Origin of the sequence: Streptomyces sp. NPDC048566 (assembly GCF_043199735.1) — a bacterium.
Taxonomy (GTDB): Bacteria; Actinomycetota; Actinomycetes; order Streptomycetales; family Streptomycetaceae; genus Streptomyces.
In genome coordinates this window covers 1-113,059 of the sequence record NZ_JBICWL010000002.1, presented here as the reverse complement: position 1 = coordinate 113,059, position 113,059 = coordinate 1, and the positions used below count along the sequence as shown (strand labels likewise).

The following is a 113,059-nucleotide window of genomic DNA, read 5'->3' as shown; positions in this document are numbered from 1 at the left end:
ACGCCGGCCGGGTGCTGCTCGGGCAGCGTTCGGACAACGGCAGGTGGGCCCTCGTCTCCGGCATCCCCGAGCCCGGCGAACAGCCGGCCGCCTGCGCCGTGCGCGAGGTGTACGAGGAGACCGCCGTGCACGTCGAGGTCGAGCGGGTGGTCATGGTCCGGGCGGGCGAGCGGGTGACCTTCGACAACGGCGACGTGTGCCAGTTCATGGACACCACGTTCCGCTGCCGGGCCGTCGGCGGGGAGGCCCGGGTCAACGACGACGAGTCGCTCCAGGTCGGCTGGTTCGACGTGGACGCGCTGCCGGAGCTGAGCGAGCACGCCCTGTTCCGGATCAGGCAGGCCCTGCTCGACGAACCCACCTGGTTCGAGCCCCTGGCCTGATCGGGCGGAACCCCGGTCGTCCCGCCCTGGGGGAGAGCTCCACACCGGTGCGGTCCGAGCCGGGCCGGGTCAGGCCCGGCGGCGTTCCCGCTCCGGCGGGGTGATGGCGGGGCCGCGTTCGTGGCCGGCGCCGCATGCGGATCGCCCGTGCCGGACCGCCCCGCGCCGTGACAGCGCGGGAGACCGCCCGGGTCGTGTCCCGGGCAGCACCGCCGGGAGGGGCCGCTCCGGCCGGTCAGCCGTTCAGCGAGCCAAGCGCCGCGGCGACCCGCTCGGACACCTCCGGCGGAGTCGAGGCGTGCGGAGAGAACCGGAGCGAGTCGGTCCGCACCGTGGGGGTGACGCCCTCGGCGTGCAGGGCCTTCGCCACGAGCGCCGGATCGTGGCCCGGCACGGTGAACGACAGGATGCCGGCCCGGCGCGCCGGGTCGGCGGGCGACAGGACCAGGCCCCCGCAGCGTTCCACCACGTCGGTCAACTCCGTGATCCGCAGAGCGATCGCCGCCTCGATCGCCGTGACCGTGCACCGCTCGACGAGGTCCAGCGCGGCGGCGAACGCGGCGGCCGTCACCGGGCTCAGATGGGTGATCGACCACTGCCGCGCGCCCGCGGCGGGGCGGTGCTCCGTTCCGTCGAAGGCACCGGCGTCCTCGACGCCGGTCCAGCCGGTGAGGACCGGCTCCAGTGCCGCGAGGGCGCGCTCGGACAGCGTGGCGAAGCCGGTGGCCCAGCCCGCGCGCAGCCACTTCTGGCCGCCCGCCACGACGACATCGGCCGCGTCCCAGGCCATCCGCGCCGCCCCGAACGCCTGGATGGCGTCCACCACGAGCAGCCGGTCCGGTCCGATCGCCTCGCGCAGCGCCGCGAGGTCGGCCCGGAAGCCGCTCCGGAAGTCGACCGCGCTGACGGACACGGCGACGACGTCGTCGGTCAGCGCGGCACGGACCAGGTCGGGGGTGACGCCCGCACCGGGTGCGGGGTCGAGCCAGCGCGGTGTGGCCCGGCCCAGTCCGGCGCTGCGCCGCCACGGATAGTGGTTGGCGGGGAAGTCCGTGCGCGGGACGAGCACCACCCCCTCGCGGAGCCCGAGCGCCGCGTGGAACAGGCCGGTGGAGGCGTTCGGGAGGAGCACGGTGTGCCGGCCCTCGGTCCCGGCGAGCCGGGCCGCGGTGTCCCGGGCGGTCTCCTCGGCGCGCATCAGGCCGTCCACGGTGGTGTGGCCGGCGCGCGCCGACTCCTCCAGGGCGCGGGCGGTCGCGGCGACCGCGTCCCGCGACGGCGGTCCGAACCGGGCGAAGTCGAGATAGCCGGCGGGCGTGTCGAAGTGGGCTGCGTACGACGTGAGCACGTGCTCGTCCTTCCGGGGCCGCGGGGTGCCGGTGCGACGGGGGCCGCCGCGGGGTCCACGCGACCGGCGAGGCCGTCCGGCCTCCCGGTCGGTGCCCGCACGGTCCCGCCTGCCCGCACGGTACGCGTTCCGGGGTTCCGCCACCCGGCCGGGGCCGCGACCGGCCGGGTGGCGGGAGCCCCGTCACCCGTGACCGGGCGGCGCGAGGCCGGGGGCCGCGGATCGCGGGTGACGGGTGACGCGCTGTCAGGGGCTCGGCCACGGGACCGGGCCCCGTGCCGTTCCGGCGCGGTGGCCCGGGCCGTGCGCCGGGCGGGCGGGGGTCAGTGGCCGGTGTGCTCCTCGGGGCGCGCGTGGCGCGGCAGCAGGAAGGCGAGCAGGAAGGTCACGGCGAGCATGCCGTCGACGATCCAGAGCACCGTCTGCATGACGGACCCGAAACCGTTGCGGAAGGCCGAGGACGCCGTGTCCCGCAGGGCGGCGGGAATCCCGGCGGCCGCCTCGGGCGAGGTCACGGCGGCCCGGCTGTCCTTCTCCAGGAGAGCACAGGACGCGGGCGTCGCCTCCGGGTCCTTGGCCGTCGCGCGGTCCGCGGTGCAGCGGCGCAGGTCCGCCACCACGCGATCCTGGGCCGCCGGTGCCATCCGCGCCGCGGTCAGCTCGGCCCGCAGGTGGCCCGAGCGGTGGTCGACCGCGGTGGCGATCCCGCCGCCCAGCAGGCCGAAGAACACCGTGCCCAGCAGCGCCACACCGAACGCCCCGCCCAGCTGCTGCACCGCGGTCATGGTCCCCGACGCCGAACCCGTCTCGTGCTGTTCGACACTGGCGAGGACGATGTCGAAGAACGGCGCCATGAGCAGGCCCATCCCGATGCCGGTGACCAGTAGGGCGGGCAGGAGCTGCCACGGGCCGACTCCGGAGCCCGCCTGATCGAGGGTCAGCCACACGCCGAACACGCCGAGCGCCATGACCAGCGCGCCCGCCTGCAGCACGGCACGCCCGAACCGGACCAGCCCCTGGGCGATGCCGAAGCCGACGATCATGCCGCCCGACCAGGGCACCATCACCAGACCGGCCTTGAGCGGCGAGTAGCCGAGACCTATCTGCGTGTAGAGGTTGAAGACCAGCATGAAGCCCTGCATCGTCGAGAAGAAGACCAGGCCGAGGACCATGCCGCCGCTGAAGCCGCGCTTGCGGAAGAGGCTCGGGACGACCAGCGGGTCCCGCCCGGCCCTGCTGCGCCGCGACTCGTACCGTGCGAAGACGGCGAAGACGGCGAACGAGGCGGCCATCATCGCGAACGACCACACCGGCCAGTCGTACTCCCGGCCCTGCACGAGCGGGAAGATGACGAGCAGGGCGGCGGCGGAGACCAGGAGCATGCCGGGGATGTCGAGGGTCGGCCTGGTCGCGGAACGGCCCCTGGGCAGGTAGCGCACGGCGCCGAGGAGCGCGGCGGCACCGAGCGGCAGGTTGATCAGGAAGATCATGCGCCAGCCGGTGCCGAAGTAGTCGGCGTCCACCAGCCAGCCCGCCAGGATCGGCCCGCACACCGCGGACAGTCCCATGACCGGGCCGAACAGGCCGAAGGCCTTCTGGGACTCCTTCGGCGGGAACATCTCCTTGATCATGCCGAGGCCCTGGGGCAGCATCACCGCGCCGAACAGCCCCTGCACGACCCGCGCCCCGATCAGCATCTGCGGCGACGTCGACAGCGCGCAGAGGAGCGATCCGAAGGTGAACCCGGCTGCGCCGACCAGGAACATGCGGCGGCGTCCGTGGATGTCGCCGAGCCGGCCGCCGGTGACCAGGCCGACGGCCATCGCGAGGGTGTAGGCGGCGGCCAGCCACTGGAGCGTGGAGGCGCTTCCTCCCAGGTCGGCGCGCATGGAAGGACCGGCGATGTTCGTGACGACGGCGTCGAGGAGGTCCATCACCTCGGCCGCCAGGATCACGAACAGCGCGGCCCAGCGCCATCGGTAGGGAGCCGGCGGGTCGACGGACGCCGGAGCGGACGTGACATCGGTGGTGGACATCGGATCTCCAGGGGGAGGGCGCGCGGCACGGGCCGGGCGCGGCGGGACGGACCGACGCGTGGGCGCCCGGCCCCGGTGTGCGGCAGGGGAGGAGCGACCAACGCGGGAGAACACTGTTCACCTTAGCAGAACAGTGCTCTCCTGGAGAACGGCGTTCATCAAGATATAGCGCAATCGGCCGCGAGCAACAAGCTATATCGCGAATGACGGGGCGAGTTCGGTTCGGTGAACGCTGATCACCCGAGGAGAACAGCGCTCTCCCTGCGCCTAGACTGATCCGCATGACCGACGAGGCCGCCGGCACCCCCGCACCGCCCCCGCCGCCCTCCCCCTGGGAGCGCGGACGCACCGCCCGGACGCGCTCGGCCGCGCCGGCCCGCACCCCGCTGTCCCGCGAACGCGTCGTCGACGCCGCATTCACCGTGCTGGACCGGCAGGGCCTGGACGGCCTGTCGATGCGTCAGGTCGCGGCCGAACTCGGCGTCACCGTCTCCGCCCTGTACGCACACGTCGGTTCCAAGGACGAGCTGCTGGAGCTGATGTACACCCGCCTCTTCGACGACTTCGAGCCGCCCGCGGCCGACCCGGACCGCTGGCAGCAGGAGATCCGCGCGTACGCGCGGGCGGCGCGGCGGCGCCTGCTGGCGCACCGGGACATGGGCAGGATCTCCATGGCGCACGTCCCGTTCACCGCCGAACTGCTGCCGCACGTCGAGGCGTTGCTCGCCGTGTTCCGTACCGCGGGGCTGCCCGACCGCATCGCGGCGGAGGCCGGCGACCTGATCTCGACGTACATCGACGGGTTCGTCCTGGAGGAGGGAATGTGGCAGGACCGGGCCGCCGAGCGGAACGCGGGCACCGCCTCGCCGGCCCGCCCCGACTGGCGCGAGATGGCCGACGAGATGCAGAACTACTTCGCGTCCCTGCCCGCCGCCGACTTCCCCCATCTGCGGGCCCTGGCCGGCGTGATGGTGACGGACTCCTCGGACGAGCGGTTCGACATCGGCCTGGAGATCATCCTGCGCGGCCTCGCGAGCTACCTGCCGGACGAGGGCTCCTGACCGGACCGCGTGCCGGCCGGGGCCGCCGGTGCGCACGGGACGCCCGGCGGCGTCCGCCGGGGCCCGGTCAGTTGTTCCAGCTCTCGTCGTAGGGGTCGCGGGGCGCCGGCACCGGCCGGGCGGCGGCCACCCGGAGGAAGGGGATGACGCCCCCGTTCACCGGGTCCTTCGCCCGCCGGCCGCTGTAGGTCCCGGTCACCTCCAGCCAGGTGTCGGGCTGGAGCACCGGCGGTATCCGCCCGGACAGCCCGATCTTGACCGGCTGGGCGTCCGCGGCACAGCAGTTGAGCGCCATCCGCACGAGGTAGGGCGTACCGGCCCGGTCCAGGGCGACGAAGCCCGTGACCCTCACCCGTCGGTCGCCGAGCGTCCGCCCGTGTCCGTACGCCGCCCGGCCCGCGTAGTCGACCAGGCCGAGCGGGACCGGGTCGCCCGCGGGCAGCGTCCCGTAGCCGAAGGGCTCCTGGAGCGCCGTTCCCGTCCGCATCGCGCTGTACGAGCCGAGCGCCGGCGGGGCGACCAGGATGAGGGCCAGCAGCGGCAGCACCATGAGCCAGGCGACGCGCGGCTCGCGGTGCGGGTGCGCGTTCCGGCCCGGGGACGGGACGTCCGCAGCGGAGCGCCGTTCGCGCATCGCGTACCAGACCGTGGCGAGCGCCGTCGCGATCAGGGCGGCCCCGGCCGCGAGCAGCAGGGGACGCAGTCCCGCCTTGACGTAACGGAGGTACAGGTCGGTCGTGCCGGCGTGCAGGACCGCCGCGCCGAGCAGGAAGAGCACCGCCGCCTGCGCCTGCCGGTTCACAGCAGCACCGCCCCGACCAGGACCGACACGAGGATCGCGAGGATGAAGGTGGCGGGCGCGAAGCGGGTCGCGAAACCGCGCCCGAAGGTGCCGACCTGCATCGCGAACAACTTCAGGTCGATCATCGGCCCCACCACGAGGAACGCCAGTCTCGCGGTGAGGGAGAACTCGGTCAGCGAGGCCACCACGAACGCGTCGGCCTCCGAGCAGATCGACAGCAGGACGGCCAGCACCGCCAGGGCGAGGACGGACACCACGGGATTGCCGGCCGCCGCGTGCAACCAGCCCGCCGGCACCACGGACTTGAGCGTGGCGGCGGTCATCGCCCCCAGCACCAGGAATCCGCCCGCGTGCGTCACGTCGTGCCGTACCGACCCCCAGAAGGCGGCCCCCCGGCCCACCCCCTCGTGCGCGGGCCGGTCCGGCGGGCGCAGCCACGCGGCCCGGCCGAGCCGCTGCCACAGCCAGCCCATGACGCAGGCCACGAGCAGGCTCGCCACGAAGCGGGCGAGGACCATCCCGGGATCGCGGGGGAAGGCGACGGCGGTCGCCGTCAGCACGATCGGGTTGATCGCCGGCGCGGACAGCAGGAACGCGAGGGCCGCCGCCGGGGTGACACCGCGCCGCACCAGCGCGCCCGCCACCGGAACGGACGCGCACTCGCAGCCCGGCAGGACGGCTCCGGCGACCCCCGCGACCGGTACCGCGAGAGCCGGCCGCTTCGGCAGCGCGCGGGCGAAGAACGACGCCGGGACGAACACCGCGATGGCCGCCGACAGCAGCACCCCGAGGACGAGGAAGGGCAGCGCCTGGACGACCACGGCGACGAACACCGTCGTCCAGCTCTGCATGACCGGGGCGGACAGGGCCTGACGGACCGGTCCCTGCGCGGCGACGACCAGCAGCAGCACCATGGTCAGGACGAGCGGTGAACCCACCTGCCGGCCCTGCCGGGGCCGCGGCTCCTCGCCGTCGCTCTGCCGGCCCGGGGACGGGGCCGGTCGGGTCAGGGTCACGCGTGCTCCACTCCGGTCGGGAGGGGCCGGCCGCTGCTGTCGCCCCTCGACCGTGAATACGCCGGATCGGCCCCGGCGTCTCACCCCGGCTCCGTCCATGGCCCGCAACGGGAGAAGTCTTGACCCGGACGTGGGGCGCGCCGGATCCCGCGCCGATGCGCCACCGCCACGCGCGCGCCGGGTTCCGGGCGAACTCGGCGGACGCGCAAAGCCTTTACGCCGTCGCCATGTGCCGGTAACTTCCGCCCGCAAGCTCTTTCCGGAACTTTCCGGTTCTCCTTGCAAGGCACCTCCCCGCTCCCCATGCCTTGGAGACGCCTCATGAGACGCAGACACCGACTCCGTCCCCCACGGCCGGCGGTGGCGCTCGCCACGGTGGCCGGCATCCTCGCGACGGCGACCCCCGGCGCCGGCGCGGCGGCCCGCGCGGAGGCGACCGCCGCCTCGACGACCACGACCGTCTTCTTCTACACCGGGACCAAGAACTGGCCCGCCACCTATCTGCACTACGCCCCCGACGGGGGATCGTGGACGACCGTGCCCGGCACCCGGATGGAGGCGGCCTGCACGGACTGGGTGAAGAAGACCGTCGACCTCGGCTCCGCCGCCGGGCTCCAGGCCACCTTCAACGACGGAAGCGGCACCTGGGACAACAACGCTGGCCACGACTACGCCCTCGGAACGGGGAACGTGACCGTCAAGGACGGAGCGGTCGCCCACAGCGACCCCTGCGCCGGCAACGGAACGGGCGACGGCAACCGGGCGACCGTCTACTACGCGACCGCCACCTCCGGGTGGAACACCGCCAACCTGCACTACAAGCCCGCGGGCGGGTCCTGGACCGCGGTGCCCGGCGTCGGGATGGAGGCGGCCTGCGCCGGCTGGTGGAAGCGGACCGTCGACCTCGGCCCGGCCACCTCGCTCACGGCGGCGTTCAACAACGGCAACGGCGTCTGGGACAACAACAACGGCGCGGACTACACCATCGGTTCGGGCACCACGACGGTCAGGGACCGGACCGTGACCGCGGCGGCGGCCGACCCCTGCGCGGCTCAGGTCCCCGACACCCGGCCGCCCACCGCGCCGGCCGGGGTCACCGCGTCCGCGACCGGCACCGCCGCCGTGGTGAGCTGGCAGCCCGCCACCGACGACACAGCCGTGACGGCGTATCAGCTCACCCGGACCGGCGGCACCGGGGGCACCGTCGTCACCGACGTCGGCTCGACGGTGTACTCCGACACGGGGCTGGCCGAGCGGACCACCTACACCTACACGGTCAGGGCCGTGGACGCGGCCGGGAACGTCTCACCCGCGTCGGCGCCGGCGAGCGTCACGACGGGGGAGGAGGCGCCGGCGCCGGCCGCCGGGACGCCGCTGGGCACCGACCCCCGCAAGGACCCGATCTACTTCGTCCTCACCGCCCGTTTCCGCGACGGCGACCCCTCCAACGACCGCGGCGGCAGCCGGCACGTCGCGTCGGGCAACGCCGCCAACGACGACCCCATGTTCCGCGGCGACTTCAAGGGGCTGATCGACAAGCTGGACTACGTGAAGGCGCTCGGTTTCTCGGCGGTCTGGATCACCCCCGTCGTCCTCAACCGCTCGGACTACGACTACCACGGGTACCACGGCTACGACTTCTACAAGGTCGACCCACGCCTGGAGTCGGCGGGCGCCTCGTACCAGGACCTGATCAACGCGGCCCACGCCAAGGGGATGAAGATCTACCAGGACGTCGTCTACAACCACAGCTCGCGCTGGGGCGCCAGGGGCCTGTTCACCCCCACCGTCTACGGCGTGCGCGACGCCCAGTGGAGCTGGTACTACGACGAGAAGAACGCCGGATTCGCCTACGACGGCCTCACCGTCGAGCCCAAGTCGGGGAAGTCGTACTACAACGGCGACCTGTGGTCGACCGCCGAGCCGTCCGGCAACACCTGCCTGAACTGGGGCAAGCCCACCGGCGGCCGGAGCGCCGAGGGCTACACCCTGTACAACTGCCAGTGGCCGAGCCCCACGTCGGGCATGTTCCCGAAGGCGTACTACCACCAGTGCTGGATCGGCAACTGGGAGGGCGAGGACTCCCGTTCGTGCTGGCTGCACGAGGACCTCGCCGACTTCGACACCGAGAACGCCACGGTGCAGAACTACCTCGTCGGCGCCTACGACAAGTACATCGACATGGGCGTCGACGGCTTCCGCGTCGACACGGCCGTGCACGTCCCCCGCGTCACCTGGAACCGCCGCTTCCTGCCCGCCATTCACGACCGGGTCGCCCAGCGGTTCGGCGCGGACGCCGCGCGGAACTTCTTCGTCTTCGGCGAGGTCGGTGCCTTCGTGAACGACAAGTGGAACCGCGGCTCGGTCAACCACTCCGCGCAGTTCTTCACCTGGAAGGAACGCCGCGAGTACAGCGCCGACGACGAGAAGGCGGCGATCGAGGGTTACGACTACGAGGAGCAGCTCGGCACCGGGAACCAGCCCACCTCCGCCAACGCCTTCCTCGACGGGAACACCTACCACACCCCCGACCACAGCCGGTTCTCCGGCATGAACATTATCGACATGCGCATGCACATGAACTTCGGCGACGCGCAGAACGCCTACGCCAACGGCAAGGACTCCGACGACTCCGTCAACGACGCCACGTACAACGTCGTCTACGTCGACAGTCACGACTACGGCCCCAACAAGTCGAGCACCCGATACGCAGGAGGGACCGACGCCTGGGCCGAGAACATGGCGCTGATGTGGACCTTCCGCGGCATCCCCACCCTGTACTACGGATCGGAGATCGAGTTCCGCAAGGGCCGGCAGATCGACTGCGGGCCGACCTGCCCGCTCGCGGAGACCGGGCGCGCCTACTACGGGGACCATCTCGAAGGCGACGTGACCGCGTCCGGCTTCGGGACGGTCGCCTCGGCGAGCGGCGAGGTCGCGACGACGCTCGCCCAGCCGCTGGTCAAGCACCTCCAGCGGCTCAACCTGATCCGCCGGGCGATCCCGGCGCTCCAGGCGGGCCAGTACTCCACGGACGGCATCAGCGGTCCGATGGCCTTCAAGCGCCGTTACACCAGCGGAGCGACCGACAGCTTCGCCCTGGTCACGATCACCGGCGGCGCGACCTACACGGGCATCCCGAACGGCACCTACACGGACGCCGTCACCGGCGACGTCAGGACCGTCACCGGCGGCACCCTCACGGTCGCGGCCCCCGGCAAGGGAAACCTGCGGGTGTACGTCCTGAACGGCCCCGGCAGGATCGGCACGGCCGGGCCCTACCTGAAGTAGTCGGCACGGCCGCGCACCGCGGGGGGCGCGGCCGCGGACCGGACCGGCGCGGTTCCCGCCCGGGTCCCGGCTCGCCCGCGGCGGGCACCCTCCGCCGCGGGCGCCGGACGCGATGATTCCGGACGGCCGGCCGCCGACATGAATGGCGTGGTGTGCGATGGGTACGCGAGGGTCGTTGCACCCGGGAAGACCGTGACCGGAAGACCGGGACCGCCCGGGTGCCCGTCCACCGACCACGACCCAGGGATCTGCCATGGACACGCCCCAGAACAACGACCACCCCACCGCGGCCGAGGCGACGCCCGCCCAGGAGGCCCTGAACACCCTCGCCGAGAACACCCAGGACACCGCCGCGCTCGCGACGCTCGCCGGCAGCGACGTCCTGGTGCCCGTTCCGGACGACGTCACCGACGCGGACGTCGCCGACCCCACGGCCGTCGCGCTGCCGGTCCTCGACCAGCCGGGCGGCGAGCAGGTGGTTCCGGTGTTCACCTCCGAGGTGGAGATGGCCGAGCTGCTCCCCTCGGTCTCCCGCTACCGCCTCGTCCCGCTCGCCGCGCTCGCCTCCCAGTGGCCCACGGGCGACCTCGCCCTGACCATCGACGCCAGTTCGCCGCACGGGCTGACCCTCAGTTCGGAGGGCGTCCGCACGCTGCTGGCCCATCCCGGCCGCTGACGGCGCCACCCGCGACGCCCCTGCGCCGGCGCCCGGCGGGACGAGGACCGGCCTGCGGCCGGGCGTCCCCGGGCCGGCGCCGGGCGGAGGGGATCAGTCGCGCAGCATGCGGGCGAGCACGGCCCGCTGCAGCGGGAGCACCTCGGCGTGCAGGGCGCGCCCCTTGCCGGTGAGGGCGACCCACACCCCGCGGCGGTCCTCCTCGCAGACGGTGCGCTCGACCAGGCCGTCCTTCTCCAGACGGCCGATGAGCCGGGACAGCGCGCTCTGGCTCAGATGGACGCGCCCCGCGATGTTCTGCACCCGGCAGTGGTCGCCCGGCCGGGAGACGGCGCCCGAGGCGAGGACGTCCAGCACCTCGAAGTCGCTGGCGCCCAGACCGTGCGGGTGCAGCGCCCGGTCGATCTCGCACATCGTGCGGGCGTGCACCGAGAGGATGTCCCGCCACCGGTCCTCCAGCCGGGGACCGGGCGTCTGCGTTGCCATGTCCGCATCGTAACCGAGATCCGGCCATTCGATGTGTGTGCAACTAGTGGCCCGTATCCGGACCCCCGCCGAGCCGGGGCCCGGCGCGGGCCCCCGCCACCGCGGCCGTCCGGTGCCCCGGGGCCCGCGGGCCCCCTACGCCGCGCCGTCCTGGATCAGCCCGACCTGGTTGCCCTCCGCGTCCCGGACGGACGCGATCCGCCGGCCGCCGCCGACGTCCTGGACCTCCTGGAGCGTCTCCGCGCCCGCGGCGAGCAGGGCCGACAGCGTCTTCTCGATGTCGTCGACGTGCCAGTAGGGCACCGGTCCGGTCAGCCCCTTGGAGTGGCCGCTCGGGTCGAGCCCCACGTCCTGGCCGGCGTCCTTGAACCCCACGTAGTACGGCTCGTCCACATACGGCTCCACCCCGAGCAGCGCGGTGAACAGCGCCTTCGCCTTCGCGATGTCCTTGACGGGGTAGATGACGGTCTTGAGTCCGGCGGTCATGGCGTGTCCTCCGTGATGCGTGACGGCCCGGCCGGGCCGATCCTCCCGCCGCCGGCTGCCCCGGCGGCCCTCCTCACGCTAGGCGGGGGAGGCGGCCCGCGGCTTCTCGAATCCTGACCGGTACCGCCGGACGGGCCCGTCCGGCGGTACCGGCGCCGCCGGGCCGTCAGGGTCCGGCCAGCCTCGCGGAAGCCCCTGCGGGCCGCCCCGCGCTGCGGGAGAGTGACGAGGAGACCGTCACGAAGGAGGGGGAACGAGATGCTGAGGGTTCCCGGCAACGGGTACCGGCTGGACATCCTGGAGTGGCTGCGCGCGCCCGCCGAGCACTTCCCGTCCGAGGGCCGCGGCGACCTCCGCGAGGACGGCGTGAGCCCGGAGTCGCTCGCCCGGAAACTGGGCGTGAGCCGGGCCGCGGCCCGCTCCCACCTCGATCTCCTCGCACGGGTCGGCCTGCTGCGCGCCGAGAAGGTGGGGCGGCGTACCTACTACCGGCGCGACGAGTACCGCATCGCCGAGGTCGGCCACTTCTTCGAGAAGGGCTGGTAGCCGCGTGGGCCGCGCGCCGGACGCCGGGCACCCCGCCGCCCTCGTGCCCCGGCACCTCGTGCCGCTCGGCGGCCGCGGCCCCGAGGACGTGGTGGCCGACCGCCGGGGAGGCGTGCTGACCGGTCTGGAGGACGGCCGCATCCTGCGGGTGGAGCGGCCCGGCGCTGCCGGGGACCCGGGCGTGCGCGTCCTCGCCGAGACCGGGGGCAGGCCGCTGGGACTCGAACTGCTGCGGGACGAGACGCTGCTGGTGTGTGACGCGGAACGCGGACTGCTGCGTGTGGGGCTCGGCGACGGGGTGGTGCGCGTGCTCGCCGACAGCGTGGCCGGGGAGCCGCTGCGCTTCTGCAGCAACGTCGTGTCCCTGGCCGACGGCACCGTCTGCTTCACCGTGTCCAGCCGTGTCCATCCGCTCGCGCGGTGGATCGGCGACCTCGTCGAGCACTCCGGAACAGGCCGGCTGCTGTCCCTGGCGCCCGGAGCGGGGGAACCGCGGGTGCTGCTCGACGGCCTTCAGTTCGCCAACGGCCTCGCCGTCTCCGGCGACGGCACCTTCCTCGTGGTCGCCGAGACCGGCGCCCGCCGGCTCACCCGCTACTGGCTCGCCGGCCCCGGGCAGGGACGGAGCGAGACCTTCCTCGACGACCTGCCCGGCCTCCCGGACAACCTCTGGCGTGCCCCCGGCGGCCCGATCTGGGTGGCGCTCGCCGGACCGCGGACGGCCGCTCTGGACCTGCTGCACCGCCGGGGCCCGGCCGTGCGGCGCGCCGCCGCGCGGATCGCCGTGCGCGCGCCGTTCCGGCCGCCGGGCACCACCGGCGTGCTGGCCGTCGACGACGCGGGGCGCGTGCTGCACCACCTTCAGGCCCGCCGGTCCCGGTTCCGGATGGTGACCAGCGTCTGCGAGGCCGGCGGCCGGCTCGTCCTCGGCAGCATCGGCGAGCCCGGCCTCGCGGTCTGCGACCTGCCCGGCACCGCGGGCTGAACCGGGCAGGGACGGCCGGGACGGCGCACCCCGGTCGACCCGGAGGCTCGCCCCCCCGACGCCGGGGCCCGGCGGCCCGGTCCGGCCTCCGCACCGGGCGCGAGGCCCGAGAGTGACGCGGGGTGACGCGCGGTGAGGCGCCCCCCGCACCGCGGGGGGCGCGTCGCGCCGGACGCGGGGAGCGGGAGTGCGCCGCTCCGATGCGGAGCGGTAGGCTTTTCACCGGCCGCGATCTTGTGCGCGGCGCGGCGGTGGGGCCCGCCGTACCCGAACCGCGGCACACCGGCCGCCAACGGTCCCTGCTTGCGATGCCGTGCGCCCGCACCGGCCCGGCGAGTAGGAGCACTCGGAACATGACGGTCCCGCACCCCGATCGCGTCGACGACCCCGACGCCCCCGTCCGGACCCCCGCCCGCGGCGCCTCACCCTGGCGGGGCCAGGGCCCGGTCGTCGCGGTGGTCGCGCTCGGCGGCGCGGTCGGCGCCTGCGCCCGCTACGGCGCGGGGGAACTCTGGCCCACGCCCGCCGGGGGATTCCCCTGGACCACCTTCGCGGTCAACGCCGCCGGCTGTGCGGTCATCGGCGTCTTCATGGTGCTGATCACCGACGTGTGGGCCGCGCACCGGCTGGTCCGCCCCTTCTTCGGCACCGGCGTGCTCGGCGGCTTCACCACCTTCTCGACCTACGCCGTCGACGTCCGGAAACTGTTCGACACCGGGCACGCCGGCGTCGGGCTCGGCTATCTCGCCGCGACCCCGTGCGCGGCGCTCGCCGCGGTGTGGCTGGCCGTGACGGCCACCCGCCGCATCCTGGTACGGAGGCAGCGATGACAAGGCTGACAGGCAGCGCCCTGCGGGTGACGATCTTCATCGGCGAGAACGACACCTGGCACCACAAGCCGCTCTACGCCGAGATCGTGCACCGCGCGCACGCCGCCGGGCTCGCCGGCGCCAGCGTCTTCCGGGGCGTCGAGGGCTTCGGGGCGTCCTCGCTCATCCACACCTCCCGGCTGCTGTCGATGAGCGAGGACCTTCCGGTCGCCGTGATCGTCGTGGACACCGAGGAACACGTCCGGGCCTTCCTGCCGCAGCTCGACGAGCTGGTCACCGAGGGGCTCGTGATCCTCGACGACTGCGAGGTCATCCGGTACGTGGGACGGGACGGCGCACCCCCGCGGGGGCGGGCGGACGGCGCGCAGCGGGCGCCCGGCGAAGGTGAGAACTCGTTGTGAACTGGCTGCTGGTGATCGTCGGCGCCGCGGTGGGCGCACCCCTGCGGTATCTGGCCGACCGGGCGGTGCAGACGCGGCACGACACGCTGTTCCCCTGGGGCACCTTCCTGGTCAACGTCACGGGCTGCCTCCTGCTCGGGCTGCTGACCGGCGCCGCCTCGGCGGGACACGCCTCCGGGCACGTGCAGCTGCTGGTCGGCACGGGTCTGTGCGGGGCGCTGAGCACCTATTCGACGTTCTCCTACGAGACCCTGCGGCTGACCGAGACGGGGGCCGGCCTCTACGCAGCCGCCAACGTCGTCGCCAGTGTCGCGGCGGGCCTCGGCGCGGCGTTCGCCGGGGCCGCGCTCGCGCAGGCGGTGTGGACGTAGGTACCGTGCGGGGCCGTGCGTAGGCGACACTGTCTCCTGCACCGTCTACAGCACTGTCGTCCACTCCTCAGAACTGGATCCCATGAGCGCCATCAGCGTCGGTCAGGCCGTCGTCCTCGGAGTCGTCGAGGGGGTGACCGAATTCCTGCCCGTCTCCTCGACCGGCCACCTCAAGATCACCGAGGGGCTGATGGGAATCCCCGTCGACGACAACGCCGTCGTCGGATTCTCCGCGGTCATCCAGGTCGGTGCGATCGCGGCCGTGCTCGTGTACTTCTTCAAGGACATCGTGCGGATCGTCTCCGCCTGGGGCCGCGGCCTGCGCGACAAGGAGCAGCGCACCGGCCACGACTACAAGTTCGCCTGGTGGGTGATCTACGCGACCCTCCCGATCGTCGTCGTCGGCCTCGCGGCCAAACCGCTGATCGAGGGCCCGCTCGCGTCGCTGTGGGTGGTCGCGGGATCGCTGATCGCCGGAAGCGGGGTGATGTGGGCCGCGGACCAGATGGGCCGGCACAAGCGCGGCGAGGACGACACCTCGTTCAAGGACGCGATGCTGGTGGGCAGTTCCCAGATCCTCGCACTGCTCTTCCCCGGCTTCTCGCGCTCCGGCGCCACCATGTCGACGGCGCTCATCCTCGACCTCGACCGGGTCGCCGCGACCCGGCTCTCCTTCTTCCTCGGCATCCCGGCGCTCACCGGCGCCGGCCTGTACGAACTGAAGGACGCGCTCGGCACCGGGGTGGGCGCCGCACCGCTGGTCGCCGGCACCGTCGTGTCGTTCGTGGTCGCCTACGCCTCGATCGCGTGGCTCCTCAAGTTCGTGGCCAAGCACTCCTTCAACGCCTTCGTCGTCTACCGGATCGTCATCGGCGTCGCCCTCCTCGGCCTGCTCGCGACCGGGGTCCTGGACAGCTGACGGCCGCCGGACGCCCACGGGGGCGCGGGACCGCACGCCGGTGCCGCGCCCCCGCCGTGCGCCCGGCCCCGTTTGACAGGCGCCTCACCCATCCGGAGGATCGGCTGATCCGGGAGGCCCTGGCCCGCCGGTCCGCAGTCCCGTACGAACCGTTCCCGCGCCGGTACGGTCCATGACCCGGACCGGGCCGTCGGCGAGGCGACGGCCGGCGCGACGGTTCGAGGGCGTGCGGGATGCAGCGGCGCCGCCCGACGGCCCGCACCGTCCCCGCGAGGCGCCCCGACGGAGCAGGCCCGGGCCGCGACCGGGGTCCGCCGCACCGGCCCGGGACGGGTTCCGCCCCGTCCTCGCGGACGGCTTGGGCCGGTGCGCCGCCCCTCGGCGACGGCGCGGTGGCGGCCGCGTCCGTGCCGTCCGTGCCCTCGATCCGCTCGGGCCGGGGCCGGGACCTACCGGACCGGACGGGGCCCTCGTCCGGCCCCCGCCACCGCGTCCGGGGACGCGCCGCACGACCGGGAGGACCGCACAATGGTGATCATGACTGGGGAATCGCCGCGACCGTCGTCACTGACGTTCCAGCCCGTGCTGGAACGCATCGCCACCGAGGTCGCGCAGACGCCCGGGCGGGGGCGGCCCGCCGACTACATCCCGGCGCTCGCCGCCTGCGACCCGCGCCGGTTCGGCATGGCCGTCGCCGAACTCGACGGCACCGTCTACGGGGTGGGTGACTGGCGTGTGCCCTTCTCCACGCAGTCCATCACCAAGGTCTTCACCCTGGCCCTGGACCTGGCACGCGAGGGCGACGCCCTCTGGGACCATGTCGGGCGCGAACCCTCCGGCAACCCCTTCAACTCCCTGGTCCAGCTGGAGTACGAGAACGGCATCCCGCGCAACCCGTTCATCAACGCCGGGGCCCTCGTCGTCACCGACCGCCTCCAGACCCGTACCGGCGACGCCGCCGGCGCGCTGCTGGACTTCCTGCGCGCCGAGAGCGGCAACCCGGGCCTCTCCTTCGACAAGGAGATCGCCGCCTCGGAGGCCGCGAACGGCGACCGCAACGCGGCCCTCGGCCACTTCATGGCCTCGTACGGCAACATCGACAACCCCGTCCCGGTCCTGCTGGAGCAGTACTTCCAGCAGTGCTCCATCGCCGCGTCCTGCGCCGACCTCGCCCTCGCCACCGGCTTCCTCGCCCGGCACGGCATCCGCGCCGACGGCGGCCGGCTGCTGACCCAGAGCCAGGCCAAGCAGATCAACGCCATCATGCTGACCTGCGGGACGTACGACGCGGCCGGCGACTTCGCCTACCGGGTGGGGCTGCCCGGCAAGAGCGGCGTGGGCGGCGGGATCATCGCGGTCGTACCGGGCCGCTGCACGCTGTGCGTCTGGAGTCCCGGCCTCGACGAACGCGGCAACTCGGTCGCGGGCGTGGCCGCCCTGGACCGCTTCACCACCCTCACCGGCGTGTCCGTCTTCTAGGGCGACGGCTGCCGCTCCCGCCGGGGCCGCCGCTGCCGGTCCCCACGTCCCGTCCGGTCGGGCCCGTCGAGCCGTTCGCGGGCGGACGGCCGGCTGTCCCGGGAACCGCGCGCCGCGCCGCGCGCTGCTGCTGCTCGGCGGGCGTCGCCGGGCTGCCGGGGCCGCCACGGCCGTCGCCGCGGCGGCCACCGCCCTGGCGGCGTGGGCGGCGCCGGAGGCGTCACGGTTCCACTGGACCGACGCCCTGTGGGACACCGGGCGGGTCGGCAGTCCGGCCTACGTCTCCCACCAGTCCCTGCTGGGCGTGCCGGCCCGGCTCGCCGCGCCGGGGGAACCGAGCCGGGCGCTGTGGGGCACGGCCGTCCTGCTGGTCCTGTGCGTCTGGGCGCGGCGGGCCGCGCGGGCCCTGGCCGCCGGGGACCGGACGGCGGCGTTCGCCCTCAGCGGTCTGGCCGCGTGCCTGGTCAGCCCGATCACCTGGGTGCACCACCTCGTCTGGCTGCTGCCGTCCTTCGCGGTCCTGCCGCACCGGGGCAGGACCCGGGTCGCCGGGGCGCTGTACGCGGTGCTGTGCAGCAGCGTGGTCTGGCTGTGGTTCGACGGCGCCTCCGGGCCGGCCGGCTTCGTCGGCGCCAACGCCTACACGTGGATCACGCTGGGTCTCCTGGCGGGCCTGCCGGCGGGTCAGCCCCGGGGCGTGCGCCCGGCCAGGAGCCGCAGGGCCAAGGCGACGGCCGCGGCGCCGAGGACCGCCGCCGCGGCGATCCCCCACGCGCCCGGCCGGCCGGGGCCCGGCCGGGCGGGCGGCGCCGCGGCCACCGGGCGCGCGTCGGGACCGGAGGCCGGTACGGACCGGGTGTCGAGCAGCGTGCCCACGGCGTCGACGTGGCCGGCCGCGGCGAAGCCCCAGTCCAGCAGCGAGCGCGCCTCCTCGTACACGGTGAGGCCGCCGCCGTCCTGAGGGTTCATCACGGTGACCACGAGGGTGCGTCCGCCGTGCCGGGCGGCGGCGACGAGGGTGTTGCCGGCGTTCGTGGTGTAGCCGTTCTTGATGCCGATCAGTCCCGGGTACGGTGCCACCCCGTCGGCTCCGGTGAGCAGGCGGTTGGTGTTGCGGATGCCGTACGCCCGGCCGCGGCCGGGGAACATCGAGTCGACCGTGGCGCAGTAGCGCGCGAAGTCGGTGTTGTGCAGTCCGGCCCGGCCGAACACGGCCAGGTCGTACGCCGAGGACACCTGGCCCGGGGCGTCGTAGCCGTCGGGGGACACCACCCGGGTGTCGCGGGCGCCCAGGGCGCGGGCCTTGGCCTGCATCTGGGCGGTGGTGGCGGTCCAGCCGCCGTTCATCGCGGCCAGGACGTGCACGGCGTCGTTGCCGGAGTTGAGGAACACCCCGCGCCACAGGTCGGCGACGCTGTAGGTGTGCCCTTCGGCGACGCCGACGAGGCTGCTGCCCGCGCCGATGCCCTCCAGTTCCCGCTCGGTGACGGTGTGCCGGATGCCTCCGGGCAGGGTCGGCAGCACGGTGAGCGCGAACAGGGTCTTGAGCGTGCTGGCGGGCGGCAGGGGACGGTGGGCGTCGTGTGCGGCGAGCACGTCGCCGGTGCCGGCGTCGGCGACCAGCCAGGACAGCGCGGAGATGCCGGCGGGGAGGCCGGGCGCTCCGGCCCCCGGCCGCACCTGGGTTCCCCGCTGGTACAGCGACGAGGGGGAGGGGGAGACCGTGGGCCGCGGACCCGCCGGGCGCGGGCCGGTCAGCGCGGTGGCCTGGCCCGGCGCGGTGGCCAGCACGCCGGCCGCGCACAGGGCGGAGCAGCGGACGGCGACGCGGGCGACCGCCGGGTGAGCGACGGCAGTCCGGAATGAGAATCCGATGGTCATACCGCAAACGTAGGAAGAGAGGCCCGACACGCCCGGATGCCCGGGCCGCGCGACGGCTCCGAGCACCCGGATGCCGTACCCGGACGGGGTCAGGGGCGCAGGGTGGGCTGGACCCGGCGCAGGAAGGCCGCGTTGTCGGGCGTGGCGCGCAGGCGCTCCAGCAGTGTCTCCAGGGAGGTCCGGCCGTCCCGGGTCAGCAGGGCGCGGCGCAGCCCCCGTACGGTCTGCAACTCCGCGGCCGGAAGGAGGAGTTCTTCGCGACGGGTGCCGGTCGCGGCGAGGTCGACGGCGGGGAAGACCCGGCGGGAGGCCGTCAGCCGGTCCAGCCGGAGCTCCATGTTGCCGGTGCCCTTCAGCTCCTCGAAGACGAACTCGTCGGCACGGGAGCCGGTCTCGACCAGGGCCGTGGCGAGGATGGTCAGGGAGCCGCCCTCCTCGGCGAGGCGCGCGGCGCCGAACAGGCGCTTGGGGCCCTGGAGCGCGGAGGCGTCGAGACCTCCGCTGAGGGTGCGGCCGCCGGCCGCCGCCGCGTTGTTGTGCGCGCGGCACAGCCGGGTGAGGGAGTCGAGCAGGACGACGACGTCCCGGCCCTCCTCGACGAGCCGCTTGGCCCGCTCGACGACGAGGTCGGCCAGCGCGATGTGCTGACGGGGTGTCTGGTCGAAGGTGGAGGCGAAGACGTCGCCGCGGACGGAGCGGCGCATGTCCGTGACCTCCTCGGGCCGCTCGTCGAGCAGCACCACCATCAGGTGGCATTCGGGGTGGTTCCCGGCGATCGCGGCGGCGATCTGCTGGAGCAGGACCGTCTTTCCGGTCTTCGGCGGCGCGACGATCAGGCCGCGCTGGCCCTTGCCGACCGGCGCGAACAGGTCGACGACGCGTCCTGCGGTTCCACCGGCCGGGTGTTCGAGGCGCAGTCGCTCACGCGGGTGGAGCGGGGTGAGGTCGTGGAAGTGCGGGCGGTGGTGCGGTTCTTCGGGCGAGCGGCCGTTCACGCGGTGGACGCCGGTGAGGGTGCGGGGCGCGCCGCGCACGCCCTCGACCCGGTCCCCCTTGCGCAGACCGTGGCGGCGGACGAGCGCGGGGGAGACCTGGAGGTCGGAGGGGGAGGGCAGGCAGTCGGCGGACCGCAGGTGCCCCTTGCCGTCGCGGTCGATGTCGAGGATGCCGGCGGCGGTCCGGACGGGGGTCCGCTCCTGTAGGGCGGGGCGTTCGAGGGTGGTGGTCATGGGATGTCCTCTCGGGGACGGGACGCATCGGTGTGCGGAAGGAGGGGGAGTGGCCGCGAGGGGAGGGCGCGGGGCGCGCCTCGGGGCGGCGGGAGGAACACCGGGCCGGACATGACGGGAGCGCGTCGCCGGTCGTGCCGGGGAGGTGGTGCCGGAAGCCGGTCCGCCGGTCGGGATCGACCGCGCGTCGGCGGGAGAGACGAGGGAATGGGCACGGCGCCGGAGCGAAGAGGCGTCCACGTGTGCCGCCGCCACCGTACCACCGCGGCGGCGGGCCCGGCAGCGCCCCGCTCTCGGAGCCGGCGGTGCGCTGTCCACAACGCCCGCGAGCCCGGCTCTGTTCCCCGCCCGCCCCGAAGCCGCTCGCGGCCGGCGCACGCGCGGGCGCGCCGATGCGCCTCCCGGGGCGTCCGGGCGTCGCCCGGAACCCGCCCGGGGCCGTGCCGGCGGGGCCCCGGGCGGGTTCCGCTTCGCGGTCCGTTCGGACGGCCGGTGACGGCGGCACGCTCCGCGCCTGCGGTGTCGGCCGGGCCCCGGCGGATCCAGTGCGCTGACCGGAAAGGTTCGCCGGGCGGCTCGCGGCGTCCGGTGCGGTGCATCGCACGGCGGAGCGTCTCCCGCGTACGGGATGTACTCGGGTTGTGCGACAACGCGGCGAGGTGCCGTGCCGGGCGTCGCGAGCCGGTGAACCTCTCCGGTCAGCGCACTAGGCTGGGCCCGACGGCCTTCCCGCGGCCCGCCGTACCCTGCCCCGCTCCGATCATCCGAGGTGAGGACATGACCACGATCGCCGTCGTCGGAGCCGGCCCCGGTCTGGGCGCCGCCGTCGCCCGGAGGTTCGGCCGCGAGGGCTTCACGGTCGCGCTCGTCTCGCGCAGCCGTGAACGGCTGGACGCGCTGACCGCGGAACTCGCCGAGACGGGCGTCGAGGCCCGCGGCTTCGCGGCCGACGTGCGCGACCCGACGGCACTCGCCGCGGCCCTCGACGCCGTGCCCGACGTCCTCGGACCCGTCGAGGTGCTCCAGTACAGCCCCCTTCCCCACCCGGACTTCATGCGGCCGGTCCTGGAGACCCGGCCCGAGGACCTCGTCGGGCCCGTCGAGTTCTCCCTGTACGGGGCGGTCGCCGCCGTGCGGCAGGTGCTTCCCCGGATGCGCGCCCTCGGCCGGGGCACCATCCTGCTCGTCAACGGCGGCAGCGCCGCGGTCCCGCACGCCGAGCGGGCGGGCACGTCCATCGCGTTCGCCGCCGAGAGCGCCTACGGCCATCTGCTGCACGACACCCTGGCACCGGAGGGCATCCACGTCGGACAGCTGATCGTTCCCGGCGCGATCAGCGCCGGACACCCCCGCAAGGATCCGGTCGTGCTGGCGGAGACGCTCTGGGGCATGCACCGGGAACGCCACGGCTTCCGGCACTTCGCCGACGACCTGGACAGCTGACCGTCACGCCGGACCCCCTCGCCCGGGACCGGGGCGGGCGGCCGAAAGGCCCGCCCGGGGGCTGCGCGCACCGCTCCGAGGGGCCACAATCGATCGTCGCACCGCGCCGACGGTGCCGTGCGACGCCCAACTCGGCCCCGCAGCAAGGAGATCCCGGTGGACAGCCCGCCCCGCACGCCGTACCGCCCGGACCCCGCCGGCGGATGCCCGCACGACCACAACGCGCGGCTGCTCGCGCGCGGTTCCGTCACCGAGGTGCTGCTGCCCGGGGAGGTGGAGGGCGCGGCGGTCCTCGGGCACGAGGCGCTGCGCGAGTTCCTCGCCCACCCGGACGTCGCCAAGGGCGCCGAGCACTTCACGGCGCTGCGCGAGGGCCGTGTCGCCGCCGGCTGGCCCCTGCTGACCTTCGCCACCGTGCCGGGCATGACGACGGCGGACGGCGACGACCACCGGCGGCTCAGGTCGCTGGTCGGCAAGGCCTTCACCGCTCGGCGGGTGGAGCGACTTCGCCCGTGGATCGTGCAGTTGACGGACCGCCTGCTCGGCGACCTGGAGGCGGCGGCGCGGGACGGCGGGGGAGTGGCGGACCTGCGGCGGCACTTCGCGCTGCCCCTGCCGATGGGCGTCATCGGCGAACTCCTCGGCGTCGACCCGGAGTACCGCGACCGGCTGCACCATCTCTCGAACCAGGTCGTCGCCACCGACATCGGCCCCGAGCAGGTCGTCGCCGCGAACCGCGAACTGCTCGCCGTGCTCACCGAGGTGGCGGCGGCGCGTGCCGAGACCCCCGGCGACGACCTCACCAGCGCCCTCATCGCCGCCCGGGACGAGGACGGAGACCGGCTCGGCGAGCAGGAACTCGTCGGGACCCTGATCCTCATGATCATCGCCGGGCACGAGACGACCCTGAACCTGATCACGAACGCCGTACGGGCCTTGTGCGGGCACCGCGAACAGCTGACGGCCGTGCTGCGGGGCGAAGCGGACTGGTCCGACGTCGTCGAGGAGACCCTGCGCTGGGACGCGCCGGTGAGCTACTTCCCCTTCCGCTACCCGGTACGCGACCTCACGCTCGACGGGACCGTCATCCCCCGCGGCACCCCCGTGCTCGCGGGCTACTCGGCCGCCGGCCGCGACCCGGCCGCGCACGGCCCGGACGCCGACCGCTTCGACATCACCCGCGTCCGCCGGCCCGGTGCCGCACGCCACCTCTCCCTCGGACACGGCGCCCACTACTGCCTCGGCGCCCCGCTCGCCCGGATGGAGGCCACGATCGCCCTGGAGCGCCTCTTCACGCGCTTCCCCCACCTCGATCTCGCCGTACCGGAGGCGGACCTGTCCCGGCACGCCAGCTTCGTGGGGAACAGCGTCCGGGCCCTGCCGGTGCGGCCCGGCGCCGCCCGCCCCTGACCCCGGTTCCCCGCGCCGGTGACCGCCGCGGGCAGCCGACCGCGGGCGGGAGGAAAAAGAGGCGCGCCCTGTGTCGATTCGCCGCCGCCCCGTACGTCGGTGGGATGAAGGAAGCACCTGAGCACCGGGAGGAACCATGAAGTACATGCTGCTCGTCTGCGGCGGCGGGGACGACACCGCGGCCCCCGCACAGCCGGAGCCCGTCGAACCCTGGGTCGAGGACCTGAGCGCGCGGCGCGAGGTGCGGCTGCACGGCCACCGGCTCCGTCCGCCCGCCGACGCGGTGACGGTGCGCGTGCGCGGCGGCGAGGTGCTCCGCACCGACGGCCCGTTCGCCGAGACCAAGGAGTACATCGCCGGGTTCGACGTGCTGGAATGCGCGACCCTGGAGGAGGCGGTCGAGGCCGCGGCACGGCACCCGGTCGCGTCCTTCGGCGCCATGGAGATCCGCGCGTTCTGGGACGAGACGGACGCCGAGACCGAGATCCGCCGCCTGGACGCCGAACTCACCGAGGCCGCCCGCGAGCGCGACGTCGAACGCGCGATGGCCTGCTACGCCCACGACGCGCAGGTCTTCCCCGCCGCGAGCGGGCAGGAGACGAGCGGGATCGACGCCCTGCGCAAGGCAGGGGAACGGGCCCTCGCCACGATCGCCGGACCCGTCGAGCGCGAGGTGTCCGACTTCCGCCTCCGCGTCGACGAGAGCATCGCCTTCAGCCACGCCCTGGTCCGCACGCGCGCCGCACGCACCGACGGCGGCACACTGGACACCACGGCACGCGTCACCACCGGATACCGGGAGGCGGGCGACCGCTGGCAGATCGTCCACCAGCACAGCTCGGTCCCCGCGGGCGCCGGTGACGACGGAAGCTGGGAGGTCCGCTCATGAGGTACGCCCTTTTCATCTGCACCCCCGTCGACGGCGAGGAACTCGCCCCCGAGGAGATCGCCGCCGATCCCCGCTTCGCCTCCTACATCGACGAGGTCCGCACGCGCGGCATCGTCAAGGGCGGAGCCCGGCTGCGGCCGGCGTCCGACGCCACCACCGTCCGCGTGCACGGCGACGACGTCCTGCTCAGCGACGGCCCGTTCGTCGAGTCCAAGGAGTACGTCGCGGGCATCGACATCATCGAGGTGGCCGACCTCGACGAGGCCGTCTCGCTGGCCTCCCGGCACCCGGCGGCGCTCGCCGGCGGATCGGTGGAGGTGCGGCCGGTCTGGGAGTGAACGCGGACGTCGAGGAGGCGGTCGCGACCGCCTTCCACGAGGAATGGGGCCAGGTCGTCGCCACCCTCATCCGGGTGACCGGCGACTGGGACCTCGCCGAGGAGTGCGCGCAGGACGCCTTCGCCCAGGCCCTGGACCGGTGGCGGCGCGACGGAGTCCCGCGCCGCCCCGGCGCCTGGCTCACCACGACCGCGCGCAACCGCGCCCTGGACGTGCTGCGCCGCGAGGCGGTCGGCGCGCGGAAACTGCGGGAGGCGGCCGTGCTGACACGGGACGACGATCCCAGCGGGCCCGACCCGGATGACGCGAGCGGCGTGGCGGACGACCGGCTGCGGCTGATCTTCACCTGCTGCCACCCCGCGCTGGCCATCGAGGCCAGGGTGGCGCTCACCCTGCGCACCCTGGCGGGGCTGACCACACCCGAGATCGCGCGGGCCTTCGTCGTCCCCGAGGCGACCATGGCCCAGCGTCTGGTCCGCGCCAAACGCAAGATCCGCAACGCGGGCATCCCGTACCGGGTGCCTCCCGCGCACCTGCTGCCCGAGCGCACCACCGGCGTCCTCGGCGTGCTCTACCTGCTGTTCAACGAGGGCTACGCCGCCACCGCGGGGGCCGGCCTGGTACGCGCCGGCCTGTGCGCCGAGGCGATCCGGCTGGCCCGCGTCCTGGCCCGCCTGATGCCCGACGAACCCGAAGTGCTCGGCCTGCTCGCCCTGTTGCTGCTGCACGACGCCCGGCGCGGCACACGCGTGGACGCGGCAGGCGACCTCGTCACGCTGGAGGAGCAGGACCGCACGGCCTGGGACCGGCCGGCGATCGACGAGGGAGCCGCCCTGCTGGAGGCCGCCCTGCGCCGGAGGCGGCCCGGCCCCTACCAGATCCAGGCCGCGATCGCCGCGTGCCACACCACGGCGCCGACCGCCGCCGACACCGACTGGGCCGACATCGCCGCCCTGTACGGAGAGCTGCGGCACTTCGTGCCCTCCGGCGTGGTCCGGCTGAACCGGGCGGTCGCGATCGGCCTGTCCCAGGGCGTCGACGCGGGGCTCGCCCTGGTCGCGGAACTGGAGGAGGAGGGCGAACTGGCGGGCTACCACCTGCTGCCCGCCACCCGGGCGGACCTGCTGCGCCGGGACGGCCGCACCCGGGAGGCCGCCCTCGCCTACGAGCGGGCGCTGGGCCTGGTGGAGAACGCGGCCGAGCGCCGCTTCCTCGAACGACGCCTCGCGGAGTGCCGGACGGTGTGACGGCCGTCCTCGGGGCCGGCGGACGGGCGCGCCGCTCCGCCGGTGCCACGCGTGTTCCCGGCACACCGCCCGCGCCGTGTCCGCCGGCCCTAAGCTCGGAGAGATGTTCTCCCCGCAAGGCCCGAGCCTCCGCGAACTGGCCGTGCAGGCCCTGTCGTCGGTCGAGCACGGCTACGACCTCCTGGCCCCCACGTTCGACCACACGCCCTTCCGGACCCCGGACGCGATCCTCGACGCCGTCGGGCGCGCCCTCGGACCGCTCGGGCCCTTCGCCGACGGGCTCGACCTGTGCTGCGGCACGGGCGCCGGCATCGAGGTACTGAGGGAGCTGTGCCGCGGGAGCGTGACCGGCGTCGACATCAGTGCGGGCATGCTCGCGGTCGGACGGAGGCGGCTCGCCGGCGCGGCCCCGGCGCCCGCCCCGGGCGGCGAGGTTCCGGCCGTGTCCTGGGTGCGCGGCGACGCCCGCGCCCTGCCCTTCGGCCCGGCGTTCGACCTGGTCGTCAGCTTCGGCGCGTTCGGGCACTTCCTTCCGCACGAGCTTCCCGGCCTGTTCGCCGGGGTCCACTCCGTGCTGCGCCCCGGCGGACGCTTCGCGTTCCCGATCGCCGCGCCGCCGGGCCCCCGGTCGCCCTGGTACTGGGGGCTGCTCGGGTTCGACGCGGTGATGCGGGTGCGCAACGCCGTCCTGCGCCCGACGTTCGTCATGTACTACCGGCGGTTCCGGCTGGCCGACGTGCGGCGGGAGCTGGCCGGGGCCGGGTTCCGTGTGGAGCTGTACGCGCTGCCCGAGTTCGGCCGCCGCGCGGACGGCGGCCCACGGGTCCGGATGGTCGTGGCCACCCGGCCGGGCGCGCCCGCGGGGACGTCCGCCGGACCGGCGTGACCCGCCCGGCGCCCGCGCCGATCGGCGCACCCTCCCCGGGCGGCGCCGGGGCCTGTCCCGTCCCCGGGGCCGTGCCCCGCAGGACCTCGCACGCGCGGTGGGGACGCCGCCCCGAGCCGTTCCGGCCGCCCGGCGGCGGCGTCACCCGGCGGCGGGCAGGGTGAACTCGTAGACCAGGGCGTCCTGCGGGGCGTCCACGGTGAGTTCCGTGATCTCCAGCGGGCGGTCGTACTGGTCGTGCACGCGCCGGGTGACCCGTACGGACCGGGGGAGCCGTGTGATGGTGTCCCGGTGGTGCAGCGTCAGGCCGGCCTTGCGCATCCAGTCGTAGGCGCGGGAGAGCTGCGCCGAGGCGTGCCCGTCCGCTCGGTCGCGGTAGCGGGCGAGTTCCTCGACCTCGGTCACGGCGAAGGCGGAGAACGAGGTGACGGCCGTCCGCAGGCCGCTGCCGTCCGCCGCGGCGGACTCGTAGCGGTGCACCAGGGTGGCGCGGGCCGGGGCGAGGCCGAGGGCTTTGGCGTGCTCCGGCGGGGGCGCCTCCCAGGTCACCGTGGTTCGGCGGCGCGCGCAGGCCCGAGCCGCCTGCGCTCCCACGGGGAAGTCGAGCGAGGGCACGGGCTCGGCGGGGGAGCCGGACAGCGCGGCGTGGCTGCCGCGCCGGTCGGTGGAGACCTGTCCGCTGCGCCGCAGGAGCTGGAGTGCCTGGCGTACGGTTTCCCGGCTCACGCCGAACCGGGTGGCCAACTCGCGCTCTCCGGGCAGGCGCCGGCCGGGCGGGACGGACCCGTCGCGCAGCTCGCCGAGCAGCTGCGCGGCGATGCGGGCGTAGAGCGGTTCGTGCTCGGACGGGTGGGTGGTGCGGGCCATGTCCGCGCCTCCTGTGTGGTGACTCGACGTAGCCGTGCGGGCTCATTGCGCCACCACATCTAGCATTGGTCTAAACCACTTGGGAAGAGCGGCCGGGTACTTCGGCCGGTTTCGTTCCGCGTTCGCGGGCCGCGCGGGCCGGTCGCCGAGTCCGGCCCGCGAACGCGCCGCGTGGTGCCGTCCTCCTTGGGTCGTCTGCGATCCGGGGGCCCGGCCGGCCGGACCTGCATCCCGGTGCCGGGCCCGAACGGGGGCCGGACGACCCCGGGAGGCCGCCGGGGGCGTCGTGTCCGAAAGCCCCCGGGTCCGGTCGGCGCGAGCCGTCGGCCGCCCCGGGGCCCCGGTCCGCGCCGCCTCCGCCGCGCGCCGGCACTGCGCGCCCGCTGCCCCGCCGACCCTGCCCCGCTCGCCGCGAGGCGCGGCCGTCTGCCGCCGGGGGAGCGCCGGCCGCGCGCCGGTGGCGGGGCGCGAGCGCGTGGCGACCGGTCTCCGTCTCGCCCCGGGCCCGCCGTTCTGCCCGCCGACCGGGCCCCGCGTCGCCGTTCCGGCCGGCTGCCGCCGCGGGATCAGACGTGCTGCGGCAGCCAGGCCAGTTGGGCCGCCTGCTGGTAGGGGCCGCCGCCCTCGTGGTCGTTGAAGTCGTACACCTCGATGTGCTTGTCCGCCGCCGCCCAGGCGTTGAACGCCGCGAAGACCGTCGAAGGCGGGCAGGTCTGGTCCTCCAGGGCCACCGAGAACAGCGCCGGCGCCCGGCCGCGCGCCGCGAAGTGCACGCCGTCGAAGTACGCCAGGGTGCGCAGCACCTGCCCGGTCCGCCCCCGGTGCGTCTTCAGGTAGTTGCCGATCTCCCGGTACGGCAGGCGGTCCGTGACCACCGTCGCGCGCGGGAAGTCGCACAGGAACGGCACGTCCGGCAGGACCGCGGCGAGGTCCGGCACCAGGCCGCCCACCGCGATCGCGATGCCGCCGCCCTGGCTCCCGCCGAGCACGGCGACGCGGGCCGGGTCGACCAGCGGGTGGGTGCGGGCGGCCTGCACCGCCCGCACCGCGTCGGTGAACAGCCGGCGGTAGTAGTAGCCGGCGGGGTCCTCCACGCCCCGCGTCATGAACCCGGGGAACGCCGGCCCGCTGCCCACCGGGTCCGGGGTCCCGCCGCCGCCCCAGGCGCCGGCCTGGCCCCGGGTGTCCATCACGAAGTGCGCGCAGCCCGCCGAGGCCCACAGCAGGTGCGTGTGCGCGAGGCCCCGGCCGCCGCCGTACCCGATGAACTCGACCACCGTCGGCAGGGGCGCCGCCGCATCGGCCGGGACGGTCAGCCAGCCCTTGACCGGATGCCCGCCGAACCCGGCGAACGTGACGTCCTGCACCCGCACCGTCCTCAGGGAGGTCTCCACCGGCTCGAAGCGCGCGCCGAGTTCGTGCTCCGCGGCCTCCTGGAGCGTCCGCTCCCAGAAGGCGTCGAAGTCGTCGGGCTCCGTGGACGCGCTGCGGTAGCTGCGCAGTTCGTCGACGGGCAGGTCGAACAGGGCCATCGGGGGCCACCTTTCGGCGTACGGGGCGCGGGTGACCACACCGTACGCGCGGCTCCGGGGACCGCGTCGTCGCCGCCGGGGTGCCCGGTCCTCCCGGCCGACGGCCCGCGCGCTCAGGCGGTGCGGCGTGTCCAGCCCGGCTCGGTCAGCGCCCACTCGCGCGCCCACGCGTCGAGCCGCCGGCGCTCGGCGGACCGGCGCAGGCGCGAACACGCGATCCACACGGCGAGTGCCGCGCCGACCATGGTGGACAGGCCCACGGCCACGGCCCGCTGGCAGACGGCCGAGGCGCCCGCGGGCGCGCGGACGATCCGGTCCCGGGCATCGGTCCACACGTCGATCACCGCACCGCCGCGTGTTCCCCAGGGCACCCGCGTGAGATCGGTCCGGGGCCTGCCGTCCGACCCGGTCCAGCGCACCGGCGCGGGGACCGACCGCCGGGCACCGCCCGGCGCCGCGGGAACCGCCCGCGGGGTGTCGGCCAGCAGCACGGCGCGCACCGGGCGCAGCGCGGCGCGCTGCGCCGCCGCCTCCGCGCGGCCCACGTCGTATGTCCGCCATCCGGCCGCGACTCCCGCCAGTGGAGCACCGGCCAGCAGCAGGATGCCGGCCACCAGCACGCACCACGCGTCGACGACGTCGCAGCGCCGTCGCAGGGAATTGCGGCGCCACCGCCAGCCGAACACCCTGGTCCGCATGCCCTCTCCTCACCGCCGTGCGCCTCCGGGACACCCGGCCCGACGGACCCCGCACGGCACCGGGGCCCCGGGCCCGCCACCGGAAGCCGGTCACCTGGCCGATTCCCGCGCCGTACGGCCGATCCGCGCCTCGTGCGGCACCCGCCCCCGCCGTGCGGGCCGGCACCGGCGCCGACGACGCGCGTCCGGTCACCGTCCGTCAGGACACCGGATGCTCCTCGACTGCCCGGGCCGGCGGGCCGGTACACCCCTGCCGCAGCGGACGATCCGAGTCCGCTGCGGCTGCCGTCGTCGAACGGGCGCGGAGACGGGACGCGGCCCGGTCTCTCGGCTCACTGCACGTTGCTCGCGCGGCTCGGAGACCGCGGTGAGGGACGCGGGGTACGCGCGACGCGGACGGCGTGGTGCCTCGGCCCGCCGCTGATCGGTGCCTTGACCGATGCCGCGGCTCCGGCGGTCGCGGGAGTCCTCACCGCCTCGGTCCCGCCGGCGGTCCCGCGTCCCGCGGAGGTGGGTGAACTCGTCCGGTTGCGGGCGGACTTCATGGTGCGCGGCTCGCTCGGGCCGGCGGGCTACGTGTGGGTGGCCCGGCGGTCGCGGGGGACCGCGACGACGTGAGGTCCGTCGGCCGCGGGGATGCGGCCGGAGTGAGGTCCGGCGCGCAGGGCGAGGAAGATCGGGGCCGGTCCGCCGCGTCGGCCCCGGCGACCCGCCCCGGAATGTGGGATCACCGTGGGGGGGACGGCGTAGGCCGGCGGCGCCCGCCGCTCCCACCGGGCGGGGTGCGACCCGGACCGCCGGCGTGCGTCCGCCCCCTGTCCGCGCGGCCGGGAATACCCGCGCGTCGATCTTCCTTGCTGCTGAGGCGGGAGCCGGCACCCCCACTCACCCACGACCGGGGAGGGCGATGGCCGGCGACCCGTGACGACCACGAGGGAGAGGGAGACAGCAGATGCCCAAGGCGTACGCGGTCGCACGCCGCGGGGTCCGCTCGCGGGCGCAGGCCCCGGCGGAGCCGGATCGGCCGGGCCCGGAGACCGGCCCGGCCCGCACGCCCGGCCTCGCCCCGGCCGGCCGCGGGCGGCCCGCCGCGGGCCCCCGTCCGGCGGCGCGTCCGCGCGATGGCCGCGCCGGCTTCGCCGGGCCGCGCCGCGGAGCCCCCGTCGGCGCGGTTGCCACCGGTGCCGCCGCCGCGGCCGGGCCCGGCGCGACCACCCCGGGTGCGGGAGGCGGCGAGCGCCGGTTCCCGCGCCGCGCCCCGCTGTGCGAGGTGGCCCGGTGAGCACCCACCCCCTCGACAACCCGGCGCTCGGATCGCTCACCGGCCCGCACGCCCACTTCGCCGAGCGGCGCGGGCGCGTCCTGCGCTATCCGGTCGACGTGTCGCCGTGGCTGGCGCTCCCCGACGATCCCGGCCCCGCCGACTGGGCGGACCTCGCGGCCCTGGTCGGGCCCGGCGGAGAGGCACCGCTCGCCGGATACACGGGCGCGACGCCGGACGGCTGGGAGTTGACGTTCGCCATCGACGGCGTGCAACTCGTCGACGACGGCCTCGCCGCGGCACCGGACCCGGAGGCGGTGGAGCTGGGCCCCGCCGACGTGCCGGAGATGCTGGACCTGGTGGAACGGACCCGGCCGGGTCCCTTCCTGCCCCGCACCGTCGAACTCGGCACCTACCTCGGCATCCGCCGGGGCGGCGTGCTGGCCGCCATGGCGGGGGAGCGGTTGCACCCGCCCGGCTGGACCGAGATCAGCGCCGTCTGCACCGACCCGGACCACCGGGGCGAGGGGCTCGCCACCCGGCTGATCCTCGCCGTCGCCCACGGCGTCCGGGCCCGCGGCGAGCAGGTGTTCCTGCACACCGGCGCGGGCAACACCCACGCCATCCGCCTCTACGAGTCCCTGGGCTTCCGGCTCCGCCGCCCGACCAGGTTCCTGGGCACGCGGGTGCCGGAGCACCTGGGGGACGGAGCGCCGCTCGGTGTGGGCTGAGGCCCGCCGCCGGAGGGGGCGGCGGCCCTCGGCTCAGCGGCCGGACCGCCCGCCCGGTCCCTCCGGCCCGGCGGGGTCCGTGCCCGAGGCGTTGTAGCGCAGCAGGTACGAGGCGAAACGGGCGAGGTCCTCCTCGGGCCAGCCCGCCAACCGCTCCCGGAACGCCACCCGCCGGCTGCGGGTCACCTGCGAGAGGATCCCGGTGCCCGCGCCGGTCAGGTGCAGCACCTGGACCCGCTGGTCCTCGGGGTCGGTGCGCCGCTCGATCAGCCCGGCCCGCTCCAGGGCCGCCACCTGCCGGCTCACCGTCGACTTGTCGAGGGCGTAGTGCGCCGCCAGGTCGGTGGCGCGGCAGCCGCCGACCTCTTCCAGATGCCCGAGCAGGGTGTAGGAGACCAGGGACAGTTCGGGGTGCATGCGGCCCGCCGAGGCGCGGGCGCGGCGCGCGAACACGGTCATCTCGCGCTGGATGGTCTCGACGGCCGCCTCGGCCGCCGAACCGCCCGCCGCCGCGGTACCCGGCGTCGTGTCCCCGGCCGCCGGGCCGCCCCCGTGCCCGCCGTCCCTGTCTCCGCCTGCCGTGCCCGAGCCGCCCGTGTCGATGCCGTCGGTGCCGGTGTCGTCCGGGTCCGCGCCACCCGTACTCCTGCCGTCCGGGGCCGCCGTGCCGCGTCCCGGCGTGCCCCGCGGCTCCTCCCGCGCGGTGCGGGCGGCTGCGGCGGGCCGTGTGCCGCGGGCCGTACTCCGGGCCCCGCCGCCCGCGGCGGGCGGGGTGCCCGGCGTGAGAAGGCTCTCGCCGGGGGCTTCGGATGCCATCGCGGGACCTCCCTTCCGATCCTGGTTGTATAGTACAACCGAATGGAGAGTTGTATAAGCCAACCAAAGGAGATCGCGTGCTCGCCGGCCTGCGTTCACCGGCCCTGCGCCACGTGCTCACGCACCTGGTCACCCCGCTGCTGATGTGTCTCGGCATGGGGCTGGCCTACATGGGCGCGTTCGTCACGCCGGAGCCCCACCACCTTCCCGTCGCCGTCGTCGGCGCCGGTCCCGACACCAGGGCGTTCGCACAGACCGTCAAGGACCGGGCCGGCGACCGCCTCGACGTCCGTACCGTCGCCGACCGCGCGCAGGCGGTCCGCCTCGTCACCTCCCGCACCGTCACGGGTGCCTACGTGCCGGGCGACCGGGCGCCCGAACTGGTCGTCGCCACCGCCGCCTCCGACACCGGGGCCACCGCCGCCGAGCGCGTCTTCACCCCGATCGCCGCGCGGCAGGGCCTCCCCCTGAAGGTCACCGACGTCGCCGCGCCCGTCGAGGACGACCCCACGGGCCAGGGCCTGTTCTTCCTGCTGATCGCGCTCAGCATCGGCTCCTACGCCTCCGTCGCGGCACTCGGCGCCGCGGGCGGCGGACTGCCGCTGCGGATACGCGCCCTGCTGGCGGTCGCGGTGTCCGCCGTCGTCGGCGGCATCGGAACGGCGCTCGCCGGACCGGTCTTCCACCTGGCGCACCACGACCTCGCGGGCGTCTGGGCGCTCGGCTGGCTCTACTCCGCGGGCATCCTCTTCGTCGGCGTGGGCCTCCACACCTTCCTCAAACGGTGGACCACCCTCGCGATGATGGTGCTGTTCGTGATGCTCAACTTCACCAGCTCCGGCGGTCTGTTCCGCCCGGAGCTGCAGAACGGGTTCTTCGGCGCGCTGCACGCCTTCTGGAACGGCGCCGGCTTCGTCGAGGGCGTCCGCGGTCTCCTCTACTTCGACGGCGACGGCCTCACGCGCGCGGCGGGGACCCTCGCCGGATGGCTGCTGCTCGGCCTGGTGGCGACCGCGGTCGCCGGTGGCGTCGAGCGCTCGCGCCACCGGCGCGCGGGACGCCCCGCCGGCGCCCCCGGGCACCCGGAGAACCCGGCGCCGGACGGCGGGCCGGAGCGCTCGGAGCGAGGGGAACGGCCCCTGCCGAGCGCCGGGGACCGGGCCAGGGCGGAGTCGGAGGAGGAGGCCGAGGAGTCGGTCGGCGTGTGACCCCCGGGGTGTCGGGCGGTCCTGTAAGGTGGCCGTCCCGGCCGCCGAGCGTCGCTGCCGGAGACGTCGCCGAGGAGGTGGGACCCATTACCGCTGTGCCAGGTCGGGTGCTCTCCTCCCCGAGTGACGCGGTCGCCGCCTCCAGGTGACCGCGGGAGCGCCCTTCGGTTCGTCGAAAGGCCCTCGGCTTCATGCCTCCCCTGTCTCCTGACGGCCCCGGTGCCACGCCTGCCGCCGTCCGCGCGCCATCCGTGGTCACCGCCCTCCGCTCCGCCGGCTGCGTCTTCCCCGAGGACGAGGCGGAACTCATTCTCTCCACCGCCCGCACGCCCGACGAGGCCGCCACGATGGTGAGCCGGCGGGCAGCCGGCGTTCCCCTCGAACACGTCCTCGGCTGGGCGGAGTTCCACGGGCTGCGCGTCACCCTCGAACCCGGCGTCTTCGTGCCCCGCCGCCGCACCGAGTTCCTCGTCGACGAGGCGGTGGCGCTCGCGCCCGGCGCGTCCCTCGTGGTCGACCTGTGCTGCGGATCGGGCGCGGTCGGCGCCGCGCTGGCGGCCGCTCTCGGCGGGCCCGAACTGCACGCCTGCGACATCGATCCGGCCGCGGTGCGCTGCGCCCGCCGCAACGTCGCGCCCTTCGACGGCCGGGTCCACCAGGGCGACCTGTTCTCGGCACTGCCCGGCGTCCTGCGCGGGCGCGTCGACCTGCTCGCCGCCAACGTGCCCTACGTCCCCACCGGTGAGGTGGGGCTGCTGCCCGCGGAGGCCAGGGACCACGAGCCCCTGACGGCACTGGACGGCGGCGCGGACGGACTCGACCTCGTGCGCCGCGTCGCCGCGGAGGGGCCGCGCTGGCTGGCCCGCGGCGGCTGCCTGCTCGTGGAGACCGGCGAGCACCAGGCCGCGGCGGCCGTCGGGATCTTCACCGACGCCGGCCTGACCGCCCGGCAGGCCGTCCCCGAGGAGGGCTGGGCGCACGTCGTGGTCGGCGTGAAGCCCTGACCCCGGGCAGGGGCGGGCCGCGGACGCGCAGCGGCCCCCTCGGCCCGCCATCCGTTCCCCTGTCCCGGGCCGGGCGGGGCCCGGTCCGGGACGGTCCCGCAGCGGGCGGGCCCTTCGTCGGCACCGGTGAAGGCCCGCCCGCCTCCCGGCACCGCCCCGGGGGCGGTGCCGCCGGTCGAGACCGTCGCCCACTCCCGCCCGGTCGCCGCCGAACGCGTGACGCTCCTCATTGTGCAACTAGTTGCACAATGGCGCCCGCCTCGTCTACAACAGACGTACGACACCGCGCACGGAGGGCCCGATGAGCCGTTACCCGCACCTGCTGAAGCCGCTGGACCTGGGCTTCACCACCCTGCCCAACCGCGTGCTCATGGGCTCCATGCACGTGGGTCTGGAGGAGGCCGAGCGCGGCTTCGAGCGCATGGCGGAGTTCTACGCCGCCCGCGCGCGCGGCGGTGTCGGCCTGATCGTCACCGGGGGCATCGCCCCCAACGACGCGGGGCGCCCCTACGAGGGCGGCGCCAAGCTGACCACCGAGGCCGAGGCAGACCAGCACGCCGGCGTCACCGCCGCGGTCCACCGCGAGGGCGGCAGGATCGCGCTCCAGATCCTCCACTTCGGCCGCTACGCCTACCACCGGGACCTCGTCGCGCCGAGCCCCCTCCAGGCGCCGATCAGCCCCTTCCCGCCCCGCGAACTGACCGACGCGGAGATCGAGCGGACCATCGACGACTACGTCCGGGCCGCCCGGCTCGCCCGCCGCGCGGGATACGACGGTGTCGAGATCATGGGCTCCGAGGGCTACCTGATCAACGAGTTCATCGCCCTCCAGACCAACCGCCGCGAGGACCGCTGGGGCGGCTCGTACGAGAACCGGATCCGCTTCCCCGTCGAGATCGTCCGCCGCGTGCGCGAGGCCGTCGGCGAGGACTTCATCATCATCTACCGCCTGTCGATGCTCGACCTGGTGCCCGGCGGTTCCACGCTCGACGAGGTCGTCACGCTCGCCCGCGCCGTCGAGGCCGCCGGGGCGACGATCATCAACACCGGGGTCGGCTGGCACGAGGCCCGCATCCCCACCATCGCGACCTCGGTGCCGCGCGGCGCGTACGCCTGGGTGACCCGGAAGGTCATGGGCTCGGTCTCGATCCCGCTCGTCACCACCAACCGCATCAACACCCCCGAGATCGCGGAGCGGTTGCTCGCCGACGGGTACGCCGACATGGTGTCGCTGGCCCGGCCGATGCTCGCCGACCCCGACTTCGTCGCCAAGGCGGCGGAGGGGCGTCCCGAGGCCATCAACACCTGCATCGGCTGCAACCAGGCGTGCCTCGACCACACCTTCAGCGGCAAGATCACCTCGTGCCTGGTCAACCCGCGCGCCTGCCACGAGACCGAGCTGGTGCTCACGCCGACCCGGCGCCGCAAGCGGGTCGCCGTGGTCGGGGCCGGCCCCGCGGGGCTGGCCTGCGCCGTGAGCGCCGCCGAGCGCGGCCACGCCGTGACCCTCTTCGACGCGGCGGCCGAGATCGGCGGCCAGCTCAACGTCGCCCGCAAGGTCCCCGGCAAGCAGGAGTTCGACGAGACCATCCGCTACTTCCGCCACCAGCTCGAAGCGCACGGCGTGGAGGTCCGGTTGAACACCTCCGCGACCGCGGACGGCCTGGAGGGGTTCGAGGAGGTCGTCGTCGCCACCGGCGTCCGTCCGCGCGTCCCCGAGATCCCGGGCGTCGACCACCCGAGCGTCGTCGGCTACCTCGACGTGCTGCGCGACGGGGCTCCCGTCGGCGACCGCGTCGCCATCCTCGGTGCGGGCGGCATCGGGTTCGACGTCGCCGAGTTCCTCACCGACGGCGGCGACAAGGCGAGCGAGGACCCGGCGGTGTACTTCCGGGGCTGGGGCGTGGACATGGACTACCGGGCCGCCGGAGGTCTCACGGCACCCGAGCGGCCGGCCCCGCCGCGCACCGTCCACCTCCTGCAGCGCAAGACCGGCAAGGTCGGGGCGGGACTGGGCAAGACCACCGGATGGATCCACCGCACCGAACTGAAGCACCGGGGCGTCACCACGGTCCCGGGCGTCCGGTACGACCGCATCGACGACGCCGGGCTCCACGTCACCGTCGACGGCGTAAGCCAGGTGCTGGAGGTCGACACCATCGTGCTGTGCACCGGCCAGGAGCCGCGCCGCGACCTCTACGAGGAGCTGCGCGCCACGGGCCGCGGCGTGCACCTCATCGGCGGCGCCGACGTGGCCGCGGAGCTGGACGCGAAGCGTGCCATCCAGCAGGGCACCGAACTCGCGGCCGCCCTCTGAGGCGTCCCGCGGCCAAGGCCCGGGGGAGGGGCGGTGGGCGGCCGGACCGTACGGGCCGCGTGCCGTCCGGCCCGGCCGGCTCTCCCTAGGATGACCCCATGTCACTCCCGCACGCGATCCTCACCGCCCTGCTCGAGAAGCCCTCGTCGGGTCTCGGGCTCACCCGGCGGTTCGACAAGTCGATCGGCTACTTCTGGTCGGCGACGCATCAGCAGATCTACCGGGAGCTGGGCAAGCTGGAGGCCGAGGGCTACATCCGGGAACTGCCCGCCGAACAGCCCGCCCGCGGCCAGAAGAAGAACTACGAGGTGCTGCCCGCGGGACGTTCGGAGCTGGCCCGCTGGACCGCAGCGGCGCAGGACCCCCGGCCGCTGCGGGACACGATGCTGCTGCGGCTGCGGGCCGCCGCCGTCGTCGGCACCGAGGGGCTGGAAGCGGACCTGCGGCGCCATCTCGCGCTGCACCAGGCTCAGCTGGCCGAGTACGAGGAGATCCAGGAGCGGGACTTCCCGCCCGGCAGGGACACTCCCGAGGACCGGTTGCGCCACCTCGTGCTGCGGGCGGGGATCGACCTGGAGACCTTCTGGACCCGCTGGCTGGCCCAGGCCGCCGAGGAGGTCGGCCGGCTGGACCGGACCTGACCGGGCGGCCGCCCGGGCCCCGGGTCCGCCCGAGGCCGCTCGGGCCGCCGGCCGGCGCCGGTCCGCGGATCGCCCGCGCCGTCGGTCAGAGGCGGTGGGGCTTGGAGCGGCGGCGCAGGAACCAGACCGCCGCCACCGTTCCCGTCACGACCAGCGCCGCTCCGCCGGCGACGGTGGCGGTGCCGTAGTCCTTCACGGCCCCGCCGACGCCGCCCATGACGCCGCGTGAGGGCGAGGCCGAGGCGGTCGCCGAGATCGTGGGCGTCGACGGGGCCGAGACGATGATCGACTGGGTGCCCGCCGTGGTGCCGTCACCGCACACCACGATGACCGTGTACGTTCCGGCGCCCACGCCGGTCCAGGACGCCGACTGACTGCTGCTGGTGCCCGTGAGCGGCATCTGGCGGCCCTGGGCGAAGTTCGCCTGGCCGCTGGAGAGCAGCGAGGCGTTGCCGAAGCTGCTGCCGTTGCTCGGGCAGGCACTGGTGGTGACCGAGACCGAGGTGCCGCTGGTGCTCACCGAGATCCCGGAACCCCATGCCTGGGCCGACGGCGCGGCCAGCGTGAGCGGAAGCGCGACGACGGCGGCCGTGGTCAGGCCCGAGCGGAGAAGTGTCCGAGTGGTACGCATAGGAACTGCCCTCCAGCGGCACGGTTGGCGGTACTTCCCATGCGCCGCCGAGAATCGGAAGGCCCGTGCTGCCTCGGCACGAGCAAAGGCGCCCCGGGCCCGGCCCGCACGCGGACGGGGACCGGGCAGGTGACGGGTACGGCCGTCCGGCGGACCCGCGGCGCGTTTCCGGGCCGCCGACCGCGGGCGGGGCGCCGGCCCCGCGGCGGGGGTCACGACCCGGTCGTCACCGAACGCTCCGGGGAGAACCCTCCCCACGTTCCGTCGGGCAGCTTCGCCCGGATGCGCACCCGGTGCGTCACGCCGGGGTCCCGGCCGACGTAGAAGCTGTGGGTGGCCGTGCCGCGGGGCGGAGTGCCGCCCCAGACCAGGGAGGTGGCGGCGCGCCCGTCGAGGTCGATCCCGTACTCGGTGATCACGCCGTCCACCTTCGGCGGGACCCAGGACAGGTCGACGTAGTAGGCCCCGTCCGCCCGGTGGGTCGCGGCCCGGAAGGCGGTCGGCGCGGTGCCCCGTCCGTCGTCGGAGCCCGGGGCGGTGCTCAGACGGACGGGCTCGCCCGGCGCAGAGAGGTTGTCCGCCGCGTCGCGGGCACGCACGGTGAAGGAGTAGGCCGTGCCCGGCCGCAGGCCCGTGACCACGGTCGCCGTCTGCCCGCCGCCGACGCTGTGGATCTTGGAGGTGCCCTGGTAGACGTCGTACGACGCGACGCCGACCGCGTCCGTGGACCGGGTCCACGAGAGCTGGACGGCCCGGCTGCCGACCGCCCTGCCGTGCGGGCTGCCAGGGCGGGTGGGCGGTGTCGTGTCGGCCGCGACCGCGGCCGGTGTGGTGGCCCGCACCCGTCTGCTCGGCGGTCCCGGTGCTCCGGCGGCGCTGCGCGCCCGGACCGTGAAGACGTAGGCGGTCGACGGCGCGAGGCGGGTGACGTCCACCATGTGCTCCGTGCCGGGCACCTGCGCGACCTTGGTGGTGCCGCGGTAGACCTCGTACCCGGCCACCGGCGGATCGGCGGCGGCCAGATTCCACATGACGTGGACGCTGGTCGCGCTGCCCGCCGCCGCGGTCACGCCCTGCGGGGCGGCGGGCGGCCGTCCGCTCCGCTCCGCCGGCGAAGCGCCCAGGGCGCAGGAGGGGACGACGAGCAGGATGCCGCACACGAGCACGCGCAGGACGGTGGGGGGAACGTCTCGCACCGGGTCGCCTTCCCTCGGCGGGATTGGTCTGTACCTATAAGACACGGCCGGCGCGGCCACATCAAGAGGGCGAACGGGGTGGTGACCGCGATGCCCCGGAGGTCCGTATGCTGATCCTCCGCGCGGCGTGAACTCGCCCCGATCGCAGGGGAGTTCCCGCTCGCGGCGCGGACCGCTGTCGTCGCTGATCCCGCGCCGGCGCGTGCGGCCGAGGGGCCGGAGCCGAGGACGGCCCCGGCCCCTCGGTCGCGCGACGCCCGACCGGCGGCGGCCGCTCGCGGCCGGACCGCACCCGACGTCCGGGTGTCTCGCCTGGCCCCCCTCCGGTGGACGTGTCGTCAGGAGCCCACCACATTGGGGCAGGTGACGTCGTGTTCCCCAGGAGAGGGTCTCCCATCGTGCGCCTCCAGTCGCTGACGCTGGTCGTGGCCGCCGCCGCCCTGCTCGCCCCCGCTCCCGCGCCGCGGCCCCCGGTTCCGGTCATCGGCCACCCGGGCGGACGGGCCGCGGCGGCCGTACCGGCGGGTGCCGTGCGGGCCGCCGACCTGCTGGCGAGGGCGCGCGACTGCGCCCCCGTCTCGAAGGGGCGCTACCGCTCCGACGACGGCACGCCCGCCGGCATCCCGGTGTGCGGCACCCGCGACGCCGTCTACTGGACCGCCGACATGGACATCGACTGCGACGGCAGGCCGGGCCCGCGGTGCAACGGCCGCACCGACCCGCTGTTCTCCGACGCCACCGCCTTCGCGCAGTCCGACGGCCGAGCCCTCGGTGCCGAGACCCTTCCGTACATCGTCGTCCCGGCCCCCAGCGACGTCTGGAACCACCGGGACCACGGTGTCGGAGCCGGGTCGGTGGCCGCCGTGGTCTACCGCGACCGCGTCGCGTACGCCGTCGTCGGCGACACCGGCCCGAGCGACATCATCGGCGAGGCCTCCTACGCCACGGCCGAGGCGCTCGGCATCCGCCCCGACCCGCGCGGCGGCGGCACCCCCTCGGGGGTCACCTACATCGTCTTCCGCCACTCCCGGGTCTCACCGATCGAGGACCACGCCGCGGCCGTGGCGGCGGGGGAGCGGCTCGCCCGGAGGTTCGCCCGCGAGCGGTGACCGGTCCGCGGCGTCCCCACGGGTTCCCGAGATCCCCGCGGCGCGGCGGTCGGTGGGCCGCGGCCCACCCGACGCCCCCGGACAGGGGCGCTCCGCCGGTGTTGCACGGGGGCGGAGGCGGCCCGACGCGCACGCCCACGACAAGGTCGAACCCGCGTTCGCGCGCGCTCGCCTGTGTCGGACCTCGCTCCGCGATCCGGGCGGCCGTGCTCGGCGCGGCGCTGCACAGGACGGCCCCGCCCGACGCCCCGCGCGGCGAGGCCGGGGCGGAGGCCGCACTCGCCGGGACGACCTCCACGCGTCGGTCGGGCTCCGCGGTCGCGGCGGACGGCGCTCCTCGCGCGGCGCCGGGCCCGCCCGCTGCCGGCGCCCGCGTCCGCCGGGTCGCGGCCGGGGCGAGCGGGCCCCGCGGGCGGCCGGCGGAGGCCCGGGTGACGGCGACCGCGGTCCGCCCGCGCTCCCCGCGGGTCGGGCCCGCGCCCCTGGCGAGCCGGGCGGACGGATCGCAAGGGGTGCGGTAGGAACGCGCCCGGGCGCCCGGGCGCACGACGTCCCGGGGGCCGGCGGCACGCTGTCCGCCGGGCCGGCGCGCCCGGGCACGTTCCCGGCCGCGCCTGTCCCGCGGCGCCTCACTCCTTGCGGTAGTCGTATGCCTCGGCCGCCGCGGCCTGGACGGCGTCGAGGTCGCCGCCCGCCGAGGCGGTGACCACCGCCGCCACCGCCCCCTCGACGAACGGGGCGTCCACCAGGCGGCTGCCGTCCGGCAGTTCGTCGCCCTCGGCGATCAGCGCCTTGACCGTCAGCACGGCACTGCCGAGGTCGGTGAGCACGGCCACGCCGGCTCCGCCGTCCACGGACGCGGCCGCCGCGGCGATGAGCTCCGAACTGGTGCCCAGACCCCCGTCCGTCGTGCCTCCCGCCGCGGCGACGGGAGCGGTCGTGCCGCCTCCCGCCAGGCCCGTCGCCAGTTCGGCGACGGACGACGCGACCGCGGCGCTGTGCGAGACCAGCACGATCCCCACGAGCTTCGGGGCGTTCCCGGTGCCCTGCGTGGTGTCACTCACCGCCGGCCTCCACGAGTGCCGCGATCAGCAGCGCCGAGGACGTCGCCCCGGGGTCCTGGTGCCCGATGCTGCGCTCGCCCAGATAGCTGGCCCGGCCCTTGCGGGCCTGGAGCGGGGTCGTCGCCACCGCGCCCTCCTCCGCGGCCGTCTTCGCGGCCTCGAAGGACTCCCCGAGCGCGTCGACGGCGGGCACCAGGGCGTCGATCATCGTCTTGTCGCCGGGTGCGGCTCCGCCCAGCGCCATCACCGCGTCGACGCCCGCGCGCAGCGCGTCGGTGAGCTGCTCCCGGCCGACCACGCCCGCGTCCCCGAGGGCCTTGCCGGTCCGGCGCAGCAGGGTGCCGTACAGCGGCCCGGAGGCGCCGCCCACCGTCGAGATGAGCTGCCGTCCGGACAGCGTGAGGACGGCACCGGGCGTGTCCGGTGCCTCCTTCTCCAGGGCGGCCGTCACGGCGGTGAACCCGCGCTGGAGGTTGGTGCCGTGGTCGGCGTCGCCGATCGGCGAGTCCAGGTCGGTGAGCCGCTGTGCCTCGCGGTTCACGGACGCGGCGGTCGCCGTCATCCAACGGCGGAAGAATTCGGCGTCGAGCACGGAATCTCCTTGCGTGGTGGGAAAGATGACGCGCCGTCACCTGGTGGAACGGCCTCCTGGGGCGCCCGGCGTCCCGCTGCCCGGGTGCCCGCCCGGCGGCGGCGCGGGGAGCGGACGGCCGCCTGCCCCCGTGCCGCCGGGTTCACACACCCCACCGCAGGCCGGGTGTCCTGACCGGTGCGTCCCACAGGCGCAGCAGTTCCTCGTCCACCTGGCAGAGGGTGACCGAGGCTCCGGCCATGTCCAGCGAGGTGACGTAGTTGCCGACCAGTGTGCGGGCGACCGGTACGCCCCGCTCGGTGAGCACCCGCTGAACCTCCGCGTTGAACCCGTACAGCTCCAGCAGCGGGGTGGCGCCCATGCCGTTCACCAGCACCAGGACGGGGTTGCGCGGAGTGAGGTCCTCCAGGATCGCCTGCACCGAGAAGTCGGCGATCTCGCGCGAGGTCATCATGGCGCGCCGCTCGCGGCCGGGCTCGCCGTGGATGCCGACGCCCAGTTCGAGCTCCCCGGAGGGCAGGTCGAAGGTCGGGGTGCCCTTGGCGGGTGTGGTGCACGCGCTGAGGGCGACACCGAAACTGCGGGAGTTCTCGTTGACCTGGGTGGCCAGTGCCTGGACGCGGTCCAGGGGCGCGCCCGCCTCCGCCGCGGCGCCCGCGATCTTCTCGACGAACAGGGTCGCGCCGGTGCCCCGGCGGCCGGCCGTGTACAGGCTGTCGGTGACCGCCACGTCGTCGTTCACGAGGACCTTGGCGACCTGGATGCCCTCGTCCTCGGCCAGTTCGGCGGCCATGTCGAAGTTCAGGACGTCGCCGGTGTAGTTCTTCACGATGAACAGCACACCCGCGCCGCTGTTCACGGCGGCCGCCGCGCGCAGCATCTGGTCCGGTACCGGTGAGGTGAAGACCTCGCCGGGGCAGGCCGCGGACAGCATGCCGGGCCCCACGAACCCTCCGTGCAGCGGCTCGTGCCCGGAACCGCCGCCGGAGACCAGGCCCACCTTGCCCGCGACGGGGGCGTCCCGGCGTACGACCACGCGGTTCTCGACGTCCACCGTCAGGTCGGGGTGCGCGGCCGCCATGCCCCGCAGCGCGTCCGCCACCACCGTCTCCGCCACGTTGATGAGCATCTTCATGGGAACCTCCTGGTGAGAAGAGTCGCTGGGCTCCTTGTCCCATAATGCCCACGTTCGGGTCGGTTCCGTCGGTCGGGCGGCCCGGACGGGGCCCGCTCGCGGCGGCGGGGGCCGGAGGGAACCGGCCCGGCGGCCCGGGAGCACGCCGGCCGGGCCGGGTGTCCCGGCCCGGCCGGCGGATCGGCGCGGCGAGGAGCTCACCCTGGGAAGTATCGGCGCTCGGGCGGCGATGGTCACGGGTGCGGACGGGTTCCGCCGGGCCGGTGCGCCCCCCCGCGCGGTATCGGCGCCCGCCCCGCGCGGTCGCGTGGGCGGGCGCGGGCTTCGGGGGCGCCCCTCCCGCGTCGGTGCCGGTCCGGCCGCTTGTGCGCCGGCCGGCGGCCCGGGGCCGGGCCGGTGACCGGCGGTCCGGCCCCGGTGCCGGCGGTCAGGTCACGTCGTCGCGTTGCGCACCTGGAGGGTGCCGCGCTCGCTCTCCCGCAGCCCGCGGCCGATGATCAGCCGCTGGATCTGGTTGGTGCCCTCGAAGATCTGCATCACCTTGGCCTCGCGCATGTAGCGCTCGACCGGGAAGTCGCGGGTGTACCCGGCGCCGCCCAGCACCTGGACCGCGTCGGTGGTGACCTTCATGGCGTTGTCGGTCGCGATGAGCTTGGCGATGGAGGCCTCGGTCTGGAAGGGCAGTCCCTCGTCCTTCAGGCGCGCCGCCGCCAGCGTGGTGGCCCGGGACGCCTGCACCGCCGCGGCCATGTCGGCGAGCACGAACGCCAGGCCCTGGTGCTCGATGATGGGCCGGCCGAAGGTCTCCCGCTCCCGCGAGTAGCGCAGCGCGTGGTCCAGCGCGCCCTGCGACAGCCCGGTGGCCACGGCGGCGATGCCGAGGCGCCCGCAGTCCAGGCCCGCGAAGGCGATCCGGAGTCCTTCGCCCTCCTCGCCGAGCCGCCGGCCGACCGGGACCCGGGCGTCCTCGAAGCGCACGGTGGCGGTGGCGGAGCCGGTCAGGCCCATCTTCTGCTCCGGCGGGTCGGCCACCACGCCCGGCGTGTCGGCGGGCACGAGGAAGCAGGAGATGGCGTGCGAACCGGAGTCCGAGGTGCGCGCCATGACCGTGTAGAAGTCGGCGTGTCCGCCGTGCGTGGTCCATGCCTTCGCGCCGTTCAGGACGTAGGCGTCGCCGTCCCGGACGGCTCGGGTGCGCATCGCCGCAGGGTCGGAGCCGGCGTGTGCCTCGGACAGGCAGTAGGCGCCGAGCAGCTCGCCGCCGAGCATGTCGGGCAGCCACTCCTTCTTCTGGTCCTCGGTGCCGAAGGACGCCAGTGCGTAGCAGGACAGCGCGTGCACCGAGACGCCGACCGCGACGCTCGCCCACACGGCGGCGATCTCCTCCAGGACCTGGAGGTAGACCTCGTAGGGCTGGTCGCCGCCGCCGTGCTCCTCGGGGTAGGGCAGGCTGAGCAGCCCGGCCCGGCCGAGGGTGCGGAAGACGTCGCGGGGGAAGCGTCCCTCGGCCTCCGCCGCGGCGACGCGCGGAGCGAGCTCCTTCTCGGCCAGCTCGCGCGTCAGGGCGATCAGGTCGACGGCTTCCGGTGCGGGGAGCGTGCGGGTCGCGGGCATGGAAGTCCTCGGGGGTGCGGTGGAAAGTGATACGCCAGACGATACAAGAGTATCGTTTTTGGTACCGCGCGGCCATGGCGTGCCGATCCCGCGCGTCGTCGCGGGTCGCAGACGTCCCGGCGACAGCCGGGCGGGACGGAGGTCCGTGGACGGCGCCGGGGGCAGGCGGGCGGGAAGGACGGCGCGCGAGGGCGGCGTGAGAGTCGGCCGCCGGACGGCGGGTGCCCGGGGGCCGGGGGAGGGGCGGGCCGGAGCCCGCGGACGGGCGGCGTTCCCACCGCTCCCGGCGGGGCGCCCCGTGCGTCAGGGGGAGACGGCGTGGACGATCAGCGACGCCAGCTCGGCGTAGGCCTCCGCGTCGCTCAGCCCGGTGCGCGCGGCCACCTCTCCGCGCTGGATCTCCTGCATCGTGGCGGCGACGACCTCGCCGACGAAGGCGGCGTGCACGTCACGGAACGCGCCCGCCGCCACTCCGTCCGCGATGAGCTGCCTGATCCTCGCCGCGGCGAGCCGGGTGTTGGCCTCGTACACCTCGCGCGCCGGTTCGAAGGCGGCCATGTCGTCGAGGAACTGCCGGGACAGCGGCCGCAGCTGCTGCGCGACCGCGTTCAGGTAGACGACCACGCGCTCGGGGGGCGCGGAGGTGTCGGCGACCCGCTTCTCCACCGACTGGGCGGCCTCCCGGAAGTAGTGCTTCACCGCCTCGCGCACCAATTCCTGCTTGCTGCCTGCCAGTTGGTACAGGGTGGTCTTCGAGCAGCGCAGCCGTTCGGTCAGCTCGTCCAAGGTGAAGGCGGCGAACCCCTCCGCCACGAGCAGCGCGACGAGCCGTTCGAGCAGGTCGGTCTGGCGCGCGGTGCGGCGGGTGGACGGCATGATCTCAGCGTATCCGCTCCGTCCCGGCGGCAACCGTCGCCCCGCCTCCTCCCGCCGCACGTCGGAAGCGCCGGGCACCGGTCCGCGGCGCCGACTCGGGAACGCTGAGCACGGACCCGGGAAACCGGGTACGGGTACCTCCGGTACCGGATACGCCGCACCGGGTGCTCCGCACCCGCTCCGCGACCGCCGCGGACGTCCCCGGCCCAGGACAGGAGCCGCCCGATGACCGCCACGCACCACCTGCCCGCCGGCACGTCCGGTACGGACGCCTACGCCGTGGAGGTCACGCCCGCGTCGGCCGGCTGGGACCGGTCGGCCCTGCGGGTGCTGGAGCTGCCGTCCGGCGGCCGGCACTCCTTCCGCACCGGCGACGCCGAATGGATCGTCCTCCCGCTCGCCGGCGGCTGCGCCGTCGCCGTCGGCGACGAGACCTTCGAGCTGGCCGGGCGCCGGAGCGTCTTCACGGGGGTGAGCGACTTCGCCTACCTCCCCCGCGACGCGGCCGTCACGCTCACCTCGCCCGCCGGGGGCCGGTTCGCGCTGACCGGCGCCCGCTGCGAGCACCGGCTGCCCGCGCGGCACGTCCCGGCGTCCGCGGTGCCGGTCGAACTGCGCGGCACCGGCACGTGCTCACGGCAGGTCAACAACTTCGCCGCGGCGCACGTCTTCGACTGCGACCGGCTCATCGCCGTCGAGGTGATCACCCCGGGCGGCAACTGGTCCTCCTATCCGCCCCACAAGCACGACGAGCACCGGCCCGGCGAGGAGTCCGAGCTGGAGGAGATCTACTACTTCGAGTTCGCCGCGCACGAGGACACCCCGGGCTTCGGCTACCACCGCGTCGCGCCCTCCGGCCGCGGAACCGGGGCCGACGTCCTCGCCGAGGTCCGCGACGGAGACGTGGTCCTCGTCCCGGACGGCTGGCACGGCCCCTCGATGGCCGCACCGGGCCACACCATGTACTACCTCAACGTCATGGCGGGACCCGACCCCGAGCGCGCCTGGCTCATCCGCGACCACCCCGACCACGCGTGGATCCGGAGCACCTGGCCCGGACAGCCCGTCGACGCCCGGCTGCCCCTCTACACCGCTCCGGCGCGCCCCTGACACGCAGCCCGGGGCCGGCGGGTGCCCACCGGCGCGGCGCCCACGAGGCCCCGCGGCGACCGGTCACGGCCCGCCCCTGCGCCGGCGACCGGTCAGGTGCGCCCGGCGGCGGCTCGGCGCGACTGCACGGCCGCGTCCACGATCGGCGTGCGGACGGCGCGCGACAGGTCCAGCAGCGAGCGCTGCGCCGTGTCCAGCTCCCGCGGGCCCGACGGCGTCCCCCGCGGGGCCGCGGGCTTGACCGAGACGACGATGTCCATGTCGCCGATCCTGACGTTGACGGTCTCGTGGCGGCCCGACGGCGAGGTGGTCTCGGTGTACGCGGCCACGGCGACCATCGCGGCCATCCCGATGACCTCCGCGTCGGCCGCCGTCGAACCGGCGCTCAGGGCCTCCCGGTAGGCCTGGAGCCGGACCTGGTCGTCGAGGTGGCCCACGAGCCGCTTGAGCCCGTCCCGGATGGCCGTCTCGCGTGTGGTCAGGCGCAGGTCGACGTCCCCGACGGTCCGCCACGACAGCGGCGCCACGGCGCGCCGCTGCCCCGGGCCGGACAGCAGACGGAACAGGGGGCGAAGCCGGACGAACGCGACCAGGGCGTCGAGGCGCGGGCCGACCACGGGGAGGATGTAGCCCGCCGAGGTGAGGCACGCGCCGACCGCGATCAGGGGGGCGACGCTCGTGCTGAGGACGTCCCAGCGGTGGCCGAGCCAGTGCGCGGTCAGGGAGACGAACTTGACCGCGCTGTAGGCGCTGGTGAACAGCCAGCCCACGGCGAGCAGATGGAGGGAGAACCGGCTCCACCGTCCGACCTGCCGGGTGAAGCGCCAGCAGAGCACGGTCGTGGTGACGGCCGCGACCAGGTGCGCGGCCAGGTAGAGAACGATCATCTCGCGGGTGAAGGGGGTCGCCGCGTAGTAGGTGTCGAAGTCCTCGCGGCGTTCCACGGCGGTGTCGCCGAGGGCGAACAGCAGGCCCTGGGCGCACAGCACGACCGCGTAGCCGCAGAGCCACAGGCGGGAGGTGCGCCGGGCCCGCCCGGTGTCCCCGGTGCGCCACTGCACGATCAGGATGACCGAGGCCGCGCTGAACGCGGTCACCGTCGTGTACGTCAGCAGGGCGGCCAGGTTGGCCACGCCGGAGAGGCGGTTGACGGCGGCCACCGTGGGGGGCGCCCCGAGCACGAACGCGAGCCCCGACAGGAAGATGACCGCGCAGAACGTCCACTTGAGCGGGTCCCTGCGGTGGCGCCCGAGGTCGGGCAGCTGGGCCGCCAGGCCCGCCCACAGGATGCCGCCGGCGATGTAGTAGATCAGCCCGTTCACCTCGACCTCGCATGACTTCGCTGGAGCTCAGCACCACGCGTGCTCGGAATCCGGCCATGCGCACGCCGGACGGCCTCCCCGAACGGCCGCCCGTCACCCTCCGCAACTGCTCCTCCCCGGCGCACCGTTCCCCCTGTTCCTCGTGTTGAAGGGGCCTGTGGACGCCGGCCCGGACGGCCTCCGGCAGGCCCCTCGCGGGCGGAGGGGCCATGCTCTTTCGGCCTTCACATCTTTCTTCACAGAAGCCGCCTTGTCACCCGCGCAAACGACTCCGTCTCCGAACCGGGGGAGGGTTCCCCGTCCCGCCCGTGCCCGAGCCCCCTGTCCGGGCACGGACATGGCCTCGGGCACGGGGGCAACGGCGATGGACCCAGGGGCAGTTCCGGAGCACACGCCGGTCCGCCCCGGCCGGCGTGCGGGTACGGTGAGGCCCCGGTCGTCGAGCGCAGGGGAGAGGCATGTCGCGGAACGCAGTCGTCGTCGGTGGAGGTCTGGCGGGCATGCTCGCCGCCGCGGCCCTGGCGCCCCACGTCGACGGGGTCACGGTCGTCGAGCGCGACACCCTGCCGGACGGCCCGGTGCCGCGCACGGGGCTTCCGCAGAGCCGCCACGCGCACATTCTGCTGCCCAGTGGCCGCGACGCCGTCGAGGCCCTCGTGCCGGGCGGGAGGATACGCGAGCGCCTCGCGGCCGCCGGAGCCCGCGAGGCGTCCCTGACGTCCCTGCTCACCTTCGGCGGCGAGGGCTGGTTCCGCAGATGGGGTCGCGACGACCACCTGCTGACGGTGTGCAGCCGCGACCTGCTGGACTGGACGGTGCGCGAGGCCGTCCTGGACACGCCCGGACTCGTCGTGCGGGCCGGCCGGGCCGTCGCCCTGCTGGGCTCCGCGCCCCGCGTCACCGGCGTCCGGGTGCGCGACGCGGACGGCCGGGAGGAGGACCTCGCCGCGGACCTGGTCGTCGACGCGAGCGGACGGGGCTCCCGGGCCCCGCACTGGCTCGCCGAGCTGGGTGTCACCGGCGTCACCGAGTCGGTCGTCGACTCCGGCCTCGTCTACGCCAGCCGGCGCTACCGCATCCCCGAGGGCGCCGAGGACTGGCCGCTGACCCAGGTGACCGCCGACCCGTCGTCCGGGGAACCGGGCCGTTCGGCGAACCTGGTGCCCATCGAGGACAACCAGTGGCTGGTCAGCCTGGGAGGCACCCGCGGCGCCGAACCGACCGGCGACGCCGAGGACTTCGCGCCGTTCGCGCGCGGCCTGCGCCACCCCCTGGTGGGCGATCTGATCGCCGGGGCGGAGCCCCTCACCGACGTGGTGCTCACCCGCAGCACCCGCAACGGCCGCCGTCACTTCGAGACGGCCGCCGCCTGGCCGGACGGGTTCGTCGTCCTCGGCGACGCCGTCGCCACCTACAACCCGGTCTACGGGCAGGGCATGTCCGTGGCCGCCCTGGGAGCGCGGGCGCTGCAGGACGCCCTGCGCGCCTCGGACCCGGGCGCGCCGGGGTTCGCCCGGCGGGTCCAGAAGGCGTCCGCGAAGCCCGTCGAGGCCGCCTGGGCGATGAGCACCTCGCAGGACCGCTGGTTCCCCGGCGTCGAGGGGACCCCGCCCACGTTCGCCGACAAGCTCCTGACCCGGTACGCGCGGCGCATGACACGGGTGGCGACCACGTCGCACCGGGTGTCCTCGGCGATGTGCGAGGTGACCACCCTGCAGAAGGACGCGATCGGACTGGTCCACCCCTCGCTGCTGCTGGCCACGCTCGCCGGTCCGGTGCTGCCGCCCCTCGCGGGGCCGCCCCTCACACCGAAGGAGCGCGCGTTCCTGACGTCGCACACGTCGGCCAAGCGATGACCTGGTGAAGGGCCGGGCGGCGCCTCGACGGCGTATCGCCTTCGAGCCGGCGCGTGTCCGGTGGCGGGAGGAGGGGGACGGTCGCGGGGAGGCGCGTGGTCGTGGTCCGCTCGCGGTGGTCGTGGGGGCACCCGAGCGTCCCGCTCCGGCCGGGGCGTGCTCGCCGGCCGAACGGCCGGGTGCGGCCGCGGGTTCGCCACGTGTCCGAGGCCTCGCTCGGCGTCGGCCGAGCCGCGGGGACGGCATCCGTGGTGCCCGATGCGGTCGGTCCCGGGGTCCGGGGGACTGACGGCGGGGGGTCGACTACGGGGGATTCACCATCCGGGGTGCACGGGGCGGCCCGTGCGCGCGATCACTGAAGGGTCGTGGCGATCTTCCGCAGCTCGGCGTCCAGGTGCAGGAGGAAGCAGGGGTGCTGCTCCTCTCCGCCGAAGGGCACGACGAGGGCGGTGCGGTCCAGGAAGACCCGCAGGGGTTCCACGCCGCTGCGGAACAGGGCGTGATGCCCGCGCACCTGGATGCGGATCAGCACCGACTCGGGCTCGCCCGTCTCGGGGACCACCAGGACGTCCCCCTCGCCGCACGCCCGGTCCAGCCCGGCGAGCAGCAGGTCGCGCCCGAGGAACCAGGAGACGGGGTCCTGCCCGGGAAGCCGGAACATCAGCTCGACGGCCAGGGGATCGCAGCTGCGGTACTTCAGCCGGACCGGAACGCGCCAGGGAGGCTCATCCAACTCCAGGAAGTCCATCAGGACTTCGGCGTCGACGAGGCGGGACATTCGGATTCTCCTTCTCTCGTGTCGTCGGACGGTGCCGGACTCCGGCCCCGGACCGCACGGCGGCATCCCCGCGTCCGGCCCCCGGCCGTGGAACGGTCCGGCGGATCCGGTGCGGGCAGGTCACGGCCGATCCGCCGGAGGGCGCCGGCCCGGCCGGCACGCGTCACCTTCTCGTGCGCTCAACGAACAAGGGGCGCTCCCGTCACCCCGGTCGCGCGGCACGGTGGATTCGAACAGAGGGCGGCCCCGTCACCCGGGTGCCCCCCTCTCACCGGGCCCCTGATGCCGCGCTGCCCGCAGCGGCCTCGAACACCGGCCGCGCGCCCCGCGCCGGGCGGCGGCGCGGCCGGCACCACGGGGTCTCCGGCGTCCGCAGCGTGCCCCTTCGCCGAGGACGTGGCGACGACGTCCGGGGCGCGCCGCATCGCGCGGGCCGACACCATCCCGGCGCTGCCGGTCCCGGGCGTGGTCGCGGCCCACCCGGTGACGTCGGGGCGAATCGGCCCGCCGCCTGGACACCGCGCGCCGCCGGGGCCTGCTGCCCCCGTCCCACCGCCTGCGGACCGCCGGGCGAGCCGGGGGCGACCGCCGCCGCCGCGACGCGTGGCGGCGACGGTCGCCCGCGCGAGGAGCCCGACTCCTCCCCTTTCGCCGGGTCCCCGCGCATGATGTCCCCGCGGGCTCCGGCGCGGGAGGAACGCCGCCTCGGAGCACGCGGTCGCGGGGACGAAGACGGACGGTGCGCGCCCGAACGGCCGGTCTTGTGGGCACTTCTGACAGCGTGTGAGCAGTCGTCTACGCAAAGCAGAGGCCGATCGGCCCGTGCGCGGGTGCCGTTCGGCCCTCCTCGTACCCGCGCCGCCGGGACACGCCGGCCGCGGCGCGGGACAGCCCGCACCACGGGCCTTGCCGAGGCCGGCGGTGCTCCGGGGCCGGGCGGCGCGGCCGGCGTGTCCCGGGGGAGCCCCGTCGCCCGGGCGGAATCGGCCCGCCGCGCCGGGAGGCCGCCGGCGCGGCTCAGCCGGTCCGGTGGGAGCGGCGCTCCAGGACGAGCAGTGCCTGCTCCGCCCAGGTGATGTTCGCCTGCTCGAAGGCGCGTCCCCCGATCAGCGTGAGGTACGGGCCGACGCGCTCGGCGGCCGCCAGGTACTCCTCCTCGGAGCGGCCGTCGAGGAGGCGCGCACCGATCCGCTCGTAGTGCGCCAGCTTCGCCCGCGCCCCCTCCAGGCGTTCGGCGATGGCCGTGCGCACCGCTTCGCCGTCGCCTCCGTCGAGGGCGTACACCTTGACCATGAGTTCGTCGCGCAGGGCGGTGGGCCGCGCGGGGACCGCGGTGAACGCGGCCAGGGCGGCGGCGCCCGCCGTGGTCAGGGAGAACACCCGCTTGTTCGGCCGGCGTTCCTGCCGCACGAGCCGGGCCTCGATCAGCCCCTCGGACTCCATGCGGTCCAGCTCCCGGTACAGCTGCTGCGGGGTCGCCATCCAGAAGTTGGCCACCGAGGCGTCGAACCCCTTGGCCAGGTCGTACCCCGACGCCTCGCCCTCCAGGAGCGCGGCCAGAACAGCGTGTCGCAGTGCCATCCTCCAAGGCTAGACGCCTTGCACCCGGGCGACTAATCTGATGCGCACCTATTCAATTAGTTGACTATGAGGGGAGACGCGATGAACGCGTTCCGCAAGGCCGTGGAGGCGGGCGACCTCGCCGCCGTCGAGGAACTGCTCGCCCCCGACGTCGTGTTCACCAGCCCCGTCGCCTTCAAGCCCTACCCCGGCAAGCCGATCACCGCCGCCATCCTCCGCGGTGTCTGGCGCGTGTTCAGCGACTTCCGGTACGTCCGCGAGATCGCCGGAGCGGACGGCCGCGACCACGCCCTCGTCTTCACCGCCAAGGTGGGCGACAAGGAGATCAACGGCTGCGACTTCCTGCACATCGACGAGGACGGCCTGATCGACGAGTTCACCGTCATGGTGCGGCCCTTGTCGGCGGCCCAGGCCCTGTCCGCCGCCATGGGGGCGGAGTTCGAGCGGATCTCCCGCGAGGCGGCCGGAGCGTGAGACGCCACGCCCGCGCCGTTTGAACCGACTCCCGCGGGCTATCCGGTAGTTGTGACCTCCACGACATCCCGGCAGGCGCTCGTCCGCTTCCTGGAGGACCGCTTCGCCTGCGCCCAGGCGTGCAGCCGGTGCGCCCGGTCCTGCGCCCTGCGCGCCAGTCTCATGCATCCCGACGGCCCCGAGGAACAGGGCCTGGTCCGCCGCGAGGGCGTGTTGTGCGCCGAGGTCTGCGAGGCGACGGTCCAGATCCTGTCCCGGCAGACCGCACAGGACGAGCGGGAGGTGCGCGCCCAGCTGGAGTGGTGCCGCGACGTCTGCCTGCGGTGCGCGGACGTCTTCGACGGCTTCCCCGGCGCGGAGGGGTCGGCCAAGACCTGCCGCGAATGCGCGCAGGCGTGCTCCGACTTCCTCGCCGTCCTGTGACCGGGAGCGGGCCGCCCCGGCTCAGGCCGGCGCCGCCAGCGGCCGTCCCGCGCGCACGTTCCAGCGCCCCGCGCGGCCACTGAGCTCCGTCGCGCTGAGCGGTGCCACGTCGACTCGCCAGAACGCCGACTCCGGGGCCCCCAGCGCCCGGACCACCAGGGCGCGCACGACCTCCGGTTCGACCACCGCGACGACCCGGCCGTCGTGCCGGGCGGCGTCGTCCAGACACTCCGCCACCCGCGCGCAGAAGGCCCGCACCGACTCGCCGCCGTGCGGCGCCGACGCGGGATCGGCGAGCCAGCGCGCGACCGCCTCCGGCTCCGCGGCGCTCACCTCGCCGAGTGTCGCCCCCCGCCAGCGGCCCACCCGCAGGCCGGCCAGCCCGGGGACGTCGCCCGCGCCGTCGAGGCCGAGCGCCTGCGCGGTCTGGCGGCACCGCGTGGTGGGGGAGGCCCACAGCCGGTCGCCGGACGGCACCGCACCCGACTCCCGGGCCGCCCGGGCGGCCCGCAGACCGGAGGCGTCCACCGGGCCGCCGTCGTCGAAGCGCGCCTCGCGCAGCGCCGCACCGGTCGCCGCCGCCACCAGGGTCACCCTGCTCGTCATCCCCATCACTCTCCCGTGTCATGGCGTGCCGGGGCCATGCGCCCCCGACCTCGTCGGCGCCGGCGAGGGTGACGCCTGCCCCGTCCCGTGCCCACCGGCGCTCCGCCGCGCCGGGCACCGCCGGGTGGTGGGCTACTCCGTCGGCCCGTTGTCGCCGGCGCAGTGCCCGAGCAGGTCGGCGACGACCGGGTCGACGATCGCGTACCGCACCACGCGGCCCTCCTTCTCGCCCGCCACCGCGCCCGCCGTGCGCAGCAGGCGCAACGCCTGTGAAACGGCCGGATCCCTCATGCCGCAGGCCACCGCGAGATCCGAGACCGCGAGGGGGCCGGCCCGGTGCAGCGCGAGCAGCAGCGCGAGCCGCCCCGGGTCGGACAGCAGGGCGAACCGACCCGCCCAGGACCGGACATGGCCCGGCTCGCCGATCGCGGCGATGGCATCGCACACCCGGTGGCCGTCGATGGTCCGGCGGTCCGCGTGCTCGGCGGGGATCAGGTGCATGACCGGCATCCTTCCAGGCGGTCGGTTGTGATCTTGCATACCTGCGCGGCTGCGCAGCTATGCAGGAACAGTGTGCCCCGCCTACGGTGGTGCCGCCGTGGTGCTCGGGAAGACCGGTGACGGCCCTTGGAGTTCAGGGGTCCAGTCCGGAGCGGCCCTCGCCACTGTGATCGGGGAGCGTGCGTCCCAGTTGGGCACGGTCACTGTCCGCCCGCGGACGGGAAGGCCGGGACGAACGCGCACCACCCCGTAAGCCAGGAGACCGGCCACGGCATCTCACGAAGTGATCCACGAGGTGCTGGAGCGTGACCGCATGACCCTGCCCGAGATCAAGGCTGCCCCGTTCCGGTGGCGGCGCGAGGACACCGTCCGGACGGCGGGGCTGATGGGGGTGATCGTCGCCCTGCACGTCGTCGCCTTCGGCATCCTCTTCCTCCTCGTCGTCCCCGGGCACTACGAGGTCGGCTCCAAGGCGTTCGGCATCGGACTCGGCGTCACCGCCTACACCCTGGGCATGCGGCACGCCTTCGACGCGGACCACATCGCCGCCATCGACAACACCACCCGCAAGCTGATGGCCGACGGCAAGCGCCCGGTGTCGGTGGGCTTCTGGTTCGCGCTCGGGCACTCCAGCGTGGTCGTCGTCATGGCCGCGCTGGTGGCCGGCGGCGCACAACTCGCCGGCACGCTCGTCAACGACGACTCGACCACGCACCGGACGCTCGGTGCCGTCGGCACGACCGTCTCCGGCTCCTTCCTGTATGTGATCGCCGCCCTCAACCTGGTCGCCCTGCTGGGCATCCTGCGGGTGTTCCGGGCGATGCGGTCGGGAACGTTCGACGAGGCGGAACTCGAACAGCACCTGGATTCCCGCGGGTTCATGAACCGTGTGCTCGGCCGGCTCACCCGGTCCGTCAGCCGGCCCGGCCAGATGTACCCCGTCGGCTTCCTCTTCGGCCTGGGCTTCGACACGGCGACCGAGGTCACCCTGATGGTGATGGCCGGCTCCGGCGCGGCGGCGGGCCTTCCCTGGTACGCCGTCCTGTGCCTGCCGCTGCTGTTCGCGGCCGGCATGAGCCTGTTCGACACCCTGGACGGCACCTTCATGAACTTCGCCTACCAGTGGGCCTTCTCCAACCCGGTCCGCAAGGTCTTCTACAACCTGACCATCACCGGCCTGTCGATCGCCGTCGCCTTCTTCATCGGGACGATCGAACTGGTCGGCGTCCTGCACGACCGGCTGGATCTCGACGACGCGCTCACCAACCGGATCGCGGGCATCGACCTGGACAACGCGGGCTACGTCATCGTCGGCCTGTTCGTCGTCGTGTGGGCCGCGGCGCTGGCCTACTGGCGACTGGCCAGGGTGGAACAGCGGTGGGCCGCCCGCCTCGGCCAGGGCGGCTGACGTTCCAGGCGCCCGCCGCCGAGGCGGGAGCGGCGGGCCCGCCTCGGCGGCGCAGGGCCTCAGAGGCCGCCGGCCCGCCCCGCGCCCCCGGCGGGCCCCGCGCCCGCGGCGCGCCCGTCCGGCGGCCTCGGCCCCTGCTCCCGCCCGGCGCCGTACCCAGCCGGCCGACCGCTCGCCATACTGGGACGGGGCCCGGGGAGCCCCGTGGCCGAGCAGTGACGGGGGCGAACGCACGCGATGGCGCAGAGCAGACTGATCCAGGGCCGGTACCGGCTGCTGGACCGCATCGGGCGGGGCGGCATGGGCGAGGTGTGGCGGGCCCTCGACGAGTCCCTCGGGCGGAACGTGGCCGTGAAGTGCCTCAAACCGCTCGGCCCGCACCGCGACCCGTCCTTCGCCGGCGTCCTGCGGGAGCGGTTCCGCCGCGAGGCCCGCGTGGCGGCGGCGCTCCAGCACCGCGGGGTGACCGTCGTCCACGACTTCGGCGAGTCCGAGGGCGTGCTCTACCTCGTGATGGAGCTGCTGGAGGGACGCGACCTCGGTCAGGCCCTGGAGGACAACGGCCGCCGCCCCCTCGCCGTCGACGAGGTGGTCGACATCGCCGCACAGGTGACCGCCGCGCTCGACTACACCCACCGCCAGGGCATCGTGCACCGCGACCTCAAGCCCGCCAACATCATGCGGCTCACCGAAGGCACCGTGAAGATCTGCGACTTCGGCATCGCCCGCCTCGGACACGACATCGGGTTCACCTCACGCCTCACCGGCACCGGCATCGCGATGGGCACGCCGCACTACATGTCCCCGGAACAGATCGGCGGTACGGAGGTCGACCAGCGCAGCGACCTCTACTCGTTCGGCTGCGTCCTGTACGAAATAGCCACCGGAGCACCGCCGTTCGACCTGGAGGACGCCTGGTCCATCCTGGTCGGGCACCGCGACACCGAACCGGAACCGCCCCGGCGCCACCGTGCCGAACTGCCCGCCTACCTGGACCGGATCATCCTCGACCTGCTCGCCAAGGAACCCGAGAGCAGACCCCGGGACGCCCGGGAACTGGCCGACCGCCTCGACGCGGGGCGGGGCGCCCCCCGCTACGCGCCGACCGTGGCCCCCGCCGCCCCGCGCCCCGCCGCACCGGCCGGGCCCGCGCCCCTGCCGTCACCCGCCCCGGGGACGTCCTCCCGGCTGCCGTCCTGGACCGAGGGGATGACGACCGGCGTCAAGGCGACCGGAACCGCCGCGCGCGGCATCCCGCCGGACCCCTCGGCCGGGCTCACCGGCGCCTGGACCGCCCGTCCCGCCACCGCCACGGCACCGGCCCCGCCCGACCACCCCGCAGCACCGCACGCGCGGGCACTCGCCGTCCTCGCGGGCCGGCACGAGGAGGGGCTGCGCCTGGGGAGACTCGGCCGCTGGGCCGAGGCGGGCGAGACGCACCGCGCCGTCGCCGCCGAGCGCGAGCGCCTTCTCGGACCGGACCACCCCGACACGCTGGCGAGCCGCTACGAGGTGGGCTTCGCCCTCAGCCGCACCGGACAGCCCGCCGAGGCGCTCGGGGAGCACACCCGGCTCGCCGGCTCCCGCGAACGCGTCCTGGGCGCCGACCACCCGGACACCCTCGCGGCACGCCAGGAGATCGCCTACGTCCTGGGGCAGTTGGGGCGCCACTTCGAGGCCCACCAGGTGTACACGGCGGTCCTCGCGACCCGGGAGCGTGTCCTGGGCGCCGACCACCCCGACACGCTGCGCTGCCGCCACAACCTCGCCTTCAACCTCAGCCGGCTCGGCCGCCTGGAGGACGCGTACCGCATGGCGGACGAGGTCGCCGCCGGCCGGGCCCGGGTCCTCGGCCCGGCCCACCCCGACACCCTCGTCACCCGATTCGAGGTCGGCTACGCGCTGGGCCGGCTGGGGCGCTGGACCGAGGCGCTGGAGACCTACCGGGAGGTCGCGCAGAGCAGGGCGCGGGCGCTCGGCGCCGACCACCCCGACACCCTGGCCGCACGCCACGAGGTCGGCATCAGCCTGGGCCGGCTCGGCCGCAGCGCGCAGGCACTGGAGCTGTACCGGGCGCTCGTCGAGGACCGCACCCGCGCCCACGGCCCCGCGCATCCGGAGACGCTGCGCGCCCGGCACGGCCTCGGGGTGAACCTGGGCCGGCTGGCCCGCTGGGACGAGGCGCTCGCGGAGTCCCGTGACGTCTGCGCCCTCCGCGAGCGCGTCCTGGGCGCGGACCACCCCGACACCCTCGTCAGCCGCCGCGAGGTCGCCGTCGGCCTCGGCTGGCTCGGCCGCTGGGACGAGGCGCTGACCGAGTACCGGAGCGTCGCCGCGGCGCGCGAGCAGATCCTGGGCGCCGGCCACCCCGACACGCTGGCCAGCCGCAACGACGAGGCGCACTGCCTCGAACAGCTGGGCCTGCGGGAGGAGGCCGCGGAACTGTACCGGGGCGTGGCTGTGCTGCGGCAGCAGGCGGCGGCCACAGAGCGCTGGGACGGAGTCGCGGTGCGGCCGTGAGCGCCCGCGCCCGCGCGGACGCGGCGCCGCGGCGGCCCGGGCGCTCACACCACCCGCCGCCTGGCGCGCACCTCTGGCCGACGTAGATCATCCCGTGCTACCAAGAACCATGCCTGCACACGAGGGATACGACGCCGTGATCGTCGGCGGCGGCCACAACGGCCTGGTCGCCGCCGCCTACCTGGCCCGCGCCGGCCGGTCCGTGCTGGTGCTGGAGCGGCTGGCGAACACCGGAGGCGCCGCCGTCTCCACCCGCCCGTTCGCCGGAGTCGACGCGCGCCTGTCGCGCTACTCGTACCTGGTGAGCCTGCTGCCCCGCAAGATCGTGCGGGACCTGGGCCTCGCCTTCCGGGTCCGCGGACGCACGGTGTCCTCGTACACGCCCGTCGAGCGGAACGGGCGGGCCACCGGTCTGCTCGTCGGCGGCGGCGAGCGCCGCACCCGTGAGGCGTTCGCGCGGCTGACCGGCTCGGACCGCGAGTACGAGGCGTGGCAGCGCTTCTACGCGCTGACCGGGCGGGTCGCGCGGAGCGTGTTCCCCACGCTCACCGAACCCCTGCCCACCCGTGAGGAGCTGCGGGCCCGCATCGACGACCCGGAAGCCTGGCGGATGCTGTTCGAGGAACCCGTCGGTGCCGCGGTCGAGGAGTACTTCGCGGACGACCTCGTGCGCGGAGTCGTCCTGACCGACGCCCTCATCGGCACCTTCGCCGACGCCCACGACCCCTCGCTGCGGCAGAACCGCTGCTTCCTCTACCACGTGATCGGAGGGGGCACCGGCGCCTGGGACGTGCCCGTCGGCGGCATGGGCGCGCTCACGGACGCGATCGCCGACGCGGCGCGCCGGGCGAGCGCGGTGATCGCGACGGGGCACGAGGTGCTGCGCATCGACACCGACGGCACGTCCGCGGAGGTCGCCTACCGCACCGCCGACGGTGAGGGCACCGTCGCCGCACGGCACGTACTGGTGAACGCCTCTCCGCAGGAACTCGCGCGGCTCACCGGCGACACGCCGCCCGCCCCGGCCGAGGGCGCACAGCTCAAGGTGAACATGCTGCTGAAGCGGCTGCCGCGGCTGCGCGACACCTCCGTCGACCCGCGCGAGGCGTTCTCGGGGACCTTCCACATCTCCGAGGGCTACGAGCAGCTCGCCCGCGCGCACGCCCAAGCCGCGGCCGGGGACCTGCCCACCGCGCCGCCGTCGGAGATCTACTGCCACTCGCTCACCGACCCCGGCATCCTCGGCCCCGAGCCGGCCGCCCGGGGATACCAGACGCTCACCCTGTTCGGACTCCACACGCCCGCCCGGCTGTTCGAGCACGACAACGACGGTGTCCGCGCGGAGCTGCTGAAGTCGACGCTCGCGCAGCTCGACGAGCACCTCGCGGAGCCGCTCGCCGACTGCCTGGCCACGGACGCCGACGGCAGGCCGTGCATCGAGGCGAAGACGCCGCTCGACCTGGAGCGCGACCTGCGGCTGCCGGGCGGGAACATCTTCCACCGCGACCTCGCCTTCCCCTACGCGCAGGAGGGGACGGGCCGTTGGGGCGTGGAGACCCGGCACGCCAACGTGATGCTGTGCGGGGCGGGCGCGGTACGGGGCGGCGGGGTGAGCGGTGTCCCGGGCCACAACGCGGCGAAGGCGGTGCTGGAGGAGGCGCCCCCGCAGCGGTAGCCGGCCGCGGGTCCGCCCGGACGGTCCGACTGCCCGGCTCCGCCCACGCGGCTGACGGCCCGCACCGTCGACGATTGCGCCGGCCGACCGCGCTGCCGGTCCTCTCCGGAACGAGCCTGCCCGGGTCGCCTCGTCGGTCCGCGGGACGCCCTCGGCAATGGTCCGAGCAGCGTTCGCGGAACTCCCTGCCGCCCTGGCCGAGGCTGGTAGGCTCCACGCGTCGATCATGAGCATGCTCATTCGGCGCAGGGAGACGGAGTGAGGGGGCCCGTGCGAGCGCACCAGGATGGCCCGAACGTCACCACCACGTCGTTCACGGCCTTCGACGCCCCGGTCGACATCCGGCCCCCCGGGTAGACGGCAGTTCTGGACGCCGGACGGGCAGGGTAGGTAGCTCGGTCGTTCGTTGTTCCGTCCGCGTCGTCAACGCGTCTGCCGAGGGCGTGGATCGCTGGTGCTGCCCGCCGCACGGCCGCCCGGCGCCGGCGCCGCGGTACTTGACCTCGCCACCCCGCGGGCCGAGGATCACGTTCCATGACGCCCGGACACGGCAGTACGGTTGACGGGGTGCTGCGGCGCAGTGCCCGGCGGACCCCGGCGCGGCGCGCCGTCGACTACCGCGAACGCTCCTGGACGTACGCCGAACTCGACGATGCCGTGTCCCGGGCGGCGGCCGTCCTGCTCGGCGAAGGGCTGTCACCGGGCGACCGGGTCGCCGCCTACGGCCACAACTCGGACGCCTATCTGATCGGCTTCCTCGCCTGCGCCCGGGCCGGCCTCGTGCACGTGCCCGTCAACCAGAACCTCACCGGCGGCGATCTCGCCTACATCCTCGGCCAGTCGGGCAGCGGCCTCGTGCTGGCCGACCCCGACCTCGCCGCACGGCTCCCCGAGGGGGTCCGCGCGCTGCCGCTGCGCGACGACGACCGTTCGCTGCTGGCCCGGCTGGGCACCGTCCTGCCGTACGACGGCGACGAGCCGCGCGGCGACACACTCGTGCAACTCCTCTACACCTCGGGGACGACCGCGCTGCCCAAGGGCGCGATGATGACGCACCGTGCCCTCGTCCACGCGTACCTGAGCGCGATCACCGCCCTCGACCTGAGCGCCGGGGACCTGCCGGTGCACGCGCTGCCGCTCTACCACTCGGCGCAGATGCACGTCTTCCTGCTGCCCTACCTCGCGATCGGCGCGTCGAACACCATCCTCGACGCGCCCGACCCCGCGACGCTGCTGGACCTGATCGAGGCGGGCCGCGCGGACAGCCTTTTCGCCCCGCCCACCGTGTGGATCGGCCTGTCCGGCCATCCCGGCTTCGCCGAGCGGGACCTCGGGGGCCTGCGCAAGGCCTACTACGGCGCCTCGGTCATGCCGGTGCCCGTGCTGGAGCGGCTGCGCCGGCGGCTTCCGGGGCTGGCCTTCTACAACTGCTTCGGCCAGAGCGAGATCGGCCCCCTCGCCACCGTCCTCGGCCCGGACGAGCACACCGGCCGGATGGACTCCTGCGGACGTCCCGTCCTGTTCGTGGACGCCCGGGTGGTCGACGAACACGGCAAGGACGTGCCCGACGGGACGGCGGGGGAAATCGTCTACCGGTCGCCGCAGCTGTGCGACGGCTACTGGGACCGGCCAAAGGAGACGGCCGAGGCGTTCCGCGACGGCTGGTTCCACTCGGGCGACCTCGCGGTGCGGGACGCCGACGGGTACTTCACCGTCGTGGACCGGGTGAAGGACGTCATCAACTCCGGTGGCGTGCTCGTGGCCTCGCGTCAGGTCGAGGACGCGCTCTACACCCACGAGCGGGTCGCCGAGGCGGCGGTCGTAGGGCTTCCCGACGACCGCTGGATCGAGGCCGTCACGGCGGTCGTCGTCCCGCGCGGCGAGGTCACCGAAGCCGAACTCATCGCCCACGCGCGGGAGAAGCTGCCGCACTTCAAGGCGCCCAAGCGGGTCCTGTTCGTGGACGCGCTGCCGCGCAACGCCAGCGGCAAGATCCTGAAGCGGGAACTGCGCGACCGGTTCGGGGGCGGTGTGTAGGGCCCGGAAGGGCGCACCGGGCGGCGAACGCGGGACCGAGGTCCGGTCACACGCTCGCGCCACGCGTTCGCCGTCCGGTGCGCCCTCAGGAGCGCGGGCGCAGGTCCACGATCCGCTTCAGCTTGCCCAGCGACCTCTCCAGGGTCTCCGGTTCGACGATCTCCACACCGGCCGAGACGCCGATGCCGTCCTTGATGCCCCGGCCGATCGCCAGGGCCGCGGCCTCCCGCTGTTCCGGGCTCGCGCCGGAGCGGGCCTCCGCGCGCACGGTCAGCGCGTCCATGCGGCCCTCGCGGGTCAGCCGGAGCTGGAAGTGCGGGGCGACTCCCGGCGTCCGCAGCACGATCTCCTCGACCTGCGTCGGGAACAGGTTGACCCCGCGCAGGATCACCATGTCGTCGCTGCGGCCGGTGACCTTCTCCATCCGGCGGAAGGACCGCGCCGTGCCCGGCAGCAGCCGGGTCAGATCCCGTGTCCGGTAGCGGATCACGGGCATGGCCTCCTTGGTGAGCGAGGTGAAGACCAGTTCGCCCTCGGCACCGTCGGGGAGCACCTCGCCGGTGATCGGGTCGACGACCTCCGGGTAGAAGTGGTCCTCCCAGATGTGCAGGCCGTCCTTGGTCTCCACGCACTCCTGGGCCACCCCGGGGCCGATCACCTCGGACAGGCCGTAGATGTCCACGGCGTCGATGGCGAACCGCTCCTCGATCTCGCGCCGCATCTCCTCGGTCCACGGCTCGGCCCCGAAGATCCCGACCCGCAGCGAGGTGCCGCGCGGGTCCACGCCCTGCCGCTCGAACTCGTCGAGCAGGGTCAGCATGTACGACGGCGTCACCATGATGATCCTGGGGCGCAGGTCCTGGATCAACTGGACCTGACGTGCCGTCATGCCACCCGAGGCGGGGATGACCGTGCAGCCGAGCCGCTCCGCTCCGTAGTGCGCGCCGAGACCGCCGGTGAACAGGCCGTACCCGTAGGCGATGTGGACCGTGTCGCCGGGGCGCCCGCCCGCCGCGCGGATCGAACGGGCCACCATGTCGGCCCACATGGACAGGTCGTTCTCGGTGTACCCGACGACGGTGGGCCGGCCCGTGGTGCCGCTCGACGCGTGCAGCCGGCGGATCCGGTCCTGAGGCACGGCGAACATCCCGTACGGGTAGTTCGCGCGCAGATCGGCCTTGACCGTGAAGGGAAAGCGCGCCAGGTCGGCTGTCGTGCGGCAGTCCTCCGGCGTCAGGCCCGCCTTGTCGAAGGACTCCCGGTAGAAGGGGACGTTGTCGTAGGCGTGCCGCAGCGACGCGCGCAGCCGCTCCAGCTGGAGCGCGCGCAGTCCTTCCACGTCGAGCCGCTCGCCCGCGTCGAGCGGGCCCTTCGGGTCGGTGGAAGGCGCCATCGCCACTACTCCCTCGTCAACCGTGCCATTCCGGACGACCGATCATTCGGTCGTCCCCTTCCGGATCAGTAATTCAGGTGTGCCGCGTCCGTGCAAGGGGTCGTGGGCGGCTTTTTGCCGGCGACGGTGGGGGCGGGCACCGGAGGCGGGTGGTCAGCGCACCAGGCTGGGGCGCTTGGGGTCGAACTCCCAGCCGGAGACGAGCCGGCGCATCGCGGCGGCGTCGTCGCGCGCGCCGAGCGCCTTCGCCCGGTACACCTCGTGCACCGCCGGCAGCCGGTCCCGGTCGAGCCGGATGCCCAGTCCGGGCGCGTCCGGAACGGCGATCTCGCCGTCGACGATGGCGGGCGGGCCGACCGCGAGCCGCTCCAGGCCCTCCTGCGCGGCTCTCCGGACTCCGTGGAGGGCGTTCCGGCTCGCCGTGTGACGGGCACCCGACACCGCCGGGGCCCGATGGCGAACGGGCGCCCCGCACTCCCACCCGCGGCGACCGCTCGGGCCGGTGCTGCTGTCGCGCGCCGCCCGCGCGGCGGACGCCGTCACCCCCGCGCGGAGGGCGCGGGCCGTCGTCACCGCAGCGCGGAACGCCGGGCCGGGGCGCGCCGGACCCGGGCCGGACGGGGCTCGCCGCCTCGCCGGCCGCACCGGGTCAGGGGTTCGCCCCCGTGGCCGAGGCGCCTGCCGGATGCGGGCCGAAGGCCGTCAGGAAGCGGTCGCGGAAGGTGTCCATGCGCCACTCGGGAGCGTCGGCGGCCGGCTTCAGACCGTCCGTCCAGCCCCAGTCGGACACCCGGTCGAGGACCTTGGGGTCGTGCGCGACGATCGTCACCGGCACGTCCCGGCTCGTGCTGCCGGCGGTGACGGTCGGGACGGGCTGGTGGTCGCCGAGGAACACCAGCACCGTCTTGTCGTCTCCGTACTTCTCGACGTACTCGGTGAGACTCCGCAGCGAGTACTGGATGGCGCGCCGGTACTCCGTGCGCACGCTCTCCGGGTTCTTCCAGACCTCCTTGGGGTCCTTGCCCTCCTCCTTGATCCGGTCGTACACCGAGCCGTCCCCGAGGTCGTCCCAGTCGATCATGTGGGCGATCGGTGCCCACGGGTTGTGGCTGGAGGCCAGGATGATCTCCGCCATCATCGGCCCGCGGTCCTTCTTCCCGTGCTCCAGCCGCTCGAAGGCCCCGAGGCTGAACTGGTCGGGCACCGGCGTCCAGCTGAAGTAGGGGCCGTGGTAGCCGAGGTGCTCGGAGTCGTAGATGTGGTCGAGGCCGAAGAACGAGCCCTCGGGCCAGGCGCGCCGGACTCCCGGCACGATGCCCACGGTGCGCCAGGCGCCGGTCTTGCGGAAGTAGCCGGTGAGCGTGTTCCGGTCGCTGGTGGTCAGACTCCGGTAGCGCTGCTGGTTCTTGATCCACAGGCCGGAGAGGAAGGTGGAGTGCGCCAGCCAGCTTCCGGCGCCGGTGACGGGCGAGCGCAGCCAGCCGCTGCGGGAGGAGAAGCCGGCCGCCTTCAGCCGGCTGTTCCCCTCCGTGAGGGTGGAGTCGATCCGACGGGCCATCGCCGGGTCGTCGATGGCCGTGCGGCCGTAGCTCTCGATGAAGGTGAACAGCACGTCCTTGCCGCGGAGTCCGGTGAGCAACTGGTCGGGCGGGGTGTCGGCGAACGCGTCCACCGATGCCTGCCGGTCGAAGACCTGCCCGTCGTGCAGACCCGCCTGGACCTGGCGCACCCGGTTCTGGACGATCCTCGCGTCGAGTTGCGCGGCCACGGGAACGCCGGTGACCTGCACCCCGAGCATCACACAGGTGATCCAGGCCGTGCCGAGGACCAGGACGGTGCGGCTCGCGGCAGGGCGGTGCCGGACCATGACGTCGGTCAGCCGCGCGACGGCGAGCGTCATGAGAGCGAGCAGGGCGACGACCAGCACCACGGCGGTGATCACGGCCACCACCTCGCCGGTCCGGCCGAACGACTCCCGCACCCAGTCGGCGGCGTTCCCGAACAGGCTCCAGTCCAGGACGAGGTCGAACGGCCGGACCAGCACGGAGTAGAAGCCCATGTCCACGAACTTGAGCACGGTCAGCAGTCCGAGCAGGGCGCCGGCGGCGTACGAGGTGATGCGCCGCGCCCGCGCCGGCAGCGCCAGCAGCAGGGCCGCCAGGAGCACCCCCTCCGCGGGGATGCGCAGGAAGGCGGCGACGTCGAGGCGCTCCAGGCGGTTCGGAACGACGAGGGCGAAGAGCACGAGGACGCCGGCCAGGACGGACGTCCCCACGGTCACGCCCCGTGCGGCGCGCGGGTACCGGGTCCGCCAGCCGCGCAGGCGCCCTCGCCCCGGCCGCTCGGGCGAGCCTTCGGGCGGCTCCGGATCGGCAGCCCGGTCGACGGCCGGAGGATCGGCGGTGTCCGTCTCTTCCCGGGCGGACTCCTCCAGGGCGGCCGTCGGACCGACCGCCGGGGCGGCCTCCCCGGCGCCGGCCGACGAGGGGGCCGCCGCCGGGGTCTCCGCGGCTGCCCGTGTCCCGGCGGCGGACTGCTTGAGGGTGGCGGTCTCCGGGCGAGCGGGCTCCTCGGAGGGCGCCGCCTCCTCGTCACCGGCGGTCCGCTCCGTGCCGTCGACCGGAGCCTGCGCGTCGCCGCCGAAGCCGTCGGGGGCGTCGTCCGTGTCCGGTGCCGATGCCCGTGCCGGGCCGGTGGCCGGCGGCTCGGCCGGATTCCCGGAGCCCGCGTCCGGACCGCCCCCGCCCGCCGCTCGGCCGGCCGCCTGGCCGGGCGCAGCGGTGTCCGCGGCGCCCTCGCCGCTCTGCGGTGCGTCCGCCCCGGCGGCCGTGGCCGCGGGGGTGCCGCCCGCCACGCCGGTCCCCGGGACCGGTTCCTCGTCCGGCCGGGGCCGCTCCGTGAGCCGACTGGAGCGCGGGGTGTGCGACACGCCGATGGTCCTTCCGTACGGGCCCCGTGACGGCACGACCAGCCGCGCCCCCGGGGCAGGGCAGGGGTGCCACCATGCGTACGGCCGATCTTCACCTGTCGTTCAGCCGTCCCCGTCAGCGTCGGGCAAAGAATCGACCAGGTCCCGACGGGCGGCGGCGCGGCACCGACCGGCGTCCGCGGCGACCGAACGCGCCCACCGGCCCGTGAGCGGCCGGATCGGCCACCCGCGGGCGCGCGTCGACGCGCGCCCGCAAGCCGCGCGCCCCTCCCGCAGCACGGGCCGCGCCGCCGTCGAAGCCCGGCGCCGGGGAGCCCGCGTCGTCGAGCGGCACCACCTCGGGCCGCCGGAGGCGCCCACCGCACACGGCTGTCGGGCGTGGCCTTTCCGCGGCGATCGTGCCGGACACCGTCCGCGCGGAGGTCCGGCCACCCCGTCCCGGCCCGTCGCCCGGCAGTGTCCCCCTCACGTGGCCTGTCGGCCGACCGGACCGATCGCTAGGCTGGCCGCGGACGACGAACCGGGAGGAGCACGGACGTGGCCGAGAGCACCATCGAGCAACACCCGCTCGCGGGCTGGGACAAGCCGGAGCTGGACCTCAGCAACGCCGAGTGGCGATCCAGCAGCCGTGGGCGCGGGGACGTGGAGATCGCCTTCGTCGAGGGCTTCATCGCGATGCGTAACAGCGGCCGTCCGCAGAGCGCTTCGCTGATCTTCACCCCGGCGGAGTGGGGGGCGTTCGTCTCGGAGGCCCGTGAGGGCGAGTTCGACCTCACCTGAGATCCCCGCGGCGCTCCGCCCTCCCGGTCCCGGGCCGGGTCCCGGACCGGAGGTCCGCGCCGCGTCCCCCTCACATCCGCGTCCGGCTCGGTCCGGCCGCCCGCCACGGGGCGCTGGAGGTCCCGAGCGGGAGTGCTCGAACGGGCTGCCCGCCGGGTGATCCCGGCGTACTCTGAGCTGCCTGGAGGTCACGGTACGTGTGCGCATCGCCGCGCGGACACGGCCGTGGCGGGGGGTGGACATGGGGCAGCGCAGTCCGCGGGGCCGTCGCACGCTGTTCGAGCGCGAGAGTGAACTGTCCTCGGTCGACGAGGCGTTGAGCGAGCTCGCCGGGTCGGGCCGGGACACCGGCGAACCGCCCGGCCGGCCTCGCGGCGCCCTGCTCGCCTTCGCCGGCCGTGCGGGCATCGGCAAGACGACCCTGCTCGCCGAGGTGCGCCGGCGCGCCGCCGCCAAGCAGTGCACGGTCCTCAGCGCGCGGGGCGGCGAGCAGGAGCAGCGGGTCGCCTTCCACGTGGCGCGCCAGCTCCTCCAGCCGGAGTTCGCCACCCTCCCGGAGGCCGAACTCCGCGCGACGCTCGGCAGCTGGTACGAGATCGTCGGCCCCGCGCTCGGCCTCCGCGCCCCCTCCGAGGGAGCCCCGCCCGACCAGCAGGGCCTGCGCGCCGGACTCGACTGGGTGCTCACCCACCTCGCCGTGCGGCGCGCCCCGATGGTGCTCGTCCTGGACGACGCGCACTGGGCCGACGCCGAGTCCCTCAGCTGGCTGGCCGCCTTCGCGCCCCGCGCCGAGCAGCTCCCGCTGCTGCTCGTCGTCGCCTACCGTCCGGACGAACTCCCCGAGCACGCGGCGGCGTTCAGGAGCCTGCCCGGCCGCGCCGGCGGCCGTCCCCTCGGCCTCGAACCGCTCAGCGCGGCGGCCGTCGCCCGCCTCGTCCGCGAGGACCTCGGCACCCGGGCCGACGACGCGTTCTGCCGCGAGTGCTGGGCGGTCACCGCGGGCAACCCCTTCGAGACCGTCGAGCTGACCGAGAAGATCCGCGACCGCGGCCTGAGCCCGACCGAGGACGGTGCGCACCTCCTGCGGGACCTCGCCGCCGCCGTCAAGGGCAGCGGCATCGTCACCCGCCTCGAACGCCTCGGCACCGCAACCGTCCGGTTCGCCTGGGCCTGCGCCGTGCTCGGCACGGAGATCCGTCCCGCGCTCGCCGCCGCCGTCGCCGGACTCGGCAGGGAGGAGGCGGCCGACGCGGCCGACGCCCTCCGCGCCGCCCGCATCCTCTCCGGCGCCGACCCCCTCGAATTCGTCCACCCGCTCATCGCGACGGCCGTCTACCGCGACATCCCCGGCGCCGTCCGCGTCGCCCTGCACGGCCAGGCCGCCTGGTGCGTGATCGACGAGGGGCTCGGGCCGGCCGCCGCCGCCCGCCACCTCATGGAGACCCACCCCGACGGCGACACCTGGATCGTGCGGCAACTGCGGGCCGCCGCCCGCGAGAACCAGCGCGCCGGGGCCCCCGAAGCGGCCCGCCGCCACCTCGCCCGCGCCCTGCGCGAACCCCCGCTCCCCGAGGAGCGCGCCGCCGTCCTGTACGAACTCGGCTGCGCCTCCCTGCTCACCGAGCCCGCGACCACCGTCAACCACCTGCGCGCCGCCCTCGACGAACCCATCGCCGACCCCGCACTGCGCCACAACATCGTCTACCGCCTCTCGCAGGTCCTCGCGCACAGCGACCGGCTCGCCGAGGCGTCCGAGACCCTCGCCCGCGAGATCCCCGTGACGGGGGACCCGGGGGTCCGCCTGCGCATGCAGTCCGAGCAGTTCATGTGGGACGCCTTCCGCGCCGACGAACCCGACTCCCCGGGCCGCTCCCGGCGGCTGGCCCGGCTCGCCGACCGCCTCACCGGCCGCGAACTCACCGAGCGCTACGTCATCGGACTGCGCGCCTGGGACGCCACCCTGCGCGGCGAACCCGCCTCCGTCGCCCTGCGGCACGCCGAGCGCGCGCTCGCCGGCGGACTCGCCTGGGCCGAGGCCGACCGCGGGTTCGAGGTCCCGGTACTGGTCGCGATGACCTTCATGTACGCCGACCGGCCGGGACGCACCGAGGAACTCTTCGCCGCCGGCATCACCGCCTTCGAGTCCCAGGGCTGGCACGGCGCCCACCTCTCCTTCGGCTACACGATCCTCGGATACGTCCGCTTCCGCCGCGGCCGGCTCGCCGAGGCGGAGGACTTCGTCCGCACCGGCCTCCGGCTCGCCGAACGCGTCGGACCCGGCACCCCCGTCCACTGGTACGCGGTCGGCACCCTGGTGCAGGTGCTGCTCGCCCGCGGCCGGGTCGAGGAGGCCGTCCGCGCGGGCGAGGACTACGCGCTGCGCGCGCCCTTCCCCGCCGCCGTCACCTTCCCCGACGCCCGCACCGTGCACGGCGAACTGCTGCTCGCCCGCGGCCTGCACCGGGAGGCCGCCGCCGAACTCGCCGCGGTGGGACGCCGGTTCGACGAACGCGGCATGCGCAACCCCTCCTGGTGCCCCTGGCAGCTCCACCTCGCCCGCGCCCAGCACCCCCACGACCCGGGCCGTGCCCGCGCCACCGCCCGCGAAGCGGTGCACCGGGCCCGCAGGTACGGCGCCCCGTCCGCCGTCGGGCAAGCCCTGCGCGCCGCCGCCGACGTCGCCCCGGCCCCGGACCGGGCGCGCCTCCTCGCCGAGTCCGTCGCTCACCTCGAACGCTCACCGGCCGGCTACGAACTGGCCTGCGCCCTCGTCGCCCTCGGAGCACAGACGCACCGCGCGGGGCGCCCCGGGGAAGCCGCCGAGCACCTGTACCGGGGTCTCGACGCGGCCGTCCGGTGCGGCGCCGACGGACTCGCCGGCGCCGCCCGCGAGGAGCTGGCGCTGGCGGGGCTGCGCCCCCGCCGGCTGCACAGCGCCGAGACCGACACCCTGACCGCCCGCGAGCGGGCCGCCGCCGCGCTGACCGCCCGCGACCGGACCCCCGCCGAGGTCGCCGAGGAGCTGCGCATCGACGAGCAGGCCGTCGTCCGGCTGCTGTCGGCGGTCTACCGCAAGGTCGGCACCGACCGCACCGGGCTCGCCGCCGCCCTCCGGGCGCAGGCCCTGTCCTGAGCCGGAGGGCCTCGCTCGCCGCGGTGCCGCCCCGCCGCCGGACCCGGCCGCGAAGCCCCGTCCGGAGCGTGCGCCGCGGCCCCGGACGGGCCGCCCGGCCGACGCGTTCCCGGGGCCGCGGCGGGCGGCGCCCGCGGGACCCGGTGCGCCCCCGTGCACGTACCATTGCGGCATGTCCTTCCTCCGCCGCCGCAGCGCCACGCCCGCCGGGCCCGACTTCGACGTCCTGGCCATGGACCCGGGCGACTGGCCCGGCAACCTCGGCGCGGGCCTGCTGCCCGCGCCCGACGGCAGCTGCCAGGGCGTCTTCCTGCGCTACGACCTGTTCGGCGGCCGTGGCCCCGCGATGATCATCGGCAATCTGCCGGAGGGCTCCCCGGCCCGTGACGTCGCCGAGGGGGAGGTCCCCTTCGAGGTGGCCCAGCTGCTGATCGCGCTGGAGAACGACGAGGAGGTCACGGTCACCGGCTCCGAGGACATGCCGGTCATGCACGGCGACAACCTCATGATCGTCCGTCGGCTGAAGCTCTCCGAGACGCGCATCTCCTGCGTCCAGTTCGACCGCAGCGACAACGTCCTGGTGACCATCGCCGCCTGGGACCGGCCGATCACCGACGACCTGTACGCCCTGCTGAAGCCGCTGCCCGCGGAACTCTTCCAGCAGGGCTGACCGCGGACGGCCCCCGGCCTCACAGCCTGAGGGTGAACCAGGTCGTCTTGCCCGTGTCGGTCGGCCGCACGCCCCAGTCGTCGGCGAGCGCGCGCACCAGGATCAGGCCCCGTCCCGACTCCTCGTCCTCGGCGGCCATCCGGGGCTGCGGCAGGCGGGGGCTGCGGTCGCTGACCTCCACGGTCAGATCGGTCGTCGTGCGGCACAGATGCAGGCCGATCGGGCCCTGCGCGTGCAGGACGGCGTTGGTGAGGATCTCCGAGAGCAGCAGTTCGGCGTCGTCGACGCTTCGTGCGCAGTCCCACGAGAGCAGCGTCTCGCCGAGGAAGGCCCGGCCCCGCGGAACCGACTCGCGCACGGCGGGCAGATCGGTGTGGACCGAGCCCAGTGGTGTGTCGGGCAGCCGCGTGAGCAGCAGCGTCACGTCGTCGTTGTGCCCGTCCGCGTCGGGCACAAGGGTGGCCAGCACGTGGTCGGCGGCCTGCTCCAGATCGGGCGCGGTCCTGAAGAGGTCGCCGAGGGTGTCGACGAGTGCACCGAGCTGGTCCTCGATGTCGCTGCCGGGCGTCTCGATCAGGCCGTCCGTGTAGAGGACGAGGGTCGCCCCCGGCGGGATCACCGCCGTCGCCTGCTGGTAGAGGACGCCGCCGACGCCCAGCGGCGCGTTCACGGGGGCGGGCAGCGGCCGGGCTCCGGCGCCCGGGGTCGCCACCAGCGTCGGGAGGTGACCCGCCGAACAGACGGTCACCGCGCCCGCGTCGGCGGAGACGACGAGGTAGCAGCAGGTCACCAGCTGGTCGGGGACGTCCAGATCACCCACGACCGTCTCCAGCGCCTGCATCAGCTGCCGCGGCTGCATCCCCGTCGTGGCGAGGGCGTGCGCCGCCGAACGCAGCTGGCCCATCACCGCCGCGGCCTCCAGACCGCGTCCCATCACGTCGCCGATCAGGACGCCGACCCGGCCCGCCCCGAGCGGGATCAGGTCGAACCAGTCGCCGCCGACCCCGGCGCCCTGGGTCGCGGGGCGGTACCGGCTGGCGGTGGTCAGGCCCGGGATCGCCGGCGGGGTCCCCATCAGACTGCGCTGGAGCGTCAGCGCGATGTGCCGCTGCTGCTCGTAGAGGAACGTCAGCTCCTCCTCCGCCTTCTTGCGGTCGCTGATGTCCCGCACGATGGCGCACGCCCCGACGACCGCGCCCTCGGGGGAGCGCGTGGGCCACAGCGTGATGTCCACGTCGAGCAGGTCGCCCGAGCGGGTGAGCCGCAGCGTCTCGAAGTGCTCGACCTTCTCGCCGCGGCGCAACCGGTCGAGCAGCGCGTCGATCTCGTCGTGCCGCTCCGTGGTGGCCAGGAGGGAGACGTGCCGGCCCATCACCTCGGCGCGCGTGTAGCCGTACAGCCGTTGCGCGGCGGCGTTCCAGTAGGTGATCTCGCCGTCGAGGGTCTTGGCGAGGATCGCGTCCTGGGACGACTCGACCAGGCCGGCCAGTTCGTTGATCCGGGCCTCGGCGTGCTTGCGGTCGCTGACGTCGCGGACGGCGGCGGAGACGAGGAGGCCGTCGGTGGTCTCCATGGGGCTGAGGCTGATCTCGACGGGGAATTCGGTGCCGTCCTTGCGCAGGCCGTGGAGTTCGAGTTCGGCGCCCATGGGCCGGACCTGCCGGTTGGCGGCGTAGCCGTTGCGGTGTGCGGTGTGGTGGGCGCGGAAGCGGCCGGGGACGAGGAGTTCGACGGGGCGGCCGAGGAGTTCCTCGCGCCGGTAGCCGAAGAGTGCCTCGGTCTGGGCGTTGACGAGGCGGATGGTTCCGGTGTCGTCCACGATGACCATGGCGTCGGGCGCCGCCTCCAGCAGCCCCCGGAACCGCTCCTCCGCGGCCTTGCGGTCGCTGACGTCGCGGACGGCGGCGGAGACGAGGAGGCCGTCGGTGGTCTCCATGGGGCTGAGGCTGATCTCGACGGGGAATTCGGTGCCGTCCTTGCGCAGGCCGTGGAGTTCGAGTTCGGCGCCCATGGGCCGGACCTGCCGGTTGGCGGCGTAGCCGTTGCGGTGTGCGGTGTGGTGGGCGCGGAAGCGGCCGGGGACGAGGAGTTCGACGGGGCGGCCGAGGAGTTCCTCGCGCCGGTAGCCGAAGAGTGCCTCGGTCTGGGCGTTGACGAGGCGGATGGTTCCGGTGTCGTCCACGATGACCATGGCGTCGGGCGCCGCCTCCAGCAGCCCCCGAAACCTTTCCTCCGCCCCCGTCGGCACGGCACCACCGGTCGCGTCGCCACCGCACGGACAGCGCCCCGGATCATCCACCGTGACCATGAGTCGTGTGGAAGTCTCGTTGACGAAGTAGCCCATGCCCGCCCCAGATATGCCGCTTGATGTGATTCGGCCCATCTCAGCGCACACCGGCCGCGGCTGCGGTGACATGTCGTTTTCTGGCCGCAGCCCGGCCGAAGCTGATCTCGGCGGCACATTCCCTGGTCGAATGCCCCGGTCACCGCCTGCGGGCCCTCGGCGGGAACGGCTCCGGGGCCGGGAGGCGCTGTCGCCGTCCCGGCCCCGGAGGAGGAGCGGGCGGCTACCGGACGAGGTCGACGTCCGCCGCGCGGACGAACTCCACCCGGTGCCCGTACTGGATCTCGTAGTACATGTCCTGCCCGACCACCACCGTGTGGCCCGTCGTGTCGAAGGTCGGGGAGAAGAAGTACTCGCCCGGCACCTTGTCACCGACCGCGTACCGCTGCCCCGCGAGGATCTTGTAGGGCAGCGGGGCGACCGCCTGCACCGGCACGCCCGCCGGATACGCCGCCGCCTCCGGGTAGGCCCTGCCGTACACCGGAACCTCCTGGAGCCCCGCCTTGGGCGTCACGACCGGGCCGGACGCGCCGACCGCCGTCGGCTGCCTGCGCGGGTTGCGGAACCACGCCTTCTGCCCCAGGTACCAGATCGCCGTCCAGTCCCCGGCACGGTCGGCCACCGCGTAGCGCTGCCCGGTGGACACGCGCGACCCCACGTCGTTGACGCCCGTCGTCGAGGCGGCACCGCTCGGGTACAGGCCGATGTCCCGGACGAGCGGCGCACTCTCGTCCGGCTGCGAGTAGAGCCGCACCTCGCTGGAGCCGTGCGCGGGGCACGGCACGTCCTTGGTCGTGCAGCCGGTGTACACCGGCTGGTTCTCCGCGAAGTCCGGCAGCACCGTGACCAGTGCGCCGTGCCGTGCGGGCGTGCGGTGGAAGGGGCGGCCCAGCAGGGTGAAGTAGTGCCGCCAGTCCCAGTACGGGCCCGGGTCCGTGTGCATGCCCGGGACGGTGGACGTGGTCGGACCCGGCACGTTGTCGTGGCCGAGGATGTGCTGCCGGTCCAGGGGGATCGAGTACTTCGCCGAGAGGTAGCGCACCAGGCGCGCCGAGGCCCGGTACATCTCCTCCGTGTACCAGGCGTCCGGCGAGGTCAGGAAGCCCTCGTGCTCCAGGCCGATCGACTTCGCGTTGACGTACCAGTTGCCGGCGTGCCAGGCCACGTCCTTGGCCTTCACGTGCTGGGCGATGTGACCGTCGGTGGAGCGCAGCGTGTAGTTCCAGGACACGTAGGTCGGGTCCTGCACGAGGTTCAGGACACCGTCCCAGGTGCCCTCCGTGTCGTGGATGACGATGTACTTGATGCTCTGGGCCGCCGGACGGTCGCCCAGGTCGTGGTTGCCGTAGTCGCCGTCGCCGAACTCCTCGTAGGGGGCGGGGATCCACTCGCAGGACACCGTCCGCGGGCACTCGGTGCCGTCCGCCGACGCCGTCCGCAGCCCGGCCCCGCGCAACTGCGCCGGTTCGGGGCGCAGGTCCGGCTGCGCGGCGAGCGTCAGCCGCTGGCCGGTGTCCGTGGTGCGCGACTCGCCGGTCCGCAGCACCGCGAACACGTCGTCGGCATACGTCGCCGCGGTCGCGCTGTCGTCCGCGCCCGAGAAGCGCGCCACCGCCCCGTACCAGTCCGCCGGGTCGGCGCTGAGCGGCCGGCCCAGGTCCTTCTGCGCGGCGGCCAGCAGTGCGGCGCCCCCCTCGACGTTCGCCGCGGCGTCCGTGCGCAGCCGCTCTGCGGACAGTCCGGACAGGCCGGCCGCCTTCGTCAGCGTCGTCAGGCGCGCCGGGAGTTCGGCCGCGGTGGGCGGCTTCGCGTCCGGCGCGGGCAGCGGCCGGGAGCCGTCGCCGCGGGCGTCCTCCGTGCCGTCGCCGTGGTGCGGTGTCCCGGCGATCGCCGTCCGGGCGTCGGTCAGGTGCATGGGGCCGTAGCCGCCGCTGACGCTCGGCGCCCCGGCGTGGGTGTCCCAGCGGGACTGCAGGTAGGACACGGCGAGCAGCACGCTCTGCGGCACGTGGTGGGCGCTCGCCGCGGCGCCGAAGGCCTGCTGGAGGCCGCCGGCCGCGGGCTTCTCGGCCGCGGAGGGCGCGGGCGCCGCGCCGAGCAGCGGCAGCAGCATTGCCGCCGAGGCGACGGTCACCCCCGCCCGGCGGACGCGTCTGTGTCCGGTGGTGCCGTGGGGGTCGATGGCGGAGCGGTGCAATGCAGCCTCCTGGGACGGTCGAGCGCGGTGGGGCGTGCGGGCCGAACGCGTCAGTGCTACCGGCTCCCGGACGATCCGTCAATCATGCGCAGGGCGAGGCGATTTCCCATGTCAGCGCGGGGCGGAGAGCTTTCCTCGGGGGCGGTCCTCCCGCCTGCGCGGCATCAGTGGCCTGGACCAATGACCCGGTCGGAGGCGGCCCGGACATGCCGGAGGCCCGCGGGACACCACGTGTGGGTGCGGTCCGCGGGCCTCCGGTCCGGTCAGCGGGTGCCGACCGCCGCGCGAACGGCCCGCCGGGCCATCTGGCAGTCGTCGTGCAGCCGTCGCAGCAGCAGCCGCTGCTCCTCGCCGGCCGGCGGCGCCTGCCCCGGTGCGCTCGGCGCCGGGTCCTGCAGGGAACGCTGCACGGCCGTCTCGTAGGTGCGGATCTCCCGGGTCAGCACGAGCATCAGGTTCACCAGGAAGGCGTCACGGGAGGCCGGGCCGGCCGCCTGGGCGAGCTGGCTGATCTGACGGCGCGCCACGGGAGCGGCACCGAGGACGGCCCACAGGGTCGCCAGGTCGTAGCCCGGGAGGTACCAGCCGGCGTGCTCCCAGTCCACCAGCACGGGGCCGGCCGGCGAGAGCAGCATGTTCGACAGGAGGGCGTCGCCGTGGCAGAACTGGCCCATGCCCTGGCGTCCCGACGATGCGGCGATGCCGTGCACGAGTTTCTGGAGGTCGCCCATGTCCCGGTCCGTGAGCAGGCCCTGCTCGTGGAACCGGGAGATCCGCTGCGCGTAGTCCAGCGGGGCGTTGAACGTGCCGGCGGGCGGCCGCCAGGTGTTCAGCCGGCAGACGGCGCCCAGCGCGGCCCTGATGTCCGCGCGGGGCGGGGCCTCGACCGGGTGCCGCTGGAGGGCCGCCACCCGGCCGGGCATCCGCTCGATCACGAGGGTGCAGTTGTCCGGGTCCGCCGCGATCAGCCGGGGCACCCGCACGGGCGGGCGGTGCCGGACGAACGAGCGGTATGCCGCTATTTCATGCCGGATCCGCTCGGCCCAGACGGGGGAGGGGTCCAGTAAACACTTGGCGACGGCCGTGCTGCGTCCCGTCGTTCCGACGAGGAGCACGGAGCGTCCGCTGCGCCTGAGCACCTGGACCGGAGCGAACTCCGGGCAGATCCGGTGCACCGACGCGATCGCCGTGCGCAGCTGGGCGCCCTGTGGGCCGGACAAGTCGAGTCTCCCGCTGAGCGGTTGGGTGCCGATCCCCGGCACGCGCCGCGCCCGGCCGGCCCCGAGGACGGGAGCCGCCTGGCGCGCGGGGTCGAGGTAGGGGCCGCTGCCCACCGGGCGGGGGTGCAACGACCGGGGCGGAGCGGACACGGAGGACGATGCTGTGTACATGGGCGAAACAGATCCCTTCGTGTGCCTGCGAGTTGCCGCGCGCCCCGACCGGTCGCCCGCTCGGTCCATCCTGGGGAATGTCCCCGGGAGACCGGATCGGGGTGGCGCATTCCTACCTGACACCCGACCTCCACTGGCACACCATCTGGCGCACCCTGGCGAACCCTGGCGAATAGTCGCTCAGCAACTGACAGGCGGTTACTGTCGAAATCAGCCGAGAACCTGGGGGCTTGACGTGAACGGACAACCCAACACCCGCCTGGCGGACCTGTTCGGCCTGGCCGGCTGGTCGAAGGGCGAACTCGCGAGGATGGTCAACCGGCAGGCGGCGGCCATGGGCCACCCCCAGCTGGCGACCGACACCTCGCGGGTGCGGCGGTGGATCGACATGGGAGAGATCCCGCGCGATCCGGTGCCGCGGGTGCTGGCGGCCCTGTTCACCGAGCGTCTCGGCCGTGTCGTGACCATCGAGGACCTCGGTCTGGTCAGGCACGGGCGCGCGGGGAAACGGCAGGGCGGCGGGAGTGTGGAACATCCCGACGGAGTGCCGTGGGCGCCCGAGCGAACCGCCGCGGTCCTCACCGAATTCACGGGAATGGACCTCATGCTCAACCGACGCGGCTTGGTGGGCGCGGGTGCCGCGCTCGCCGCGGGATCCGCACTCAGCTCGGCCATGCACGACTGGCTCCGCACCGATCCGGCCCTCACGGCCGACGCTCCGCAGTTCGACGACCCCCTGCACGCCGACCCCGCCGGGTTCGACCGCTACGAGGCCGCCCCCATCGGGTCGCAGGAGATCGAGGAACTGGAGCGTTCCGTCGAGGTGTTCCGGGCCTGGGACGCGTCCCGCGGCGGCGGGCTGCAACGCAAGGCCGTGGTGGGCCAGCTCAACGAGGTGGGAGGCATGCTCTCCTACCATCACCCCGACCATCTCCAGCGGCGGCTGTGGGGCGTCGCCGCCAACCTCGCCGTCCTGGCGGGCTGGATGTCGCACGACGTGGGCCTGGAACCCACCGCCCAGAAGTACTTCGTCATCGCCGCGCACGCGGCCCGGGAGGGCGGCGACCGGCCCCGTGCCGGAGAGGCGCTCTCCCGGGCGGCCCGCCAGATGGTGCACCTGGGCCGACCGGACGACGCCCTCGATCTGATGAACCTCGCCCAGTCCGGCTCCGGCGGCGAGGTGCTGCCGCGCACCCGGGCCATGCTGCACACCATCGAGGCGTGGGCGCAGGCGTCGATGGGCAAGGGCCAGGCCATGCGGCGCACGCTCGGCGTGGCGGAGGACCTGTTCGTCTCCGACCGCGGCGACGTGCCGCCCCCCAGCTGGATGCAGATGTTCGACGAGGCCGACCTGCACGGCATGCAGGCGCTCGCGTACCGCACGCTCGCCGAGCACGAGCCGGCCGCGGCGGCCACGGCGCAGCGGCACGCGAAGGAGGCGCTCAAGCTCCGGGAGTCGGGGCGGGACCGGTCGAAGATCTTCGACCACATCTCGCTGGCGTCGGCCTGCTTCATCGCCGACGACCCCGAACAGGCCGACCGCTACGCACGGCTGGCCCTGACGTCGATGGGGGCCAACTCCTCGCATCGCACCTGGGACCGGTTGCGCGAGATGTACCGGCTCACGGGCCAGTACTCCAGCTATCCGAAGATCAGCGATCTGCGGGAGGAGATCAAGCTCGCGCTGCCCCGGCCGGCCTCGAAGCAGCGGGCCGCCGACAGCGCCCGTGCCTGAGCGGAGGGTTGAGGGCGGAAGCGGTTCGCGCGGACGGCGCACGGTCGTCGGTCCGGCTGCCGACGGTACGGATGGGGGCTGCGGCCCCGGTGCGGGACCGGCGGGTCGCCACGCGGCCGGTCAGGGACCGACGGTGACGACGAGCACGCAGACCCGGTCCGCGCGCCCGGTCGTGCCGAACTCCTGGAGGACGATGCCGAGGCAGTCCTGCGCCGTGCGGGCCGCGCCCAGGCGGGGTGCGAGGCGGAGCAGGTCGCGGACGGTGTCCGCGGGGTCCTCGCCTCCGCCGCCGAGGGACGGCGCCGGTCCGGCGGTGTGGAGGAGGAGTACGTCGCCGGCCCGGAGGGTCTCCTCGGCCTGTCCCGGTCCGGCGCTCGGGGAGTGTCCGGGCGCAACGCCGTCCGGCCCGGTCAGCGCCCGTCCTGTTCCGTCGCGGAACAGCAGCGGGGCGAAGGGGCCCGTCCGGGCCCAGGTGAGGGTGCCTGTTCCGGGCCGGTAGCGGCAGCAGACCGCGCTGCCGTGGGCCGGGTCGGCGGTGGCGCGCGCAGCGGGCCGGGGAGCGGTGTCGAGCAGGTGGTCGAGTCCGGAGAGGAGCTGACCGGGTTGTGTGCCCGTCACCGCCATGCCGCGCAGCGCTCCGCGCAGCATGGCCGGTGCCGACGGATCGGACGCCAGCCGCCCGGAGAGCGAACCGGCGCTCAACAGGGCGTCACCGTCCGGTAGTTCGAAGGCGTCGTACCAGTCGCCACCGGTCGGTGCGGCGGTCGGGGCGAGAGCGGGATGAGCGGCGAGGCCGAAGGGTCCGGTCGCCCGGTGCTCGCTGCGCGACACGTCCTGCGGCGGTGGACCGGACGCCGTGTCGGGGTCGGCCGCCGGTGGCCGGCCGGTCCCTGCCGGGTGCTGTCCGCGCTCCAGCGAGTCGCGGCTGTCGGTCACGGTCCACTCGGTGCGGCGCAGTTCGCTGACATCGCGCAGGACGGCCCACATCGCCGCGGTGCTGCCGTCGGCGCCGAGGACGGGTTCGCCCATCATGTGCACCGTCCGGACGTCGCCGTCGGGCCGGACGACGCGGAACTCCCCGTCGATCGGCTTGGCGTCGATCAGGCAGTCCGTGACCATCGCCGTGAGCATCGGCCGGTCCTCGTCGAGGACGAGGGACGGCAACTCGTCGAGGGTGAGCGGGGGAGCGGCCGCGTCCCGGCCGAGGATGCGGTACAGCTCTCCCGACCAACTCGCCTCGTCCGTCAGCAGGTTCCACTCCGCGCTGCCGACCCGGCTCAGCAGTGCCCCCCGCGAGGGCGACGGGGCGGGCCCGGGCGGCGCCGCGGTCGCGGCGCCGGCGGCCGACGGGCCGGCCGCGGGCGGGGGGCCCTCCCGCAGCTGGGCCAAGTGCTCGTCGAGGTCGTTCAGTTGGTGCAGGGCCAGCGTGCACAGCGCGCGCTGCCAGCGGCCGCGGGGGTCCTCGTCGTCGACGGGCGCCTCACGTCTGACGGCGTCCACCTCGCCGCGCAGCCGGCGCGTCTGCGAGATGAGCGCGTCGACCGATCCGTGCTGTGACGGCCGGGCGGCTGGGCGGTCCGCAGAGAGATGGGGAGGCATGACGTACTCCGATGCGGGGACGGTACGACCTGGGCTGACGGAAGGACCGCTACGACTGTGGCACAGCCCGCGACGCGCTGTAAGGGATTTGGCAACACCCGATACGGTGGTGCTTCTGGTATATGCCGCAGTCCTCCCGGGGTGGGTGACCCGTCCCGATGTGGTACTCGCTCGCCGCTCCAAGTCGTAGACAGAGTACGTGACTTGAGCCGCACCGAGTGGACTGGAACCAGCCTCTCGCGCCCTCGTTCGAGGGACGTGTGTGCGGGTGGTGCGCGCCGCTGAGCGCCGCCCGCGGCGGACGCCTCGGACGACCGTGCGGTGCGCCCCGCCAGGCCCTCCCGCCGGCCGCCCGTCGTTCAGGAGGGCCGGAGGAAATCCGTCACCGCGGTGGCGTAGAGGAACGCGGGATCGATGCCCATCGACGCGAAGTTGCCCTCGATCTCCAGACCGACCAGGCCGTGCAGCTGTGCCCAGAGCATCGTGGACCGCGCGGCCACCGCCTCGGGCACGTCCTCGAAGCCGTGGCGCTCCATCCAGGCGCGGAACTCCGCCGCGGCGCCCTCCGGGACCTCCGCGCCGGAGTCCGCCAGCGCTCCCACCGCGTCGAGCAGCACGGTCATGGCGGGCCGGGACGCCTCGACCAGCGGGTCCGACTGCGCGTCGTAGCCCGGCAGGGGGGCCCGGAACAGCAGGCGGTAGCGGTGCGGCTCGGCCCGCGCCCAGGCGCGGTAGGCCCGGACCAGTTCCGCGAGGCGGCCCGCCGCGTCCGCCGGGCATGCCGCGGCGGTGCGGGCCAGTTCCGCCGCGAGATCGCCGTAGGCGTCGACGACCAGCTCCGTCAGGAGGCTGTCGCGATTGGCGAAGTACCGATAGAGCGCCGGCCCCGTCATTCCCAGCTGCCGGGCGATCGCGTTGAGCGACAGGGCCTCGGGGCCGCCCTCGGAGAGCTGGCGCAGCGCCGCGGTCTTCACCTCCTGCCGGACCTGCGCGCGGAACCGGTCGCGCGGGCCCGTGCCCGTCGGGGTGCCTGCGGCCATGCCGTCACCTTCTCGTGTCACGTGGGAGAGGGGTCTCCACCCGGGACGGGCAGCGGTGTTAGATGCTATCGCAAAGGAAACAGTGCGTAACAGCGGTGCCGGCTCGCCCCGGCGTCCGGCCGGTTCCTCCCGGGCCCCGGCGCGCGGCGGAGGCTGCTCGGCGGCGTCCGCGGAGCCGGGGTTCAGTGCACCGGGAGGTCCGGACGCGGGGCGAGGTCCACGGCGACCCGGTCTCCGGTCTCCAGCGCCCGGACCCCCGCCTCGGCGACGGCGGAGGCCGCGTACCCGTCCCAGACGCCGGGCCCGGCGACCCGCCCGGCCCGGGTGGCGTCCACCCACGCCCGCACCTCGCGGTCGTAGGCGTCGGCGAAGCGCACCAGGTAGTCCCGCGCCACCTCCTCGGTCCGGCCGCCGGCGGTCGTGACGGACAGCGCGCGTTCGTCGCCGACCCGCGCGGTGCCGTCCTCGCAGACCGCCTCGCACGCCACCTGGTAGCCGAAACCCGAGTTCACGAAGATCTCGACGTCCACCAGCGCGCCGCCGGAGGTCTCGAAGACGAGGAACTGCGGATCGAGCAGGCCCGCGGGGGCGCCCCCCGCCGGACGCGGGCGCAGCACGGTCACGGCCGTGAGCTCGTGGCCCAGCAGCCAGCGTGCCGCGTCGATCTCGTGCGAGACCGAGCTGTTCACCAGCATCGCGGAGCTGAAGCCGGGCGGGGAGGCCACGTTGCGGTGGGTGCAGTGCAGCATCAGCGGGCGGCCGAGCCGCCCGCTGTCGAGCAGCGCCTTGAGCCGCTGGTACTCGGCGTCGTACCGCCGCATGAACCCCACCTGGGCGAGACGCCTGCCGAGCCGGGCCTCCGCCTCCACCACCCGCAGCGCCCCGGCCGCATCGGGTACCAGCGGCTTCTCGCAGAGCACCGGGAGCCCGCGCGCGAACGCCGCGAGCAGGGCCTCCTCGTGGGCCTCACCGGGGGAGGCGATCAGCACCGCCTCCACGCCCGGCGCGTCGAGGGCCGCCTCCGCCTCGCCGTGGACCGACACCCCGTCGATGCCCGCGGCCGCCTCCTCGGCCCGGTCCCTGTCCGGGTCCGCCACCGCGGCCACCCGGGCCCCGCTCACGGCCCGGTCGAGCCGGCGCACGTGATCGGCCCCCATGTGCCCGGCACCCAGGACGGCCACACCCAACAACTCGCTCACGCGCTGCGCACCTCTCCGGCGACGATGCGGATCTTCCCGCGATCCGATTGTGCGCCGGAGGGATCACCGACGCAGCATCCCGGCGCTGCCTTTCGCGTCACCCGGGCGTCCCCGGCGGACATGAACCGGGACCTCGGCTCCCGACTCCGGGCAGCGTCCGGCGACCGCGCGGGCGCGACCTCCCGCCCGTGCGGGCCGCCGTCGCGGACGGCGGCGTGGCATCCCTCCGGCCAGGGCGGTTCCCACCCGGCAGCCGGCGGCGCTCCACCCGCCACCGGCCGATCCGGGCGGCGAACGCCCGCCGTCCGCGCGCCGAACCCCTCACGGGCCGGACCGCCGGCGCCGCGCCGGTGGCCTCCGCGCGACGAGCGGGCGCACCGCCCGCCCCGGGGCGCCGGAGGTGCCGTGCGCCGGGCCGGGCCCACGGCGCCGTCCGCCGCACGGGACGGCCGGGCTCAGAAGGTGTCCGGGTCGGCCGCCTCCCAGTCCGCCGCCCAGTGCGGAGGAGGCGCGGCGAGCAGCACGCCGGGCGCCAGCCACTCGTACAGCTCCGCGTACGTCGCCACGCCCGCCGGCCCGGTGCGCCGCAGCAGCCGGTGCGGCGTGAGCTCGGCCGCGCTCCGCACGCCCATCGCGGCCATGATCCGACTCGCGCCGAGCACGGCGGCCCGCTGGTAGCGGTACACCCGGGCGGACTTGTCGGCCACGTCGAGCGCGCGGACCCGGCGCGGGTCCTGGGTGGCCACGCCGACCGGGCAGGTGCCGGTGTGGCAGCGGTGGGCCCGCAGACACCCGGCGGCCACCATCATCGCCCGGGCGGCGTTGGTGTAGTCGGCCCCCTGCACCAACCGCCCGACGATGTCCGAACCGGTCGCCACCCGGCCGCTCGCGCCGATCCGGATGTGCTCGCGCAGTCCGCTGCCGGCCAGCGCGTTGTGCACGGTGATCAGGCCCTCGGTCAGCGGCGTCCCGAGACGGCCGGCGAACTCCGCCGGAGCCTGCCCGGTCCCGCCCTCCGCCCCGTCCACCACCACGAAGTCGGGCGTCACGCCCTCGGCGAGCATGGCCTTGCAGACCGCCAGGAACTGGCGCCGCGAGCCGACGCACAGCTTGATGCCGGTCGGCTTGCCGCCCGCCAGCTCCCGCATCCGGGCGAGGAAGAGCACCAGTTCGCGGGGCGTCGAGAAGACCCGGTGGGACGCCGGTGACACCACGGTGGCGCCCTCCGGCACCCCGCGGGCCCGCGCGATCTCCGCGCTCACCTTCACCCCCGGCAGCACACCGCCGCCGCCCGGCGCCGCCCCCTGCGACAGTTTCAGCGACACGCACTTGACCTCGGGCAGCGCCGCCTTGTCGGCGAACTCCCGTGCCTCGAAGTCCCCTTCGGGGGTGCGGCAGCCGAAATACCCGGTGCCGATCTCCCAGACGAGGTCGCCGCCGCCCCGCAGGTGGTACTCGGTCAGGCCGCCCTCGCCGGTGTCGTGCGCGAACCCCCCGAGCGCCGCACCTCTGTTCAGCGCCAGGATCGCGTTCGCGGACAGGGCGCCGAAGCTCATCGCGGAGACGTTCAGCAGGGCCATGTCGTACGGCTGCGTGCAGTCGGGGCCGCCGACACGGACCACCGGCGGCTCCCGCGGCACCTCTGCCGGACGCATCGACGGCTCCAGGTACTCGTGTCCTTCGCGGTACACGTCCCGTTCGGCGGCGGACCGTTCCCCGGGCCCGACGCGCCGTGGCCCGGTGCGGACGAGAGCGCCGGGTCCGCCGTCGCCCGGCCCGTCCCCGTCTCCGTCGGCGGGCCCGGCGGTGTGCGCCCGCGGCTCGTGGCGCACCCCCACCGGCACGAAGGGCAGGTGCCCGACGAGCGGATAGGCGCGCAGCAGGGAGTCGCGGCGCTGGAGCAGGTCCCGGACGCCGAGCGCGCTCAGCGCCAGCAGGGGGCCCGCCGCGCACCACCACCAGGCCGTGACGGTGCCCGCGAGGAACAGCGCCCCGGCCGCGCCGAGGGCGACGAGCAGCAGCGAGAGCATCCGGCGCACCCTGCGAGTCAAACCCATCGGGCGGCGGACCGCCGACCGGGAGGAACGCCGGCCGCCGGTGCCGGCCGTCCCCCGCCCGGTGCGGGCCCGCCTCCTGTCCGGGCCGGACCCGGCGCACCGGCGTGCGCCGTCCGGGGGACCGGGGCCGCGGCGCCGGGTCCGGGGCGCGCGGCGCGTCCGTGCGCCGGGTCCGGCCCGCCGGCGGCGTCAGCCGTCGGTGTCCTCCGGGCCGCAGGAGCTGCCGCTGTCCGGCAGGGAGCCGTACAGCAGGTAGTCGTCGACCTTCCGGTGCACGCACTTGGAGGAGGCGTACCCGGTGTGCCCCTCGCCCTTGTTGTCGAGCACGACCGCCGCGGAGCCGAGCCGCTCGGCGGTCTCCTCCGTCCAGCGGTACGGCGTCGCGGGGTCCCCCCGGGTTCCCACGAGCAGCAGCTTCGGGCCCTTCACGTCCCGGACGTCCTCGCGGATGTACTCCGTGCCCTTGGGGCGCCCGTAGCACATCAGCACCTGGGTGAGCCGGTACCGGCCGAAGACCGGCGACGCCTCCTCGTAGGCGGCGCGCAGCCGGCTCATGTCGCGGGTGATCTCCCGGGCGCTCGGACGGTCCGGGTCGTCGGCGCAGTTGATCGCCATCAGAGCCGCCGGAAGGTTGTCCAGGGGGACTTCCTCGTCGTCCACGAGCCCGCTGTGCCTGCGCCCGCCCCGGGAGGCCCGGTCGCCGGCCGCCGTCTTGCGCACGGGTGCCGCGACGTCCGGCAGCGAGGCGCCGCCGCCGAGCTGGTTCAGGCCGTGGGTGTCGCCGTCCTGGACGAGCAGGCTCAGCGCCTGCTCCAGGGAGGGCCACATCTCCTTGCTGTACAGCGCCTGGCTGATCGCTCCGACCAGGTCCTGTCCGGAGAACTCCTGGCCGTAGTCCGACGGTACGGGCTCGTCGTCGAGCGAGCGGACCAGCTGGACCACCTGCTCCCGCGCGCCGCGCGCGTCCTGTCCGAAGGGGCAGGCCATGTTCTGCGCGCACCAGGTGATGAAGTCGTCCAGCGCCGTCTGCTGCCCCTCGGCGCCGGCCAGGCCCTGCTCGGCGATCGGCTCGGTCAGCGTGTCGACGCCGTCGAGGACCATCCGTCCCCGCTTCTGCGGAAACTGCGCCGCGTACACCGCGCCCAGCCGCGTTCCGTAGGAGAAGCCGAGGTAGTTGAGCTTCTTGTCGCCCAGTGCCTGGCGTATGACGTCCATGTCGCGGGAGGCGTCGACCGTGCCGATGTGGGGGAGGACCGGTCCCGAGTGCCGGGCGCACTCGCCCGCCGCCCTCTTCACCGCCTCCAGGGCCGACCTCACCGAGGCGCTGTCGGTGCCGTCCGCACCGTCGTCGGTGGCCTGGGCGATGTCGTCGACCCCCTCGCCGCAGCTGACAGGGGAAGAGCGGCCCACCCCGCGCGGGTCGAAGGTGACGACGTCGTAGCCGTTGGTCAGGCCCATGAAGTCCTTGCCGCCCAGGGCGAGCTGGGGTATCCCCGCTCCGCCGGGGCCGCCGAAGTTCAGCAGCACCGACCCCCGGGAGGTGCCCGTCGCCCGGTAGCGGGCCAGGGCCAGGTCCAGGGTGCCGCCGTCCGGCCGGGAGTAGTCGAGCGGGACGGTGACCTTGCCGCACTGGAGGTCCTTGGGCATGCCCTCGCCGTCGCAGGCCGCCCAGGTCACCTTCTGCCGGTAGAAGCGGGACAGGGAGGGGTCCTCGGCGGTCGCCGTCGTCGGCAGCCCCGCCGCCAGCAGCGTCAGCGTCGCCGCCGCGGTCGCCACGACCGCGCAGCGTTGGTGCGTGGACAGCATGCAAGCCTCCAGGGTCGCCCTGCGGTGGACCGGCGCACCCCCCGGCTCACGATAGGCGGGGCCGCTCGGGCACGCCTCCGGGCGGACACGTCCGGACCACCGGGCGTGCGAGGGTGTCCGGCGGGGCCTACGCTGCCCGACCCCGTGCCTCGTTCGGGTGGCACGGGCAGTTCGATATCCGTGACGCTCGATGGGGTGAAAGACCGTTTAGCCATAACTCGGATGGGTCTCATGCGTTTTAGGCAGTGCGGGTGAGTGCCCGTGATCTCGTCTGGAAGGCAGTGAACCCATGAAACGGGTGACCCGAAATGGTTTGATCTTCGCGGCCGCCGCCTCGGGCGCGCTGGCCGCGACCGTGCCGGCCCACGCCGACTCCTCGGCGGACGGCGCCTCGGCGGGTTCGCCCGGAGTGATCTCCGGCAACACCGTCCAGCTCCCCGTCCACGTTCCGGTGAACGTCTGCGGGAACACGGTGAACGTCGTCGGCCTGCTCAACCCGGCCGCCGGCAATCGCTGCGCCAACGACGGCGGCGGCCCGGCCGCCCGGACCTCCGGAACCCGGCGGAGCACCGCCCCCGCGTCGCACGGGGGCGCGGACACGCGGCACGGGAAGACCGCCGGCCGGGGGAACGCGGGGGGCGCGGTCGCGCACGGCGCCGCCCAGGACTCGCCCGGCCTGCTCTCCGGCAACGGCCTCCAGCTCCCGGTGGACCTCCCGGTCAACGTGAGTGGCAACGCGGTCACCGTGGTCGGCCTCGGCAACGCCTCCGCCGGCAACGAGTCCGCCAACACCCCCGTGGAGCGGCCCGAGCCCGCGCGCCCCGCCGCCCCGGCCCCGAAGCCGCCCGCCCCCGAGGCCGAGCACCCCGGGCGCGCCGTGCCGGCCGCCCCGGGCGACGTGCGGACGATGGAGAGCACCCGGGCCGCGCTCGCCCACACCGGCGCGGACGGGATGATGCCCGCCGTCGCGGCGAGCGCGGCCATGCTGCTGGGCGGTGCGATCATGTTCCGCCGGTACCGGCCGGCCTCGGTCCGCTGAACCACGCGGCGCGGACATCGGCCCCACCGGACGGCCGACTGGTGGGGCCTCCTCCCGGGCCCGGACGCGCAGCCGCTCACCGCGTGTGGTGACGCGCGTATCGGGCCCGGTGCGTTGCCCCTCCCGCCGGTCCACGCGGGTACGGACCGGCGGCACCTCCGCCCCGCGGACCGGTGCGCCGGGTGCCGCCCGGACCGGCCGGAATCCCTCCCCCGTGGGGGCGCGCCCGTGTCGGCGGCGCGGAGATCGGCGAGGATGGGGGAGGCGCCGTCGTCCGGCGCACCCCCTTCCCCGCACACCCGGGAGCGACGTGGCGAACTCAGCACGGCCGGCCGGCCTACTGGTCGCGCGGGCCCGGCCCGAGGACTGGACCGTGGTCACCGGCTGGGCCGCCGACGAGGGGTGGAACCCCGGTCTCCACGACGGGGCGGCCTTCTTCGCCCAGGACCCCGGGGGATTCTTTCTCGGCCGCATCGACGGGGAGCCCGTCTCGGCCGTCTCGGTGGTCCGCTACGGCGCCGCCTACGCCTTCCTCGGCTTCTACCTCGTGCGCCCCGGGGCACGGGGCAACGGCTACGGTCTCGCCACCTGGAGGACGGCCCTCGCGCACGCCGGCAAACGGACCGTCGGGCTCGACGGCGTGGTCGCCCAGCAGGACGCCTACCGCAGGTCCGGCTTCCGGCTTGCCCACCGCACCCTCCGGTTCGCCGGGGTGCTGCCCGGGGGCGGGGAGGCGCCGGGCGTCCGACGGGCCGTGCCCGCCGACCACGCGGCGATCGCCGCCTACGACAGCCGGTGCGTCCCGGCCGACCGCCCCGGCTTCCTTGCCGCGTGGCTCACCACCCCGGGCCACCGCACCGTCGTCCGGCACGGCGGCGACGGCCGGCTCACCGGGTACGCCGTGCTCCGCCCGGCGCGCGACACACTGCGCGTCGGACCGCTGTTCGCCGACACCGCCGACGACGCCCGGGCGCTGCACGCCGCGCTGGCCGAGGAAGCCGCCGGTCGGGCGGTCGCCCTCGACGTGCCCGAGACCAACGCCCCGGCGGTCGCCCTCGTCGAGGGGTTCGGCCTCGCCCCGTCGTTCGAGACGGCCCGCATGTATACGGGCCCGGTCCGGCCCTTCGCGGCCGAGCGGGTGTACGGGGTGACCACGCTGGAGCTGGGCTAGTGCCCTGACCGGACGGGTTCACCGGCTCGCGACGCCCGGCACGGCACCGCGCCGCGTCGTCGCGTCACCCGAGCACATCCCGTACGCGGGAGACGCTCCGCCGTGCGCTGCTGCCCCTGTTCGTCCTGTGCGAGTGCTGCGGTGGCGAGTCCGGGTGCGACGACGGCAGTCTCGACGCCGTACGCCGCTACCGGGCTGCACCGCACCGGACACCGCGAGCCGTCCGGCGAACCCGTCCGGTCACGGCACCGGCGTGCCGTCCGAGCCGTGACCACGCTGCCCGCCCCGGCTCGGACGACGTCCGCGCGGGGCGCGTGAGAGCATCCGCCCATGGACGGCGACGAACTGGACGTGAGCGCTCTGGCGGTCAACGTCACGATCCCGGACGCACTCCGCTGGACGGACACGCGACGCGGGGAGGAGTTCCGGCTGACCACACTCAACATCCGGCTTCTCCCGGACGGTCGCCTCGCCGCCAAGGCCTATGGCCGACCCGTCGCCGGGGGCCGGGGCGCGTACGTCTCCTTCCCGATCCCCGACGAACCCGGACTGGCGGCGCTGATCGCCGGCGCGGCCGACCGGGCCGGGACGCTGTGGGCCGCCCATCGCGGACTCGGCTGAGTCCGGTCCGGCCCGGGAACGGACAGCGGGTTCCCGTCGCCCTTCGCGCGTCCACCCGAGGCGCACGGGAGGGAGTTGATCGCCCCGTACCCGCCGTCCGGCATGCAGCCGACCCACCGCCGACGGTGGGTTGCCTCCCCGGGCGGGGCCGACTCCACCGGCGGGCGGGCGCCTCGCGGTGCCCGCGGGACGCGTCCGCGCGAGGACGACCGCCACGACGGGTGAGGAACCGGACCGTTGCGGACCCGGCACCCTCGTACGCCGGCCCCGGCGCACGGATGCCGGGCGCGGGCGGCGTCGGGTGGGTCAGCCGGCGAGTTCGCGGGCTCGCCGGGCCGCGGTGCGGTGCCCCGTGCCCCGGCAGCAGGACGTCGGCGTCCAGGCCCTCGATGCGCCGCAGTGAGTCCAGTGCGGCGGCTCGCGCGGTGTGGAACATCGCGGGCAGCAGGTGCGGGCCCCGAGTCCGCGAGGTCGGGTGACCACTGACCAGCGCGTCCCCGGAGATCAGCACACCGGCGTCCGGCAGGTGGTAGGCGCAGTGGCCGCCGGTGTGGCCGGGGGTGTGCACCGGAACCGGACGCCCGGGCAGGTCCAGCGGTCCCGCCGGGGGCAGCGCCTCCGGCCGGGTCACCCTCACGTCCGCCGTCCCGCCCGAGCGCAGGGCGCGCACCGCCCACGGCAGCACCCCGGGGCGCCACGCCTGGCGCAGCACCGCGCCGATGCCCACCTGATGGAGGAACTCGCGCCGGGCGTGCGGCACTTCCTGCTCGTGCAGCAGGACGGGTGTGCCGAAGGAGCGGTTCAGGAACTCGGCCGAGCCGAGGTGGTCGGTGTGCGCGTGGGTGACGAGGACGGCGGTGACGTCCTCGGGCCGGTGGCCGAGGGCCGCCAGCGACGCCAGCAGGTCCTCGCGGTCGCCGGGGTAGCCGGTGTCGACCAGGGTGACCGACGCACCCTCGCTCAGCACCACCCAGTTGGTGTCGCTGCCGTGCACCAGATGCACTCCGGCGGCCGCCTCGACGATCGCTTCCTCGCGCATGCCCCTCCGCTCCGGACGTTCGTGGGGCCCGGCCTGCGGTCCGAGCCGGATCGAACGTATCGCGCGCCCCGAAGGGGGGCGGGCCCGGGCCCCTGGGTGGGGACGAACGGGCCGCGCGCGCAGGGCGGGTGGGACGACGCGCCGGGGCGCGGGGGGGGGGGGGCAGGGCAGCCGCGTTGCCGCGCCGGCGGCCGTGGCAGCGCGCCGAGGTTCGCGAGGCCGCGGGGCCCGCCCCTGCCGCCGGGCGGGCCGGGGGCACCGATATCCGGTTGCCCTGCCCACACCGGGATGCTGGAGTGGGCCGGATGGACCCCCAAGCGGCGCTCGCCCTCTTCGACCGGAGCATGCTTCCTCGACGCCGCACCTGCGGAGGTAGACACGTTTCTCGGCCAGTCGATCCGTAGAACCGGCAGGGCAGTCGGCACCGTCCGAGTTGGTCCCGACTCCACAGGCAGCCTGGTGGTCGGTCCCCGAGGTTCATCCTGATGCCCTTGCTGCCGTGGCAGCGAGGGCATCAGCCATCAGGCGGCGCGGGCTGTGGCTAGTCGCGCGACCCACGACGTGACCTCGATCAGGTGCTCGGGTTGCAACCCGTGGTGTGGGTCGGGCTGCACGAGGAGGGTCGCCGTTCCCTTGGCAGTGCGCTCTGCCGCCCACGCGTGGTCGAGGTCGGTGAAGTCGTCGTCGATCCAGACGGCGGGGGCGTCGCCCAGCCAGGCGTCGACGTGGTCGCGCTTCCACAGGTAGCCGTTGGGGCGGCTGGTGGTGATCTCCGGACGCGGGAGATCGACGTACGGCAGGGTTGGAAGGCCGAGGAGCGGGCCGATGAGGGTGGTGGCGTCCTGGCGCCAGCTGGTGCACCAGACCGGGGTGATCAGGCCGGTGCGGATCACGTCCATAAGGATGGGGCCGTGGGCAGGGTCGAGCCAGACGGTGACCGGGTTGTCGGCGCTGCGACCGGTGGGGACGACGTCGTGGCGGGCGTGGGTGGCCGGGGTCGAGCCGTCCGCGTTGGGGAAGGGTATGAGGACGCCGTCGATGTCGAGAAGCAGGTAGGGCGGGCGCATCGGTTCCTCCAGGGGGAGCCGGGGCAAATGGCTGGTCAGAGCTTGCGGGCGCGGATCAACAGGGTGGTGGGCCAATGGCCCATGCGGGGGTCGTGGAACTCCTGGGCCGAGGCGAGCCAGAAACCGGCCTGGCTGAGGTGCTTCTCCCAGCGGTCGGTATCGAACTCCCAGCGGGCGATGGGGAGCCGGGTGCGGTCGGGGAGGGTCACGTGATCGCGGCGGGGCCGGTCGTCGCCGGAAGGGCTTCGGCCGCCGCGCTGCGGGTGCGGGACGGAGAAGGCGAGCACCCGGCCGGGCGTGAGGCGCTGGGCAATGGCCGGTAGCAGGAGCTCGGGCGCGACAAGCCCGACGGCCCCGAAGACGGAATAGATCGCGTCGAACTGCTCGTCGGAGGCGTGCAGGTAGTGCAGTGCGTGGCCGGCGACGAAGGTGAGGTTGTTCAGCCGTCCGTAGTGGGAGCGGGCGCGGCGGACCTGAAGCCCGACCAGGTCGACGCCGGTGACGTGAGCGCCGTGGCGGGTGGCGAGGTGGGCGGCGTTGTGGCCGGGGCCGCAGCCGAGTTCCAGGAGTCGCTTGCCGCGCAGGTCGGGGCCGAAGGCGTCGGCTCCGGGACCTTGGCTGGGCCTCGTGGTCCATTCCATCCGGGCGGGTACGGAGAGGGGTTCGGCGAGGCCGGCGGCGGTGCGCTGGAGCGCGTGGACGTGCCAGGGGGATGCCTGGGCGAGCACGTCAGATCTCCAGGAGGTGGAGCACGTCGGTGAGGTGGCGGCGGACGGACTTGATGTAGGCGGGGTCGGTGGCCGGCTCGTCGATCCAGCGGATGGCCTGCTCCATGAACCACTCGACGGCCCACATGCGGTGCCAGCCCAGGGCCCAGTTCTCGGCGGTGAGCCCGCCGCGCGGTGCGAGGGCGTCGGGGGTGCCGCCGGCGGTGACGTACTGCTCCAGGAAGACGCGCAGGCGTACGGGGTGCGGGGGCTCGATGGTGCCGTGCCAGCTGGCGAGGTCGAGCAGGCCGGGGCCGGTGAAGGCGCGGGCGAAGTCAAGGAGCCGCCAGCCGCGCTCGCCGATGTGGAGGCTGGTGGGGTGGAACTCGGAGTGCACCCAGCCGAAGGGTTCCAGCGTTGCTCCGGCCGAGCGGGCTTCGGCGGCCCCGGCAATCCGGTCGAGCGCGTCCTCGACGTCGTCGGCGTCCTGCCACCGGTCGGCCTTGCGCAGCCGTTCGAGGTGCTCCAGCGCCCGGGCGGGCAGCGTCCGCAGCCTGTCCTGGTCGAGGACGGGCAAGGGAGGAGCTGTACGGGCGCCGTGCAGAATGACGACCGCGGCGACGCCGTCGAGGTCATCGGCCTCGCGGACGGAGGGACCGAGGTCCTCCATGAGCATGCCGAGCCAGCCGTCGAGGATGGCGGAGGCGTGGACCTGGGGGACGGGTACGCCGAGGGTGTGGGCGAGGCGGAGTGCCTGGTCCTCGCTGTCGAAGGGCTTCTTGGCGTACTTGAAGATGGCCGTGGTGCCGGCGGGGAAGGTCACGCGCTCGACGCCGGACATGGACCACACGCGTACCTCCTCCCGTACGGCGGTGGTCTGGCCGGTCGCGGTGAGCAGGTTGTCGAGGAGTTCGGCGCTGGGGTTTGTGGTCACGAGAGGGCTCCGGGAAGGGGGGGGTGGCTTCCGGGGCGGGCGAGAGATGCCGGCCAGCCCCGGAGCCTGATCGGATGGTGGGTTACGCGGCGGGGTTCACGCGGTGGGCGTAGACCTGCTCGATCCAGCCCGCCTTGAACGCGGCGAGGTCGTCGCGGAAGTTCGTCATCGAGGCACCGTAGGGCGCGACCACGCCGCCGGACTGGTCCGGCACGGACTGGCAGCCGTGCACGAGCCGTCCGCCCAGGGCGGCGTGGGCCTTGATGGACTCGATGCGACGGTGCTCGTTGAACCAGCCGCCGTGGTAGACCTCGTCGAGCATCCCGCCCATCTCGTCGTCCAGGTCGAAGACGACGGAGGTGGCGGCGGGGAAGAACCAGCACGGGCCGACGTTGGAGATGTGCCCGTCCAGCTCGACCTTGTTGAGCGCCATGAGCGTGGCGGCCTCGCGGAGCATCCGCAGGTGGTCGGCGGTGATCTGCGGCAGGCCGAGGCCGGCCAGGTGCTCCTCACGGAAGAGGTACGCGTACACCTCGTACGCGGTGGCCAGGACGCGGGCGGCGTCGGAGGTGGACTCGCTGTGCTGCTTGATGAAGTCGAGCGCGAGCTGCTCGACCGCGCTCTCGGTCGTCTCGTCCACCTCCAGGAGCTGGGACTTGACCAGCTCCCAGTCGGCGACGAGCCAGGTGTTCGACTCGAAGCGGAAGAAGTACTCGGCCGGGTCGATGGTGATGCGCCGGCCGTCGACCTGGATGCCGGGCAGGCGGCTCCAGCGCGGGTCGAATGCCTCGGGCAGCTCGACCGTGATGGTCGTGGTGTCGATGGTGGTCACCGTGTCTCCGTCTCTGATCGGCCGGGTTCGGGCACAGGAATGCCCGAGCCTGGTGTGGGCGTACGGAACTTCGGGGAGCCGCCCGGACCAAGGGGGAGCCTGGATCACGGTCGCGCCGTTCCGGGCAGCTGCTGATAAGTGAACCGGTGGTCACGCTCAGTGGGTACGGTGGAAGGCAGTTGAAGCGGTATACGCGGTTTACAACTCCAGGGCGGAGGCGATCGTGGCGGCGCAGCGAGAACCCAACTCCCGCCTGCGCGACGCCATCGACGCGGTCGGCTGCACCTACGAGGCCCTTGCCCGAGACGTGCGGCGCATCGCCGCCGAGAACGGCGAGATCCTCCAGACCAACAAGTCGGCCATCTCGCACTGGGTGAACGGCACCCGCGCCCCGTCGGGCCGGGTAGGTCAGTACCTGGCCGAGGCGCTGTCCCGCCGAGCGGGACGTACGGTCACCCGTACCGATATCGGCCTGCTCGTCGGTGATGCCGAGGAGCCGGCGGAATCTGACCCCGTCCTCGCGGTCACCGACCTGGGCCGCGCCGACGTCGAGCGCCGCCGCTTCCTCGCCATCGCGGCCTTCACCACCGCGGGCGTCGCCATGCCTCTCGGATACGACCACGAAGCCACCGCCCGCATGCTCCGCGCCCGCACCGGCACGTCCCTGATCGGTGCGGAGGACGTGGACGTCGTACGCCAGATCACCGCGGCCTTCAGCGTCGCCGACGAGCGCCTCGGCGGCGGGCACGGCCTGACCACCGTCACCGCGTACCTCGCCGACACCGCCGCCCCCATGCTGCGCGGACGCTTCCCCAGTGAAGCCTTACGACGGGCCGCCTTCAGCGCTGTCGCCGAACTCGCCTACCTCGCAGGGTGGAAGCACCACGACCTCGGCCAGGAAGGCGCCGCCCAGCGCTACTACCAGGTCGGCTACAAGCTCGCCTGCGAAGCCGACCCCCGCGGCCACGCCGCTTGGATGATGCGCGCCCTCGCCCACCAGGCCCTGAGCCTCAAACAGCCGCACCACTGCGTCGACCTCGTCGAAGGCGCCCTCCGCACGGGTCTCGGCCACGTCGACGGCCAGACCGAGGCACTCCTCCACATCACCCATGCCCGCGCCTACGCCGCCACCGACGAGAACCCGTCGGCCGCTCGCGCCCTGCTCGCCGCCGAAGACGCCCTCCTACGGGACGACGGCCCCCAGCCCAGCTACTCCCGCGTAAGTGGCCCGGCCGCCGGCACCGTGGCCAGCCACACCGCCCGCACCCTGACCGACCTCGCCGACCACATCGGCACCGAACAGCAGCACCGCGACGCCCTCACCCGCTGGGATCCCGCGAAGTACAAACGCGTCCACGCCCTCACCCATGCAGACCTCGGCGACAGCCTCGCCGCCCAGGCCCGCGCCGACGAAGCCGTGGCCGCATGGACCCAGGCCCTGGTCCTTATGGAGGGCATGACCTCCGATCGCACCCGCAAGGCGATCACATCGATCCGCTCCACGCTCGCGATCTACCAGCGCCGCCGCGTTCCCGGTGCTGCCGATCTCGCCCGCCGCGCCCGCGAAGCGCTCGCCTAACATGCCCGACAACCCGTCCGACGAAGGGAACTCCCGTGGCCCAGCAGACCGACGATCAGCCGAAGGCTCTGAAGCCGGCGCTCGAATCCATGACCCTGCTGGTCGCGGCCGTCATCGTCCACGACAAGGCCAAGGGCCGCGTCGTCCTCCTCCAGCGCAGCGAGAACGCCAAGTTCGCCCAGGGCATGTGGGACCTCCCCGTCGGTAAGAGTGAGCCGGGCGAGCCCATCACCGAGACCGCCGTACGCGAGCTCTACGAAGAGACCGGCCTCACGGTGAAGGCGGAGTCCCTCAAGGTCGCCCACATCATCCACGGCGCCTGGGGCGTCGAAGCCCCCAACGGCTTCCTCACGGTCGTGTTCGCCGCCCACGACTGGACGGGCGAACCCGAAAACCGCGAACCCCGCAAGCACTCTCAGGTCCGCTGGGTCGACGCCAACGCCATCCCCGAGGCGTTTGTGGATACCACTGCCAGTGCCCTCCACCACTACCTGAATGACGGCTCGGAGGTCTCGCTGGACGGCTGGTCGGCAGCGTGAGCATCACGCTGCTTCACCTCATACCCAAGGATCCGCACTTTTCGCCTGCGTCGGCCGCGAGCGAGGCTGCGCAGGCCCAGCTACAGCAACTGGCTCCTGAAGCGCTGGGCGGTTATGACGTCTGGGACATCCCCGGCGCAGCCTTCATCGACCCCGGCGAGAACTGGTGCGGTGTTCGGTGCCCCGTGTGCGGCTCCGACATCGAAGACTGGTGGGGCAACGCGATGGACGCGGCAGCCCTTCCAGACGGCTATTTCGACTCACTTGCCGTGACGGTGCCCTGTTGCTCCGCCCAGACGGACTTGAACGCCCTCGACTACGTCTGGGCTGCGGGTTTCGCCAGGTACAGCCTCGTAACCACAGATCCAGAAGGCGAGCTGCCACTACCACCAGCCGGCATCCAGGCGCTAGAGGACCTCCTGGGCACGGACCTGCGACAGGTCATCGCCCGGTACTGACGTCAAGCGCCGGGTTCGCTATGCAGGGCCGCTCGGAAGCAGAATCTCGTACGGCAGATGATCCTCGTCCAGTGCGCGCGGCACGTAGTCCGGGGCCGTGCGTGCAGCCACAGCCAGGCGGGCGGCAGCCTCCTCCTCGGAGATGGTGGCAAGCCCGAGGGCGTGCAGAAGGCGGTCGCGGTCGGCGTCGAAGTCCGGGTGGCCGGCCCGAAGGTCCGACCCCAACGTGGTCCTCCAGGGCTACTGGCAGCAGCCGCGGGAGACCGAACGCGCGCTGGCCGGCGGCTGGTTCCACACCGGGGACGGCGGCTCGATCGGGCCGGACGGCTACCTGACCATCAGCGACCGGAAGAAGGACGTGATCATCACCGGCGGCGAGAACGTGTCCTCCATCGAGGTCGAGGACACCCTCTTCGGCCATCCCGCCGTCACCGAGGTCGCCGTGATCGGTGTGCCCGACGAGAAGTGGGGCGAGACCGTGCTGGCCCTGGTGGTGCTCGCGCCCGGCGCGTCGGCGACCGAGGAGGAGCTGATCGGATACTGCAAGGAGCGCCTCGCCGGGTTCAAGGCGCCGACCTCGGTCGAGTTCCGCGACCGGCTGGCGCGGACCGCCACCGGCAAGCTGCAGAAGTACAAGCTGCGCCGCCCGTACTGGGAGGGGCGGGGCCGGGAGGTCGGCTGACCCGGTCCCGGCGCCGGAACACCGCGTCGGCGCCCGGCTGCTCCGGAACTCGCGACGGCCCGCGCCCGGCCCGTGGACGGCGGGCCGGGCGCGGGCCGTTCGTGCCGGGCCGGGGGTCCGGCTCCGTCACCTCCCGCTGTCTCTGGTGGTGGTGAGCACGCACACGGCCCCGAGGACCACGGCGAGCGCGCCCATGATGATGCTGTTGACCACGACGCCGGTGTCCGGGCTGGTGCCGACGATCCACGGCGAGATGACCAGCCAGGCGCCCATGGCGCAGATCGCCCAGCTGAGGCCGTACATCCGTTCCGGTGTGACGGTGAACCCGAGCGCCAGCAGCGCGATCGCGATGCCCATGATCAGGTTGTGGGTCGCCAGAGCCGGCTGGCTCGACGTGTAGTGCAGTATCCACGGCGAGACGGCGCAGTAGAGGCCGAGCAGGAACACCGGCCCGTCCACCAGGGCGACGTCGCGGCCACCCAGCACACGGTCGTAGCGGGCGCGCATCTCCGACGCGTCGGGATGGCCGCTGATGTCACCGGCGTGATGCGAGACATTGGCCATGACTCGTCTCCTCCGATCTGGTCCGATCCGATCCGCGCGGCCCGGCCTCGCCCGAAGGAGTGCGGTCGGTGCCGCATGCCCCCATTTTGCTCTTATTTTTCCCTTATGTGTAGAGGTCCGGGCGGTGAATCGCGGTGATTCCGGCGCCCGCCGCGCCTCCCGGCCGCCGATCCGCCCACCCGGTTCGAGGAAGATCGCCCGCCGGGCAATCCGCGGCGGCCCCGGCTTCGGAGTACCCCCGAGAGCTCCGAGGAGGAGCAGGGTGGGAGGAACGACGATGCACAGGTCCGCAGACGCCTCGGACGGCGGCGCCGGGCGCGCCGGACACGACGGACGGGACGCCCGCCGCACGGCCGTGATCGGCGGGGGAGTGGCCGGCCTCACCGCCGCGCACGTGCTCGCCCGGTCGCGGTCCGTGGCGGTCTACGAGGCGGACGACCGGCTCGGCGGGCACGCCCACACCCACGACCTCGCCTCCTCCGACGGCCGGGTGCACCGCGTCGACTCCGGCTTCATCGTGCACAACCACCGCACCTACCCCAACCTCCTGCGCCTCTTCGCCGAACTGGGCGTCGCCACCCAGGAGTCCGAGATGAGCATGTCCGTGCGCTGCGAGGGCTGCGGCCTGGAGTACGCGGGCGCCCGCGGACCCGCCGGCCTCTTCCCCCGCCCCGGCAACGCGCTGCGCGGCCCGTACCTGCGCATGCTCACCGAGGTGCCCGCCTTCCACCGGGCCGCCCGCCGGCTGCTCGCCGAGGGCACCGAGGAGGGCGCGGACACCCTCACCCTGGGCGACTTCCTGGTCCGGCAGCGCTTCTCGGACTACTTCACCCGCCACTTCATGACCCCGTTGGTCTCGGCCGTCTGGTCCTGCGACGCCGCCACCGCGCGCCGCTATCCCGCCGCGTACCTGTTCCGCTTCATGGACCACCACGGCATGCTGTCCGTGGGGAACTCCCCGGTCTGGCGCACCGTGACCGGAGGCTCCCGCTCCTACGTCGACCGGCTGGCCAAGCAACTCGACGCCGTGCACACCTCCGCCCCCGTCCGCGCCGTCCGGCGGCACGCCGACGGAGTGGACGTCACCACCGAGGACGGCACCACCGCCTCCTACGACTCCGTGGTGATCGCCGTCCACCCCGACCAGGCCCTGCGCCTGCTCGCCGACCCCACCGAGGAGGAGCGCGAGGTGCTCGGCACGTTCCGCTACTCCCGCAACGCCACCCTCCTGCACACCGACACCACCCTGCTGCCCCGCGCCCGAGGGGCCCGCGCCTCCTGGAACTACCTGATGCCCGACTGCGACGCCGGCGCGGACCGGGTCCGGGTGAGCTACGACATGAACCGCCTCCAGCGACTCGACGCGCCCGACACCTACGTCGTCACCCTCGGCGGCGCGGACCGCGTCGACCCGGACCGGATCCTGGCCCGCATGGAGTACGAACACCCCGTCTACACCCCCGAGTCGGTCGCCGCCCAGCGACGGCTCCCCGCCCTGAGCGGTCCCGTGACCGCCTACGCGGGCGCCTACCACGGCTGGGGCTTCCACGAGGACGGCTGCCGCTCCGGCGTGGAGGCCGCCGCCGCGCTCGGGGTGACCTGGTGACCACCCCGGCCCTCTATCCCTGCACGGTCGCGCACATACGCACCGCGCCCAGCCGGTACGCCCTGCGCCACCGCACCTACCTGTGGCTCACCGACCCCGACCGGCCCCCCGAACTGCCCCGCCTGCTGCGCCCGCTGGCCCGGTTCGACCCGCGCGACCACTTCGACGGCGACCAGCCGACCATCCGCGCCGGCCTGGACCGCTTCCTCGCCTCCCACGGCATCGACCTGCGCGGTGGCAGGGTGGTCATGCTCGCCCACGCGCGCGTCCTCGGCCACGTCTTCAACCCGCTGACGCTGTACTGGTGCGACGACGCCGACGGCACCCGGCGCTGCGTCGTCGCCGAGGTGCACAACACCTACGGGGAACGGCACGCCTACCTGCTGCACCCGGACGGCACCGGCACCGCGCGGACGGCCAAGGAGTTCTACGTCTCGCCGTTCTTCCCCGTCGACGGCGCGTACCGGATGCGGCTGCCCGAGCCGGACGGCCGGCTGAACCTGACGGTACATCTCGAACGCGAGGGAACCCGTCCCTTCACCGCGACCGTCCGCGGGACGCGCCGGACGGCCACCGCCGGCGCGCTGCTGCGTCAGGCACTGCGCCACCCCTGGTCCACCGTCGCCGTGTCCGCCGCCATCCGGCTGCACGGCGTCCGCCTCTACCTGCGGGGACTGCCCGTCCAGCCCCGCACCCCACGCCGAACCCAGGAGAACGTGAAATGAGGACAGCCGAGTCCTGCCCCGTCGAGGCGCCACGACAGGACACCGACCCGCTCCGCTGGCCGGACGTGGTGGCACGGCCGGACGCCTCCCGCGTCCGCACCGCCGTCACCCGCTCCGTGCTGCGCCGAGCGCTCGAACGACTGCCCCTTCAGGCCCGGTTCGCCGACGGAACCCGCGTCGGCCTCGGCGGCCCCGTCATCGACATCCACGATCCGGACGCCTTCCACGCGCGCATCGGCACCCACGGCCTCATCGGGTTCGGCGAGTCCTACATGGCGGGCGAGTGGGACGCCCCCGACCTGGTCGCCGCGCTCACCGTGCTCGCCGGCAACCTCGCCGAACTGATCCCGGCCCCCCTGCAGAAGCTCCGCGGGCTGTGGGCGCTGCGCCGCCCCGACGTCCAGCGCAACACCCCCGCCGGCGCCCGCGACAACATCAGCAGCCACTACGACCTCTCCAACGACCTCTTCGCGCTCTTCCTCGACGAGACCCTCAGCTACTCCGCCGCGCTCTTCCGCGGGTTCCCCGCCACCTGGGACCTCCTCCCCGCGGCCCAGCACCGCAAGATCGACCGCCTGCTGGACCTCGCCGGGACGGGACCGGGCACCCGCCTCCTGGAGATCGGCACCGGCTGGGGCGAACTGGCGATCCGAGCGGCCGCGCGAGGCGCCCGCGTCACCTCGCTCACCCTCTCCGGCGAACAGCGCGACCTCGCCCGCGAACGGGTCCGCGAGGCCGGGCTCGCCGACCGGGTCGACATCCGGCTCTGCGACTACCGCGAGGCCACCGGGACCTACGACGCCGTGGTCAGCGTCGAGATGATCGAAGCCGTGGGCGCGGAGTTCTGGCCCACCTACTTCGCCACCCTCGACCGACTGCTCGTCCCCGGCGGCCGGGTCGCCCTCCAGGCCATCACCATGCCGCACGACCGCATGCTCGCCTCCCGCGACACCTTCACCTGGATCTCGAAGTACATCTTCCCCGGCGGACTGCTGCCCTCCGTGGAGGCCGTGGAAGAGGTGACCCGCGAGCACACCCGGCTGAGCACCACCCGCCGGGACGGCTTCGGGGCGCACTACGCGGAGACCCTGCGGCTGTGGCGGGAGCGGTTCACGGAGCGGGCCGACGAGGTCGCCGCCCTGGGCTTCGACGCGACGTTCCGCCGGATGTGGACCTTCTACCTCGCCTACTCCGAAGCCGGGTTCCGCTCCGGCTACCTCGACGTCCAGCAGTACCTGCTCACCAAGGAGGACCCCACCCCATGAGCACCGCGCCCGTCGCCCGCATCCCCCGACGCGGAGCCGCCCAGCGGCTCGCGGCCCTGGCCGAGGAGGCGCTCGGCGGCCCGCTCCCGCTGCGGGTGCGCGCCTGGGACGGCAGCGAGGCCGGCCCGCCGGACACCCCCGTCGTCGTGCTCCGCTCGCGGCGCGCCCTGCGGCGCCTGGTGTGGCAGCCCGGCGAACTCGGTCTCGCGCAGGCGTACGTCACCCGCGAACTCGACGTCGAGGGCGACCTGGCCGAGGCCCTGCGCCTGATGTGGGGAGCCGTACGGGACCGCGGCCTGCACGCGCCCCGGCTCACCGTCGCCGACCGGGCCCAGGCCGTGGCCGCCGCGCTGCGGCTCGGCGCGGTGGGCCCCCGGCCCCCGGCGCCCGCCTCACAGGCCCGGCTGCGCGGCGGCCTGCACAGCAGGTCCCGCGACCGGGCGGCGATCAGCCACCACTACGACCTGTCGAACGACTTCTACCGCCTCCTGCTCGACGAGACCATGGCCTACTCCAGCGGCTACTGGACGAGCGAGGACCCCGGCTTCGGGCCGGCCGACGCCCAGCGCGCGAAGCTGGAGCTGATCTGCCGCAAACTCGCCCTCGAGCCGGGCGCCCGGCTCCTCGACATCGGATGCGGCTGGGGCTCGCTCACACTCCACGCGGCCGAGGAGTACAAGGCTCAGGTCACCGCCGTCACGCTGGCGTCCGAGCAGGCCGCCCACGTCCGCGAGCAGGTGCGCGAGCGCGGGCTGGAACACCTCGTCGACGTGGTGTGCCAGGACTACCGCGACATCGAGGGCGGCGCCTACGACGCGGTGTCCACGATCGAGATGGGCGAACACGTCGGCGACGCCGAGTACCCCGCCTTCGCGGCGGCCCTGAGCCGGCTCGTCCGCCCGCGCGGACGCGTCCTCGTGCAGCAGATGTCCCGGGGCTCGGTCGCCCCGGGCGGCGGCGCCTTCATCGAGGCGTATATCGCCCCCGACATGCACATGAGGCCGCTGGGGGAGACCGTCGGACTCCTGGAGGGCGCCGGTCTGGAGGTGCGGTCCGTGGAGTCGCTGCGCGAACACTACGTCCGGACGATCTCCGCCTGGCACCGCACGCTGGAGGAGCGGTGGCCGGAGTTCGTCCGGCTCGTCGGCGAGGAGACGGCCCGCGTCTGGCGGCTGTACCTGGTCGGCGGCGCGCTCGCCTTCGAGGAACGCCGGATGGGCGTGGACCAGATCCTCTCCGTGCGGCCCACGCCCGGCGGCGACAGCGGGATGCCCGCCGTACCGAACTGGCACCCGGGCACGGACGAGCGGTGAGCGGCTTCCCCTGGGCGGCCTTCGCCCAGAACCTCGGCCTCGCGGCCGTCGCCGCGTTCGCCGTCATGCTCGCCACGTTCGGCATCGCCGTCCGCAAGGGCCTGCACCGGATCGTGGACGTCGCCTGGGGGATCGGCTTCACCGCGGTGGCCCTGGTCTCCCTCGCGGCGTCCGCCGGGGGCCGCGACGCGACGCGGCGCGTCGCGGTCACCGTCCTCACCGCCGTCTGGGGACTCCGGCTCGCCGCGCACATCGCGCGCCGGGGCCGGGGCCACGGCGAGGACCCGCGGTACGAGGCGATGCTCGCCAAGGCACCCGGCAACCGGGACCTGTACGCGCTGCGCATGGTGTACCTGCTCCAGGGCGCGCTGGTGTGGCTGGTGTCCCTGCCGGTCCAGGCCGCCCAGTACATCCCGGGGCCGCCGAGCGGCTTCGCCTGGGCGGGCGCCGCGCTCTGGGCGTGCGGCCTGTTCTTCGAGGCGGTCGGCGACGCCCAGCTCGCCCGCTTCAAGGCCGACCCGGCCAACCGGGGCAAGGTCATGGACCGCGGGCTGTGGAGCTGGACCCGGCACCCCAACTACTTCGGCGACTTCTGCGTCTGGTGGGGCTTGTTCCTCTTCACCTGCGACAGCGGGGCCGCGGCGGCCGTGTCCGTGGTCTCGCCGCTGGTGATGAGCTACCTGCTGACCAAGGGCAGCGGCAAGCCGATGCTGGAGCGGCACATGGCGCAGCGGCCGGGCTTCGCCGAGTACGTCGCCCGCACGAGCGGCTTCTTCCCGCGCCCGCCGAAGCGGCGGCCCTGACCCCTCCCACTCCGCCCGACGAGGACGCCTCGCCCCGCCGGGCGGTACCCGGCGGGGCGAGGCGTTCGCCGTTCGTCCTCTCCCCCGACATCACGAGAGGACGACGTCTCAGGCGGGGAAGTCGAGCAGCGCCACCGGGTCGGAGGTCGGCTCGGCGGATCCGCCGGCCGGCTCCACCGTGATGCCCATTCCGGAGGCGTCGTCGACGGCCCCCTTCATCAGGACCGCCTCGGTCGTCCGGGCCGGGTCCATCAGGCCGGCGGACCGCATCGTCCCGGCGTCGTTGAACCACAGCTGGTAGACCTTGCCGGACGGCGGCTTCGCCATGTCCGCCGCGACGAACACCGCCTGGTCGCGGCTCTTGGACACCACGACCGTGCCGCGCGCGCCGTCGGCGAGCTTCGCCGTCCGCGACGTGGCGTCGGGGGCGGCGAGCACCGCGGCCACCTCGTTCGTCTCCCGTTGCGCCTGCTGCGCCTCGCGGCGGGCGTCCTCCGCCCGGTCGTGCTGCCACACCGCGGTGCCGCCCAGTCCCGCCGCGGCGGCCAGGCAGGCGGCCAGGGCCCACCGCGCGGGACGGTATCCGCGCCCCCTCGTGCGCCGCGGCGCGGCCACCGGGACGGTCCGCGGCGCCTCCTGCCGCACCGTGGTGATGCTGCGCAGCACGTTCTCCTTGAGCGCCGGAGCCGGCGTCTCGGTGACGGCCATGCCGAGGCGGGCGGCGGCGGCGGTCAGCTCGCGGACCTCCTGCGCGCAGGACTCGCAGTCCTCGGCGTGCCGCTCGAACAGCTCGCGCTCGTCGTCGTCCAGGGCGTGCAGGGCGTACGCGCCGGTCAGCGTGTGCAGGTCAACGGTGGTCACGCGGTCACCCCCAGGCAGTCACGGAGCCGGATCAGGCCGTCGCGCAGACGGGTCTTGACCGTGCCGAGCGGCAGGGCCAGCAGTTCCGCCACCTCCCGGTAGGTCAGGCCGCGGTAGTAGGCCAGGGTGACCGACTGGCGCTGGAGCTCGGTCAGGGTGCGCAGGCACCGCCGCACCTGCTCGCGTTCGAGGCGGGCCTCCACCTGCTCGGTCACCTCGTCGTACTCGGGCGTCCTGTCCAGCAGCGCGGCCTTGTGCTCGCGGGCGGCCGACGCCTCCACCGAGCGGACCCGGTCCACGGCGCGCTGATGGGCGAGGGTCAGGACCCAGTTCATCACCGAGCCCCGTTCGGGCCGGTAGCGCGCGGCGGTCCGCCACGCCTCCACCAGGACCTCCTGGGCGACCTCCTCGGACTGCGCCCGGTCGCGCAGCACCCGGCGCACGATGCCGAGGACGGGACCCGCCACGACGTCGTACAGCGAGGCGAACGCCTGCTGGTCGCCCCGGGCGACCCGGGCCATCAGTTCCGGCAGATCCGGCTCCGCAGACGGGTTTCGCCCGATCTCCACGGCTTCCTTCACGGTGTGGTCCTCCAGGACGCTTCGATGATTCGCTGGTGATCCGAAACCGGTCGGCCGGCGGATTGCCCGGCCGCCGGAAAACTTCCCCGGCAGGCCGGTGGCCGCCGGTGCGCGGCGGCCGGTCCGCGGGTCACGGGCCGGCACCACGGTCGCACGGGCGGCGGGTCAGACCTCCACCGGTCCCGGCAGGCTGCGCCGCAGCCGGAGCAGCCCGCGCCGGGCGTGGCTCTTGACCGTGCCCAGCGGCCAGCCGGTGCGCCGGGCGATCTGCGTCTGGGTGAGGTCCTCGTAGAACGCCAGGCGCAGTACCTCGCGCTGCGGGGGCGGGAGCCGGGCCAGCTCGCAGCGCACCAGGACGCGGTCGAGTGCGGCCTCCGGGCGCGAGCGGTCCTCCTCGGACAGCGCCAGCAGGGCCCCGGCCGCCCCCACCAGCTCGGTGCGCCGGGCACGCGCCGCGAGGGCGTCGGCGGTCTTGCGCCGGGTGATGCCGACGAGCCAGCCGGCCAGGGTGCCCCGCTCGGGACGGAACCCCCCGCCGCCCCGCCACGCGGCGAGGAAGACCTGCTGGGTGACGTCCTCCGCCTCGCGCGGGTCGCCGAGGGAGCGCAGGGCGAGCGCGTGGACCAGGGGTGCCCAGCGCCGGTGGACCGCGGCGAGGGCGGTCCCGTCGCCCGCGACGAGGGCACGGGCCAGGTCCGCGTCCGACTCCGGGCCGGCCGGCCCGGCGGACCGCGGCGGGACGGTCCGGTCTGCGGTCATGGGGGCTCCCTCGTCCCGGGGCACCTGCTGCCGTGCGGCCCCGACACCCCATCGTGTGAACGGCCGGTCCGGGACGACAACTCGCATCGTTTCTGCGTCGTATAGTCGGCCGTATGGGTGAGAGCCGGGCGGAACGGGAGCGGGACGCGGGCGCGGTGTCCGTCGACACGGGCGTCACCACGGGAGCGCTGGCCCGCAGGCTCGGCGTGTCCCCCACCACGCTGCGGTCCTGGGACCGCCGCTACGGCGTGGGGCCGGCGGTCCGCTCCGACGGGCGGCACCGGCGCTGGACCGCCCAGGACGTGGCGATGCTGGAGGAGATGTGCCGGCTGACCTCCTCGGGGGTGCCGCCCGCCGAGGCCGCCCGCGCCGCGAAGGAGGGCTTCGAGCAGGTCCCGCCCGAGCCCCGGCCGCCGGCGGCCGACCCCCCGGTCCGCTCGAAGGCGGCGGGCGCGCTGCCGCTCGGTGACGCACGGCAGGAGTGCAAGGGGCTCGCACGCGCGGCCGTGCGCCTCGACGCGCCGTCCGTGGACGAGCAGCTGACCGGCCTCGTCGACCGGCACGGTGTGGTCGTCGGCTGGGAGGAGGTGATGGTGCCGACCCTGCACGCGGTGGGCCGCAAGTGGGAGTCGGCCGGGGACCGCTACGTCGAGGTGGAGCACCTGCTGTCCTGGCACATCTCCCGGGTGCTGCACCGCGCGTCCGGCCCGTCGGGCCCCTCCGCGGACACCGCGGCGGGCGGGGCCGGCCCGGTGGTGCTGGCGTGCGTGCCGGGCGAGCAGCACTGCCTGCCGCTGGAGGCGCTGCACGCCGGACTGGTCGAACAGGGCCTGCCCGCCCGGATGTTCGGCCCGGCCGTGCCGCCGGAGGCGCTGACCGCGGCGGTGCGGCGGCTGGGCCCGCTGGCCGTGGTGCTGTGGTCGCAGACCCGCTCCACCGCGGACCGTCCGCTGGCCCGGCACATCGCCGCCACCGGCTGGGGCGTGAAGGGGGCCCGCCGCAACCCCGCCGTACTCCTGGGCGGTCCCGGCTGGGCCGGGCGGCCGGAGCCGGGGATGCTCCGGCCGTCGGGGCTGCGGGACGCGCTCACCACGCTGCTCGGCCTGGCCGCCGCCTGACCGGCCGAACCCGCGCCCCGCCGGGCACGGGCCGTCCCCGCCGCGCCGGGGGCCCGCTCTCGGCACTCCGGCCGGACCGTCGGCGGTTCCGGCGAGGACGCGACCGTGCCCCTGGAACCGGGCGCGGGCGACGGCGGGTTCCGGCGGCGGGGGCGCGGCTTCGGAGCGCAGGCCGCTGGGCGTCGGGCCGCTTGCCGGAGGCGGCGCGTCCGTCGTCTCCTCGACGGGCGCCCTACGCAGGGCGCCCGCCCCGGCCGCTCCGTCACGGTGATGGGCCGAGCACCGCCGTCCCCGGCCCGGTCGACCGCCGACGGCGGCGCGGCCGGCGGACGCGGTGCCGCCGGGAGAGGTGGCGACGGGCGGACCGCGCGCAGGCGGGGGAGGCCCCGCCTCAGTCGGTCAGCCCGCGGCCCCGGCGGAACCGGTCCAGCCCGTCGGACAGTTCGACGATCGGGTCCGGATAGTCGAAGGCGGCCCGGTCCAGCCCCTTGAGCTTCCACGGCTCGTGCACGGACCGTCCGTCCAGCCCCGCCAGCTCCGGTACCCAACGGCGCACGTACACCCCGTCCGGGTCGTAGCGCTTGGCCTGGGTGACCGGGTTCAGGACGCGGTTGGGCCGGCTGTCGGTGCCGGTGCCGGCCATCCACTGCCAGTTCAGCTGGTTGTTGGCCACGTCGCCGTCCACCAGCAGGTCCAGGAAGTGCCGGGCGCCGACCCGCCAGTCCACGTAGAGCGTCTTGACCAGGAAGCTGGCGGTGAGCAGCCGGCCCCGGTTGTGCATCCATCCCTCGTGGCGCAGCTGGCGCATCGCCGCGTCCACCACCGGGTATCCGGTGCGGCCCTCGCGCCACGCCTCGATGTCGTCGTGCGCCTCCTCCCGGGTGCGCCAGCGGTCGTGCTTGGTGCGGTAGTCGGCCTTCGCGGCGTCGGGGCGCACGGCGAGCACCTGGTGGTGGAAGTCGCGCCACGCGAGCTGCCGGACGAACGCCTCGGCGCCGGGGCCGCCCGCCGCGGCCGACCGGTGGACCAGCTCGACCGGCGAGAGGGTGCCGAAGTGCAGGTGCGGCGACAGCCGGGAGGTCGCGTCGCCGGGCAGGTCGTCGTGCCGGTCCTCGTACGCGCCGATCCCGCTCCGCAGCCAGGCCGTGAACCGCTTCCTGCCCTCCGTCTCGCCGCCGGCCGCGAGCGCAGGCGACACCCCGCGGACGCCGGAGCGCGACGGGATCTCCTCCGAGCCGACACCGTCGGGCACCCGGACCTTCCGGGGCGCCGCGACCGCGTCCCGCAGCGGCCGGCGCGCCCACTGGCGGTGGTACGGAGTGAAGACGGCGAAGTGGTCCGAGGAGGCCGGCGTGACCGCGCCGGGCGAGACGGCGGTGATCACCGTCTCGTGCACGTGCAGCCGGCAGCCCTCGGCCTCCAGCGCGGCACGCAGCCGCTCCTCCCTGGCTTGCGCGTAGGCGCTGACCCCCGCGGCCATGTGCACCTCGTCCGCGTCCGCCTCCGCGGCGACCTTGCACACCTCGCCCACCACGTCCCCGGACCGCACCACCAGCCGCCCGCCCCGCTCCCGCAGGCCCGTGTCCAGATCCGCCAGGCAGTCCGCGAGGAACGCCATCCGGTTCGCGGCGGTGAACCCCGCCTCCGCGACGGCCTCGTCCCGCACGAACAGCGGCACCACCGCGTCCGAGCCGTCGAGCGCGGCCCGCAGCGGAGGGTGGTCGTGCAGACGCAGGTCGGAGGTGAACAGGACGATCGACAGGGTCATGGCGTTGCTCCGGTGCAGGGCTGCGGGGGTGTCGGCTTCGTTCTGCTTCCGCCCGGCCGGTGCGGCCGGATGCGCGGTCAGCGGGTGAACGCGGGCTGCTTCGTGCCGCTGGGCGTGTTCTTGGCGGCGGCCTTGGCGATGTTGCGGGCCATGCCGCCGAACACCACGGAGTGGAAGGGCGAGATGCTCCACCAGTACAGGTGGCCGAGCAGGCCGTGCGGGTGGAACAGCGCCCGCTGCCGGTAGCGGGTGCGCCCGGCGTCGTCCTTCTCCGCGTACATCTCGAGCCAGGCCAGCCCCGGCAGCCGCATCTCCGCGCGCAGGCGCAGCAGACGGCCGGGCTCGATCTCCTCCACACGCCAGAAGTCGAGCGAGTCGCCCACCCGCAGCCGGGAGGCGTCCCGCCGCCCGCGCCGCAGGCCCACCCCGCCCACCATCCGGTCCAGCCAGCCGCGCACCGCCCAGGCCAGCGGGAAGGAGTACCAGCCGTTGTCGCCGCCGATGCCCTCGACGACCCGCCACAGCGCTTCGGGCGAGGCGTCCACGGCCATCTCCCGGCGGTCGGTGTAGAGGCTGCCGCCGGCCCAGTCCGGGTCGGTGGGCAGCGGATCGCTCGACGTCCCCGGGTAGGACGCCGACGACCAGCGCGTGGTCACCTGCGCGTCCCGCACCCGCTGGAGCGCCAGTGCCACCGAGGCGTCGAAGCCGATCGGGCGGCCCGGCGGATCGGGCACGTAGCGGGCGATGTCGTGCTCGTGGCACACGACCTCGTGGCGCAGCGACTCGGTGAGCGGCCGGGCGATCGAGGCGGGCACCGGGGTCACCAGCCCGACCCAGTGGCTGGACAGCCGCGGAGTGAGCACCGGCACCGGGAAGATGAGCCGGCGGGGCAGCTGGGCGATGGCGGCGTACCGGCGCATCATCTCCAGGTACGTCAGGACGTCGGGCCCTCCGATGTCGAAGGCTCGGTTGACCTCGGAGGGCATCGTGGCGCTGCCGACCAGCGTGCGCAGCACGTCGCGCACGCCCATCGGCTGGATCCGGGTGTGCACCCAGCTCGGCGTGACCATCACGGGAAGCCGCTCGGTGAGGTAGCGCAGCATCTCGAAGGAGGCCGAGCCCGAGCCGATGATCACCGCGGCGCGCAGCACGGTGGTCGGGACGCCGGAGTTCAGCAGGACCCGCCCCACCTCGGCCCGCGACCTGAGATGCGGGGAGAGCTCGGCCTCGGGAACCCCCGCGGGGGTGAGCCCGCCGAGGTAGACGATGCGCCGGACGCCCGCGGCCTTGGCCTGTTCGCCGAAGATCCGGGCCGCCTTGCGGTCGGTCTCCTCGAAGTCGTGGCCGGTTCCGAGGGCGTGCACGAGGTAGTAGGCGACGTCGATGTCCCGCATCGCCTCGGCGACCGAACCGGCGTCGGTGACGTCCCCGCGCACCACCTCCGCGTCGCCCGCCCACGGATAGTCGCGGAGCTTCGCGGGGGAGCGGGCCAGACAGCGCACCCGGTGCCCCTCGCCCAGCAGCTCGGGGACGAGCCGTCCTCCGATGTAGCCGGTGGCGCCGGTCACCAGGCAGCGCAGCCCGGTGCGGGTGTCGTCGTCGCTCATGGATCCTCCGTCGCTCTCCGCCGTCGCCGCGGTCCGTCCGTCCCCTGCTGAATCCCTTCCCCGCCGACGGCTTCCGCGGATGCGCCGGACGGGCCCTCCCCGTGGTGCGGGGTCCGGCCGTCCTGGGGCGGGCCGCGGTGTTCTATAGGCTGAGCGCGTGGGAAGAGCAGACGACGGTGACGGCCGGGCGGGTGAGCGGAGGTCCGGTGGGGGGCGGGGGCCCGGGGCCGCCGGACCGACGGACCTCCAGGCGTTCGCGGTCCAGCTGCGCCGTATGAACGGCGAGGTCAACCGGCTGGTGCACGGGTTCGCCGGCGAGCACGGACTGCACGCCACCGACGTGCAGGCGCTCGCCGCGATCCTCGACGCGCCGGAGCCGCTCACGCCCGGCAGGCTGCGGGAGCATCTCGGGCTCACCTCGGGCGCGGTGACGGCGTGCCTGGACCGGCTCGAACGCGCCGGTCACATCCGGCGGGTCAGGGAGAGCGCCGACCGCCGCGTGGTCCACCTGCACTGGGTGCCCGACGCCAGGTCGGCGGCGCGTGCGCACTTCCGGCCGCTGGCCGAGGTGACGGCGAGCGTGCGGTCCGGTTTCAGCGAGGACGAGCTGTCGGTGGTGCTGCGGTTCCTGACGGCGATGAACGAGGAGCTCTCCGGCGTGCGGCCCCCCGGCCGCTGACACCGGCCCGCGGTCGTGCCCGGGCGGCTGCTCCGCGGCGGGACGCGGGCGTCCGCGTCCGTGTCCGCCGTACGGGACCGGCTGCTGCCGCATCCGGACCGGTGCCCGCGGCGGAAGGATCGGCGTGGTCTACGATCTGGCCCCGAGATAACTCGATCATTGAGATTGTTTGTTGTCGAGATACCTGGACACCTGTGCGTCGATACGCCGCCGTGAACCCTGGAGAGCGATGTCCATCACCCCACGACGGGCCCTGTGGCTGATCCCCGTCGTCCTCCTCGTCGCCTGGCTCGGCATCGGGGGCACCCTCGGCCCCTACGCGGGCCGGCTCGGCGAGGTCGCCACCAACGACCAGGCCGCCTTCCTGCCCCGCAGCGCCGAGTCCACGAAGGTCGTGAACGGGCAGCGCGCCTTCCAGCAGGACGAGACCCTGCCCGCGATCGTCGTGTGGACGGCCGGCGACTCCGGCCCGGTCGACGCCGAGCACCGGTCCGCCGCCACCCGCGCCCTCGCCTCCCTCGCCGGCACGCCGGGCGTGGTGGGCCGGGTTTCCCCCGCCCTCCCCTCCGACGACGGCAAGGCCCTGGAGGGCGTGGTCCAGCTCCGCCCCGACCTCGGAGACCGGCTGCCCGAGACCCTCGACCGGGTCCGGGCCGCCGCCGACCGCGTCCCCGGAACGACCGCGCGCATCGCCGGACCCGCCGCGAGCCAGGCCGACCTCGCCGACGCCTTCGCCGGAATCGACGGCCTGCTGCTCGGCGTGGCCCTGGCCACCGTGCTGGTGATCCTGCTGCTGGTGTACCGCAGCGTGCTGCTGCCCTTCGTCATCATCCTCGGAGCGGTCTTCGCCCTGGGTCTGGCCTGCGCCGTCGTCTACGTGCTCGCCGACCACGACCTCGTCCGGGTGGACGGCCAGGTCCAGGGCATCCTCTCCATCCTGGTGATCGGCGCGGCGACCGACTACGCCCTGCTGTTCTCCGCCCGCTTCCGCGAGGAACTCCCCCGGCACGGGGACCGGCTCACCGCCGTCCGGGCCGCGCTGCGGCAGTCGTGGGGCGCGATCGTGGCGAGCGCCGGGACCGTCGCGCTCGGGCTGCTGGCGCTGCTGCTGAGCGACCTGACGAACAACCGCGCGCTCGGCCCCGTCGGGGCCATCGGCATCGTCTGCGCCGTGCTCAGCGCCCTGACCTTCCTGCCCGCCGTCCTGGTCCTCCTCGGCCGCGCCGCCTACTGGCCCGCCCGTCCGCGGCCGGCCGGCGACGCGGGGACCGGCGGCGGCATCTGGCGCCGGGTGGCGGACCTGGTGGACCGCGCGCCCCGCAAGGTGTGGGCGATCGCCCTGGCCGCCCTGCTCGCCTGCGCCGCCTTCGCCCCCACCCTCACCGCGAAGGGCGTGCCGCTCGACGAGATCTTCGTCGACGACGCGCCCTCGGTCGCCGCCCAGCAGACCCTCTCGGAACACTTCCCCGGAGGGTCCGGGAACCCGGCCGTGATCATCGCCGACGCCGACCGGGTCACCCAGGTCACCGCGGCGGCCCGCGCCACCGAGGGCGTCGCCTCGGCCGCCGCCGTGACGGAGTCGGGGCGTCCCGGCGCAGGGGAGCCCCTCGTCGTCGACGGGCGGGTGCGGGTCGACGCGACCCTGCGCTCGGCCGCCGACAGCGACGCGGCCAAGGACACCGTCGCCCGGCTGCGCACCGCGGTGCACGCCGTGCCCGGCGCCGACGCGCTCGTGGGCGGCTACACCGCCCAGCAGTACGACACCCGGCAGACCGCCGAACGGGACCGCACCCTCATCGTCCCGGTGGTCCTCGCGATCATCCTGCTGATCCTGGCGGGTCTGCTGCGCTCGCTGCTGATGCCGCTGCTGCTGGTGGCGACGGTGGCGCTCAACTTCGCCGCCACGCTGGGGATCTCCTCCCTGGTGTTCCGGCACGTGTTCGGCTTCACCGGCACCGACGCCTCCGTCCCGCTGTACGGGTTCGTCTTCCTGGTGGCCCTCGGCGTCGACTACAACATCTTTCTGATGTCCCGGGTCCGTGAGGAGTCCTTGCGCCACGGGGTCCGCCAGGGAGTGCTGCGCGGACTCGTCGCCACCGGCGGGGTGATCACCTCGGCCGGCGTGGTCCTCGCCGCCACCTTCGCGGCCCTCGGGGTGATCCCGCTGGCCTTCCTCGTGCAGATCGCGTTCATCGTCGCGTTCGGGGTGCTGCTCGACACGCTGGTGGTGCGGTCCCTGCTCGTCCCCGCCCTCGTACGGGACCTGGGCCGCCGGGCCTGGTGGCCGGGGGTGCTGAGCCGCGAGCCGGCGACCGAGCAGCAGCCGCCGGAGCGCGTCGGGGTGTGAGAACGTCCCGCCCGCGGGCCGGGCGGGACGGGTCCCGCGGGCGGACGGCGCTGTCAGCTCTCGGGTCAGAGGGGCGTGGGTCTCGATCCGCCGACAGGAA

At 74.6% G+C, this 113,059-nt stretch carries 94 protein-coding genes, 4 pseudogenes and 1 riboswitch (1 of these 99 cut by a window edge); of the genes and pseudogenes, 52 read left to right on the top strand and 46 right to left on the bottom strand.

The features are described 5' to 3' along the window. Positions 1 to 383 carry the 3' portion of an NUDIX domain-containing protein gene (locus ACGFS9_RS04320; RefSeq protein ID WP_393250727.1) on the top strand. 91 nt of this gene lie to the left of the window's left edge, so 383 of the gene's 474 nt are visible here — the last part of the coding sequence; its start codon lies beyond the left edge, outside the window; it ends in the stop codon at positions 381 to 383. A 235-nt stretch (positions 384 to 618) separates the two neighbouring features. On the opposite strand, the gene ACGFS9_RS04315 is transcribed toward ACGFS9_RS04320, so the two are convergent. After that, positions 619 to 1,731, bottom strand: a complete 1,113-nt coding sequence (locus tag ACGFS9_RS04315; protein ID WP_393250725.1) for an aminotransferase class V-fold PLP-dependent enzyme — start codon at positions 1,729 to 1,731, stop codon at positions 619 to 621. Positions 1,732 to 2,054: 323 nt separating this feature from the next. Beyond that, complete coding sequence (locus ACGFS9_RS04310; protein ID WP_393250723.1) at positions 2,055 to 3,767, bottom strand: MFS transporter; 1,713 nt, start codon at positions 3,765 to 3,767, stop codon at positions 2,055 to 2,057. 281 nt (positions 3,768 to 4,048) lie between these two features. Between ACGFS9_RS04310 and ACGFS9_RS04305 the strand changes: the two genes are divergently transcribed. After that, positions 4,049 to 4,828, top strand: coding sequence for a TetR/AcrR family transcriptional regulator (locus ACGFS9_RS04305; RefSeq protein ID WP_393250721.1), 780 nt, complete (start codon positions 4,049 to 4,051; stop codon positions 4,826 to 4,828). Between the two features lie 67 nt (positions 4,829 to 4,895). Here ACGFS9_RS04305 and ACGFS9_RS04300 read toward each other — a convergent pair whose 3' ends face one another. Both ACGFS9_RS04300 and ACGFS9_RS04295 read right to left on the bottom strand, forming a co-directional pair. Further along, a complete protein-coding gene (locus ACGFS9_RS04300) occupies positions 4,896 to 5,630 on the bottom strand; it encodes a TIGR03943 family putative permease subunit (RefSeq protein WP_393250719.1) in 735 nt (244 codons plus the stop codon). Further along, on the bottom strand, positions 5,627 to 6,646 hold the full coding sequence (locus ACGFS9_RS04295; protein ID WP_393250717.1) for a permease: 1,020 nt from the start codon (positions 6,644 to 6,646) through the stop codon (positions 5,627 to 5,629). The genes ACGFS9_RS04300 and ACGFS9_RS04295 overlap by 4 nt, the downstream gene beginning before the upstream one ends. A 321-nt stretch (positions 6,647 to 6,967) precedes the next feature. Between ACGFS9_RS04295 and ACGFS9_RS04290 the strand changes: the two genes are divergently transcribed. Both ACGFS9_RS04290 and ACGFS9_RS04285 read left to right on the top strand, forming a co-directional pair. After that, the gene (locus ACGFS9_RS04290) at positions 6,968 to 9,937 is read left to right on the top strand and encodes a carbohydrate binding domain-containing protein (protein WP_393250715.1); all 2,970 of its coding nucleotides are present in this window, start codon (positions 6,968 to 6,970) and stop codon (positions 9,935 to 9,937) included. Positions 9,938 to 10,190: 253 nt separating this feature from the next. Then, positions 10,191 to 10,613, top strand: coding sequence for an SseB family protein (locus ACGFS9_RS04285; RefSeq protein ID WP_393250713.1), 423 nt, complete (start codon positions 10,191 to 10,193; stop codon positions 10,611 to 10,613). Positions 10,614 to 10,706: 93 nt separating this feature from the next. On the opposite strand, the gene ACGFS9_RS04280 is transcribed toward ACGFS9_RS04285, so the two are convergent. Then, positions 10,707 to 11,099 (bottom strand): MarR family winged helix-turn-helix transcriptional regulator, encoded by a 393-nt coding sequence (locus tag ACGFS9_RS04280; protein ID WP_393250711.1) that lies wholly within the window; start codon positions 11,097 to 11,099, stop codon positions 10,707 to 10,709. Between the two features lie 135 nt (positions 11,100 to 11,234). Further along, entirely contained in the window at positions 11,235 to 11,585 is a 351-nt protein-coding gene (locus ACGFS9_RS04275) for a VOC family protein (protein ID WP_393250709.1), read from the bottom strand. Positions 11,586 to 11,843: 258 nt separating this feature from the next. On the opposite strand from ACGFS9_RS04275, the gene ACGFS9_RS04270 reads away from it, so the two are divergent. The 8 genes and pseudogenes from ACGFS9_RS04270 to ACGFS9_RS04235 all read left to right on the top strand — a co-directional run. After that, positions 11,844 to 12,131 (top strand): ArsR/SmtB family transcription factor, encoded by a 288-nt coding sequence (locus ACGFS9_RS04270; protein WP_393250707.1) that lies wholly within the window; start codon positions 11,844 to 11,846, stop codon positions 12,129 to 12,131. Positions 12,132 to 12,135: 4 nt separating this feature from the next. Continuing rightward, on the top strand, positions 12,136 to 13,116 hold the full coding sequence (locus tag ACGFS9_RS04265; protein WP_393250705.1) for an SMP-30/gluconolactonase/LRE family protein: 981 nt from the start codon (positions 12,136 to 12,138) through the stop codon (positions 13,114 to 13,116). Between the two features lie 353 nt (positions 13,117 to 13,469). Continuing rightward, complete coding sequence (gene crcB / locus ACGFS9_RS04260) at positions 13,470 to 13,946, top strand: fluoride efflux transporter CrcB (protein WP_393250703.1); 477 nt, start codon at positions 13,470 to 13,472, stop codon at positions 13,944 to 13,946. Further along, entirely contained in the window at positions 13,943 to 14,347 is a 405-nt protein-coding gene (locus ACGFS9_RS04255) for a DUF190 domain-containing protein (RefSeq protein ID WP_393250701.1), read from the top strand. Before crcB (ACGFS9_RS04260) ends, ACGFS9_RS04255 begins: the two co-directional genes overlap by 4 nt. Then, entirely contained in the window at positions 14,344 to 14,718 is a 375-nt protein-coding gene (crcB, locus tag ACGFS9_RS04250; RefSeq protein ID WP_393250699.1) for a fluoride efflux transporter CrcB, read from the top strand. Before ACGFS9_RS04255 ends, crcB (ACGFS9_RS04250) begins: the two co-directional genes overlap by 4 nt. An 82-nt stretch (positions 14,719 to 14,800) precedes the next feature. Beyond that, positions 14,801 to 15,637 carry an undecaprenyl-diphosphate phosphatase gene (locus ACGFS9_RS04245; protein WP_393250697.1) on the top strand — a complete coding sequence of 279 codons (837 nt, stop codon included), beginning with the start codon at positions 14,801 to 14,803 and terminating at the stop codon, positions 15,635 to 15,637. A 528-nt stretch (positions 15,638 to 16,165) separates the two neighbouring features. Continuing rightward, a complete protein-coding gene (locus tag ACGFS9_RS04240; RefSeq protein ID WP_393250695.1) occupies positions 16,166 to 17,116 on the top strand; it encodes a glutaminase in 951 nt (316 codons plus the stop codon). 124 nt (positions 17,117 to 17,240) lie between these two features. Next, positions 17,241 to 17,528, top strand: a pseudogene (locus tag ACGFS9_RS04235) (glycosyltransferase 87 family protein); the annotation flags it as partial. A gap of 272 nt (positions 17,529 to 17,800) precedes the next feature. Here ACGFS9_RS04235 and ACGFS9_RS04230 read toward each other — a convergent pair. Next, positions 17,801 to 18,997 (bottom strand): D-alanyl-D-alanine carboxypeptidase family protein, encoded by a 1,197-nt coding sequence (locus tag ACGFS9_RS04230; protein WP_393250693.1) that lies wholly within the window; start codon positions 18,995 to 18,997, stop codon positions 17,801 to 17,803. Positions 18,998 to 19,086: 89 nt separating this feature from the next. Beyond that, positions 19,087 to 20,226 carry a transcription termination factor Rho gene (rho, locus tag ACGFS9_RS04225; RefSeq protein ID WP_393250691.1) on the bottom strand — a complete coding sequence of 380 codons (1,140 nt, stop codon included), beginning with the start codon at positions 20,224 to 20,226 and terminating at the stop codon, positions 19,087 to 19,089. Between the two features lie 777 nt (positions 20,227 to 21,003). On the opposite strand from rho, the gene ACGFS9_RS04220 reads away from it, so the two are divergent. From ACGFS9_RS04220 to ACGFS9_RS04195, 6 genes are all read left to right on the top strand, one after another. Beyond that, positions 21,004 to 21,669: an SDR family NAD(P)-dependent oxidoreductase gene (locus ACGFS9_RS04220; RefSeq protein ID WP_393250689.1), complete on the top strand. Its 666-nt coding sequence runs from the start codon at positions 21,004 to 21,006 to the stop codon at positions 21,667 to 21,669. Between the two features lie 156 nt (positions 21,670 to 21,825). Continuing rightward, positions 21,826 to 23,079, top strand: coding sequence for a cytochrome P450 (locus ACGFS9_RS04215; RefSeq protein WP_393250687.1), 1,254 nt, complete (start codon positions 21,826 to 21,828; stop codon positions 23,077 to 23,079). A gap of 136 nt (positions 23,080 to 23,215) precedes the next feature. After that, positions 23,216 to 23,968 carry a nuclear transport factor 2 family protein gene (locus ACGFS9_RS04210; protein ID WP_393250685.1) on the top strand — a complete coding sequence of 251 codons (753 nt, stop codon included), beginning with the start codon at positions 23,216 to 23,218 and terminating at the stop codon, positions 23,966 to 23,968. After that, complete coding sequence (locus ACGFS9_RS04205; RefSeq protein WP_393250684.1) at positions 23,965 to 24,306, top strand: YciI family protein; 342 nt, start codon at positions 23,965 to 23,967, stop codon at positions 24,304 to 24,306. Before ACGFS9_RS04210 ends, ACGFS9_RS04205 begins: the two co-directional genes overlap by 4 nt. Next, positions 24,303 to 25,553 carry an RNA polymerase sigma factor gene (locus ACGFS9_RS04200; RefSeq protein WP_393250682.1) on the top strand — a complete coding sequence of 417 codons (1,251 nt, stop codon included), beginning with the start codon at positions 24,303 to 24,305 and terminating at the stop codon, positions 25,551 to 25,553. The genes ACGFS9_RS04205 and ACGFS9_RS04200 overlap by 4 nt, the downstream gene beginning before the upstream one ends. A gap of 103 nt (positions 25,554 to 25,656) precedes the next feature. Further along, the gene (locus tag ACGFS9_RS04195; protein ID WP_393250680.1) at positions 25,657 to 26,439 is read left to right on the top strand and encodes a class I SAM-dependent methyltransferase; all 783 of its coding nucleotides are present in this window, start codon (positions 25,657 to 25,659) and stop codon (positions 26,437 to 26,439) included. A 141-nt stretch (positions 26,440 to 26,580) separates the two neighbouring features. Here ACGFS9_RS04195 and ACGFS9_RS04190 read toward each other — a convergent pair whose 3' ends face one another. The 3 genes from ACGFS9_RS04190 to ACGFS9_RS04180 form a co-directional block, all read right to left on the bottom strand. Beyond that, entirely contained in the window at positions 26,581 to 27,306 is a 726-nt protein-coding gene (locus tag ACGFS9_RS04190; RefSeq protein WP_393250678.1) for a winged helix-turn-helix domain-containing protein, read from the bottom strand. 566 nt (positions 27,307 to 27,872) lie between these two features. Further along, entirely contained in the window at positions 27,873 to 28,838 is a 966-nt protein-coding gene (locus ACGFS9_RS04185; RefSeq protein ID WP_393250676.1) for an acetylxylan esterase, read from the bottom strand. Positions 28,839 to 28,951: 113 nt separating this feature from the next. After that, positions 28,952 to 29,536: a hypothetical protein gene (locus tag ACGFS9_RS04180; protein WP_393250675.1), complete on the bottom strand. Its 585-nt coding sequence runs from the start codon at positions 29,534 to 29,536 to the stop codon at positions 28,952 to 28,954. A 432-nt stretch (positions 29,537 to 29,968) separates the two neighbouring features. On the opposite strand from ACGFS9_RS04180, the gene ACGFS9_RS04175 reads away from it, so the two are divergent. Further along, positions 29,969 to 30,154 (top strand): hypothetical protein, encoded by a 186-nt coding sequence (locus ACGFS9_RS04175; RefSeq protein WP_393250673.1) that lies wholly within the window; start codon positions 29,969 to 29,971, stop codon positions 30,152 to 30,154. Positions 30,155 to 30,814: 660 nt separating this feature from the next. After that, positions 30,815 to 31,528: a GNAT family N-acetyltransferase gene (locus ACGFS9_RS04170; RefSeq protein ID WP_393250671.1), complete on the top strand. Its 714-nt coding sequence runs from the start codon at positions 30,815 to 30,817 to the stop codon at positions 31,526 to 31,528. 33 nt (positions 31,529 to 31,561) lie between these two features. Here ACGFS9_RS04170 and ACGFS9_RS04165 read toward each other — a convergent pair whose 3' ends face one another. Next, positions 31,562 to 31,987, bottom strand: coding sequence for a MarR family winged helix-turn-helix transcriptional regulator (locus tag ACGFS9_RS04165; protein ID WP_393251254.1), 426 nt, complete (start codon positions 31,985 to 31,987; stop codon positions 31,562 to 31,564). Between the two features lie 446 nt (positions 31,988 to 32,433). Between ACGFS9_RS04165 and ACGFS9_RS04160 the strand changes: the two genes are divergently transcribed. The 4 genes from ACGFS9_RS04160 (at position 32,434) to ACGFS9_RS04145 (ending at position 37,514) form a co-directional block, all read left to right on the top strand. Continuing rightward, positions 32,434 to 33,552, top strand: a complete 1,119-nt coding sequence (locus ACGFS9_RS04160; protein ID WP_393251253.1) for a hypothetical protein — start codon at positions 32,434 to 32,436, stop codon at positions 33,550 to 33,552. 191 nt (positions 33,553 to 33,743) lie between these two features. Next, the gene (locus tag ACGFS9_RS04155; RefSeq protein ID WP_393250669.1) at positions 33,744 to 34,556 is read left to right on the top strand and encodes a putative protein N(5)-glutamine methyltransferase; all 813 of its coding nucleotides are present in this window, start codon (positions 33,744 to 33,746) and stop codon (positions 34,554 to 34,556) included. A gap of 301 nt (positions 34,557 to 34,857) precedes the next feature. Further along, the gene (locus ACGFS9_RS04150; protein ID WP_393250667.1) at positions 34,858 to 36,873 is read left to right on the top strand and encodes an FAD-dependent oxidoreductase; all 2,016 of its coding nucleotides are present in this window, start codon (positions 34,858 to 34,860) and stop codon (positions 36,871 to 36,873) included. Between the two features lie 98 nt (positions 36,874 to 36,971). After that, a complete protein-coding gene (locus ACGFS9_RS04145; protein WP_393250665.1) occupies positions 36,972 to 37,514 on the top strand; it encodes a PadR family transcriptional regulator in 543 nt (180 codons plus the stop codon). Positions 37,515 to 37,599: 85 nt separating this feature from the next. Here ACGFS9_RS04145 and ACGFS9_RS04140 read toward each other — a convergent pair whose 3' ends face one another. Together ACGFS9_RS04140 and ACGFS9_RS04135 are read right to left on the bottom strand one after the other, a co-directional pair. Continuing rightward, entirely contained in the window at positions 37,600 to 38,145 is a 546-nt protein-coding gene (locus ACGFS9_RS04140) for a hypothetical protein (protein WP_393250663.1), read from the bottom strand. A gap of 212 nt (positions 38,146 to 38,357) precedes the next feature. Then, positions 38,358 to 39,341 (bottom strand): fibronectin type III domain-containing protein, encoded by a 984-nt coding sequence (locus tag ACGFS9_RS04135; RefSeq protein WP_393250661.1) that lies wholly within the window; start codon positions 39,339 to 39,341, stop codon positions 38,358 to 38,360. 371 nt (positions 39,342 to 39,712) lie between these two features. Here ACGFS9_RS04135 and ACGFS9_RS04130 point away from each other — a divergent pair, with 371 nt between their 5' ends. Continuing rightward, positions 39,713 to 40,450 carry a glycoside hydrolase family 75 protein gene (locus ACGFS9_RS04130; protein ID WP_393250659.1) on the top strand — a complete coding sequence of 246 codons (738 nt, stop codon included), beginning with the start codon at positions 39,713 to 39,715 and terminating at the stop codon, positions 40,448 to 40,450. 629 nt (positions 40,451 to 41,079) lie between these two features. Here ACGFS9_RS04130 and ACGFS9_RS04125 read toward each other — a convergent pair. The 5 genes from ACGFS9_RS04125 to ACGFS9_RS04105 form a co-directional block, all read right to left on the bottom strand. Continuing rightward, positions 41,080 to 41,514, bottom strand: coding sequence for a PTS-dependent dihydroxyacetone kinase phosphotransferase subunit DhaM (locus tag ACGFS9_RS04125; protein ID WP_393250657.1), 435 nt, complete (start codon positions 41,512 to 41,514; stop codon positions 41,080 to 41,082). After that, positions 41,507 to 42,106, bottom strand: a complete 600-nt coding sequence (dhaL, locus tag ACGFS9_RS04120; protein ID WP_393250655.1) for a dihydroxyacetone kinase subunit DhaL — start codon at positions 42,104 to 42,106, stop codon at positions 41,507 to 41,509. The genes ACGFS9_RS04125 and dhaL overlap by 8 nt, the downstream gene beginning before the upstream one ends. Positions 42,107 to 42,248: 142 nt before the next feature. After that, positions 42,249 to 43,241: a dihydroxyacetone kinase subunit DhaK gene (gene dhaK / locus ACGFS9_RS04115; protein ID WP_393250653.1), complete on the bottom strand. Its 993-nt coding sequence runs from the start codon at positions 43,239 to 43,241 to the stop codon at positions 42,249 to 42,251. 432 nt (positions 43,242 to 43,673) lie between these two features. After that, on the bottom strand, positions 43,674 to 44,855 hold the full coding sequence (locus ACGFS9_RS04110) for an acyl-CoA dehydrogenase family protein (RefSeq protein ID WP_393250651.1): 1,182 nt from the start codon (positions 44,853 to 44,855) through the stop codon (positions 43,674 to 43,676). A 303-nt stretch (positions 44,856 to 45,158) separates the two neighbouring features. Beyond that, entirely contained in the window at positions 45,159 to 45,731 is a 573-nt protein-coding gene (locus ACGFS9_RS04105; RefSeq protein WP_393250649.1) for a TetR/AcrR family transcriptional regulator, read from the bottom strand. 225 nt (positions 45,732 to 45,956) lie between these two features. On the opposite strand from ACGFS9_RS04105, the gene iolB reads away from it, so the two are divergent. Further along, positions 45,957 to 46,841, top strand: coding sequence for a 5-deoxy-glucuronate isomerase (iolB, locus tag ACGFS9_RS04100; RefSeq protein ID WP_393250647.1), 885 nt, complete (start codon positions 45,957 to 45,959; stop codon positions 46,839 to 46,841). 92 nt (positions 46,842 to 46,933) lie between these two features. Here the strand turns inward: iolB and ACGFS9_RS04095 are convergent, their stop codons facing one another. Then, the gene (locus ACGFS9_RS04095; RefSeq protein WP_393250645.1) at positions 46,934 to 48,163 is read right to left on the bottom strand and encodes an MAB_1171c family putative transporter; all 1,230 of its coding nucleotides are present in this window, start codon (positions 48,161 to 48,163) and stop codon (positions 46,934 to 46,936) included. Between the two features lie 458 nt (positions 48,164 to 48,621). On the opposite strand from ACGFS9_RS04095, the gene ACGFS9_RS04090 reads away from it, so the two are divergent. Continuing rightward, positions 48,622 to 50,019, top strand: a complete 1,398-nt coding sequence (locus ACGFS9_RS04090) for an FAD-dependent oxidoreductase (protein WP_393250643.1) — start codon at positions 48,622 to 48,624, stop codon at positions 50,017 to 50,019. A 352-nt stretch (positions 50,020 to 50,371) separates the two neighbouring features. Here ACGFS9_RS04090 and ACGFS9_RS04085 read toward each other — a convergent pair whose 3' ends face one another. Together ACGFS9_RS04085 and ACGFS9_RS04080 are read right to left on the bottom strand one after the other, a co-directional pair. Then, positions 50,372 to 50,797 (bottom strand): SsgA family sporulation/cell division regulator, encoded by a 426-nt coding sequence (locus ACGFS9_RS04085; RefSeq protein WP_393250641.1) that lies wholly within the window; start codon positions 50,795 to 50,797, stop codon positions 50,372 to 50,374. A gap of 1,017 nt (positions 50,798 to 51,814) precedes the next feature. Continuing rightward, a complete protein-coding gene (locus ACGFS9_RS04080; RefSeq protein WP_393250639.1) occupies positions 51,815 to 52,378 on the bottom strand; it encodes a PadR family transcriptional regulator in 564 nt (187 codons plus the stop codon). Positions 52,379 to 52,459: 81 nt separating this feature from the next. On the opposite strand from ACGFS9_RS04080, the gene ACGFS9_RS04075 reads away from it, so the two are divergent. Both ACGFS9_RS04075 and ACGFS9_RS04070 read left to right on the top strand, forming a co-directional pair. Further along, positions 52,460 to 52,852 carry a nuclear transport factor 2 family protein gene (locus ACGFS9_RS04075; protein ID WP_393250637.1) on the top strand — a complete coding sequence of 131 codons (393 nt, stop codon included), beginning with the start codon at positions 52,460 to 52,462 and terminating at the stop codon, positions 52,850 to 52,852. Between the two features lie 51 nt (positions 52,853 to 52,903). After that, on the top strand, positions 52,904 to 53,275 hold the full coding sequence (locus ACGFS9_RS04070; RefSeq protein ID WP_393250635.1) for a four-helix bundle copper-binding protein: 372 nt from the start codon (positions 52,904 to 52,906) through the stop codon (positions 53,273 to 53,275). A gap of 21 nt (positions 53,276 to 53,296) precedes the next feature. On the opposite strand, the gene ACGFS9_RS04065 is transcribed toward ACGFS9_RS04070, so the two are convergent. Both ACGFS9_RS04065 and ACGFS9_RS04060 read right to left on the bottom strand, forming a co-directional pair. Continuing rightward, positions 53,297 to 53,881, bottom strand: a complete 585-nt coding sequence (locus ACGFS9_RS04065) for a histidine phosphatase family protein (protein WP_393250633.1) — start codon at positions 53,879 to 53,881, stop codon at positions 53,297 to 53,299. Between the two features lie 132 nt (positions 53,882 to 54,013). Next, a complete protein-coding gene (locus ACGFS9_RS04060) occupies positions 54,014 to 54,382 on the bottom strand; it encodes an ArsR/SmtB family transcription factor (protein WP_393250631.1) in 369 nt (122 codons plus the stop codon). Positions 54,383 to 54,463: 81 nt separating this feature from the next. Further along, a riboswitch (cobalamin riboswitch) is annotated at positions 54,464 to 54,668 on the top strand. 27 nt (positions 54,669 to 54,695) lie between these two features. Between ACGFS9_RS04060 and ACGFS9_RS04055 the strand changes: the two genes are divergently transcribed. The 4 genes from ACGFS9_RS04055 (at position 54,696) to ACGFS9_RS04040 (ending at position 62,022) form a co-directional block, all read left to right on the top strand. Beyond that, positions 54,696 to 55,790: a HoxN/HupN/NixA family nickel/cobalt transporter gene (locus ACGFS9_RS04055; protein ID WP_393250629.1), complete on the top strand. Its 1,095-nt coding sequence runs from the start codon at positions 54,696 to 54,698 to the stop codon at positions 55,788 to 55,790. Positions 55,791 to 56,027: 237 nt separating this feature from the next. Beyond that, positions 56,028 to 58,310, top strand: a complete 2,283-nt coding sequence (locus ACGFS9_RS04050) for a tetratricopeptide repeat protein (protein ID WP_393250627.1) — start codon at positions 56,028 to 56,030, stop codon at positions 58,308 to 58,310. A gap of 109 nt (positions 58,311 to 58,419) precedes the next feature. Continuing rightward, complete coding sequence (locus ACGFS9_RS04045; RefSeq protein WP_393250625.1) at positions 58,420 to 59,985, top strand: phytoene desaturase family protein; 1,566 nt, start codon at positions 58,420 to 58,422, stop codon at positions 59,983 to 59,985. A 534-nt stretch (positions 59,986 to 60,519) separates the two neighbouring features. After that, positions 60,520 to 62,022 (top strand): acyl-CoA synthetase, encoded by a 1,503-nt coding sequence (locus ACGFS9_RS04040; protein WP_393250623.1) that lies wholly within the window; start codon positions 60,520 to 60,522, stop codon positions 62,020 to 62,022. Positions 62,023 to 62,107: 85 nt separating this feature from the next. Here ACGFS9_RS04040 and paaK read toward each other — a convergent pair whose 3' ends face one another. The 3 genes and pseudogenes from paaK to ACGFS9_RS04025 all read right to left on the bottom strand — a co-directional run bounded on the left by paaK (position 62,108) and on the right by ACGFS9_RS04025 (position 65,849). After that, the gene (gene paaK, locus ACGFS9_RS04035; protein ID WP_393250621.1) at positions 62,108 to 63,415 is read right to left on the bottom strand and encodes a phenylacetate--CoA ligase PaaK; all 1,308 of its coding nucleotides are present in this window, start codon (positions 63,413 to 63,415) and stop codon (positions 62,108 to 62,110) included. A 153-nt stretch (positions 63,416 to 63,568) separates the two neighbouring features. Next, positions 63,569 to 63,796: pseudogene (gene gudD / locus ACGFS9_RS04030) on the bottom strand (glucarate dehydratase); the annotation flags it as partial. Positions 63,797 to 64,064: 268 nt separating this feature from the next. Beyond that, complete coding sequence (locus ACGFS9_RS04025) at positions 64,065 to 65,849, bottom strand: sulfatase (RefSeq protein WP_393251252.1); 1,785 nt, start codon at positions 65,847 to 65,849, stop codon at positions 64,065 to 64,067. A gap of 1,032 nt (positions 65,850 to 66,881) precedes the next feature. Here ACGFS9_RS04025 and ACGFS9_RS04020 point away from each other — a divergent pair. The 3 genes from ACGFS9_RS04020 (at position 66,882) to ACGFS9_RS04010 (ending at position 70,927) form a co-directional block, all read left to right on the top strand. Further along, positions 66,882 to 67,124: a DUF397 domain-containing protein gene (locus ACGFS9_RS04020; protein ID WP_393250619.1), complete on the top strand. Its 243-nt coding sequence runs from the start codon at positions 66,882 to 66,884 to the stop codon at positions 67,122 to 67,124. 241 nt (positions 67,125 to 67,365) lie between these two features. Then, the gene (locus ACGFS9_RS04015) at positions 67,366 to 70,257 is read left to right on the top strand and encodes an ATP-binding protein (protein WP_393250618.1); all 2,892 of its coding nucleotides are present in this window, start codon (positions 67,366 to 67,368) and stop codon (positions 70,255 to 70,257) included. Between the two features lie 172 nt (positions 70,258 to 70,429). Beyond that, on the top strand, positions 70,430 to 70,927 hold the full coding sequence (locus tag ACGFS9_RS04010; RefSeq protein WP_393250616.1) for a hypothetical protein: 498 nt from the start codon (positions 70,430 to 70,432) through the stop codon (positions 70,925 to 70,927). 19 nt (positions 70,928 to 70,946) lie between these two features. Here the strand turns inward: ACGFS9_RS04010 and ACGFS9_RS04005 are convergent, their stop codons facing one another. The 3 genes from ACGFS9_RS04005 to ACGFS9_RS03995 form a co-directional block, all read right to left on the bottom strand. Further along, positions 70,947 to 73,271: a PAS domain S-box protein gene (locus ACGFS9_RS04005; RefSeq protein WP_393250614.1), complete on the bottom strand. Its 2,325-nt coding sequence runs from the start codon at positions 73,269 to 73,271 to the stop codon at positions 70,947 to 70,949. 223 nt (positions 73,272 to 73,494) lie between these two features. Beyond that, complete coding sequence (locus ACGFS9_RS04000) at positions 73,495 to 75,468, bottom strand: N-acetylmuramoyl-L-alanine amidase (RefSeq protein WP_393250612.1); 1,974 nt, start codon at positions 75,466 to 75,468, stop codon at positions 73,495 to 73,497. Between the two features lie 263 nt (positions 75,469 to 75,731). Continuing rightward, complete coding sequence (locus ACGFS9_RS03995) at positions 75,732 to 76,859, bottom strand: aminoglycoside phosphotransferase family protein (RefSeq protein WP_393250610.1); 1,128 nt, start codon at positions 76,857 to 76,859, stop codon at positions 75,732 to 75,734. A gap of 235 nt (positions 76,860 to 77,094) precedes the next feature. Here ACGFS9_RS03995 and ACGFS9_RS03990 point away from each other — a divergent pair, with 235 nt between their 5' ends. Next, a complete protein-coding gene (locus ACGFS9_RS03990) occupies positions 77,095 to 78,594 on the top strand; it encodes a hypothetical protein (RefSeq protein ID WP_393250608.1) in 1,500 nt (499 codons plus the stop codon). Positions 78,595 to 78,714: 120 nt separating this feature from the next. Here the strand turns inward: ACGFS9_RS03990 and ACGFS9_RS03985 are convergent, their stop codons facing one another. The 5 genes from ACGFS9_RS03985 to ACGFS9_RS03965 all read right to left on the bottom strand — a co-directional run bounded on the left by ACGFS9_RS03985 (position 78,715) and on the right by ACGFS9_RS03965 (position 86,295). Beyond that, positions 78,715 to 80,193, bottom strand: a complete 1,479-nt coding sequence (locus ACGFS9_RS03985) for a SpoIIE family protein phosphatase (protein WP_393250606.1) — start codon at positions 80,191 to 80,193, stop codon at positions 78,715 to 78,717. A 359-nt stretch (positions 80,194 to 80,552) separates the two neighbouring features. Next, entirely contained in the window at positions 80,553 to 81,233 is a 681-nt protein-coding gene (locus ACGFS9_RS03980) for a TetR/AcrR family transcriptional regulator (protein WP_393250604.1), read from the bottom strand. A gap of 182 nt (positions 81,234 to 81,415) precedes the next feature. Continuing rightward, positions 81,416 to 82,432: a Gfo/Idh/MocA family protein gene (locus ACGFS9_RS03975; protein ID WP_393250602.1), complete on the bottom strand. Its 1,017-nt coding sequence runs from the start codon at positions 82,430 to 82,432 to the stop codon at positions 81,416 to 81,418. 455 nt (positions 82,433 to 82,887) lie between these two features. Further along, positions 82,888 to 84,462, bottom strand: a complete 1,575-nt coding sequence (locus ACGFS9_RS03970) for a glutamate synthase-related protein (protein WP_393250600.1) — start codon at positions 84,460 to 84,462, stop codon at positions 82,888 to 82,890. 216 nt (positions 84,463 to 84,678) lie between these two features. After that, a complete protein-coding gene (locus ACGFS9_RS03965; RefSeq protein ID WP_393250598.1) occupies positions 84,679 to 86,295 on the bottom strand; it encodes an alpha/beta hydrolase in 1,617 nt (538 codons plus the stop codon). A 289-nt stretch (positions 86,296 to 86,584) separates the two neighbouring features. On the opposite strand from ACGFS9_RS03965, the gene ACGFS9_RS03960 reads away from it, so the two are divergent. From ACGFS9_RS03960 to ACGFS9_RS03950, 3 genes are all read left to right on the top strand, one after another. After that, entirely contained in the window at positions 86,585 to 87,334 is a 750-nt protein-coding gene (locus tag ACGFS9_RS03960) for a chaplin (protein WP_393250596.1), read from the top strand. 310 nt (positions 87,335 to 87,644) lie between these two features. After that, complete coding sequence (locus ACGFS9_RS03955; protein WP_393250594.1) at positions 87,645 to 88,505, top strand: GNAT family N-acetyltransferase; 861 nt, start codon at positions 87,645 to 87,647, stop codon at positions 88,503 to 88,505. 330 nt (positions 88,506 to 88,835) lie between these two features. Beyond that, a complete protein-coding gene (locus ACGFS9_RS03950) occupies positions 88,836 to 89,126 on the top strand; it encodes a hypothetical protein (protein ID WP_393250592.1) in 291 nt (96 codons plus the stop codon). A gap of 313 nt (positions 89,127 to 89,439) precedes the next feature. Here the strand turns inward: ACGFS9_RS03950 and ACGFS9_RS03945 are convergent. From ACGFS9_RS03945 to ACGFS9_RS03925, 5 genes and pseudogenes are all read right to left on the bottom strand, one after another. After that, a pseudogene (locus ACGFS9_RS03945) lies at positions 89,440 to 90,165 on the bottom strand (MBL fold metallo-hydrolase); the annotation flags it as partial. A 521-nt stretch (positions 90,166 to 90,686) separates the two neighbouring features. After that, positions 90,687 to 91,232, bottom strand: a complete 546-nt coding sequence (locus ACGFS9_RS03940) for an HAD domain-containing protein (RefSeq protein ID WP_393250590.1) — start codon at positions 91,230 to 91,232, stop codon at positions 90,687 to 90,689. A 35-nt stretch (positions 91,233 to 91,267) separates the two neighbouring features. Next, positions 91,268 to 91,960, bottom strand: a complete 693-nt coding sequence (locus ACGFS9_RS03935) for a class I SAM-dependent methyltransferase (protein ID WP_393250588.1) — start codon at positions 91,958 to 91,960, stop codon at positions 91,268 to 91,270. A 1-nt stretch (position 91,961) separates the two neighbouring features. Further along, positions 91,962 to 92,873: a phosphotransferase family protein gene (locus ACGFS9_RS03930; RefSeq protein ID WP_393250586.1), complete on the bottom strand. Its 912-nt coding sequence runs from the start codon at positions 92,871 to 92,873 to the stop codon at positions 91,962 to 91,964. Between the two features lie 82 nt (positions 92,874 to 92,955). Continuing rightward, positions 92,956 to 93,705, bottom strand: a complete 750-nt coding sequence (locus tag ACGFS9_RS03925; RefSeq protein WP_393250584.1) for a hypothetical protein — start codon at positions 93,703 to 93,705, stop codon at positions 92,956 to 92,958. Between the two features lie 223 nt (positions 93,706 to 93,928). On the opposite strand from ACGFS9_RS03925, the gene ACGFS9_RS03920 reads away from it, so the two are divergent. The 4 genes and pseudogenes from ACGFS9_RS03920 to ACGFS9_RS03905 all read left to right on the top strand — a co-directional run. Then, positions 93,929 to 95,284, top strand: coding sequence for a tetratricopeptide repeat protein (locus tag ACGFS9_RS03920; RefSeq protein ID WP_393250582.1), 1,356 nt, complete (start codon positions 93,929 to 93,931; stop codon positions 95,282 to 95,284). Positions 95,285 to 95,373: 89 nt separating this feature from the next. Beyond that, positions 95,374 to 95,823 (top strand): NUDIX domain-containing protein, encoded by a 450-nt coding sequence (locus tag ACGFS9_RS03915; RefSeq protein WP_393250580.1) that lies wholly within the window; start codon positions 95,374 to 95,376, stop codon positions 95,821 to 95,823. Further along, complete coding sequence (locus ACGFS9_RS03910) at positions 95,820 to 96,281, top strand: hypothetical protein (protein WP_393250579.1); 462 nt, start codon at positions 95,820 to 95,822, stop codon at positions 96,279 to 96,281. The genes ACGFS9_RS03915 and ACGFS9_RS03910 overlap by 4 nt, the downstream gene beginning before the upstream one ends. Before the next feature lie 109 nt (positions 96,282 to 96,390). Further along, positions 96,391 to 96,963, top strand: a pseudogene (locus ACGFS9_RS03905) (AMP-dependent synthetase); the annotation flags it as partial. Between the two features lie 126 nt (positions 96,964 to 97,089). On the opposite strand, the gene ACGFS9_RS03900 reads toward ACGFS9_RS03905, so the two are convergent. Further along, on the bottom strand, positions 97,090 to 97,527 hold the full coding sequence (locus tag ACGFS9_RS03900; protein WP_393250577.1) for an SPW repeat protein: 438 nt from the start codon (positions 97,525 to 97,527) through the stop codon (positions 97,090 to 97,092). Between the two features lie 277 nt (positions 97,528 to 97,804). Here ACGFS9_RS03900 and ACGFS9_RS03895 point away from each other — a divergent pair, with 277 nt between their 5' ends. From ACGFS9_RS03895 to ACGFS9_RS03875, 5 genes are read left to right on the top strand one after another with little or no spacing between them, the layout of a single operon-like run. Further along, positions 97,805 to 99,133, top strand: a complete 1,329-nt coding sequence (locus tag ACGFS9_RS03895) for an NAD(P)/FAD-dependent oxidoreductase (RefSeq protein WP_393250575.1) — start codon at positions 97,805 to 97,807, stop codon at positions 99,131 to 99,133. Beyond that, complete coding sequence (locus tag ACGFS9_RS03890; RefSeq protein ID WP_393250573.1) at positions 99,130 to 99,858, top strand: DUF1365 domain-containing protein; 729 nt, start codon at positions 99,130 to 99,132, stop codon at positions 99,856 to 99,858. The genes ACGFS9_RS03895 and ACGFS9_RS03890 overlap by 4 nt, the downstream gene beginning before the upstream one ends. After that, positions 99,855 to 101,123 carry a class I SAM-dependent methyltransferase gene (locus tag ACGFS9_RS03885; protein ID WP_393250571.1) on the top strand — a complete coding sequence of 423 codons (1,269 nt, stop codon included), beginning with the start codon at positions 99,855 to 99,857 and terminating at the stop codon, positions 101,121 to 101,123. Before ACGFS9_RS03890 ends, ACGFS9_RS03885 begins: the two co-directional genes overlap by 4 nt. After that, entirely contained in the window at positions 101,120 to 102,436 is a 1,317-nt protein-coding gene (locus tag ACGFS9_RS03880) for a class I SAM-dependent methyltransferase (protein WP_393250569.1), read from the top strand. The genes ACGFS9_RS03885 and ACGFS9_RS03880 overlap by 4 nt, the downstream gene beginning before the upstream one ends. Beyond that, complete coding sequence (locus ACGFS9_RS03875; protein ID WP_393250567.1) at positions 102,433 to 103,239, top strand: DUF1295 domain-containing protein; 807 nt, start codon at positions 102,433 to 102,435, stop codon at positions 103,237 to 103,239. Before ACGFS9_RS03880 ends, ACGFS9_RS03875 begins: the two co-directional genes overlap by 4 nt. A gap of 108 nt (positions 103,240 to 103,347) precedes the next feature. Here the strand turns inward: ACGFS9_RS03875 and ACGFS9_RS03870 are convergent, their stop codons facing one another. From ACGFS9_RS03870 to ACGFS9_RS03860, 3 genes are all read right to left on the bottom strand, one after another. After that, a complete protein-coding gene (locus ACGFS9_RS03870; protein WP_393250565.1) occupies positions 103,348 to 104,100 on the bottom strand; it encodes an anti-sigma factor domain-containing protein in 753 nt (250 codons plus the stop codon). Then, entirely contained in the window at positions 104,097 to 104,681 is a 585-nt protein-coding gene (locus tag ACGFS9_RS03865; protein ID WP_081222772.1) for a sigma-70 family RNA polymerase sigma factor, read from the bottom strand. The genes ACGFS9_RS03870 and ACGFS9_RS03865 overlap by 4 nt, the downstream gene beginning before the upstream one ends. A gap of 165 nt (positions 104,682 to 104,846) precedes the next feature. Beyond that, entirely contained in the window at positions 104,847 to 105,440 is a 594-nt protein-coding gene (locus ACGFS9_RS03860) for a sigma-70 family RNA polymerase sigma factor (protein WP_393250563.1), read from the bottom strand. Positions 105,441 to 105,553: 113 nt separating this feature from the next. Between ACGFS9_RS03860 and ACGFS9_RS03855 the strand changes: the two genes are divergently transcribed. Further along, on the top strand, positions 105,554 to 106,558 hold the full coding sequence (locus ACGFS9_RS03855) for a MerR family transcriptional regulator (RefSeq protein ID WP_393250561.1): 1,005 nt from the start codon (positions 105,554 to 105,556) through the stop codon (positions 106,556 to 106,558). Between the two features lie 391 nt (positions 106,559 to 106,949). On the opposite strand, the gene ACGFS9_RS03850 is transcribed toward ACGFS9_RS03855, so the two are convergent. Together ACGFS9_RS03850 and ACGFS9_RS03845 are read right to left on the bottom strand one after the other, a co-directional pair. Beyond that, the gene (locus ACGFS9_RS03850) at positions 106,950 to 108,326 is read right to left on the bottom strand and encodes a cryptochrome/photolyase family protein (RefSeq protein ID WP_393250559.1); all 1,377 of its coding nucleotides are present in this window, start codon (positions 108,324 to 108,326) and stop codon (positions 106,950 to 106,952) included. Between the two features lie 77 nt (positions 108,327 to 108,403). Beyond that, positions 108,404 to 109,933: an SDR family oxidoreductase gene (locus tag ACGFS9_RS03845; RefSeq protein ID WP_393250557.1), complete on the bottom strand. Its 1,530-nt coding sequence runs from the start codon at positions 109,931 to 109,933 to the stop codon at positions 108,404 to 108,406. Between the two features lie 157 nt (positions 109,934 to 110,090). Here ACGFS9_RS03845 and ACGFS9_RS03840 point away from each other — a divergent pair, with 157 nt between their 5' ends. Together ACGFS9_RS03840 and ACGFS9_RS03835 are read left to right on the top strand one after the other, a co-directional pair. Beyond that, complete coding sequence (locus ACGFS9_RS03840) at positions 110,091 to 110,612, top strand: MarR family winged helix-turn-helix transcriptional regulator (RefSeq protein ID WP_393250555.1); 522 nt, start codon at positions 110,091 to 110,093, stop codon at positions 110,610 to 110,612. 229 nt (positions 110,613 to 110,841) lie between these two features. Continuing rightward, on the top strand, positions 110,842 to 112,959 hold the full coding sequence (locus ACGFS9_RS03835; RefSeq protein ID WP_393250553.1) for an MMPL family transporter: 2,118 nt from the start codon (positions 110,842 to 110,844) through the stop codon (positions 112,957 to 112,959). Positions 112,960 to 113,059: the final 100 nt, after the last annotated feature.

What these genes read in the sequence shown, in the direction of transcription:
- ACGFS9_RS03940 (WP_393250590.1), bottom strand. Translation starts at nt 91,232, where the DNA reads ATGCGCCCGCCCTACCTGCTTCTCGACATCGACGGCGTCCTCATACCC.
- ACGFS9_RS04275 (WP_393250709.1), bottom strand. Translation starts at nt 11,585, where the DNA reads ATGACCGCCGGACTCAAGACCGTCATCTACCCCGTCAAGGACATCGCG.
- ACGFS9_RS04190 (WP_393250678.1), bottom strand. Translation starts at nt 27,306, where the DNA reads ATGGCCCGCACCACCCACCCGTCCGAGCACGAACCGCTCTACGCCCGC.
- ACGFS9_RS03845 (WP_393250557.1), bottom strand. Translation starts at nt 109,933, where the DNA reads ATGAGCGACGACGACACCCGCACCGGGCTGCGCTGCCTGGTGACCGGC.
- ACGFS9_RS04220 (WP_393250689.1), top strand. Translation starts at nt 21,004, where the DNA reads ATGACCACGATCGCCGTCGTCGGAGCCGGCCCCGGTCTGGGCGCCGCC.
- ACGFS9_RS03895 (WP_393250575.1), top strand. Translation starts at nt 97,805, where the DNA reads ATGCACAGGTCCGCAGACGCCTCGGACGGCGGCGCCGGGCGCGCCGGA.
- ACGFS9_RS04045 (WP_393250625.1), top strand. Translation starts at nt 58,420, where the DNA reads ATGCCTGCACACGAGGGATACGACGCCGTGATCGTCGGCGGCGGCCAC.
- ACGFS9_RS03885 (WP_393250571.1), top strand. Translation starts at nt 99,855, where the DNA reads ATGAGGACAGCCGAGTCCTGCCCCGTCGAGGCGCCACGACAGGACACC.
- ACGFS9_RS03860 (WP_393250563.1), bottom strand. Translation starts at nt 105,440, where the DNA reads ATGACCGCAGACCGGACCGTCCCGCCGCGGTCCGCCGGGCCGGCCGGC.
- paaK (WP_393250621.1), bottom strand. Translation starts at nt 63,415, where the DNA reads ATGGCGCCTTCCACCGACCCGAAGGGCCCGCTCGACGCGGGCGAGCGG.
- ACGFS9_RS03985 (WP_393250606.1), bottom strand. Translation starts at nt 80,193, where the DNA reads ATGCCTCCCCATCTCTCTGCGGACCGCCCAGCCGCCCGGCCGTCACAG.
- ACGFS9_RS03855 (WP_393250561.1), top strand. Translation starts at nt 105,554, where the DNA reads ATGGGTGAGAGCCGGGCGGAACGGGAGCGGGACGCGGGCGCGGTGTCC.
- ACGFS9_RS04150 (WP_393250667.1), top strand. Translation starts at nt 34,858, where the DNA reads ATGAGCCGTTACCCGCACCTGCTGAAGCCGCTGGACCTGGGCTTCACC.
- ACGFS9_RS04285 (WP_393250713.1), top strand. Translation starts at nt 10,191, where the DNA reads ATGGACACGCCCCAGAACAACGACCACCCCACCGCGGCCGAGGCGACG.
- ACGFS9_RS03835 (WP_393250553.1), top strand. Translation starts at nt 110,842, where the DNA reads ATGTCCATCACCCCACGACGGGCCCTGTGGCTGATCCCCGTCGTCCTC.
- ACGFS9_RS03900 (WP_393250577.1), bottom strand. Translation starts at nt 97,527, where the DNA reads ATGGCCAATGTCTCGCATCACGCCGGTGACATCAGCGGCCATCCCGAC.
- ACGFS9_RS04085 (WP_393250641.1), bottom strand. Translation starts at nt 50,797, where the DNA reads ATGTCCCGCCTCGTCGACGCCGAAGTCCTGATGGACTTCCTGGAGTTG.
- ACGFS9_RS04180 (WP_393250675.1), bottom strand. Translation starts at nt 29,536, where the DNA reads ATGCGGACCAGGGTGTTCGGCTGGCGGTGGCGCCGCAATTCCCTGCGA.
- ACGFS9_RS04280 (WP_393250711.1), bottom strand. Translation starts at nt 11,099, where the DNA reads ATGGCAACGCAGACGCCCGGTCCCCGGCTGGAGGACCGGTGGCGGGAC.
- ACGFS9_RS04040 (WP_393250623.1), top strand. Translation starts at nt 60,520, where the DNA reads ATGACGCCCGGACACGGCAGTACGGTTGACGGGGTGCTGCGGCGCAGT.
- ACGFS9_RS03980 (WP_393250604.1), bottom strand. Translation starts at nt 81,233, where the DNA reads ATGGCCGCAGGCACCCCGACGGGCACGGGCCCGCGCGACCGGTTCCGC.
- ACGFS9_RS04240 (WP_393250695.1), top strand. Translation starts at nt 16,166, where the DNA reads ATGGTGATCATGACTGGGGAATCGCCGCGACCGTCGTCACTGACGTTC.
- ACGFS9_RS04015 (WP_393250618.1), top strand. Translation starts at nt 67,366, where the DNA reads ATGGGGCAGCGCAGTCCGCGGGGCCGTCGCACGCTGTTCGAGCGCGAG.
- ACGFS9_RS03880 (WP_393250569.1), top strand. Translation starts at nt 101,120, where the DNA reads ATGAGCACCGCGCCCGTCGCCCGCATCCCCCGACGCGGAGCCGCCCAG.
- rho (WP_393250691.1), bottom strand. Translation starts at nt 20,226, where the DNA reads ATGACCACCACCCTCGAACGCCCCGCCCTACAGGAGCGGACCCCCGTC.
- ACGFS9_RS04290 (WP_393250715.1), top strand. Translation starts at nt 6,968, where the DNA reads ATGAGACGCAGACACCGACTCCGTCCCCCACGGCCGGCGGTGGCGCTC.
- ACGFS9_RS04105 (WP_393250649.1), bottom strand. Translation starts at nt 45,731, where the DNA reads ATGCCGTCCACCCGCCGCACCGCGCGCCAGACCGACCTGCTCGAACGG.
- ACGFS9_RS04185 (WP_393250676.1), bottom strand. Translation starts at nt 28,838, where the DNA reads ATGGCCCTGTTCGACCTGCCCGTCGACGAACTGCGCAGCTACCGCAGC.
- ACGFS9_RS04165 (WP_393251254.1), bottom strand. Translation starts at nt 31,987, where the DNA reads ATGACCGTGTTCGCGCGCCGCGCCCGCGCCTCGGCGGGCCGCATGCAC.
- ACGFS9_RS04155 (WP_393250669.1), top strand. Translation starts at nt 33,744, where the DNA reads ATGCCTCCCCTGTCTCCTGACGGCCCCGGTGCCACGCCTGCCGCCGTC.
- ACGFS9_RS04210 (WP_393250685.1), top strand. Translation starts at nt 23,216, where the DNA reads ATGAAGTACATGCTGCTCGTCTGCGGCGGCGGGGACGACACCGCGGCC.
- ACGFS9_RS04245 (WP_393250697.1), top strand. Translation starts at nt 14,801, where the DNA reads ATGAGCGCCATCAGCGTCGGTCAGGCCGTCGTCCTCGGAGTCGTCGAG.
- ACGFS9_RS04055 (WP_393250629.1), top strand. Translation starts at nt 54,696, where the DNA reads ATGACCCTGCCCGAGATCAAGGCTGCCCCGTTCCGGTGGCGGCGCGAG.
- ACGFS9_RS04090 (WP_393250643.1), top strand. Translation starts at nt 48,622, where the DNA reads ATGTCGCGGAACGCAGTCGTCGTCGGTGGAGGTCTGGCGGGCATGCTC.
- ACGFS9_RS04205 (WP_393250684.1), top strand. Translation starts at nt 23,965, where the DNA reads ATGAGGTACGCCCTTTTCATCTGCACCCCCGTCGACGGCGAGGAACTC.
- ACGFS9_RS04305 (WP_393250721.1), top strand. Translation starts at nt 4,049, where the DNA reads ATGACCGACGAGGCCGCCGGCACCCCCGCACCGCCCCCGCCGCCCTCC.
- ACGFS9_RS03965 (WP_393250598.1), bottom strand. Translation starts at nt 86,295, where the DNA reads ATGCTGTCCACGCACCAACGCTGCGCGGTCGTGGCGACCGCGGCGGCG.
- ACGFS9_RS04195 (WP_393250680.1), top strand. Translation starts at nt 25,657, where the DNA reads ATGTTCTCCCCGCAAGGCCCGAGCCTCCGCGAACTGGCCGTGCAGGCC.
- ACGFS9_RS04270 (WP_393250707.1), top strand. Translation starts at nt 11,844, where the DNA reads ATGCTGAGGGTTCCCGGCAACGGGTACCGGCTGGACATCCTGGAGTGG.
- ACGFS9_RS04060 (WP_393250631.1), bottom strand. Translation starts at nt 54,382, where the DNA reads ATGCACCTGATCCCCGCCGAGCACGCGGACCGCCGGACCATCGACGGC.
- dhaK (WP_393250653.1), bottom strand. Translation starts at nt 43,241, where the DNA reads ATGAAGATGCTCATCAACGTGGCGGAGACGGTGGTGGCGGACGCGCTG.
- ACGFS9_RS04010 (WP_393250616.1), top strand. Translation starts at nt 70,430, where the DNA reads ATGTCCTTCCTCCGCCGCCGCAGCGCCACGCCCGCCGGGCCCGACTTC.
- ACGFS9_RS04080 (WP_393250639.1), bottom strand. Translation starts at nt 52,378, where the DNA reads ATGGCACTGCGACACGCTGTTCTGGCCGCGCTCCTGGAGGGCGAGGCG.
- ACGFS9_RS03915 (WP_393250580.1), top strand. Translation starts at nt 95,374, where the DNA reads ATGACCCTGCTGGTCGCGGCCGTCATCGTCCACGACAAGGCCAAGGGC.
- crcB (WP_393250703.1), top strand. Translation starts at nt 13,470, where the DNA reads ATGACGGTCCCGCACCCCGATCGCGTCGACGACCCCGACGCCCCCGTC.
- ACGFS9_RS04145 (WP_393250665.1), top strand. Translation starts at nt 36,972, where the DNA reads ATGTCACTCCCGCACGCGATCCTCACCGCCCTGCTCGAGAAGCCCTCG.
- ACGFS9_RS04255 (WP_393250701.1), top strand. Translation starts at nt 13,943, where the DNA reads ATGACAAGGCTGACAGGCAGCGCCCTGCGGGTGACGATCTTCATCGGC.
- ACGFS9_RS04140 (WP_393250663.1), bottom strand. Translation starts at nt 38,145, where the DNA reads ATGCGTACCACTCGGACACTTCTCCGCTCGGGCCTGACCACGGCCGCC.
- ACGFS9_RS03850 (WP_393250559.1), bottom strand. Translation starts at nt 108,326, where the DNA reads ATGACCCTGTCGATCGTCCTGTTCACCTCCGACCTGCGTCTGCACGAC.
- ACGFS9_RS03995 (WP_393250610.1), bottom strand. Translation starts at nt 76,859, where the DNA reads ATGTACACAGCATCGTCCTCCGTGTCCGCTCCGCCCCGGTCGTTGCAC.
- ACGFS9_RS03970 (WP_393250600.1), bottom strand. Translation starts at nt 84,462, where the DNA reads ATGCTCTCGCTGCTGCTCGTCGCCCTCGGCGCGGCCGGGGCGCTGTTC.
- ACGFS9_RS04110 (WP_393250651.1), bottom strand. Translation starts at nt 44,855, where the DNA reads ATGCCCGCGACCCGCACGCTCCCCGCACCGGAAGCCGTCGACCTGATC.
- ACGFS9_RS03950 (WP_393250592.1), top strand. Translation starts at nt 88,836, where the DNA reads ATGGACGGCGACGAACTGGACGTGAGCGCTCTGGCGGTCAACGTCACG.
- ACGFS9_RS03960 (WP_393250596.1), top strand. Translation starts at nt 86,585, where the DNA reads ATGAAACGGGTGACCCGAAATGGTTTGATCTTCGCGGCCGCCGCCTCG.
- ACGFS9_RS04230 (WP_393250693.1), bottom strand. Translation starts at nt 18,997, where the DNA reads ATGACCATCGGATTCTCATTCCGGACTGCCGTCGCTCACCCGGCGGTC.
- iolB (WP_393250647.1), top strand. Translation starts at nt 45,957, where the DNA reads ATGACCGCCACGCACCACCTGCCCGCCGGCACGTCCGGTACGGACGCC.
- ACGFS9_RS04065 (WP_393250633.1), bottom strand. Translation starts at nt 53,881, where the DNA reads ATGACGAGCAGGGTGACCCTGGTGGCGGCGGCGACCGGTGCGGCGCTG.
- ACGFS9_RS04075 (WP_393250637.1), top strand. Translation starts at nt 52,460, where the DNA reads ATGAACGCGTTCCGCAAGGCCGTGGAGGCGGGCGACCTCGCCGCCGTC.
- ACGFS9_RS04005 (WP_393250614.1), bottom strand. Translation starts at nt 73,271, where the DNA reads ATGGGCTACTTCGTCAACGAGACTTCCACACGACTCATGGTCACGGTG.
- ACGFS9_RS04050 (WP_393250627.1), top strand. Translation starts at nt 56,028, where the DNA reads ATGGCGCAGAGCAGACTGATCCAGGGCCGGTACCGGCTGCTGGACCGC.
- ACGFS9_RS04310 (WP_393250723.1), bottom strand. Translation starts at nt 3,767, where the DNA reads ATGTCCACCACCGATGTCACGTCCGCTCCGGCGTCCGTCGACCCGCCG.